82 protein-coding genes, 2 tRNA genes and 3 pseudogenes (1 of these 87 only partly in view) are annotated in these 115,343 nt (G+C 33.0%); 32 read left to right on the top strand and 55 right to left on the bottom strand.

The genetic code is table 11. From position 1 onward, the window contains the following. Positions 1-112: 112 nt before the first annotated feature. The 4 genes from ABW636_RS02725 to gltB all read right to left on the bottom strand — a co-directional run bounded on the left by ABW636_RS02725 (position 113) and on the right by gltB (position 8,387). Positions 113-877: a zinc metalloprotease gene (locus tag ABW636_RS02725; RefSeq protein WP_367588417.1), complete on the bottom strand. Its 765-nt coding sequence runs from the start codon at positions 875-877 to the stop codon at positions 113-115. 418 nt (positions 878-1,295) lie between these two features. Continuing rightward, positions 1,296-2,108, bottom strand: coding sequence for a M57 family metalloprotease (locus tag ABW636_RS02720; RefSeq protein WP_367588416.1), 813 nt, complete (start codon positions 2,106-2,108; stop codon positions 1,296-1,298). Between the two features lie 266 nt (positions 2,109-2,374). Next, positions 2,375-3,838: a glutamate synthase subunit beta gene (locus ABW636_RS02715; protein WP_367588415.1), complete on the bottom strand. Its 1,464-nt coding sequence runs from the start codon at positions 3,836-3,838 to the stop codon at positions 2,375-2,377. A gap of 46 nt (positions 3,839-3,884) precedes the next feature. Next, positions 3,885-8,387, bottom strand: coding sequence for a glutamate synthase large subunit (gene gltB / locus ABW636_RS02710; RefSeq protein WP_367588414.1), 4,503 nt, complete (start codon positions 8,385-8,387; stop codon positions 3,885-3,887). 737 nt (positions 8,388-9,124) lie between these two features. On the opposite strand from gltB, the gene ABW636_RS02705 reads away from it, so the two are divergent. Both ABW636_RS02705 and ABW636_RS02700 read left to right on the top strand, forming a co-directional pair. After that, positions 9,125-9,313: a hypothetical protein gene (locus ABW636_RS02705; protein ID WP_367588413.1), complete on the top strand. Its 189-nt coding sequence runs from the start codon at positions 9,125-9,127 to the stop codon at positions 9,311-9,313. Next, positions 9,223-9,450, top strand: a complete 228-nt coding sequence (locus ABW636_RS02700; protein ID WP_367588490.1) for a hypothetical protein — start codon at positions 9,223-9,225, stop codon at positions 9,448-9,450. The genes ABW636_RS02705 and ABW636_RS02700 overlap by 91 nt, the downstream gene beginning before the upstream one ends. A 61-nt stretch (positions 9,451-9,511) precedes the next feature. Here the strand turns inward: ABW636_RS02700 and ABW636_RS02695 are convergent, their stop codons facing one another. The 6 genes from ABW636_RS02695 to ABW636_RS02670 form a co-directional block, all read right to left on the bottom strand. Further along, entirely contained in the window at positions 9,512-9,718 is a 207-nt protein-coding gene (locus ABW636_RS02695) for a hypothetical protein (RefSeq protein WP_367588412.1), read from the bottom strand. A gap of 85 nt (positions 9,719-9,803) precedes the next feature. After that, a complete protein-coding gene (locus tag ABW636_RS02690) occupies positions 9,804-10,415 on the bottom strand; it encodes a hypothetical protein (protein ID WP_367588411.1) in 612 nt (203 codons plus the stop codon). Between the two features lie 71 nt (positions 10,416-10,486). After that, positions 10,487-10,699 carry a hypothetical protein gene (locus ABW636_RS02685; protein WP_367588410.1) on the bottom strand — a complete coding sequence of 71 codons (213 nt, stop codon included), beginning with the start codon at positions 10,697-10,699 and terminating at the stop codon, positions 10,487-10,489. A gap of 72 nt (positions 10,700-10,771) precedes the next feature. Next, a complete protein-coding gene (locus ABW636_RS02680; RefSeq protein ID WP_367588409.1) occupies positions 10,772-12,976 on the bottom strand; it encodes a hybrid sensor histidine kinase/response regulator in 2,205 nt (734 codons plus the stop codon). Between the two features lie 343 nt (positions 12,977-13,319). Then, complete coding sequence (locus ABW636_RS02675; RefSeq protein WP_367588408.1) at positions 13,320-13,658, bottom strand: DUF4870 domain-containing protein; 339 nt, start codon at positions 13,656-13,658, stop codon at positions 13,320-13,322. A gap of 179 nt (positions 13,659-13,837) precedes the next feature. Further along, the gene (locus ABW636_RS02670; protein ID WP_367588407.1) at positions 13,838-16,285 is read right to left on the bottom strand and encodes a trypsin-like peptidase domain-containing protein; all 2,448 of its coding nucleotides are present in this window, start codon (positions 16,283-16,285) and stop codon (positions 13,838-13,840) included. Between the two features lie 311 nt (positions 16,286-16,596). Between ABW636_RS02670 and mnmE the strand changes: the two genes are divergently transcribed. From mnmE to ABW636_RS02650, 4 genes and pseudogenes are all read left to right on the top strand, one after another. Next, on the top strand, positions 16,597-17,988 hold the full coding sequence (mnmE, locus tag ABW636_RS02665; protein ID WP_367588406.1) for a tRNA uridine-5-carboxymethylaminomethyl(34) synthesis GTPase MnmE: 1,392 nt from the start codon (positions 16,597-16,599) through the stop codon (positions 17,986-17,988). 178 nt (positions 17,989-18,166) lie between these two features. After that, a pseudogene (locus tag ABW636_RS02660) lies at positions 18,167-18,868 on the top strand (TOTE conflict system archaeo-eukaryotic primase domain-containing protein); the annotation flags it as partial. A 192-nt stretch (positions 18,869-19,060) separates the two neighbouring features. Further along, a complete protein-coding gene (locus tag ABW636_RS02655; RefSeq protein ID WP_367588404.1) occupies positions 19,061-21,145 on the top strand; it encodes a DEAD/DEAH box helicase in 2,085 nt (694 codons plus the stop codon). A 67-nt stretch (positions 21,146-21,212) separates the two neighbouring features. Then, positions 21,213-22,172 carry a Fic family protein gene (locus ABW636_RS02650; RefSeq protein WP_367588403.1) on the top strand — a complete coding sequence of 320 codons (960 nt, stop codon included), beginning with the start codon at positions 21,213-21,215 and terminating at the stop codon, positions 22,170-22,172. Between the two features lie 296 nt (positions 22,173-22,468). Here the strand turns inward: ABW636_RS02650 and ABW636_RS02645 are convergent, their stop codons facing one another. Beyond that, positions 22,469-22,690, bottom strand: a complete 222-nt coding sequence (locus ABW636_RS02645) for a hypothetical protein (protein ID WP_367588402.1) — start codon at positions 22,688-22,690, stop codon at positions 22,469-22,471. Between the two features lie 222 nt (positions 22,691-22,912). On the opposite strand from ABW636_RS02645, the gene ABW636_RS02640 reads away from it, so the two are divergent. Together ABW636_RS02640 and ABW636_RS02635 are read left to right on the top strand one after the other, a co-directional pair. Then, entirely contained in the window at positions 22,913-23,320 is a 408-nt protein-coding gene (locus ABW636_RS02640) for a Fic family protein (RefSeq protein ID WP_367588401.1), read from the top strand. A gap of 690 nt (positions 23,321-24,010) precedes the next feature. Further along, positions 24,011-27,685, top strand: coding sequence for a T9SS type A sorting domain-containing protein (locus ABW636_RS02635; protein WP_367588400.1), 3,675 nt, complete (start codon positions 24,011-24,013; stop codon positions 27,683-27,685). 97 nt (positions 27,686-27,782) lie between these two features. Here ABW636_RS02635 and ABW636_RS02630 read toward each other — a convergent pair. The 3 genes and pseudogenes from ABW636_RS02630 to ABW636_RS02620 all read right to left on the bottom strand — a co-directional run. Further along, positions 27,783-27,947: pseudogene (locus tag ABW636_RS02630) on the bottom strand (T9SS type A sorting domain-containing protein); the annotation flags it as partial. Positions 27,948-27,977: 30 nt separating this feature from the next. Further along, entirely contained in the window at positions 27,978-28,553 is a 576-nt protein-coding gene (locus ABW636_RS02625; RefSeq protein WP_367588399.1) for a GEVED domain-containing protein, read from the bottom strand. Positions 28,554-29,206: 653 nt separating this feature from the next. Beyond that, entirely contained in the window at positions 29,207-29,902 is a 696-nt protein-coding gene (locus ABW636_RS02620) for a hypothetical protein (RefSeq protein WP_367588398.1), read from the bottom strand. Between the two features lie 442 nt (positions 29,903-30,344). Between ABW636_RS02620 and ABW636_RS02615 the strand changes: the two genes are divergently transcribed. Next, positions 30,345-31,004, top strand: coding sequence for a hypothetical protein (locus ABW636_RS02615; RefSeq protein ID WP_367588397.1), 660 nt, complete (start codon positions 30,345-30,347; stop codon positions 31,002-31,004). Positions 31,005-31,131: 127 nt separating this feature from the next. Here the strand turns inward: ABW636_RS02615 and ABW636_RS02610 are convergent, their stop codons facing one another. The 9 genes from ABW636_RS02610 to ABW636_RS02570 all read right to left on the bottom strand — a co-directional run bounded on the left by ABW636_RS02610 (position 31,132) and on the right by ABW636_RS02570 (position 60,192). After that, positions 31,132-41,205: a Tc toxin subunit A-related protein gene (locus ABW636_RS02610; RefSeq protein ID WP_367588396.1), complete on the bottom strand. Its 10,074-nt coding sequence runs from the start codon at positions 41,203-41,205 to the stop codon at positions 31,132-31,134. A 122-nt stretch (positions 41,206-41,327) separates the two neighbouring features. Further along, positions 41,328-49,037, bottom strand: coding sequence for a SpvB/TcaC N-terminal domain-containing protein (locus ABW636_RS02605; protein WP_367588395.1), 7,710 nt, complete (start codon positions 49,035-49,037; stop codon positions 41,328-41,330). Positions 49,038-49,638: 601 nt separating this feature from the next. Further along, positions 49,639-50,259, bottom strand: a complete 621-nt coding sequence (locus tag ABW636_RS02600) for a hypothetical protein (protein WP_367588394.1) — start codon at positions 50,257-50,259, stop codon at positions 49,639-49,641. Between the two features lie 617 nt (positions 50,260-50,876). After that, positions 50,877-51,335 (bottom strand): COG2426 family protein, encoded by a 459-nt coding sequence (locus ABW636_RS02595; protein ID WP_367588393.1) that lies wholly within the window; start codon positions 51,333-51,335, stop codon positions 50,877-50,879. Positions 51,336-51,547: 212 nt separating this feature from the next. Further along, positions 51,548-52,669, bottom strand: coding sequence for an imelysin family protein (locus ABW636_RS02590; protein ID WP_367588392.1), 1,122 nt, complete (start codon positions 52,667-52,669; stop codon positions 51,548-51,550). Then, positions 52,670-54,070 carry a di-heme oxidoreductase family protein gene (locus tag ABW636_RS02585; RefSeq protein ID WP_367588391.1) on the bottom strand — a complete coding sequence of 467 codons (1,401 nt, stop codon included), beginning with the start codon at positions 54,068-54,070 and terminating at the stop codon, positions 52,670-52,672. Positions 54,071-54,385: 315 nt separating this feature from the next. After that, complete coding sequence (locus ABW636_RS02580) at positions 54,386-55,534, bottom strand: hypothetical protein (RefSeq protein WP_367588390.1); 1,149 nt, start codon at positions 55,532-55,534, stop codon at positions 54,386-54,388. Between the two features lie 30 nt (positions 55,535-55,564). Next, entirely contained in the window at positions 55,565-56,755 is a 1,191-nt protein-coding gene (locus tag ABW636_RS02575; RefSeq protein WP_367588389.1) for an imelysin family protein, read from the bottom strand. Positions 56,756-57,012: 257 nt separating this feature from the next. Continuing rightward, positions 57,013-60,192 (bottom strand): cytochrome c biogenesis protein CcsA, encoded by a 3,180-nt coding sequence (locus ABW636_RS02570; protein WP_367588388.1) that lies wholly within the window; start codon positions 60,190-60,192, stop codon positions 57,013-57,015. Between the two features lie 137 nt (positions 60,193-60,329). Here ABW636_RS02570 and ABW636_RS02565 point away from each other — a divergent pair, with 137 nt between their 5' ends. The 3 genes from ABW636_RS02565 to ABW636_RS02555 are packed head-to-tail and all read left to right on the top strand — an operon-like array spanning position 60,330 to position 62,226. Then, on the top strand, positions 60,330-61,094 hold the full coding sequence (locus ABW636_RS02565; RefSeq protein WP_367588387.1) for a Rossmann-like and DUF2520 domain-containing protein: 765 nt from the start codon (positions 60,330-60,332) through the stop codon (positions 61,092-61,094). Then, the gene (locus ABW636_RS02560) at positions 61,078-61,602 is read left to right on the top strand and encodes a KdsC family phosphatase (RefSeq protein ID WP_367588386.1); all 525 of its coding nucleotides are present in this window, start codon (positions 61,078-61,080) and stop codon (positions 61,600-61,602) included. The genes ABW636_RS02565 and ABW636_RS02560 overlap by 17 nt, the downstream gene beginning before the upstream one ends. 48 nt (positions 61,603-61,650) lie before the next feature. Further along, the gene (locus tag ABW636_RS02555; protein WP_367588385.1) at positions 61,651-62,226 is read left to right on the top strand and encodes a non-canonical purine NTP diphosphatase; all 576 of its coding nucleotides are present in this window, start codon (positions 61,651-61,653) and stop codon (positions 62,224-62,226) included. Between the two features lie 152 nt (positions 62,227-62,378). Here ABW636_RS02555 and ABW636_RS02550 read toward each other — a convergent pair whose 3' ends face one another. After that, positions 62,379-63,011 carry a CPBP family intramembrane glutamic endopeptidase gene (locus tag ABW636_RS02550; protein ID WP_367588384.1) on the bottom strand — a complete coding sequence of 211 codons (633 nt, stop codon included), beginning with the start codon at positions 63,009-63,011 and terminating at the stop codon, positions 62,379-62,381. 965 nt (positions 63,012-63,976) lie between these two features. Between ABW636_RS02550 and nhaC the strand changes: the two genes are divergently transcribed. The 3 genes from nhaC (at position 63,977) to ABW636_RS02535 (ending at position 67,568) form a co-directional block, all read left to right on the top strand. Beyond that, on the top strand, positions 63,977-65,464 hold the full coding sequence (gene nhaC / locus ABW636_RS02545) for a Na+/H+ antiporter NhaC (protein ID WP_367588383.1): 1,488 nt from the start codon (positions 63,977-63,979) through the stop codon (positions 65,462-65,464). A 128-nt stretch (positions 65,465-65,592) separates the two neighbouring features. Further along, entirely contained in the window at positions 65,593-66,222 is a 630-nt protein-coding gene (locus ABW636_RS02540) for an NAD(P)H-dependent oxidoreductase (protein ID WP_367588382.1), read from the top strand. Between the two features lie 128 nt (positions 66,223-66,350). Then, complete coding sequence (locus ABW636_RS02535) at positions 66,351-67,568, top strand: DegT/DnrJ/EryC1/StrS family aminotransferase (protein ID WP_367588381.1); 1,218 nt, start codon at positions 66,351-66,353, stop codon at positions 67,566-67,568. Positions 67,569-67,748: 180 nt separating this feature from the next. On the opposite strand, the gene ribB is transcribed toward ABW636_RS02535, so the two are convergent. From ribB to ABW636_RS02490, 9 genes are all read right to left on the bottom strand, one after another. After that, positions 67,749-68,903, bottom strand: a complete 1,155-nt coding sequence (gene ribB, locus ABW636_RS02530; protein WP_367588380.1) for a 3,4-dihydroxy-2-butanone-4-phosphate synthase — start codon at positions 68,901-68,903, stop codon at positions 67,749-67,751. 48 nt (positions 68,904-68,951) lie between these two features. Continuing rightward, positions 68,952-70,394 (bottom strand): LptF/LptG family permease, encoded by a 1,443-nt coding sequence (locus ABW636_RS02525; RefSeq protein WP_367588379.1) that lies wholly within the window; start codon positions 70,392-70,394, stop codon positions 68,952-68,954. A 103-nt stretch (positions 70,395-70,497) separates the two neighbouring features. Next, positions 70,498-71,133 (bottom strand): outer membrane lipoprotein periplasmic chaperone LolA1, encoded by a 636-nt coding sequence (lolA1, locus tag ABW636_RS02520; protein WP_367588378.1) that lies wholly within the window; start codon positions 71,131-71,133, stop codon positions 70,498-70,500. Between the two features lie 59 nt (positions 71,134-71,192). Beyond that, positions 71,193-73,652, bottom strand: a complete 2,460-nt coding sequence (locus ABW636_RS02515; RefSeq protein ID WP_367588377.1) for an FtsK/SpoIIIE family DNA translocase — start codon at positions 73,650-73,652, stop codon at positions 71,193-71,195. A 66-nt stretch (positions 73,653-73,718) separates the two neighbouring features. Beyond that, positions 73,719-74,087 (bottom strand): diacylglycerol kinase family protein, encoded by a 369-nt coding sequence (locus ABW636_RS02510; protein ID WP_367588376.1) that lies wholly within the window; start codon positions 74,085-74,087, stop codon positions 73,719-73,721. A gap of 12 nt (positions 74,088-74,099) precedes the next feature. After that, on the bottom strand, positions 74,100-74,600 hold the full coding sequence (gene tpx, locus ABW636_RS02505; RefSeq protein ID WP_367588375.1) for a thiol peroxidase: 501 nt from the start codon (positions 74,598-74,600) through the stop codon (positions 74,100-74,102). Positions 74,601-74,694: 94 nt separating this feature from the next. Next, complete coding sequence (locus ABW636_RS02500) at positions 74,695-74,952, bottom strand: DUF6952 family protein (protein WP_367588374.1); 258 nt, start codon at positions 74,950-74,952, stop codon at positions 74,695-74,697. Continuing rightward, on the bottom strand, positions 74,933-75,247 hold the full coding sequence (locus tag ABW636_RS02495) for a thioredoxin family protein (protein WP_367588373.1): 315 nt from the start codon (positions 75,245-75,247) through the stop codon (positions 74,933-74,935). The genes ABW636_RS02500 and ABW636_RS02495 overlap by 20 nt, the downstream gene beginning before the upstream one ends. 77 nt (positions 75,248-75,324) lie before the next feature. Beyond that, positions 75,325-75,963, bottom strand: a complete 639-nt coding sequence (locus ABW636_RS02490; RefSeq protein ID WP_367588372.1) for a peroxiredoxin — start codon at positions 75,961-75,963, stop codon at positions 75,325-75,327. Between the two features lie 346 nt (positions 75,964-76,309). Between ABW636_RS02490 and ABW636_RS02485 the strand changes: the two genes are divergently transcribed. The 3 genes from ABW636_RS02485 (at position 76,310) to ABW636_RS02475 (ending at position 79,513) form a co-directional block, all read left to right on the top strand. Beyond that, complete coding sequence (locus ABW636_RS02485; RefSeq protein ID WP_367588371.1) at positions 76,310-78,469, top strand: tetratricopeptide repeat-containing hybrid sensor histidine kinase/response regulator; 2,160 nt, start codon at positions 76,310-76,312, stop codon at positions 78,467-78,469. A gap of 191 nt (positions 78,470-78,660) precedes the next feature. Further along, complete coding sequence (bshB1, locus tag ABW636_RS02480) at positions 78,661-79,377, top strand: bacillithiol biosynthesis deacetylase BshB1 (RefSeq protein ID WP_367588370.1); 717 nt, start codon at positions 78,661-78,663, stop codon at positions 79,375-79,377. Positions 79,378-79,437: 60 nt separating this feature from the next. Further along, positions 79,438-79,513: transfer RNA gene (locus ABW636_RS02475), tRNA-His, on the top strand. A gap of 597 nt (positions 79,514-80,110) precedes the next feature. Here the strand turns inward: ABW636_RS02475 and ABW636_RS02470 are convergent. The 8 genes from ABW636_RS02470 to ABW636_RS02435 all read right to left on the bottom strand — a co-directional run bounded on the left by ABW636_RS02470 (position 80,111) and on the right by ABW636_RS02435 (position 87,270). Beyond that, a complete protein-coding gene (locus tag ABW636_RS02470) occupies positions 80,111-80,530 on the bottom strand; it encodes a 5-fold beta-flower protein (protein WP_367588369.1) in 420 nt (139 codons plus the stop codon). 331 nt (positions 80,531-80,861) lie between these two features. Beyond that, complete coding sequence (locus ABW636_RS02465) at positions 80,862-81,176, bottom strand: GNAT family N-acetyltransferase (protein WP_367588489.1); 315 nt, start codon at positions 81,174-81,176, stop codon at positions 80,862-80,864. Between the two features lie 103 nt (positions 81,177-81,279). Further along, the gene (locus tag ABW636_RS02460) at positions 81,280-81,690 is read right to left on the bottom strand and encodes a hypothetical protein (protein WP_367588368.1); all 411 of its coding nucleotides are present in this window, start codon (positions 81,688-81,690) and stop codon (positions 81,280-81,282) included. 167 nt (positions 81,691-81,857) lie between these two features. Next, positions 81,858-82,598 carry an MBL fold metallo-hydrolase gene (locus ABW636_RS02455; protein ID WP_367588367.1) on the bottom strand — a complete coding sequence of 247 codons (741 nt, stop codon included), beginning with the start codon at positions 82,596-82,598 and terminating at the stop codon, positions 81,858-81,860. 251 nt (positions 82,599-82,849) lie between these two features. Continuing rightward, the gene (locus ABW636_RS02450; RefSeq protein ID WP_367588366.1) at positions 82,850-83,266 is read right to left on the bottom strand and encodes a cyclic nucleotide-binding domain-containing protein; all 417 of its coding nucleotides are present in this window, start codon (positions 83,264-83,266) and stop codon (positions 82,850-82,852) included. Between the two features lie 33 nt (positions 83,267-83,299). Beyond that, the gene (locus ABW636_RS02445) at positions 83,300-84,217 is read right to left on the bottom strand and encodes a TolB family protein (protein ID WP_367588365.1); all 918 of its coding nucleotides are present in this window, start codon (positions 84,215-84,217) and stop codon (positions 83,300-83,302) included. A gap of 200 nt (positions 84,218-84,417) precedes the next feature. Beyond that, positions 84,418-85,887, bottom strand: coding sequence for a CARDB domain-containing protein (locus ABW636_RS02440; RefSeq protein ID WP_367588364.1), 1,470 nt, complete (start codon positions 85,885-85,887; stop codon positions 84,418-84,420). 321 nt (positions 85,888-86,208) lie between these two features. Continuing rightward, positions 86,209-87,270, bottom strand: coding sequence for a M28 family metallopeptidase (locus ABW636_RS02435; protein WP_367588363.1), 1,062 nt, complete (start codon positions 87,268-87,270; stop codon positions 86,209-86,211). Between the two features lie 171 nt (positions 87,271-87,441). On the opposite strand from ABW636_RS02435, the gene ABW636_RS02430 reads away from it, so the two are divergent. Then, a tRNA-Ser gene (locus tag ABW636_RS02430) sits at positions 87,442-87,526 on the top strand. A gap of 399 nt (positions 87,527-87,925) precedes the next feature. Here the strand turns inward: ABW636_RS02430 and ABW636_RS02425 are convergent. From ABW636_RS02425 to ABW636_RS02395, 7 genes are all read right to left on the bottom strand, one after another. After that, complete coding sequence (locus ABW636_RS02425; RefSeq protein ID WP_367588362.1) at positions 87,926-89,692, bottom strand: hypothetical protein; 1,767 nt, start codon at positions 89,690-89,692, stop codon at positions 87,926-87,928. Between the two features lie 360 nt (positions 89,693-90,052). Continuing rightward, a complete protein-coding gene (locus ABW636_RS02420; RefSeq protein WP_367588361.1) occupies positions 90,053-90,229 on the bottom strand; it encodes a hypothetical protein in 177 nt (58 codons plus the stop codon). A gap of 369 nt (positions 90,230-90,598) precedes the next feature. Beyond that, positions 90,599-90,940 (bottom strand): hypothetical protein, encoded by a 342-nt coding sequence (locus tag ABW636_RS02415; protein WP_367588360.1) that lies wholly within the window; start codon positions 90,938-90,940, stop codon positions 90,599-90,601. A 364-nt stretch (positions 90,941-91,304) separates the two neighbouring features. Then, on the bottom strand, positions 91,305-91,526 hold the full coding sequence (locus tag ABW636_RS02410) for a hypothetical protein (RefSeq protein ID WP_367588359.1): 222 nt from the start codon (positions 91,524-91,526) through the stop codon (positions 91,305-91,307). Positions 91,527-91,589: 63 nt separating this feature from the next. Then, positions 91,590-92,339 carry a hypothetical protein gene (locus ABW636_RS02405; protein ID WP_367588358.1) on the bottom strand — a complete coding sequence of 250 codons (750 nt, stop codon included), beginning with the start codon at positions 92,337-92,339 and terminating at the stop codon, positions 91,590-91,592. Between the two features lie 389 nt (positions 92,340-92,728). Continuing rightward, positions 92,729-93,205 (bottom strand): energy transducer TonB, encoded by a 477-nt coding sequence (locus ABW636_RS02400; RefSeq protein WP_367588357.1) that lies wholly within the window; start codon positions 93,203-93,205, stop codon positions 92,729-92,731. Between the two features lie 102 nt (positions 93,206-93,307). After that, positions 93,308-93,478, bottom strand: a complete 171-nt coding sequence (locus ABW636_RS02395; RefSeq protein WP_367588356.1) for a hypothetical protein — start codon at positions 93,476-93,478, stop codon at positions 93,308-93,310. 327 nt (positions 93,479-93,805) lie between these two features. On the opposite strand from ABW636_RS02395, the gene ABW636_RS02390 reads away from it, so the two are divergent. Further along, entirely contained in the window at positions 93,806-94,222 is a 417-nt protein-coding gene (locus ABW636_RS02390) for a hypothetical protein (RefSeq protein WP_367588355.1), read from the top strand. A gap of 24 nt (positions 94,223-94,246) precedes the next feature. Here the strand turns inward: ABW636_RS02390 and ppk1 are convergent. Further along, positions 94,247-95,904: pseudogene (gene ppk1 / locus ABW636_RS02385) on the bottom strand (polyphosphate kinase 1). Between the two features lie 322 nt (positions 95,905-96,226). Here ppk1 and ABW636_RS02380 point away from each other — a divergent pair. Both ABW636_RS02380 and ABW636_RS02375 read left to right on the top strand, forming a co-directional pair. Continuing rightward, positions 96,227-97,702, top strand: coding sequence for a sensor histidine kinase (locus ABW636_RS02380; protein WP_367588354.1), 1,476 nt, complete (start codon positions 96,227-96,229; stop codon positions 97,700-97,702). Continuing rightward, on the top strand, positions 97,699-98,088 hold the full coding sequence (locus ABW636_RS02375; RefSeq protein ID WP_367588353.1) for a response regulator: 390 nt from the start codon (positions 97,699-97,701) through the stop codon (positions 98,086-98,088). The genes ABW636_RS02380 and ABW636_RS02375 overlap by 4 nt, the downstream gene beginning before the upstream one ends. A 31-nt stretch (positions 98,089-98,119) precedes the next feature. Here ABW636_RS02375 and ABW636_RS02370 read toward each other — a convergent pair whose 3' ends face one another. The 3 genes from ABW636_RS02370 to ABW636_RS02360 form a co-directional block, all read right to left on the bottom strand. After that, positions 98,120-99,229, bottom strand: coding sequence for a DEAD/DEAH box helicase (locus ABW636_RS02370; RefSeq protein WP_367588352.1), 1,110 nt, complete (start codon positions 99,227-99,229; stop codon positions 98,120-98,122). An 88-nt stretch (positions 99,230-99,317) separates the two neighbouring features. Then, positions 99,318-99,680, bottom strand: coding sequence for a hypothetical protein (locus ABW636_RS02365; RefSeq protein WP_367588351.1), 363 nt, complete (start codon positions 99,678-99,680; stop codon positions 99,318-99,320). Between the two features lie 204 nt (positions 99,681-99,884). Continuing rightward, positions 99,885-100,775, bottom strand: a complete 891-nt coding sequence (locus ABW636_RS02360) for a DUF72 domain-containing protein (RefSeq protein ID WP_367588350.1) — start codon at positions 100,773-100,775, stop codon at positions 99,885-99,887. 223 nt (positions 100,776-100,998) lie between these two features. Here ABW636_RS02360 and ABW636_RS02355 point away from each other — a divergent pair, with 223 nt between their 5' ends. Further along, positions 100,999-101,418, top strand: coding sequence for a glyoxalase (locus ABW636_RS02355; protein WP_367588349.1), 420 nt, complete (start codon positions 100,999-101,001; stop codon positions 101,416-101,418). Positions 101,419-101,516: 98 nt separating this feature from the next. Here the strand turns inward: ABW636_RS02355 and ABW636_RS02350 are convergent, their stop codons facing one another. Together ABW636_RS02350 and ABW636_RS02345 are read right to left on the bottom strand one after the other, a co-directional pair. Further along, positions 101,517-102,464 (bottom strand): phosphoribosylaminoimidazolesuccinocarboxamide synthase, encoded by a 948-nt coding sequence (locus ABW636_RS02350; protein WP_367588348.1) that lies wholly within the window; start codon positions 102,462-102,464, stop codon positions 101,517-101,519. A gap of 52 nt (positions 102,465-102,516) precedes the next feature. Next, complete coding sequence (locus ABW636_RS02345; RefSeq protein WP_367588347.1) at positions 102,517-103,473, bottom strand: PhoH family protein; 957 nt, start codon at positions 103,471-103,473, stop codon at positions 102,517-102,519. A gap of 251 nt (positions 103,474-103,724) precedes the next feature. Between ABW636_RS02345 and ABW636_RS02340 the strand changes: the two genes are divergently transcribed. The 5 genes from ABW636_RS02340 (at position 103,725) to ABW636_RS02320 (ending at position 108,842) form a co-directional block, all read left to right on the top strand. Further along, the gene (locus ABW636_RS02340; RefSeq protein ID WP_367588346.1) at positions 103,725-104,555 is read left to right on the top strand and encodes an SAM hydrolase/SAM-dependent halogenase family protein; all 831 of its coding nucleotides are present in this window, start codon (positions 103,725-103,727) and stop codon (positions 104,553-104,555) included. A gap of 82 nt (positions 104,556-104,637) precedes the next feature. Continuing rightward, positions 104,638-104,922 (top strand): putative quinol monooxygenase, encoded by a 285-nt coding sequence (locus tag ABW636_RS02335; RefSeq protein ID WP_367588345.1) that lies wholly within the window; start codon positions 104,638-104,640, stop codon positions 104,920-104,922. An 84-nt stretch (positions 104,923-105,006) separates the two neighbouring features. Beyond that, positions 105,007-107,376: a gliding motility-associated ABC transporter substrate-binding protein GldG gene (gldG, locus tag ABW636_RS02330; protein ID WP_367588344.1), complete on the top strand. Its 2,370-nt coding sequence runs from the start codon at positions 105,007-105,009 to the stop codon at positions 107,374-107,376. A 68-nt stretch (positions 107,377-107,444) separates the two neighbouring features. Beyond that, positions 107,445-107,924, top strand: a complete 480-nt coding sequence (locus ABW636_RS02325) for a DinB family protein (RefSeq protein WP_367588343.1) — start codon at positions 107,445-107,447, stop codon at positions 107,922-107,924. Positions 107,925-108,119: 195 nt separating this feature from the next. Then, entirely contained in the window at positions 108,120-108,842 is a 723-nt protein-coding gene (locus ABW636_RS02320) for an ABC transporter ATP-binding protein (protein ID WP_367588342.1), read from the top strand. A 44-nt stretch (positions 108,843-108,886) separates the two neighbouring features. Here the strand turns inward: ABW636_RS02320 and ABW636_RS02315 are convergent, their stop codons facing one another. Continuing rightward, a complete protein-coding gene (locus ABW636_RS02315) occupies positions 108,887-111,856 on the bottom strand; it encodes a carboxypeptidase-like regulatory domain-containing protein (protein ID WP_367588341.1) in 2,970 nt (989 codons plus the stop codon). 225 nt (positions 111,857-112,081) lie between these two features. On the opposite strand from ABW636_RS02315, the gene ABW636_RS02310 reads away from it, so the two are divergent. The 4 genes from ABW636_RS02310 to ABW636_RS02295 all read left to right on the top strand — a co-directional run. Further along, positions 112,082-113,497 carry a DNA recombination protein RmuC gene (locus ABW636_RS02310; RefSeq protein WP_367588340.1) on the top strand — a complete coding sequence of 472 codons (1,416 nt, stop codon included), beginning with the start codon at positions 112,082-112,084 and terminating at the stop codon, positions 113,495-113,497. 11 nt (positions 113,498-113,508) lie between these two features. Next, on the top strand, positions 113,509-113,838 hold the full coding sequence (locus ABW636_RS02305) for a hypothetical protein (protein WP_367588339.1): 330 nt from the start codon (positions 113,509-113,511) through the stop codon (positions 113,836-113,838). A 29-nt stretch (positions 113,839-113,867) separates the two neighbouring features. Further along, positions 113,868-115,127 carry an aminotransferase class V-fold PLP-dependent enzyme gene (locus ABW636_RS02300; RefSeq protein WP_367588338.1) on the top strand — a complete coding sequence of 420 codons (1,260 nt, stop codon included), beginning with the start codon at positions 113,868-113,870 and terminating at the stop codon, positions 115,125-115,127. Positions 115,128-115,266: 139 nt separating this feature from the next. Further along, on the top strand, positions 115,267-115,343 hold the 5' end (the start) of the coding sequence (locus ABW636_RS02295; protein ID WP_367588337.1) for a DUF8785 domain-containing protein. The gene runs 292 nt beyond the window's last position; the window shows 77 of its 369 coding nt (coding positions 1-77); it begins with the start codon at positions 115,267-115,269; the stop codon falls past the right edge of the window.

Here is a 115,343-nt window from a genome sequence, read left to right as displayed (position 1 = left end):
ATATAAAGTATTGCGCTAAGTTGAATTAGAAAAGGCTGTCCTTACTTTTTTGACAGCCTTTTCATTTAATTTTACAATAATAATACTCTAAAAAATTATCTTAAGAGGATTCTTAATATAGTTTATAAGCCCAACCGATAGCTCGCCAATCTGAAGGAGACCATGCAGAACGCCCACTTGTCCTCCACCCACAAGTAAACACGCTACTCCTCATTATAGAACCACATGTATTCCTAGCATGAAAAGCTGCATTACCAGTTCCTGGGATATTATAACCTGCTGTTTGATCAGAGTGTAAAAATCCAAGATTATGACCTAATTCGTGCATCAACAATGCCATTTTATCATTTGCATCGTGATCTGGATTATTATGCCCTCTTGCCAAGTTAAGTCGTAGCCAGTTTCCTACATAGCCGTTACCAGTTGGCAAACCAGCTCTTGCCCAAGCTACATCTCTGCTATCTCTATAATATCCAATATAAATATCTGCTCTCGATCTTGTATAAGTTCTTCGAATATTTATATTAGGACTTACTCTACTCCAATGATAAGCAGCCCATGCCATTGGGTTTATTTGATTTGAAGGAAAACCTCTCTCTATATAATACTCAATATTACGAGATTGATTATAGTTAACGAATGCACTAGGATAATTTTGATTCTTGGCTTGAATCTCACCATTTCCATCGGCTTTTGGGCTATTTTCATAACCAACAGGTACAGCAAAATCTTCAAAAAATAAAGATTCTGTTTCTGCATCGTATTTAAAGTCTTCTTTAGAATATCCTAATGCATCAAAATACTCTAAAGTTGCCTGAGCTTCTACAGGGATTTCATTCTCTGATGAAGTTTCAAAATCTTCCTTTTCACAACTCATAAAAATTAAAAAAGTAAGTGTAAAGGGAATTGTCAAAAATTTACTGAATGTGAATTTGTGTTTGTACATAATTTGTGTGGTTTAAAATTTGTCAAAAGTTATTTAATTATAAAACATATAACTCACACTATATTAACTACTTATAGTATTAAATATACCAAAAATTGATTTTATTACTTATTTTCAACAAAAATTTACAATCCATTTGTAAATTTAGGAGCAAAAACAACATACACAACTCATTTTTAAACAGTAAAAAACATATTCTCTTCTTTTCAATATACAAGTAAAATCAAACTAATTATTTGTGTTTTTTTGCAAAAAAAAATACCTGCATGATGGTACAGGTAATTTTTTTATGCTGTAGTATAAAAATATATTATATATAGATCATCAAATAAAGATTACATTACAGTTATTAATAAGCCCATTCTATGGCCGTTCTATCATCATCTGTCCATTGCGCATTGGTACTTAATGTCCATCCGCATCTATATACACTGCTTCTCATAATAGATCCACAGTTATTGTTAGCATGATAAGTTGCATTATTTGTTTGAGGAATATTTCTACCTAAATTAGAATCAGAGTGATGAAATCCTAAGGTATGTCCTAGTTCATGAATCATCAATACCATTTTTTCTGCAGAAGAAGTTGATGCATGATTCTTTGCTATATTAATATTTAAATAAGTTCCTACATTTCCATTACCTGAAGGTCCTCCAGCTCTTGCAAATGCTCCCGAGTTAGGTTCATTAAAGGTAGACAATACGATATCAGCTTGTGATCTGGTATACGTTCTTCTTATATTAATGTTGGGGCTTATAGCAGTCCAATGCCATGCAGCCCAACCAAAAGGGCTTCGATAATTTTGAGGAAAATTACTTTCTATATAGTAAAAAATACTTCTAGTTTGAGCATAACTAGTCCATTTATTCATCCATTGATTCTTAGCCGTTACACCATCACTATCATCTGTCTGATTAAATTTCTCTATATTCTGAGCATAGTCAAAAGAAACTCCCATGTCATCTTCTACATAAAATTCTCCGGATTCTAGATTTACTTCGATATCACTTTCGTTATATCCTAAAGTTTTTGTTAAATAATTAAGGGTTTGCTCTGCATTTGCAGGTAATTCTTGCGTATTTTCATCGAGATTATCTTTTTGACAACTTATCGAAATAACAGAAAGGCTAACTAGTAAAAATTTGAGTTTGTGTTTTAACATAATTTTGGGTTTTGAATTATTTTTCAAATTTACCTACAATTCCTACATTATACAGGTATTATATTATCTCAAAAGTATACTTTATACGCTAAAACCATAAAAAATATGGTATTTCACCACTAAAAACAAAACTAAATATCTTTTCAACCTTGAAAAAAATCATTTTATCTATAAAAAGAAAGAATATTCTTCAATTCTTACATTTAAACAAAAAAAGCTATCGATAAAAGTATCAATAGCTTCTTTAATTATTGTTTAATATCTTCTTAGACTCTAGGCAAGTCTCCTTCTCCTTTTAATGGCAAATTAGAGCTTCCCATTAAATAGGTGTCAACATGGTATGCCGCTTGTCTTCCTTCTGCAATTGCCCACACTATTAAAGATTGCCCTCTTCGAGAATCTCCCGCAGCAAAAACACCTTTTACATTGGTAGCATAATCTAAATCCGTTGCTTTTATATTCGTTCTAGCATCCATATCTACTCCAAATTGATTGGCTACATCTGTTTCAGACCCTGTAAAACCTAAAGCCAATAATACCAAATCACATTTCCACTCTTTCTCTGTATTAGGTATTTCTTTTAATGTAAAACGTCCATTCTCTTTAACCCATTCTACCTCACTAGTGATCACCGCTTTTAAGTTTCCTTTATCATCACCTACAAACTCTTTGGTAGAGATGCTCCACTGTCGCTCTGCCCCTTCTTGATGCGAAGAACTAGTACGTAATCTCATTGGCCAAAATGGCCATGGCTGGTTTTTAGGCCTTTCTAGAGTAGGTTTCCCCATAATTTCGAAATTAGTTACCGATACTGCGCCATGTCTTACAGAAGTACCAATACAGTCCGAACCTGTGTCTCCTCCTCCTATTACAACTACATCCTTTCCTTTGGCAAAGATCTCATCTCCAAGATCTTCTATACCATCTACTCTTTTGTTATTTTGTTTTAGAAAATCCATTGCCTGTACTACTCCGTTTAAATCTGCTCCTTTTATAGGTAGATTACGACGAACGGTAGCCCCTGTACACAATAACACCACATCAAAATCACTTTTTAACTGATCGGCATCTATATCTTTTCCTATTTCTGTATTCGTTTTAAAAACAATCCCTTCTTCTTCAAGAACGGCAATACGACGATCAATTACCTGTTTTTCCATCTTAAAATCAGGAATTCCATATCGCAACAATCCTCCTACTTTTTCATCTCTTTCGAATACTGTTACTAGGTGGCCTGCACGATTTAATTGCTGAGCAGCAGCCAATCCAGAAGGTCCAGAACCAATTACAGCTACAGTTTTACCTGATCTTTTTTTAGGGGGTTTTGCTTTTACCCAACCATTCTCGAAAGCTTGTTCTATAATATTTTTTTCAATATTTTCTATGGTTACAGGGTCTTCATTGATCCCTAACACACAAGCTTCTTCGCAAGGAGCAGGACATAATCTACCTGTAAACTCAGGAAAATTATTGGTAGCATGTAAAATCTCTGCTGCTTTTTTCCACTTCCCTTTATATACAGCATCATTAAAATCAGGAATCAAATTACCCAAAGGGCAACCACTATGACAGAATGGAATACCGCAATCCATACATCTAGCTCCCTGATCACTTAATTTATTTTTTGGCATGGGTAATGTAAATTCTTGATACCCTTTAATACGATCTTTAACAGGTTTGCACTGTTCTATTTCTCTTTCAAATTCTAAAAATCCGGTTATTTTTCCCATAATTTTCTACTACTATACGGTTATCTACTCTATCGTATTACTTGTGCTACTTTTCTATTTCTAAATACTCTTTCTTTAATCGCTCTAATGCTCTTTTATACTCTTCTGGGAAAATTTTAATAAACTTTGGTAATTCACTTTCCCAATTTTCAAGTATCCGTTGCGCCAAAGGACTTAATGTTGCATTGTAATGATTCTCTATCAGTTCTTTTAAATCATTTTTATCCTGTGATTCTTCTACAGATTCTAGGTTAAGTGTTTCTTTATTGCAATTTGCTTCAAAGGTGTTATTTGGGTTATAGATATAGGCAATACCTCCTGACATTCCTGCTCCAAAGTTTCTTCCTGTTTCTCCTAAGATAACAGCAACTCCGCCAGTCATATATTCACAACCATGATCTCCTATTCCTTCTACTACTGCTTTGGCTCCAGAATTACGTACGCAAAAACGTTCTCCTGCTTTTCCATTAATATATACTTCTCCTGCCGTAGCACCGTATAAGGTCACGTTTCCTGTTATTACATTGTTTTCTGGAGTAATTGTTGACTCTTCAGGTACTTTAATAATTAATTTAGCCCCAGAAAGGCCTTTCCCCAAATAATCATTCGTATTTCCATTTACGATCATTGTTAATCCATTGGTAGCAAAGGCCCCAAAACTTTGTCCTGCAGAACCAGTAAAATTCAATTTTAAAGTATTCTCTGGCAACCCTTGAGCTCCATATATTTTAGAAATTTCATTGCTTAAAATAGCCCCTACCGCTCTATCGGTATTACCGATTTTATAATTTAACAAGGTTTTTTCTTTTCTAAACAGTGCTGGATGCGCTTGTTCTATAATTTTAAAATCTAATGATTTTTGCAATCCATGATCCTGTTTTTCTTTATTATATACAGCTACATTATCGGTAGCCTTTACTTGGTGTAGAATCGGAGTAAGGTCGATTCCTGAAGCTTTGTAATGTTCTATCGCTTTTTTATGATTCAACTTTTGTACTTGCCCCACCATTTCATTAACCTTACGAAAACCTAGTTGCGCCATAATTTCACGTAATTCTTGTGCTACGAAATACATGTAATTAACTACATGTTCTGGCTTGCCTTTAAACTTTTTGCGTAATTCTGGGTTCTGAGTTGCGATCCCCACCGGACATGTATTTAAATGGCATACACGCATCATCACACATCCAGAAGCAACTAATGGGGCGGTTGCAAATCCAAATTCTTCGGCTCCTAACAAACAAGCAATTGCTACATCTCTACCAGTTTTTAATTGCCCATCACATTCTAGCACTACTCTACTTCGAAGGTCATTACCTACCAATGTTTGTTGCGCTTCTGCAATGCCTAACTCCCATGGCAACCCAGCATGTTTTAGAGAGGTTAACGGTGATGCTCCTGTACCTCCATCAAATCCAGATATTAAAACAACATCTGCTTTGGCTTTGGCAACACCTGCTGCCACAGTTCCTACTCCTACTTCTGAAACTAATTTTACATTGATTCTCGCATCTCTATTAGCTGATTTAAGGTCATAAATTAACTGAGATAAATCTTCGATAGAATAAATATCATGATGCGGCGGCGGTGAAATAAGCCCTACATAAGGTGTAGAATTTCTGGTTTTGGCAATTTCAGGATTTACTTTTGGACCCGGTAATTGACCTCCTTCTCCAGGTTTTGCTCCCTGTGCCATTTTTATCTGAATTTCTGCAGCATTTGTTAGGTAATTTGAGGAAACTCCAAATCGCCCAGAAGCCACTTGCTTGATGGCACTATTTTTCCAATCGCCATTAACATCTTTATAAAAACGTAATGGGTTTTCACCTCCTTCTCCCGAATTACTTTTTCCTCCAATCCTATTCATAGCTATTGCCAGATTTTCGTGAGCTTCCTGACTTATAGACCCATAGGACATAGCGCCTGTTTTAAAACGCTTTACTATTTCTGTCCAAGGTTCTACTTCTTCTATCGCAATAGGATCATAGTTCGAAAACTCTAACAATCCACGAATGGTCATTAGGTTTTTAGATTGTTCATTAATTAGGTCTGCATACTCTTTATAGGTGGTCGGATCATTATCACGAACCGATTTTTGCAATTTTGCAACAGTTAATGGATTAAACTGATGTTTTTCTCCTGTACGTCTCCATCTGTATTGCCCCCCTATTTCAAGTTCAAGATTAGCAGTAGTCCCTTTCTTGATATATACTTTTTTATGTCGTTTCGAAATTTCCTTTTCAATTTCATACAACCCTATTCCTTCTATTCTAGTAGCTGTGTTAGGAAAATACTGCTCGACTACTTTTGTATTTATACCAATACATTCGAATAATTGCGAACTTCTGTACGAATTAAGTGTAGAGATTCCTATTTTGTTCATCACCTTTAGAATGCCTTTTCCAACTGCTTTATTATAGTTGGTAATAGCTTCTTCTGCAGTAAGTTCTGTAATATCTTCTAATGCTACTTTCTCTCTAATAATTTCGTTCACCATATATGGATTGATAGCACTAGCACCATAACCAAACAACAATGCAAAATGATGCACCTCTCTAGGTTCTGCAGATTCTAAAATCAGTCCGATCTTCGATCTTTTTCCCAATCGCTGTAATCCACTATTTACATAAGAACAGGCAAGCAACGCTGGTATTGGAGCCCTTTGTTTACCCACATTACGATCAGAAAGAATAATAACATTGGCCCCCTCTTCGATTGCCTTGCAAACCTTATTAAGTAATTTTTCTAAACCATCTTCCAATCCGTTAAGCCCTCTATTAATATTGTACAACATAGATACAGAAGTGGCTTTAAACCCTTTTTCTGAATATGTTTTAATTTTATCTAGGTCTTCTCGGGATATTACCGGGTTATTAATCTTTAATTTATTACAATGTTTTTCATTATGCTCAAAGATATTATAGTCTGCTCCCAAAGAAAGACTTATATCACATATTAATTCTTCTCGTATACCATCTAAAGGAGGATTTGTTACCTGAGCAAACAATTGCTTAAAGTAATTGTATATAAGTTGTGGTCTTTCTGATAATACTGCAATAGGCGTATCAGATCCCATAGAGCCAATAGGTTCCTTTCCTTGCTGGCTCATTGGCATAATGATCGTTTCTATATCCTCTTGAGTATATCCAAATATTTGTTTTCGTTTAGAAACAGATTCTTCACCCAGAAACAAAGGACAATCATTATAAGGGATATCCTTTAGGTGTATCAAGTTATCACTTAACCAATCTCTATACGGGTGTTTTGTAGCAATCTTTTCTTTGATCTCTTCATCATCGATGATACGGCCTTCTCCCATATCTACCAAAAACATTTTACCTGGTTCTAACCGACCATGGTATTCAATATTTTCAGGCTCTAAATCAACAACTCCTGTTTCTGAAGACATGATAACATACCCATCTTTGGTAACACTATATCTAGAAGGTCTTAAACCATTTCTATCTAATACAGCTCCTATATAGTTACCATCTGTAAAAGGAATTGATGCAGGGCCGTCCCATGGCTCCATAACGCAAGAATGATATTCATAAAATGCCTTTTTTGCATCAGACATCTCTGGGTTTTTCTCCCAGGCTTCAGGAATCATCATCATCATTACTTCTGGTAATGAGCGACCTGTCATTAATAGTAATTCTACCACCATATCCATAGAAGCAGAATCTGATTTTCCATTTAATACAACAGGTAATATCTTTTTAATATCCTCTCCAAACCAATCACTTTTAAAAAGCTCTTCTCTAGAGCGCATTCTTGTAACATTACCTCTTAATGTATTTATCTCTCCGTTATGACACATATATCTAAAAGGTTGTGCCAAATCCCAAGTAGGAAACGTATTTGTAGAAAAACGTTGATGTACCAGCGCTAATCGTGTTACTACCTTTGGATTCATTAAATCTGTATAATACAACTTAATATCTTCTGGCATCAATAATCCTTTAAATATCAAAGTCTTTGTAGATAACCCTGGCAAATAGAAAAAACCGCTTTCTGATAATTTGGAAGCACATATTGCATGTTCGGTTATTTTTCTAGCTATAAATAGTTTTAAATTAAAGTCAAAATAACTTTGTTCTGCATCTTGCTTTCCTATAAAGATTTGTTTGATATAAGGTTCTGTTCTAGCTGCAATTTCTCCCAAATGTGATCGATCAACAGGTACATCTCTCCACCCTAATACTGTTAATCCCTGATCTAAAACATTTTTTTCGAAAACATCAATACAGAATTGTCTTTGGTTCTCTTTTTTTGGTAAGAATACATTACTTACTGCATATTCTCCTGGGGCCGGTAAGCTAAAATCACAATATTCAATAAAAAAATCGTGAGGAATATCAATCAAAATACCGGCACCATCTCCTGTTTTTCCATCTGAACTGACCGCTCCTCTATGTTCCAGTTTTTCTAAAATCTCTAAAGCCTTATGAATCATATCATTCGACTTTTTTCCTTCTAGACTACAAATGAACCCGGCACCACATGCATCGTGCTCAAATTCTGGTAAGTATAACCCCTGTTTCTCCATGTTTTTTATCAAATATAAGTATGTTAATACCGCTTGAAATTAACAAAACATAAAGAAATGTGAAAGAAATGTGAAACATTAGACTTCACTTTTTTGAGCTTCTTAAAAAAAGGGGTGTTAGAATTACAGAATCATAAAATGAGCGGCTCTAATTATGAATTTGATAATGGCTTTTTTCCAAAAAATCACAATAAATCACCTCAATTTAGAGTCATCGAAGTTTAAAAATAGTTTTGGATATTTTGAATGAGTATTTTAATATTCTTTTGATTTCTAATGAAAAATAGCAACGTTATGTCTTTCCAAAATACGATCCTTCACAAGCAAAAAACACGCTTTTTAAAACATAACAAAAATTGAAGTTTTTCAAACTCACTAATTGCCCATCAAACAGAATCTCATAGAATTCTTTAGATCACAACTATAGTATGCTGATTATTGACAAATTCTAACAAAAAAACATGCTAAAGCCAAATATTAATCCTAAAAACAAAACTTAAAAAATAAAACACCCTTAAAAAAAATAGGGTTAAAATTAAAAAACTAACAAAAATCAACACAACAACCCCTGTAAAAACACGTGTTTACTTAAAAAAATATATTTTCAAGAAACAACAACTCTAATTCTTACTCTTTATGAAAAAAATAGAAGCAATTATCAGACGGTATAAATACCCTGTAGTAAAGGAAGCTTTACACAACAAAGATGTTATGTTTTTATTGGTTTGTTTGCTGGTATGCTTATTATTCTAAGCGTTGCATTTGTTGACAAATTACAATTGGATGATCCTGTAGGTGCTATAGCTGTGCATTTAATATGTGGATATGAGGAAACCTGGCTGTTGGTATTTTTGGAGAGAAAGCCGGAGTTGATCAATTCCTTATTCAAGGACTTGGCATTCTCATCATTGGCAGTTTTTGCATAATAACCTCATTTATTATTGTATTTTTCCTTAAGAAAACTATCGGAATTCGAGTTTCAGAAAAAGAAGAAATCGACGGATTAGATAGTCATGAGCATGGCATGGATGCATATCCAGATTTTAGAATTAACCAGCATTAAAACAATCTCAACTATTATAATTTATGTATACTACCAATAGTGGGTGTACGACAAATTTCCCTTAAGCCGCATTTTTTGATAATTGTTTGATTCTATGTTCTTGTTTGCTTTTGTATACTACTCTAAGCTGCGCCATTTGTTGAAACCCTTTCATTGTCCATCGCTGCCCAGATAATTTTAATCGTTGTTGTAATACATCTTTATGGGCAGATTCTATGGCACCAGAACCTATTAGGAGACCTTCTTTAAGATATTTATGATATTGCATTCTATCTTTGTTTTGTTTGTAATAATTGATTAACCTATTCCTTTTTACTGTTGTCTTTTGTTGCTTGGGAAGTTTTTCAAGGGTTTCAATAATGGGGGTCAATGCCTTTATCTAACATTGTTTGAGAAAGTCTATCGATCCACTTATGTCTTTTGTTTTCGTCTTTGTAATATAATTTGGCAAATTCACATAAATGTTCTTTGCCGTGGTAATAATCCACAATCTGTATACTCTCAGGATAGTATTGTTCTATCCACTTCCAAATCCATCTGGCACCATCAGCTATAAATACAATATTATTCAAGTTCTCTAAATGATAGTCCATCTTAGAGGTAAACTCTTTATGATCCCCTAGATGAGTGACATAGGTAGATTTGGTTAATTCTGTTCGCTTTGGACTTACTTCAACAATATCCTTGGGTTGGTATATCCGTCCCAACTTACTTTCCTTCCAGCTCTCTTCCCTTGTTAAGTACATCGCTCCGTCCACACTTACGTAATGAAGTTCATTAGCCTTCTGCTGATCATACTCTTTGTAAACAGCTTCAGAAATAGTATTGTTATCTTCTTCCTCGACCCATTGCCCATATTGGTGGCAAACACGCTCGATTTGCTTAGCATTGACATTAGCTCCTGTCAAATTATTGAGCACTTCTTCTGCATCACGAAAAACCAAATGTTGCCCTATGTAACACATTGTTTCTTGGGTCAGGCTGCTAATATTCATACACCCAACCGTTTTGGATAAAACATGATTCTTGCACAAGGCTATTTTTCCAAATCGGGTTTGGAGTTTTTTTTTGAGTTCTTGCCCTTAGGAACATTACCAACGGACAATTGTAAGAGTTCCTTCTCAAATTTTTTCATCATAACTGCATATGACAACTCATAATCATAACCACTCTGCATACGTATAGGGTCTGATTCCCATTCTTCTAAATGTTTAGTAAGTAATTCGGTAGCTCTATGCTTGAAGTCCATAGTTTATTTGCAAAATAAAACTATTTAACCAAATAGGGAAATTTGTCGTACACCCCCAATAGTTTGAAAAAATTATTTTAATGAAAAAGACAGTATTTTTTGAAACATCTCACTTTTTTTATAAGGTTTTGTGATGATACCATTCATTCCTGATTCGCGAGTTTTTGCAATTACATCTTCCAAATCTACCGCTGTTAAGGCTAGCACAACTACTTTCTGATTAAATTTTCTGATTTCTAAAGTAGTTTCTAATCCATCTTGTTCTGGCATATGAATATCCATAAAAACAATATCGTATGTATTTGTCCGAACCAGATCAACTGCATCAAAACCATTAGATACTGTAGTACAATTGGCACCGACATCTTCTAATGTCTTTTTCGTGATCATCAAATTAACAGTATTATCATCAACCACCAAAATGGTATGCCCCTTTAGAACATCATGAAAATCATCTTCTTCTATTATAGGCGTATTTATATTTTTCTGCATTTCAATATCAAAAGAAAAAGAAGTTCCTTTTCCTAATGCTGACTTCATCAAGATCTTAGAGCCATATAATTCCTCAATGATTTTCTTAACAATATATAAACCCAAACCAGAACCACCTTTATTTTTACTGATATGCTTTGTGCTGGTAAATCCATCAAATATATTAGCTTGCAAGTCTTTTTTTATACCTTCTCCATCATCCTCGATTGTAAAACGAAATCCAACCAAATGTTCATCACTATATAACTGAATAACTTTTAACCAAATATTACCATCTACAGTAAATTTTATAGCATTAGAAATAAGGTTTATAAAAACTTGAGACAGTTTTATTCGATCTCCCAAAACTTCTGTTTCTATATTTTCTTCTATATCCAAATGAAGTTCTGTATTATTCTGAATAAGTTGATAGGAAAAAGAGTTACATATTTCTTTTAAAAGGGTATTAAGTATAAAAGGTTCAGAGTTTAGGTGAACATTTCCGAGGCTAAATTTGGTATATTCCAACGCATTATTTACCAAACCTGATAAATGATAATTAAAAAATTTAAGTGTTTTGATAGCTTCACCACGATTTTCTTCATCCTTTGATTTTTCTGTTGCTTCTATCAACCCCTGTATGGTATAAATAGGAGTTCTAAGCTCGTGGCTTATTACCGAAAAAAATCGTGAACGTTCTTCATCCAACACTAATAATTCTTTGTTTTTCTGTGCTAGTTCCTGGTTAATACTACTTTTCTGTTCACTCGATCTATATACATAGATGCAAAAAATAATAGCCAGTAATAGTAAAAATCCTATCAAGAAACTGATGTGGAAATAATTGTTTTGTAATTGAATATTTTTTTTATTGATAATAGAAAGTTTCTCAAGATCATTCTTGTTTTTAGCAATTTCATAGATAAATTGATCTGCTTGTAATGCTCTTACTTTTAAATCTTTTATATATTTCTCTCTATAGTTATTAGATAATGTTTGGTAATAAAATACCGAATCTAAATTTTTCTGATATTCGAAAAAGTAGCGGGATTTATACTGTGTCACCAACCTTAAAAACTCCTCTCTTTCTCTTTTAGTAAAGTAGAGAGAGTCTTTTTCTAATTCGTTTAATAGCGTATATGATTTTTTATATTCTTTTTTTTCTTCGATCAAAGCAATTGCCTGGTGTAGCTTTAATTCATTTCTAACAATAGTGTCTACACTATAAACTGTTATAGCTTTTTCTTTACTAAAGTCGTACTTATCCATTGCATTAATTGCAGTCCTGGTAATATCGATAACTTTGTCATATTGTTTTCTATCGGTACAGCTTATTACATAATCTATATAATTATAGAATATGGTACGATTTTTTTTTCCTTCAGCATCGGTAACGACTTTAGAAAATAAGCTATCGATATTTTCATACAAATGTGCTTCTCTGTAAATACGTAGCAGTGTTGTGGATAATTCTTCGGCATATGGAGTCTCTGCAATTGTATTAGACAGTTCTTTTGCTCTTTTTATATAGCTAAGGCTTTCTTTATACTTTCCAGAACTTAAAAAGATAAGACCATAATTATAATTATAAGTCACTAGAAAATTTTCATCTACAGTATCTCCTTTATTTTTTAAAGCGGTATCTAATAACATTCTCGCTTCAGTTATACTATCATTTTGCAACATTCTGTATACTACAAAATCCAGATGCTCTCCAACCGAATCCAGTGCCAGTTTTCCCTGGCTCATACCTAAAACAGAAACAAAAAGAACTATAACGCTTACCTTAACCTTCAACTCCCTCATAGCCAAAAACCTATACAACAATTACTTTCCCAAAGTGCAAATATATCATATCTTATAGAATAGCAAACAATTATCACATATAGTTTAATTCATTTGAATATCAGATACTTATACATAACAAAGCGTTTTAAAACTTAAAATCTAAAAAAAGAAGTGCCTCACTTTGTAAAAGTTGTATAAGTTTTTAACTTAACTAGGGTGTTTTGGGTAATATTTTAATAAAATATATGATAATATCATAATTTACTAAGATCTAAGATCTTCTTCCCAAAGGCTTTTTCTTAAGAATACTTTATAATCGTTTATTGCAAACATATCATTACTAAAAAGGAAAGCTCAGCTACTATTTTATAATCTGCATAGAAAGTGGGTACGATGGTAATTCTCCTTTGTTTGCTTTAATTGCATTAATAATTGGATATACAAAACATAAAATAGCAATCACCCCCAACCCCAGAGCTCCTAAACCAAACAATAAAGTAAGCGGAATGCAAATTAATGCATAAATAAACATACTAATTTGAAAATTCATAATTGATTTTCCATGTGCGTCCATATTCGATATTTTTTCTCGTTGTGTTAACCACATTATTAACGGAATTAAAAAACCTCCGAAACCTGTAATAAGGTCTAACAATTGCGATAAATGGGTAATGACTAAAACTGATTTGTCGTCTTTCATGATGTTATTATTTTTGATTGATGGTGATTTGCTAATTTTATTAGCATTTATACTAATCTGACGCTAATCGAACAGTATTGTTACAATCATAATCGATTTTTTATGTAAAAAAGCACCTAGAAATTTGTTCTAGGTGCCTTTTCTACTAATTAATTTAATGCCTGTTTTTTATATTATGTTTAATTAATGATTAATTTATGTGTAGTAGATTTTCCAAAACTACTTTCTATTTTAATTAAATAAATACCGCTATCTAAAGATAAACTACGACCAGATATGGTGTTTACTCCTGGCTTTAAAGCAATCTCACCTTTTTTACTACCTAAAATTGTATAAATATGAGCCGTAACATTTCCGGTAAGATATTTACTTAAGTAAAGTGAAAAATTATCCCTGGCTGGATTAGGTGTTATATATGTATTGGCCAAGTCCCCTTCTTCTTCTTCATCTCCAAAAACAGGTGATACCGATCTTGTTTCGGCCAATAAACTTTCCGTTAACACAGACTCGTTGCACGAACCTTCATAAATTTTCACATTAGAAAATATAGAATTATTACCACTACCTGCATCATTATCATTAATAAAAACCAAACGATCCATACTACCTGTATAAAAACTACCGACAGTAATTACATATTTCTTAGTGCCATTGGTATAATTATTAAAATTTGTTATTCCATAATTTTGAGTACCATGAACTTTAAAATATCGTGTAGATGTTAAGGTATTATCATTTTCAAAACCAACGGCATGAATTTCTCCTTCTGAAGTACTGCTAAAATCAAATTCTATCACTGTATTAGCTGTTACTGTATAATTCATAGCAATGTACTTCCAGGTATTATTTTGTAAAGACAACCCTGCTCCTCCATTCACGATAGAAGAATTACCTGCTGCATCCTGATTAGAAAATGCTGTTATTGTAAAATCATTAAAATTTATGGCAGTACAAACCGATGGATCTGTTGTTCCATTTTGAATACTTACCGCATCTATAGCAATATCACTTTGCCAACCACTGCCACCACTACCTGTCACTACATTAAAACGTAGTTGTACACTTGCATTTCCTGCATACGCAGCAAGGTTTACATCTGCAGTATTCCAATCTGTACCCTGAGCTCCTGTTCTGCTAAACACGCTGACCCAGTTTCCTGTATTATTAGTCCTTGCCTCTACTGTTAAGCTATTGATTGCACTTCCTACCATATGGTATTGAAAAGAAAGCTTTGGAGTACTTAAGCTACTAAAATCGAGGCATGGTGAATTTAATATAGCGCGCTTATTAGGAAATCCTGTTCCACTGCCCGAAGCTTCTACATATAGATAAAAATCCCCGTCTACCGCATTACTTGGCCCGGTATCGGCAGAAGGTGTGCTTCCAGAGTTTCTGGTCCAATTTAAATCATCTCCTGATGTAGCCTGTACCCATTGTCCCAAATTAGTTTCAAAACTTGCTGAAAACGGAAAAGATGCCACGTCTCCTATACAATTATCTATAGGATTTGGATCATCATCAAGTCCCATAGCATTCCAAAATGCAGGAATCGTTACTCTTTCTCCAAAATTAGAACCTCCTGTTGTTGTACATCCACCATATGCATGTACTCCTACAGCGTTTCCTGTTGCTTCATCTATAATCGGACCACCTGAGTTTCCTCCAGTAGTATCGGCTCTATACCTAACAAAAACATTGTTTACAAAAGATAACGGTCCTGTATGTGTCTGTTGTGTCAGGTTATCAATACCAGTATCAGAACCAAAGCCTGTGATTCTAATTGTATTTCCAGGAGCATCCCGAGAAACGTTATAAAATTTTCCTTGGGCTTGAATTGGAGTCTGACCACTTTGAGTATTAGGACCTACTGTAAATACCGCCCAGTCATTTTCTACACTTGGGTTATCGGGAAAAGGAGATACAAAATCTCCTAACTGAATTGGATATTGATCTTCTGGTCCAGGATGCACAATACTCCTATCTGGGTTTGATTTTGGTACATTAAATTCTAAAACGCGGGATCTACTACTCACACAATGACCCGCAGTAACCAGACGACCATTTGCTATAATCCATCCGGTACATCCTATAGGCACAATTCTACCAATAGCTGCATCATTAGCATCTACTCGATCATCAGTAGAACCACACTGTGTTTTTGAAACAACTTCTAATTCTCCAACACCAATTTCTTCAATGTTTACCTTTATTGATTTATCATTAGGAGCTCTATACAATTTCACAATCACTTTATCTCCATTAAAATAGGCCGTAGAGTTATTCCAATCCCTAATTGTAGAAGTATTTAGTGTTTGTGTATGTCCATCTAGTGCCGATGTAATTGTCAATGTACTATGCTTACCCAGGTTTACATCCTTAAAAAATAAACGTAACCATGTGGCACCTTCTTGAGATATAGTTTCAGTAATAGTTTGTGAACTACTTTTACTATAATTTGTATCCGGTTTGATATCCAAATTATAGGGAACATAGTGTCTGGGCAATTCGGATTGTGCAAAATTGATTAAGGGCAGAAATATCATAAACAGTACATATACCTTTGCATTCGTACTACTTAAAAAATTCTTTAAACTAAAATTTGTTGAGTTTGTTAGTTTTAAATTCATAAGAATAAGATTAAAAATTATTAGTTAGACATTAAATTTAATTAGTGTGATATTTTTTTGTAGCATCAAAAAATGAGCTACAATGAATTGTATTCCACTAACCGATCTTCTAATTTTCTAATCTTGAAAAACCAGTTATTTTTCTATACTTATGTTTCCCGTTATCAATTACTTACTGAACGCTATCTACTTGTTTTTATTTTACTTACAATATAAAAAAGAAAAATAAGACCTCAAAAAGATTACATTCAATATTCAAAAACACATCTTATCAATTTAATGTATATTTTTGCGGTTTGATATTTACATTCATGATTAGACAAGATACCATAGTAGCCTTAGCAACGCCTTCTGGTGCAGGAGCCATCGCCGTGATTCGTGTTTCGGGTAATGATACGATTGCTATCACTTCTTCTATATTTCGTTCTGTTAGTAATAAAGAGTTGGCCGCTCAAAACAGTCATACCATTCATTTGGGGCATATTATTGATGGTGAGCGTGTACTGGACGAAGTTTTGGTTTCTTTGTTTAAAGGATCAAATTCATATACAGGAGAGCCCACTACAGAGATTTCTTGTCATGGCTCCAGTTACATTCAACAAGAAATTATTCAGTTATTACTTCGTAAAGGATGTAGAATTGCAGATGCGGGAGAGTTTACCTTGCGTGCCTTTATTAACGGAAAATTAGACCTCTCTCAAGCAGAAGCTGTTGCTGATTTAATCGCATCTGATTCTGAAGCATCCCATCAAATTGCTATGCAGCAGATGCGAGGTGGTTTTAGTAGTGAAATCAAAAAACTGCGGGATGAACTGCTTAATTTTGCATCATTAATAGAGTTAGAATTGGATTTTGCAGAAGAGGATGTAGAGTTTGCCAATAGAGATCAGTTTCAGGATTTGATTTCCAGAATTACCAAAGTGCTAAAACGACTTATTGATTCTTTTGCTGTGGGTAATGTTATTAAAAACGGAATCCCGGTAGCGATTGTAGGAGAACCCAATGTAGGTAAATCTACCTTACTAAATGCGTTACTAAATGAAGAGAGAGCCATTGTTTCTGATATTGCAGGAACAACACGAGATACCATCGAAGATGAAATTAATATTGGCGGTATTGGATTTCGATTTATAGATACGGCCGGAATACGAGATACTAAAGATGTCGTCGAGAGTATAGGGATACAAAAGACGTTCGAAAAAATCGAACAAGCACAGGTAGTTATTTATTTGATAGATAGTGTTGAGTTGACTACTGAGGGTATACAAGCCCTAAAAGTAGAAATAGGAAAAATAAAGAATAAATACCCTCAAAAACCACTTATCATTGTGGCCAATAAAATAGATAAGCTGGATAAAGACCAGGTTGCTCATTTAACCAATGAAATAGAAAACATTCACCTGCTTTCTGCCAAACAAAACATCGGAGTTGAAGCCCTACAAAACAAATTATTGGATTTTGTAAATACTGGTGCTTTACGTAATAATGAAACGATTGTCACCAACTCACGTCACTACGACGCTTTGCTTAAAGCATTAGAGGAAATCCAAAAAGTACAATATGGTTTAGATACTGGCCTATCTGGGGATTTGATGGCGATCGATATACGCCAGGCACTATATCATTTTGGAGAAATCACAGGCGAAATCACTAGTGATGATTTATTAGGGAATATTTTTGCTAATTTTTGTATTGGAAAATAGATTTTCTTGCCTTTGGTATGCTTTTAGTTGCCTTTGTTAGACGTTTTGCTAAAAACTAGCATTGTTTTTCATTTGTAGTTGCCTTTAGTAGGTCTTTTCTTTCTTTTAATTGCCCTCACAATACCGCTAAATTTTATAGCAATGTGTATTTTTATTGAACAATTACTTTCAGAAGAAAATGGATATCGGTTTAACCATCAAAGAACAGATTAATTTGTTTCGGTCTATATTTAAAGGGCGCGAAGATATTTTTGCAAAAAGATGGGTAAAAGGAAGTAAAAATGGTTATATGCCAGCCTATTTCTATGATCCTTATCGATATAAGGCTCATCAAATGAGAGGAGGTAGTTTTAAAGACTTTACAGAAAAATCATATTTTCAATTAAATGACAATCAAATCCTAAAACATCTCGATGGAGAACAGCTAATAGGTATATATCCATTACTTCAGGATAACACATCTTGGTTTATTGTTTCAGATTTTGATAAAGCCAATTGGGAAAAAGAATGTAAAGATGTTATTGCTATATGCGCTAAGCAAAATATTCCTGCTTATTTAGAGCGATCTCGATCTGGAAATGGAGGGCATATATGGATATTTTTTGAATCCCCATACCCAGCTATTAAAAGTAGAAAAGTTTTTAAATCTCTTTTAGAAGAAAGCGGTTCATTTTCCATTTTTGATAAAAATTAAAGCTTTGATAGATTATTTCCTAATCAAGACTTCCATTCTGGAAAAGGTTTTGGTAACCTTATTGCACTTCCCCTATATAAACCAAATGTAGCGCTAGGAAATAGTTGCTTTATCAATCCAAAAACATTGGTGCCATATGATAATCAATGGGAGTTTTTACAACAGATAAAGAGGATAAAACCTAATAAACTGGATAACCTATATAATTCAATTAATAAAAATAATGTTACTACAATTTCTTTGACTAATAGTAATAAGCTAACTATTTTTTTAGATCGGTCAGTTCATTTCAACAGAACTAGTTTAACATTACCATTAATAAATTTTCTAAAATCTACATATAACCTTCCAAATTCAGAATACTTCATTAAGAAGAAAATGAATAAAAATATATGGAATATTGACAAATATTTCAATCTCATAACAGAAACAGACAATGAGGTTATACTTCCAAGAGGTGCTATTGGGCAATTACTTCGATTTTGTAGAGAACAAAAAATAGAGTTTGATTTTCAAGATAAACGCAACAAAGTAGAGAACCTGAATTTTGTATTTAGTACAACATTGCTAAAACACCAACAAGCTATCTTGCCTCTAGTTCACAAAAAGGATTTTGGTGTTATTGTAGCTCCTCCAGGATCCGGTAAAACGGTAATTGCATTAAAGATTATTGCAGATAAAAAACAACCTGTATTAATTATTGTTCATAGAAAACAATTATTAGAGCAATGGATCGAACGGATTGAAAGTTTTTTGAAGATTCCGAAAAAAGAAATTGGAAAGATAGTTCAAGGCAAAACAAAAATAGGTAAACAGATTACTATTGCAATGATCCAAAGTTTAACAAAAAAGATTGATGACATAAAAACAGTAAAGGCTTTCAAAACTATTATTGTAGATGAATGTCATCATATTCCAGCGGAAACATATAGTACCACTTTATCAAAACTCTCTACATACTATCAATATGGACTTACTGCAACGCCTTTTAGAAAATATAATGATGGAAAACTAATTTTTGCACATTTGAGAGAACTTATAGCTGAAATTAAACCACAGGATATTGAAACTTTCAAGAAAGCAAGAGTTGTTATTCGTAATACTAATTTAAATATTCCCTTTAACTCGAAAACCGATCATTTCGAAACCTTATCCAAAGTATTAGTTCACGATTCAAACAGGAACAAACGTATTCTTACAGATATAATTAAAGAAGTAAATAATGGAAGAAAAATAGTTGTTATTACCAAAAGGAAAGAACATATTATTATACTACATCAGTTTTTGAAGCAAACTTGTGAAGTCATAACATTAAGTGGAGATGATTCTGAAAACGATAGAAATATAAAGTGGGGAATTCTGAAAGAGGGTAATTATCAAGCTTTAATTACTACTGGGCAATTTTTTGGTGAAGGTACTGATCTTCAAAATGTAACTTGTCTCTTTTTAGTATACCCTTTTTCATTTAAAGGCAAACTGATTCAATATATAGGAAGAGTTCAACGATCTGAAATAACACCAATTATTTATGATTATAGAGATCATCAGATTGAATACCTCGAAAGATTATTCCTAAAAAGAAATACATATTATAGAAACCTGGATAAACAAGCTACGCTATTTGATGATATTTTAGAATCTGCTACAGTATCCAAAAACAATACAATTATAAAAAAGCGGATAAAAATATCCATCGATCAACTTGATTTTCGATATGGTACAATTGCTTTCATATATAAAGACAGTTCTTTTTCTAATGAATTAGAGTTTGAAATTGAGAATGATTATATACGTCCTGAATTTGATGTTTTGAAACCTTATTTTTCCAAAATATTGGAATCTAAAAATGTAGAAATTGATATTCAAGCTGAAATTGAAAACAATATTTTGGTTTCTCAACTGGCATCTTCTAATGATTTAGAAAATATAAACAGAGAGATTATAGAAACTGTTAGATTTACTTTTATCGAAAAAACTTTTTTCGGAAACAAATCATCTGCAATTACAAAGTTAGATTTAGATAAAAACCAAAAAGATACGGATGGTTTATATCAATCAACAAGAGAGTTATTAGAAGATATTCTCAAAAACAAAAATGTAAAACACTTCAGGCAATTACAATATTTAGCAACTAACCATATGGATACTGTGTTGAAACTTAGATACGTTTTAAATCCATTTGCGTTTGTTTTTTTATTATCTGGAGAAAATCAATTTCATCTTGTTTTAGAAACTTTAAACACAGAAGAAGCAACCTATGTTTGGCATATTGAAAAAGACATTACTATGTTAAAAGAGAACCTTAAACTTATAGATAGAGAACTAAATATAATTAAAAATGAGGGGAGACAGCTTTATCTCCAAAGTCAACCCACTAATTTTAGTCGAATAATTCACGATTATTCAAACGATAAGAACGGGTTTATTCTTTGGAGAGATCAATTGGAAGAAAAATTATATTAATGATTCTGCTTTAAATTATAGAATAAAAAAGTACATTCGTGATACTATCAAATGATACTATTACAATATGAAACCTCCATATTCTATTACAGAAAACATACTTAGTTTAGTTGCACAAATTTCTGAAAAAATTGGTGAGATTAATGCATATTATCTCCATAAACCAACAACAGAGTTAAGAAAAAAGAATAGAATTAAAACCATTCAAGCATCACTTGAGATTGAAGGAAATACACTTACAGAAGAGCAGATCACTGCTCTATTAGATAATAAAAGAGTCCTAGCTCCTCAAAAAGATATTCTAGAAGTACAAAATGCTATAAAAGTTTATGAACTATTACAAGAACTTAATCCACATAAACTAAATGATCTATGTAAAGCACATAAGTGTCTAATGAATGGATTAATCGATACAGCAGGAAAACTTAGAATAAAAAATGTAGGGATTGTAAAGGGATCGGAAGTTGCACATATTGCTCCAGGCGGAAATATGGTTAAAGGTCTAATGAATGACCTATTTGATTATTTACAAAATGAAAATGATCTCATACTCATAAAAAGTTGTGTATTTCACTACGAATTAGAATTCATTCACCCCTTTATTGATGGAAATGGCAGAATAGGAAGGTTATGGCAAACGTTGATATTAATGGAACAGTATCCTGTATTTGAATACCTACCAGTGGAAACATTAATCAAAAATAAACAAGAAGAATACTATAATGTATTAGCCATATCTGATAAATCTGGAAATTCAACTTCATTTATAGAATTCATGTTAGCTATCATTCTTGAAGCTTTAGAAGAATTGTTACAATCTCAAAATAAATCTATTACCAAAGATGATCGAATTTCTATTTTTAGAGATAAAATTGAAAAAAAGTATTTCGGAAGAAAAGAGTATTTACAAAACTTTAAAGATATCTCTCAAGCTACTGCCAGTAGAGATCTAAATTGGGCTGTTTCTGAAGGAATTCTTTCTAAGACTGGAGATAAAAGAAATACAAAATACTATTTCATTAATTAAATTTAAGTCAAACAAAACCCTACCAAAAGCAAACAAAAGCTCCCACCTTTAGTACACCTCCTACTCTGATATCCCTCTATTTACAAGGGTTTATTATATATTGTATTGGGAAGTAATTATAATGGTAGTTGGTAACTTCTAGTTCCTTTTGTTTAAAAATTTTGAATAAAACAGGGAAGTATAAATTATGACCCTTTCTCTGGATTATAATTTACGCTTCCCTTAATAATTATGTGTACTGTCATCAAAATAAAGGTGAAAAGAATTAGTTTCCTTTATTGATTTTAAATTTTAAACTATTCACACTTTAGAATTGCACTGGCTCCGCAAAACCAACCGCACCATTTACAATGACCAGTTTTATATACACCACCACTACTACAATAACAATGTAAATCTCCACTGTTTTCTTTACCATCTTCACTAGTCAATCCAGTATGTGATCCTCCGAAAACGTTTTTTTGTTGCGTCTTGTTTAATGTCTTTGCTCCGTCAAGCTTTAAAATTGATTTTAACATTTATAAAATTTTTATAATTTATATTCCCCGAACTATTTATGACACTCAGGGTCTGTGTCAATATTTTTTGTTGACTAATTAACGGTTTATTTCCATGAAATTGGTACCACTAGAAGATATGGCACTTCTTTTTTCATTATTTCTTACCATAAAAGCAAGAGTTCTGGTTAAAAACTCTTCTTCCTAATGTGATAGTTTTAATTAATAGGTAGAAATGACAGAATGGGTAGATTATGGCAAACTTTAATATTGATGCAACAATATCCTGTATTTGAATACCTACCTGTAGAAACGTTCATCAAAAATAAACAATCAGCGTATTATAACCCATTAGCTATATCTGATAAATCTGGAAACTCAACCCCATTTATCGAATTTATGTTAGCTATTATTCTAGAAACTTTAGAAAGTCTATTACAGTCTCAAAATAAAACTGTTATTAAAAATGATAGAATTTTGATTTTTAGAGATAAAATTGGAAGCTTACCTTTTGGTCGAAAAGAATATTTGCAAAATTTTAAAGATATATCTCAAGCAAAAGCCAGTAGAGATTTACAATGGGCTGTTTCAGAAGGTATACTTTTAAAAACTGGTGATAAAAGAAATACCAAATATAAATTTATTAATTGAATTAAGATCTGACAAAACCCACCACAAGCTCCCCCATACTCTCCTATCTCTTTATCCTCAAAAGATTGACACATATTGTATAGGGGAAGTAGATTTGGTAAAACAATTTGAAATAATGACAATTACATTAGAAAAAGTAAATGTTATTATTTATAACCTTTTTATATATACTACTGACATGAACTTTGGATATAAAGATGCAAAAAACTTAGCATCTTAAAAGAACTCTAAAAAAACAAGAGTTCTGAATAAGCACTCTTGTGTTTAATGGTAAAATTATGCGAACTGTCATCAAAATAAGGGTAAAAAGAATATCCCTTTTTTATTATTTCTTACCATATAACTACCTAAATAAAAACATTTTGAGAGAACTCACTAACGTAATCTATTAAAAGATATTAGAAACATTATTAATCCTTGTGATTACAACCAAAAGCAAGTAGAAAATAACCAATACTACAAAAACTGAAAGTCAAATCAGACCAGAGTTCATTTAAAAAACTAAAGTGGCTTAATTAGGTGTGAAATAATTAATCTGTGAATTTTAGATTATACACTTTATCATAGGAAATGACACTTTTATACAATGCCAGCTGCTCTTTATACATTTTAAAACATTTAAAAGAATGATTTTCATAGATTTAACTTTAAAAAACACTTTTAAATTAACTCTTATTGAACCTCATAATTATGAAAAAACTTATTCATCTATTAAAGTCTGTAATTTGGATTGCTGGTCTATTTATAGGCATGAATTTTGGAACCGCACAATCCAAAAGTACACTAACAGGACATCAAATGTACAAATTCGCGAAAGCGCAAGAATTGACCGATAAAAAAAATCAAAAGCACTCTTCTGTAGAAAATGCACAAAAAAGAATGGAGTATGAGTTTCAAAGAACCAGAGACCCAAAAACAAATGAAATTCCTAAAAACATTTTAGAAAAAGAAATTGCCTTTTCTAATAAGATTGAAATAGGAAATCATTCGAAAAAATCTTTGACAAAAAGTTCAAAATCAGCAAATTCTTATGATTATCACTATTGGAAAAATAGAGGACCTCATAATGTAGGAGGAAGAACCAGAGCACTTGCCCTTGATATGACTAATGAAAATGTAATTTTTGCAGGAGGTGTTTCTGGGGGATTGTGGAGATCCAGCAACTCGGGGGCATCTTGGAGAAAAGTAACCAATAAAAGACAGACGCCTAGTATTACAAGTATTGTACAAGATCCCAGACCTGGATATCAACATATCTGGTATTATGGAACAGGAGAAGCTTATGGAACCGCCGGCGAAGACGGAGCCTTTTACAGCGGTGGCGGTATTTTTAAATCCTCCAACGGTGGAAGAAACTGGAGGCAATTATCTTCTACAAATGATAATGATGTTTCACAGACATCTTCTTTTGATATTATAAATTCTATGGTGATACACCCTTTGAATGGCTATCTCTACGTAGGAGCATATGATGGAGTTTACCGATCTAAGGATCAAGGTCGGTCTTTTGAATTGGTATTACCAGGTGGGGCGAACAATCAAATAGAAATTGCAATTTCGCCTTCGGGACAACTTTATGCTTCTATAGATGATGATGGAGTTCCTAACAAAGGATTTTTTACCAGTGCAACTGGAGATCCAGATAGTTGGAAAAATATAACCCCTGCTTTTTTACTTGAAGCTGACAACTTTAGTAGAACCGTAATGGCAGTAGATCCATCAAATGAAAACAAGGTGTACTTCTTTTCCTATAAACGATTTGATATAAATAATGAGTATTTATTAAGATATAATGCCAACGCAAGTACTCCAGAAGAAGCTTGGACAGATCTTAGTGCCAACTTACCCATTGCAATAGGAGGCCGTGTCGGGAATCTAAACCTACAAGAATCATATAATATGATGATAAAAGTGAGTCCTGTAGATTCTAACCTCATTTTTATAGGAGGAACCAACCTTTATCGATCTACTACAGGATTTACCACTCCTGCTGGTAAAGAAAGTTGGATCGGAGGTTATTCATTAGAAAATGACGCTACCGTTTATCCTGATCATCACCCTGATCTTCATAACTTAGTTTTTTACCCTTCCAATCCAAATAAAGCACTTTCGGCTTCAGATGGAGGAGTTGCCCTTACTGAAGATATCACAACTACATTATCAGATAAACAACCTGTAAATTGGATTTCCTTAAATAATGGATATCTCACTACTCAACCTTGGCATGTATCCTTTGATCCATCAGGAAATAGTGATGATCTTTTGGCAGGATTTCAGGATAATGGTACCTGGTATACCAGTTCTACCATTCCTACAGATCCTTGGATTAGTCAGTTTAGTGGGGATGGTACATATTCTGCCATAGCAGATAACGGAAAAGTACGTTACGTTTCTGCTCAACGTGGTGTGATTTTTAGAACTAACATTGATAAAAATGGTGAACTAGAATCATATGCCAGAGTTGATCCACCAGTAGGAGGAATTTTTGTAACTCCTTATATTCTAGATCACAACAATGACAACATTATGTATTTTTGTAGTAGGGGAACCATATGGCGTAATAATAATCTTGATAAAATTCCGACTGGTTCGGTGTCCTCTCCTACTACGAATTGGGTCGAGCTCACAAACTCTGCGGTTCCAGACGGTGTAATATCCGCGTTAGATGTTTCTACTTATCCGATTGCTAATAAATTATATTATGGAACTAATAGAGGAGCTATTTTTAGAATGGATAATGCCATTGCCGATAATCAAAATATAGTAGACATCTCTACAGGAAAAGGCTTTCCGGAAGGAGCATTTGTAAATGATATTAATATAGACCCTTCTAATCACGATAGAGTAATTGTTACCTTTTCTAATTATAACATTAACAGTTTATTTCTTACCGAAAACGGTGGAGAAACCTGGACAAATATTAGTGGGAATCTCGAAGAAAATGCCGACGGGAGTGGAAATGGCCCTTCGGTAAGAAGTACTGCCTTTTTCGGAGGAAGTCAGGGTTTCTTTGGATCTGTATACCAAAAAGTATATGCTGCCACCAGTACTGGCTTATTTTATGCCTATGGGCTAAGGGGCGAAAATACACGTTGGTATAAAGAACAGTTCGCTATAGGAAATGCAGTAACAGACGAAGTAATTACCAGAAAAGATGGTTTTATCGCCCTAGCAGCTCATGGAAACGGACTATTTAGTGCTAAATTTCCTGTATATAATGAAGTTCCAGAACCGATGCTAAGGGTTGCTTATCAACTAGACGATATTACCATTGGAGCCTATGATAGTAAGGCTTTGAGAAAAATAAATATCAAAGATTTATTTATCCATGCAAAGAACAAAAAGATTGGTATTAAAGTCACCAATACAAATACAGAATTGGTTACTGCATCAATAGAAAAGGATTCACTTTTGATTGCTATTAATGACAAGGAGGGCTTTGGGCAAGCAACTATCAATCTGATCGCTACTTCTGGAAAAGAACAAGTTGCTGAAGCCTTAACCTTGAATGTAAATGATATCCTAGTTCCAGAAAATAAAGAATTCATCGGATTTGGTATTACAAGTATAAATAATACAAGGACTAAAATATCTCAGGAGAATGCAGATGATTTTATCATCCCAGAAGGAGAAACCTGGAATATAAAAAGAATATTTGCCAGAGGGTTTATTTTTTCTCCTCAAACCAAAACGACTACATCTGTAATTATTTATGCAAATAATGACGGTAAACCAGGAGAAGAAATTTATAACAGTGGTCCTTTAGATAAAGAGAGTAGTAATACTGTGGATACCAGATTGGTTGTGCTTCCTGAAACATTAACCTTGGCAAGTGGTACGTATTGGGTATCTGTTTATGATAATACCGATACAACTAACAACATTAGTTCATTATTTGATAACTGGTACTGGCGTTTAGGAAAAAACAACTTTGGTTATGAATCCCATACACGTGGTATTGATTTTATTAATGACGAAACACAAATTACAGATTGGATATCACACAAAGATAGTAGTGATGGCGTTATTCAAGATCCTACAGATCTGTTGTTTGAAATCTACGGTACTATTGATGGAGTAGAAAAGGAAAAAATCACGCTTTTAAAAAGTACTATAAATGAGATACAGGTTTTTCCAAACCCTTCTGCCAATCTATTTACTTTTAGTTTTAAAAATATCTCATCCAATGAAAAATTTTCGATTCTTATCTATGATATTCATGGTAAACAGGTGTTTTCAAAAGCAGGCTCTTATAATAAAGATCTAGAAATTACCTGGGATGCTTCACAAATGACTCCAGGCGTTTATTTAGTAAATGTTTTAGATAGCAGAGGTAGGCAATCCTTTAAAGTTTTGAAACAATAGACATATCATTTAGTTTAATACGCTGACCTTAAAGAGATTTTAAGGTCAGCTTTTTTATAAGAACTGGCTCAAACTTTTTCAATTCTCTATAAAAATGTCATTTTTTGACAATTCTTTTCAATATAACCGTGTTATTGGTCGTTAAAACCCTAAGAATATATATTCCTTTCAAAAGATCACCAACAACAATAGGCTTATTATCAAATAACTGTAGCAGTACCTGCTTTCCTAATAAGTCATAAATTTCAATGGTCTCAATACCTAAGTTATCAGAATTATCATCCCAAGAAAGTTATAAAGCATTCGGGTCATCCCCTACTAGATGAGCAGATAAGTTAGCAGGTACTGCCGGAGATGTAACATCATCAAATCTCAACGTATAATCCTCTTTTTCAATAAAATAAATAACTCCGCAAGGTGCAGGGTCATTGGCATAAGCTACTCTTACTCGTAATATGATTTCACCAGAAACCCCGCTAGGAACAGTAAAACTAGTAGAATAAGTAGTCAAATTACCAGAAGAATTCAATACTGTTTCTGAAGAATTATCAAAATTACCATCTTGGTTCCAATCTACCCATGCTTTTATTCTGGTTGCTGACCAGGTTATTTGTGGTGTTACAGAAATCGTTGTTATATCATTAATGGAAATACTTTGTGAAGTAAAATCAGAATATCCATTCGCAGAAGCTCCTGAATCATTATTGATACTACCAATGGTTACATTTTTGATATACTGTCCAGAAGGAGAACCAGCGGTCGGAATACAATAATCAGATACGCTCGAAATTGCTTTATTAGCACCACCATCCAGTTGTGCTGTTTTGGATACTATTTTGTTGTCTAAATGTAGTTTTTGAGAAGACATTTTTTTCCCTAAGAAAAGCTGAATAGCATAGCTAATATCAGGCTTGCTTTTTCTGCTTTCACGTTATGATATTTAAGGTTAATAATCGCCGAAAAAAAAGCTATTTTTTCCCCTTATCAATATTCGATTTACATTAACCTTATGTTACTATTTATTTGCATTTATCGAGAACAGATAATGATAATTTAATCAATTTTGTTATTCTATATTGCTATAAGTTCTTAATAACTTCTAAATGAAACTTAGTGTCAATTCAATTTGGTTACTCGAATCTAAATATGATTAAATAGTATACGTCTAACACTCTTATGATTTGTTTTTAGATGATATGCTACTTAGGGTTTTAACAGGCTTCAAATCGCTTAGTATATGCATTAGTTTTTGGTCTCTCCAAACTAAACTACCTTTTCATTTATGCAAAGTATATCAACAATATTCGGAATACCCGACCCTTTGAGTCAATACATCAAAGCCAACAGCAAGTCTGTACAAGCGAAGCCAACGGCTAGTATCGCCAAGACCTCGGGAGCTATCGCCAAGACACCGGTAAGTAACGCCAAGGCTCCTGGTAGCCTCGCCAAATCATTGGGAAGTGGCGCGAAGGCTTCGCTATCACTTCCCAACTCTTAGCGTTAACTAACTTAGTCTTCGCGTTACCCTCTGTATTTGGCGACATAACCTTTATAGCGTTCGGGATTCTTTCTAAAAGCATATTTACCCGTTTCCCTAATTTCGTTCATCGCTTCTTTAAGGTGGGTGTAGGCTCTATCTCTCATTTCTTTTGCTTTAGAATTATCGAGTTTACTACCATTTACCTGTGCTAGTAGTTCTGCCAGTTCGCCAGACCTGTCTGCGGCCTGGTCTAATAGCTTCATATCAAAATTTGTTAGCGCTAATTCTTCGGGATTGGCTTTTCCCAGTGCACTGATATCACTTAGGTCCTGGATCATATCGGCATCGCTTTCTCCTCCTGCTATTTCTCGTACCCTTGCCGTAAGATCTGCACGTTTGCGATATGCAAAACGTAAATCTGCCAACAAATCATTTCGAAACTCATAAGCTATAGGTGATTGTTCTTTCCAGGTTTTGGTTGCCTCTTCCTGCCCATAGCGTTCTGCGATCCAAACAGACTGCGCATGCCTGGCGGCGCCTGCTCGTTGTGGCAGATCGGCAACAAGATCCCAATCCAATCCTTTACTTTTTAATGTAGCTTTATCCTCTAGTGCCCATACATACTGATCTTCTGCTTCTTGCAGATAGGCATCTATTGGTGTTTTTGGAGGTTTAACAATTGCTAAGGGCAATGCTTCTAATACGGCTAATTTAGCGTCATAATTTTCTTTTGACATACTTTTACGGTTTTAATTAAAAATAGTATTACTTAATAGTCAATCTGTTATAATTGACTCTAAGTATGTATTGTATGTCTTAAGGTTTGGATTTGTTACCGTTTTTATTTTATGGCATAGTAAATTTTCTACTTACCAATCGTAAAATAAAAAGTAGATCCTTTTCCCGGTGTGCTTTCTAGTCAGATTTTTCCTTTTAGTGTGGTAACAATTTTTTCTACTATCAATAATTGATTTTTCAGTATTTGAAGTATTCTATTTTCCTTTATCATTCATAAAAAATTGTTTCAAAATTCGTAGTGTTTATTCTTCATACAGTTTATCCGACCGCTTATTACATTGATAACACCACTCATGTCATTTTTTCTCTTTCCTCCCTCTTTATTCTTCAATTTCGCTATGTAATTAATAAGGATAACAATTTAAAAACAACAAGTAAACTATGTGTACTATTAAACAAATTGATGGTAAGAGAGTAAAATTATTTATTCCTAAAACAGCCAAAAAAGTGGCTTACTTTTGCCATGGAGTTCATAAGGGAGATACCAATGCGATTTCTGGTGTAACATTAGGCTATCTTGCACCTCATCAAACCACTACCAATGTTGCTCCAGATGGAATAGGTATCCCTCCAAAATACGGTCCTGAAAAGCCAAATGATAAAAATACCTGGTATTCTTATACCTTAACCAACGTATCTGTTTTTGGTTTTACAGATGATAATTGGAAAGAATTGGCCACTCAATATCAAACCGCCATCGCTCTTGTCGATCAACCCACATCTACAGAAGATATGGTTACTACTTTAAAAGATGAAGGATTTAAAGATATTGTAGCTGTTCATTGTCGTGAAGTAAATGGTGCAGATAATAAGGCATGGAACCCGCTTACCGATGAAGAACTAAAGACGGTAAAAATGAAATTGAGTATTGCGCGTAATGATTTAAATAATAGTAAGTGGTTTGATGACAATTGGACAATTGTTGACTCTAATACTCAACTAAAAAAAGGAACGGAAATAAGTAATAATGAAGGGTACTGGATCATCACCGATATTGCTCAAGATAAAGACCAAACCGTAAATCTCGTGCAAAAACACTAACCATTAACATCAAATTATAGATAGGCTGATTCTTATAATTTGAAAATAGAAAGGAGGGGTAATCATTCATAGCATTACCCCTGCTTTTTTCTAACAAAATTTGCCAATATCGTGATCTGAACTGGTATTACTCCCATTCATATCCTAACACTACATAGAAATCCTCAATCTCATTTTCTGCTAATGCATTTCCTGTAGGAGACTCAATGGTTACATCCCATAGGATATCGCCAGAAAAATCCAGGGTAATATTATCTACCGTAGTATCTTTCATACCGTAATGTAAGTCTCCGTACTCGGCAACTTGTGTAAGTATCATTTCATCTGCTCCTGCTGGTGGCGGAGTTGGTAACGGTGGACTTAGTCGTATATCATAATCTCCTGTCTCCTTACACCTTGCCATTAATGCTATCGCATTGATTTTTAGACTATGCATATTGTCTCTATACGGAAATAAGTCTTTGGTAATACGAATCGTCATCTGGTTTGGATCTCCTTCATTTGGATATAACAACTTATGCCAGTCTGAAGCAAATTCTCTTTTTAGGTCGATAATCTTGAATGACGGAGTTTCATCATCTTGCCCAAAATACTCTTTCAGGTTTGCTATAGCTCCCTCTTTTAAAATTCCTCCTGCCTCACGAGCTGTATATTGAACGCTTATAACAGCATCGGTAATGGTCGAAAAATCAAATTGACGTAAAGACTTTCCAAAATCAGGATCATTAGTATCATTAAACAAATCAATCGTCCAATCACTAATTACTCCTGCCCCTTCAAACGGTAAATAACGTTCATCGTTAAAATTTAATTGAAATAGACCACTATCGCCTTGCGCATTACTGGTAGCAATCGATTTAATAGGAATGTTATTTTGTATAAATCTACTATCACTTACCCAAACTCCATCTTCGCTATTATGCGCATACCCGTCTAATACCTCAGTTTTTGTTCGAATATGGTTCTTTAAGATACGTAACGAAGCCGATATGGTAGTATAAGGCCCTGCAACACAAGGAATCGAAATACTAACCGACTTGATACGTCTAAAATAGTGCCCCGGAAAATCAAGATCAAACAACTCTTCTGGTAACGTAAAGAAACATTTACCCGTTTCTCTAAGTTTTACCAAAGCCAATGGATCCAGTAAACGCAGCGAAATATGTTTGGTGAGTTCTAATTCACGTTTATTCTGATCCATATAGACCGATTCTAATTTTCTAAGGTCATATTGTAATCTGTCTCCAGAAAGCAATCCCTTTTTAAGGCTATCCCAATACCCAAATTTTATAAAATCAGAATCCTGTACTCCTAACTCAAAACGATAGCATCTTTCTGCTTTTTTGGCCAAATCATAGGCCTGTTTATAGCTTTTAAAATATACTTGAGATACTTCGCCTACCATCCATTGATAGAGTTCTTTATTGGTATATTTAGATTTCATATAATCGTCTACCTCTTCAGAATGTTTTATTTGAAGTTTTTGGTTATCTAGTTCTTTCTCTGCTACTGTAATTCTTAATTCTGAAACTTTGATTTGTTCTTCTATTTGTATCAACTCCTGATCGGCAAGGTCTTTTTGGAAATCCCATTCTTCTTCCCTTCTTTGGTAACTAGCAATAGTACTTGCCATACTGGCCGATTTATCCAGGATAGTAGCCACATTATATAATCCATTGGCACCTCGTTCTGCAGCATTACCTGCGCTTTCTCCTCCTGTCTCTGCAGTAAAATGAGGGCTACCTCCAAATCCTGATGCTCCTACTTTAAAATTTGGAATGATAAACATAACCCCCGCCAAAACATCTGCAATCGTACCAATGGTATGAGAAACAATAGAGAGCCCATTGAGTACAGTAGCCGCAATTTCACCTGCATTCATAAAGTCTTTGCCACCATAATAATCTCTCTTTATCTCTGTAAGTACTTTGCTTTCTTTTAATGCATCTAGGTTTGTTTTGGCTTCTTCTATCTGTACCTCACGCACAGTACGAATTGCGTCTAACAGTTTATACTCATGTTGTTGACGTAATAACACCAACTCTTCTGCATCTTTTTTCTCTAAAGCAGACAGTAAAGCCGATCCCAAAGATTTTACATCGTTACATACCTCGTTTGCCTTTTGTAATAAGGTCTGAAATCTATAATAAGGTAAAGGCGCGTTTAGATCAGCAATGGCTCCTGCAATATCCATACCTCCGGCTACTGCTTTTACTAATGCACCGGGATTTATTTCGGGTTCGAAAAGCGATAATTGTCTTACCACTCCTTCGATATTCATACAATTACGTATTTTGAACAATCTATCGACCACTACATCCCAATATCCCAATAGTTTATCATTTTTTGGAATACAGAAATACAGGGTAGGAATAGGCGGTAAACTACTGGTATCTTCATCTCCTACTGGCAATACCGGAATATAATTTTCTACTTCTATAAGTGCATTGCTAAAGTCATCAAAATCATTTTCAAGCTCGTTAAAAGTCTCTACTGGTGGTTTTACTTGCGGCGGAATGTTTTTTGGTTTTGGCCCTAATAATTCGGCTGCTAGTACATATAATTGAGTAGCTTCATTAATCGATTCCATAGAATCTTGTCTAAAGAGGTAATCTCCCCAGGCGATTAAGTTATCCAGATACTTCATAAAAACTGTTTTCTGATACGCCACATTTCTATATTGCGCAATACGATGGGGCTCAAACGGGTTGTACCTCCAGTCTTTTACCTGTCCTATCAACTCATTTCTATAGTCGTCATCATCAGGATCATCACCGGCCAGTACTTTTAAAATGGTATCGATACGTTGTTTGGTATAGGTCTCATCACTGGTAAGGAAAAATGGTTTGGTAATCCAATACTTTTGTGGTGCAGGAGCATCAGTCCCGTCGGGTAATGTACCCTCTACTCCTATCGGATTAAAAATATAGTGGTACCATTCCATCGCTTCTTCAAACCGTTGATTTTTACTTAAGCTATTGGCAATATGCAAGGGTGTATGATAAAATAACTCCCAGTTATAAGGTGAGTAACTACCATCTGCCGAAAAATCTACCTCTTCTTTTGGATAGAAATCACCTTGGTTAAAATCGAATACCTTATTAGTTGGCGAATATATCTTTGCAAAACTAAAAGGGCTTTCCATTAATTGTGTTTCTCTACTAAGCATAGCCGGAATACCTTTGTTAGGATTGTACACTTTCTTGATAAAGTCACAAACAAAAGGGTGATAGAAGTTCTTGAAATGATATTTTCTTTCATTAAACAAACTTAAAGAAGCATTTCCTAAGTAGATTCTAAAAATCTGCATATAAAACCTAACCATCAAATCTCTTAACTCTTCATCGGTAATAGATGTAACAGGCTCTTCATTAAGATATTGATTTAAAAAATTTGCGGCAGCAACTTTTTGAGCTTGTGTATAAACACTTAAATCCATAGCATCTGCCATGGTTCGTAAAGTACCTTCTGCGGCACCTTCATACTCCCTAAAGCTTTCTTTGATATCTGGATAATAAAACTTTGTTTTGCCTTCTGCACCTAGTAATGCGGCAATAGTATCATCTCCTCTACCCAAATTTAACATCGGGAATGCAGCAAAAGTCTTATTCCTATCTGCATAGAAAAAAGGTAACCATGCACCCAAAGGTATCCTAATACCATCAGAAAGATCAGGAAGTATATTATCTAAGCCCAATAAAAATTTATCTAGATACGAAAAATGCCATGCAAAATGAGAATTGAATAAACCAGGTGTTTTTTGTAACACCTCATAATCATTACTACCATCGTTAGTAAACATATTTTGAATCAATGAAAAATCTCTGGGATTATCGGTTCTAGATGGATCTTCATTGTGGTCTTGTTCTTCAACAAGACTTTGGTCTGGATATACCGCATGTGCAAAAAATCCTGGAATACTGGATTTTACAGGAACACCTTCACACCCAAACAATTCGAAAGCCCCATATAAACCTCCTTCAAACCGAATCCCTACTCTACCATCAAAATCACTGCGATCTATAGGATAAAACGCTAATGATTTTCTATCAAACGGATCTGAAGATGGATAGGACTCATAATAATCCTTAGATATCTTTTTTGGCATCCAAATATTATTACGATACTCTGTTCCTGCGAGTCTTAACTGAGTTCTTTTCTTAGTTTTTTGAATATTCGCCGAACTATCATCTGCATCTGGAATTGGAGCTGTACTATTTGCATCCTCATCTGGCACCTCTCTAAACTCTGGCCAATACAGATATAATCGTTTATTAACCACCATAGGAATTAGATGATCTCCTTGTATATCTACCTCTATTTTTTCCCAGGGAGTCCAAAACCTATAATCATACTTACGGTAATAATAAATATGTGGATCGGCGTTTGCAGTACGTCCAAAAACATGGATAAAGGTTTGATCTGCATCATCTTCATGATAAAAACCTGCAATATCTAGTCGGGCCACATCATTTAACTTATCCAAGTAGTTTAAATACGCTTTCTCTGCAGTAAGTTGTGTAATCTCATTCTGTAATAATTCATTTTCAAGATCCTGAAAAAAAGATGATTTATCCTTTCGCAGCTCTGGTTCTATCCAGTTTTCTGGATATAAAAATACTTTTCTATTGGCTTCCCATACTCGGTATTTGCGCATCCATTTCCACCATTTCCATGCACTATCACCATCATCTCCATCAGTTTTTACAATTACCTTGGGCTCTAACCCCATAAAACTACGTTGCACAAATAGCTGTACAGAACCCGATGCCTGTACCAACCTGGAAGTAAGCATACAAGAATTCATTTCTGTATCCAGTAAATAATAGGCATATAAGTCATTGGTATTTTCCCATTTACCAGAAGGTGCATCTGCGGGTTTAGGTTGTGCTAATAAATAAGCAGACAGTGCATCTCGTTTTTGTTTACGAATCTCATCTTGTATCTCTGTACTTATCGTCAGCCAGGTTTCTGGGCCGTACTTAGATCGCAATACTTGTTTAAGCGTAGTAGATTCACTCTCGTTTTGTGTGGCATTGGTAAATGCCAGAGCGGTAAGGACACTTGCATTTAACTGATCCAAGATTCTCATCGATGTATAAATACGCTCCCAGTTCGTAATCAGTAAATAATCAGTAGGATAGTTTAGATCGGTATGATTGATCCATGCTTCTACTTCTGTTGCTTTCCATTCTGTTAACTCCTCAACTTCTAATGAGAATGCAGTGTTATCTACATACTCGCCATCATGAAGTTTACCCAATAGGGTTAGCACACTTAACTCGTCATGTTTGAAACGTGCATTGAATATAAATAGCTTTTCGGTATGTATCAACTCATCTAATAAAGCAATACTATCTGTAGCATCTACCGGAAGCTGACCAAAATCTATGGCTTGTGTTGGTGTATGGTATGTAGTGAGCCATGTTACATCTTCGAAACCTAAATTCCATTTATTGATCAACATCCCTACTCTCGATAACCAATGATAGGTATCAAAAGTGTCTTTTGATGTCGCATAATCTACTACTCCAGAACTACTACCAAAGGTATCTTTAAAGTGTGTAAAAATGGTCTCTGCTCCTATGATTTGATACTCCTTAATTAGCTTTTCTACCACACTTTCAGTAAGTGTTAATGCGGCACTTAACTGGCTAACAATTGTCGCTTCACTATCTTTTTCTACTAGATATCCCAATAATCTTTGTATTGCTAAAGCAAGATGAATTTCAAAGAAATTTGCTACAGAATAATCTAAATCTGTAGAAGCTATCCAAAGCTTTGATGCATCAAAAACACCACTTACAGGCTGTGTGTATATACTATTAATCGCATTTAAATAATCTGCATCTGTAGAGAGGACATCGAGCGCATCCTTTTCTACTTTGGTCATAATACCTAAGAACTCAATCCTTTTTTCCTGTACATTAAATGAAATTTTTGAAACCGTTTCTTCTGGTAATTGATTTTTAAAATCTATAGCATCTGGTAAATTGGATAAAGGTGCTTCAAATTTTTCTTCATAAAATTTAAGCGCTAGTCTGGGTTGTTGATACAACTCTTCTATGGCTTCCTGATACGATACAATACCCGTAACTGCAGCCAAAGAAGCATCATTAAGCAAGGTATTCCTTTCGGCATCAGTCATTACACCTGTAAAGCGAAGTATCCCAGAAGTTTCATTATATCCTATTTTAATAACATCTGCTATGACATTAGGAAAACTAAATGCCGCAGGCATACCAGTCACATTAGTTTCCGTCACTGTAATGTTTTCGAGAACATTTAGGATATAGTTAAGTCGTTCATCGCTTTTGCCTAATGTTTGTAATAGTTGTGTTGCTAATACTATCAACTCTGTTGTATCTGTTGGTGGTATTTCTATAACAAAAGGATATTGTGAAACATCGTATTGCGAACTAATCTCCTGTAAACTTGTTCTAAGCGTCATCAAAAACTTGGCAATCGATTCTTCTGTAACAGCCGATTTAGCATCTATAGCTGCAGACAACACATAATTGATCTCATCAAAACTGAAATCTGATGCTTTTAAAGTTGTAACCAAATCTACAAATTCGCAGGCAGTTTTAGGATCTGTAAATAGTGCTATATTCTGGTCGTATACTTTAAGTAAGAGTGCCCAATCGTCGGCTTTGATTTTTAATGTTTTGGATAACAGTGAATGCCTATACAAAAATGATAAATGATCGAGTATGATATCGCCATCTACTCCATTTGGTATATAAAGAGTGCCATCTGAAGCCTTGGTAAGGTTCAAAAACACATCCAGGTCGGTTTCTTTTACACGAAGTGCTGCTTGAATAAGTTCTTTGTGAGTTGCAATTTTTTCAGTATTGGTAGCCACATCTACTTGATCAACCTCAAAAGAAGGGTTTAGAGGATGAATCAGCTTTTTATTAAGAAACAGGTCATGGTATAATGAATTTTTTCTGGGCTTATGCAATTCGGTAAACTTAGTAGTCGTATTGATATTTCCTAACAGACTACATGTTTGTTCTATACTTATCTTTTTTCCTAGTTTTTTCTTTAATTCTGAAAAGTACATCAGATTGATCAAAAAGGGTTCATTGATACTTCCTGCTCCTATGCTTGGGTGGTTGATCACCAAATCTACTTCCCACATTTCCCAATTTAACTTTTTCCAAAGTCGTATAAAACGATGCATACGATCCAGGATAGAAGTGCTTAAAGGGGTAATTACCTTTTGATCGGTATCACAATTGGGTTGCAGATGTTCTATATGGATAGTTTTATCTGGATTTATGAATTCTAAATCCAAAAGAGTTAATAGCTCGTTGTATTTTAGTTGGGTAACATTTAAAAACGTTTTTACATTTTTAATCTTGTTTAGTAAAGCGGTATTATTATTTGCTCCCCAAAATTCGAACTGCTGCGTAGGCGCTGCCTGCAACATGATATTTTTTTCATCTGCTGATGCCGATGGGTCCGACGAAATCCCAAAATATACTACCGCAATATCCCCATCAGAAGCATTGTTGGGAGCTGCAGTTCCTTTAAAAAGTTGCATTAACTCCCATCGCTTTACTTTTACTTTGGCAAATGACGCTTTTACCTCTTCACCGTACAAATCAAAAGGAAGGCCAAAAGGATGCTTGGCTTCTCGTAGTACTTTATAGGCTTCTGGATTTACATATTGCGGATTGGCTTTAAGCTCATCTGCAGAAGCTTTGGTATTGCGTAATATTTCTGCAAAATAATTAGCTGTGGTTTTCTTTTTAAGTAGGTAGGTAATACTTTCTGTATGAACTATCCATTTATCTACCCCATCAAGTTGAGATAGATGAATTGGTGTTACTAATTCTATGTCTTCATTCTGAAATGCTGTAATTATATCATTTTTTGCCTGATCCAGATCTGTAGCATCAATGCTGGTCAATCCATTTAGTTCAAGGTCATTGTTTCCGTTTGCTACTACATTTTCAAGTACTTCGCAAACTACATCTATATAGGGTAAGGTTACATTTGCATTTTCGCAATTGAGCTCTAAGTATCCCAAATCTGGCCTGCGATCAAACAAGATATCTTTTACCGGGATCCCATTGGATCGCCTTTCCTTTAAGAACATTAAAATATCTGCAAAATACGCTGCTGGACTATATACCGAGCGACAGTGTTCACACTCGCAAGTATCTCCTCCTTTAAACAGATTATTCCAGTTCGGGAAATCAGAAATCCCCTCACTACCTGCTGATAGTGCAGCTACCGCCCCTGCATTTTCGGTTGACTTCAGTTCGGCAAGCAAGGTAACGGTTGCTGCATGAGTTGCTTCTGCGCGTGACCAGGTGGCTCTGGCGCTTTCTCTATCAAATCCGGGTTGATTCTCATACCGCCGTACAAATTCGGTTTTTCCCATCTTATAGATACTGTACCCAGAATGTACTTTATCTTTCATCAAAGTAGCAGAAGCTTCAAAACTTGGGGAAAGCTTAAATACTCTTTGTATTGCTTTAAACTCTGTGGTTAATGCTTCATCTTTTTTTAATACCGGTTCTTTTTTAACCAACTCGTCTATAGGGGTTGTCAAAAATTCGAAATCCGGATTTTTTGTTAGAACTTTTTTAATTTTTGAAGCATACGCTATGCCCATATTTGTATCCCCCATATCTGTGTTTAGAGATCGTTCTAAACTTCCTAAAAATGAAACTGTAGGATACGATTTTTGTAATTGCTTATGTACCATTTTTCCGTAAGCTGCTGTAAATACCTCGGTTTCATTTTCTGGTAGGGTAAGGTCATATGGTATTTGTACAGTTTCTTTTTTTGCGGTCTTAACGATGAGCGTTTCCCAGTCTTTTTCGCTGTGTTTTGCTAACCCTCTTATATCTTCTGAGGTCTTTATCGTATAGGTATCTTTAATCGCTTTTACCAATGTAAAATCTCCATTTACATAATTACCTAGCTCAAACGATGCCTGAAGATCTTTGATTTCTGCAACTTTAAAAGATTTATTTTTTTTAAGCTGATCAACCAATTTTGGAGAAAACGTTTTGTGCTCATTAAAAAGCTTTACAAAAGTGGTTTGCTTCTTCTGGTCTTTGATACCCGAAGCGTTCAATACTCTTTTAGTAAATGATTTTTCTGCCCTTGGAGTAGACAATTGTGCTTTGGCAACATATTCGTTAAATTTTGTCAACCATTGATCAATAGTCTTTTTCGTTGTTTTAGCTATTTTTCTGGTTTCAAAAGCACGATCTAAAGACTTTCTTATACCTGTTTCTGTTAGTTGCGGAAGTCTTTCTACCAAATATTGACGATGCGATTCGAGATTGGTATAGGGTTGTTTTTCATAAAACGGCATTCCTAATACAACAAACCAAAAAGAGGCTGCTATAGTACTTTCATTTTGAAAATGATGTGCCTGTACAAACTGAAGTAAGATCTGTTCTTCATGTCCTGTTTCCCCACTTAAAAAATGAATATCCTTTTGTTTCTTATCCTGTTCGAGTTTTAAGATAGATTCTCCTGCTAACAAAGACTCTATTTGGAAGGTGATCAATTCGAAAGTTGACATCGAAACCTGGTCTTTAGTTTCAATATCAAAATCTATTCTCGCATTCGTTCCCGAATTATAATATACCTCTGATACGCCTATAAAATTATTTTTAGGATCGTATACCTTTATAAAAATGTCGGTAGTTTCTTTTTCGGGTCTTATCTTATCACTAGAGGTATACTGAAGTTTATACGATCCTTTGGTATTGGTCAATCCTTCTGTAAGCAGTTTTTCTGATCGTAATTTTTTCTCGAAAACCTGTATCATAAATTGCTTGGCAGGACTTCCGTTGGGTAACTTAACTTTTCCGCTTACTGTATACTTTTTCTCTAACAGCTTATCAGGAGTGTAGTCTAATTGCAGATCGATGGTAGCATGTTTTGTTGTATCATTATGCTTTTTAGATTTCCCAAGTAGCTTTCCATCGGGTAAAAAAACACGAATCACAATATCTGCTCCTCCTTTTTCTTTACTGGTCTTTCTAAAATCCTGTTCAGCATACTTGATCTCATAACGTCCTTTTGCATCTGTAAAAACAGGACTTCCTAATAGATTTTCGGGAGTGCTTATATCAACATCGGTAGCTCTCACCATCAATCCTTGAAGTGGTTTATTGGTTTTATTAGTAATGGTCCCTTTGACTAAATATGTTTTTTGTGTTTCCATGATTCTTTTTTTAATAGTTGCTAGGGTATGTAACAGTTTAGTTTTTCAACTTCTTTCTTATTTCAACTTCTTTTGCTTTTATAATTTTTATAGTTCTTCCTTGCTTTGATATATTTATAGTTTTACCAGAAAAAGCCTTGAATACCTCCGGTAATCGTCAATGCCGGGGTTCCTGCAGCTGGTGATGGGGTGATACCCAATTGTAATCCAGCTCTAATAGATGGTGTTCTAGGAATCCCAAATAATCTACCCATTTGCCCACCTGCAGTTCCAAGTGCACTAAAATCAGAAACTGTACCTGGTGGTGAACCATCGGGAACGGTGTTATGTCTATCAATAAATTGACTAACTCCGCCCGGGCTAAGCTCTAAATCGGGTATGCTACCTGTTACACTTCTTGCAGCAGATTCTGCTCTTGGTATAGATTCACTTAATTCTGTTGGCGTAGCTGCTAGTGGAGCTCCCAAGGTTAACCCTAAACTAAATGTTCCTGTAAGTGCATTGTATCCAAAAGCCTGGGAAAATCGCATTGTTTGCCCACCTCCAAGCGTTGTTCTAAATCCAAAACTTGAGGAAAGTGATGCATTTCCTTCTGTATTCACCGTAAATGAAGACCTAAAATCTGTAGGAGAATCACCTGTACCTCCTGCTATAGTCATAGAACCAACTTGTGATGATGGATTATAACCTATTGATGCTGAACCAATATTTGGGTCACCAAGTCTAAATGATATGTCTGAACCATATGCATACCTGAGTCTTAAATGCAAATCTCCTGTATTGATGGTGGACAACTCTGCGCCAGAAAGTTCAATTCGTAACCTCAACAATTCCCAAAATCGCACATCCAATCGTTGATCTGATAATGAAAAATCAGCCTGAACTGGTGAAGGTGATGGTGGATCTTCTGCCGGAGTCTCAGAAATCTCTGGTGAGGAGGACTCTGGAGTAGTTGAAGTAGCACCATCTGGTGTAATTGACGGTATGGTTATTCCTGGCAAGAATAAAGGTATTTGTGGAGGTGGCCCCAATCGTAATGTACCTGGGCTAAGCACAGGACTCAACCTTTGAATCATTCTATCTTCTGAAGACTGCTGATTTAATAACGATGGTGGCTGAAGTCGTAAAGGAGGATCATCGGCCTGTCTACCACTTTTATCTATTTTCATGATTGGGTTATTGTTACAATACCTATATACATTTACCCCATCTCCAATACCAATGGGATCTGCACTTAACCATCTTCCTAGCCAGGATATATAATACCTGGCACCATGATATGCCAACCCTGTTTCCTCGTCTCGCTCCATCCCCGTATAACGATATCGTTTTGCAGCGGCCAAAATGGTACTATTATTTGCCTGATATGCTGTAGTACCAAAAGGATGGTACTCTTCATAAGAAATCACTCTTGCACCTGGTGATCCTTCTAACTCTAAGGCAGCAGAACCTAAGTGGTTGTGCAATTGATATCTTACCAGTTGTTTTTCTGTGCCATCATCTACATCATTTCGGATTTCTACCATTACCAATCGATGCTCGTTTTCTAGTAAGCTTAAACTCGTTCTTTCTAACCCCGCATTTGCGCCTGTGTACTTTTTATACAACTCATAACCCGATATGTAAATACGTTCTTCTCTTTTGGTAGGTACTCCGCCTTGCGTGGCCTGATTCTCGGTTATTTTTCGAATTCGCTGACCATTACCATCGTACTGGTAATAAGTCATGACAGGAATATTATCCCCAGTACAGTGTTGCCTACTGGTATGAACAATTTCTTCTTTAAAATTCCAATCTATGCGCTCGAGATGTGGCATCTCTTCTAGATATCCATGGGTAGTATGATGTTGGTACTTTGTATAATTGGCTGGATTACCGTTATCTCCTATTTGTGTCCTTCTTAGTCGATTATTTTGTAATTCATATTCATAGGTTCTTGTCCAGTTACCTCGTTGTGCAAGGTGTTTCATTTCTAGTATATTTCCGACGGTATCATAACTATATTGTTGTGTATAATTGCGCACTGCCATTGGATCACCCGGGTTTAAATAATGGGCAAAGGCTTGATCATTCCAATTGTCACAACTACCAAAGTTCGATGTTGCATCATTTTCTCTGCCCGTAGCTGCTACCAGACGATACAACGCATCATAGGTATACGTAGCAAGTCCTGTAATTTTTTGATTGTTAAAAAATATAACTGGAGCATCTTTGTCTTCGATATGAGAGATATTGCCCATAGGATCATAGGTATAATACCAATCTTGTAATCGATCTCCATTTTGTCGTTTACTTTCTAATCGTTTCAGTCTAAAAGTTTCTTTATCATAATAGAATTTGGTGTTTACATAATTACCATAAACAATGTTGTTGCGCTGCCCTTTTTCATTATAATCAATACTTCTGATATAGATAGATGCAGTTACATGTTCTGGATGCAGTACGCGTTCACTATTCAATAATCCGGTTTCGTTATATGAAGGTGTAATAATGCTTCCGTCTGGAGCCGTTTGTCTACTAATTCTTCCTAATGCATCTGTTTCTGTGGCAAATGTAAATCCCGCACCCGGCTCTAAATCATTAAGCAAATTTGCGTCTATCCAATTCGCTACTTCTTTGTAGTTTTCATAAAGCTTTCTAGTGGTTGCCAAGGGTTGTCCTTTAAAATCATAATCGGGTGTATCTACCAATCCCGCAGTATCATATTGCTGAATGATTTTTCCCAAAACATTTTGGGTTTGCAAAGCAGCTTCATTAAATCTGTTAAGTTGAGTTCTTACGCCTGATAAGAGACTTTCGCCATAGATTATTCTATTAAAAATATGATCCAATGGTGCTGCTCCGTCTCCTCCTATTACTTTATTATGAATAGGCCTTTGCGCATTATCATAGAAATACTGAAACTCATGATTTCTCTCATCCCAGGTGCGAAGTGGGCTACCTAAAACATTGGTCAATAACCAACGTTGCCCGGTATCCATACTATGGGTGTATACCACATTACCCAACATATCATATTTATAATGCATCACGATATTATCACGAGCATCTGTAATCTCTCTTAGGTTTCCTTCGATATCCAGTTGTACCTTTGTTTGGTAAAATTCATCTGTATTCGTTGTAGTATTTTTATTATGATCAACAGACATAATCGCTCTACCCAGCGTATCAAAATGTAAAACAGTAGGAGTATCTGCATGTGCAGCAGCCTTGTCTGCTGCCTCTTTTTCTTTGATTGGATCTTTTCCTTCTGCTAGTAACTGTGCATTGATTAGGTTATTTGTCCTATTCTGATACCATGAAGACTCGAGAATTGTATCATTAGTATCATAACTCACTTTTTTCCAGGAATCAAACTCAACTTTTGAAAATGTATCGTCGGGCATTTCTGTTTTTATCAACCTACCTAAAGCATCATAGTAATGGATCGGGGTTACCCCTGTTTCTACTAGTTCTTTAACATCTTCATATTGATAATTGACAGAAAAATAAGGTTCGTATTGTTTTACTACGTTTCCTTTGTTGTTTTTTATAGTTCTACCATTGCCTATCCAGCGAAGCTGCGGTGGAGTAAGTGTTGAGGTATCTGTTTCAATTATTTGTATAGTGTTATCTGGATTCACTACTACCTCTCTGGCCAACCCCGGAGCTGCCTGTACTTTACGCATAATTACTTCACCTCCTCCACTCATATATTCAAATTTTATTTGAATTGATGAATTCATGTTTTGCAGAAAGTGCTGCTCTCTAAGAACAGTAGCAACTGTTATAGGTTTACCAGAATTTGTGTATGCTTCAAAATCATATACAAATCTTGCTGTAGCACGGTTTAATAAACTTGTTGCGATATTTGTGAGTTGTCCAGAATCAGGAGCCTGAAAAAAATCATTGATCAATGTTGATTCTGCAATGTCGGTAGCTTCAGATAGCCCTGTCAATTCATCTGCTTCATTGCCTTTTCCCATAACAGCCAATGCTTTTACAAACCCAAGTTCATCACTAATAGTCTCTGATATATTACCATTAATATCTATCATTCTATTGGGTGAAAGCGTTCGCAAATTGAAGCTTGTAGTCTTAGCAATATTTCCTAATACATCTTCGGTTTCTTCTATCAATAAGAAATAATTATTATAGTATCTTACTTTGGTAATTGCATCATAAGGATCTCTATAGGAAATAGGCATATAAAAACGATTTTGTGCATCATTTTGGGTTTCTGCAGGCGTTTTGTATTGTAGTACTCCAGAACGAACCCACCAATTATCATCTCCTTCGCTATGTATAAATTTGCCTTCGACCAAAAGCGCATTATTTGCTTTTGCCTGAAAAATATCTGCCACCAATTCTGGAGTATATGCCAATTGATAATTTTGAAAAGGAAATGCCAATGACTCTATTTGATGCAACGGTAAGGCTGTGGTTAAATCGTTTTGGTAATACGTAGATCGTATATGTTCGATCAGTCTTTTTTGAGCTTTATTGCCTACCAAAGGCTTCTCTATTTCGTGGTATAAAGCTGTATCTGATTGTTCATCAGAAAGTATGTTCTCAAAGTCATTGGGCAGATAAAACATACCTGTTTTAGAGACTCCTTTAAGTTCAAAAGTTTTTACTTCTGATGGTAACCGTAAACGATAGGTGTTTTCTGCTATAACATCATTGGTAAATTGGTTATTGGTATAAATAATGGTCGTTTTGCTTTGCGCTTGTTGTATCTCTATAGGAAGTGCCCCATCTGGTAATATTCTAGGGTATACAACTGACGCCGATTCTAATACATTGGCATATTCATCTAAAACAACATTTATGCTATGTGCTATCCTAGGGTCTTCTGTATTTCTTTCATAAGTATAGGTAATTGCTTCACTTTCTTTTACTATAAATATAGCATGCTTATTTTTTCCCTTAGGTTGCAATAGTTCGATCATACAATTATGAGTTGCTACCGAAAAAGGAGTTAGTTCTTTTTTATAAGCTGCTTCTGTATTTCCATATTTGATCGCATCTTTTGCAAATGTTTCTGATCTAAGCATCATTCCCTTACATGCTCTATGTGCTTCTTGTAACTCTTGTGCAGATAATGTATTTAATATACCAGAGGTCATTCCGGGAGCAGCTACTAATTTGGCTTCTGGCAGTGTCACCTCGTGATGAGCAACTGTAAAACCTTGTCGTCTCATCTCCTCATACCAATAATCTTTTTCAAACTGATTCAGGATGTTACCCTTTTGTAAGAAAGCCCCTGTATGATTCCAGATTTTGGTTATTACTGGTTCCTGATGTAAGGATTCGTCTACTATATTTGAGGCGTCTCCTTTTTGCCAATGTTCGAAAGTTTCTGCATCGATTTTCTCTACCATCCCAAAACCCCGAAACTCTCTTTCTGGGTGGTCATAATACCCATGATGATATTTATATTGTGTAACAAACTTATGTCCCGATATTTTATCTTGATTTGTGATTTGAGAAACACAATGAACTGGAAAATGTAATTTGGTTACCCAAGGTTTTCCTGCGAGCTTATCTTGGATATAAAAATGGGTAGAAGCGGTATATTCTATAGCTACTTCTTTACCCATATTATTTTTATAAGAAACCATTACATGCGGTTTCTTACTATTCATAAGATCAATATATTTTAGTGATGCATTGGCGTCTTTTGTCAGCGTACTTGACCAAACAATACATGCCACACCATTACCCAAAAGATCTGTTATTGTAACATTAGATTGTGTATGAATTTCTGGAAAAACAGCTATTTCAAAAGGAGTATTACTAAAACTGTTTCCGCTTAAGTTTTTCCAGCAACTAAATTTGCTTTTTCCTAAATAAATAATGTCTGATGTTCCTGATCCATCAATATCAGCTAATTTCAGATAAGAAGCATTAAACAAATCTGGATGGTCAAACAAGGGAGCGTTGTCGATCGCAACTTTTGTCCCAAATTTTCCATACCCAAAATTTGGCCAATAGCATACTTCTCCATTTCTGATTCTTAAAATATCGGTCATTCCATCTCCCGACATATCTGCCAAATAGATACTTTGCTCTCTATCATTAAATAGTATATGTGGCCCCTTTTCTTCATCCATCGATTTGGTAGTGGTGCTGGCAGCAGTGAATCCATCTCTACCTTGCGACTCATACCATGTGAACACCTGATCTTCAGAAATTATTACTTCTGGCTTACCATCACCGTTCAAATCCAGCATTCGGGTATTGGCATCATTAAAATCAATATTGGGTAATTTTTTGAAGGTTCTAAGCCCGTGCCATTTATTGTTGTCATCTAACTCAAAATATCCTTTTGGTTCTGTACCTAAACTAGTAAGTTGCTTCCCTCCGTCTGCGTCCAAATCCAGCAACTGTAACCTTCCTCCCAAACCTGTAAAGGATGGTTTGGGAGAAACTAACTTGGCTTGTTCAAATTTTCCCTCACTTAGATTTTGTTTATAATACCACCCATTAGCTTGTTCTGTAAGGATGCCAGATAGACCCTCATTATACAAATCTGTAAACTGGTATTGTTGTTCATCCAACCCAACCGGGGCATGAATTAGATCATTTGTTGCTATAGTTTTAATCTCATTACTCCAATCATGATTTTGGTATTCAAATTCTATAGGAGGAAGTTTTTTATAAGAGTATGATCCATCTGGTTTTTTGATGTAGCCAAATGATGTAACTGCTTTTAAAAATGTAAAATCCTGCTCTGTAGTAGTATCATACTCAAAATTGATTGATTTAACCAATGTTTTTGTATCTGATGTATCTGGTAATACTGCCAATTCTTCAAATACATGAAATAGTAATACTCTTTTACATAATCGTGTTGTTCTAAGTTCAAAACCAGGTTTATAATTAGAAAATGCATCGGCTCTAAAATCCCAATCATGAATGGTTTCTGGCGAATCTGTTGGCAATATGGTTCCGTAATCAAATACAGTTTGAAACATATAATCTGTTTCTGCAGGAAAAACATTTCCGAACCCTTGATAGAATGTTTTATTACCATATAGAATTTTATCTATATACAGGTTGGTATACGTAATAATACCGTTTTCATGTCTATTACGATTATGTAATAAAGATTTATCAAACCCCTTTTCATCTTCTTTCTTATAAATGTATTGAGAGCAATTTCCTTTGTCGTCAAACACAAACTCTGGTAACCATTTATATATTTTTTTTGGATCTTTTGGATTCGAGATAATTGCATTGTTTGTCCAACCAAAAAGTGTAGTTGTATTATCTCTAGTAATTACTCTCCATTTTATTTGTCTGGTTGTTTTTTCTGTCCAACGTTCTATTCGAGCAAAAAGCCCCTCTATACGGGGTTTGTATTTTCTTATGGTAAATAGTCCATCAGTGCTATCTCTTTCATCCAGAACATATTCTTCATCCATATCCAAAACAAAACTTCCGTCTTCATTCTTTTTAAATTCAGGAACTAAATCTTCTGCTTCAGAAAATAAAAATGTATCAGAATCAATTGCATCGATATACTGTGGCAATGCTTTATCTGTTTTTCTCTGCATAGCACTAAGATTTAATCCCCATCCTAAACCAAAAATGCTATTACCAGCCCCAGAACTATAAGTAATTTCTAAGGACGGTGATGCACCTCTTGCTGGTGAAAAAGGTAGTGGTATCGAGAATGAAGAAGTTCCATTAACTGCATTTACAGAGAATTTTTCATCGATGCCTTTAATAGCTCCTCCACCCTTGGGTAAAGATATTGATGGTATATCTATTGCATTGGATTCAGTTTTACCGCTATCAGTTTTCAGAAAATCATTATTTGCACTATTTTTTGATGAATCATTCATTTTTTAAATGTGTTTAATAAACATTTCTTCCAGAGTTCTTTATAGGGAAAAGTGCTTGAATCGAGTTCATCGATAAATAAGCGTACTTATAACTCTAATCTTTTAATATATTGAGGATAGAAAGGGGGACTTTGCACAAATGATTTTAAAACTCAGATGTTTTAATACGCCATCACTGATTTGTTTGTTCAATTGAATAGCATCTTACAAATCAAAGTCGGCAATTACTATTAAAATTGAATTCTAAAAACATTTATTATACTGAGTACCAAGTTAGTTTGTTTATAAATAGAAGTGCTAAGGTCTTCCCCCCATTTTAGATAAGGTGTTTACCCCTATTTTTGAAATCTATCAATTTATACCAGCATAATTCATAGATAACTGCCCAAGTAAATTGATTTTATTTTTTGTTAAACCCGGATTAAAATGAAAAAATTCATTCCTATGAATACGTGTTTTGGTGAGAAAAATTCTCTTTAAAGGTATTAGTTAATAAAACAAAAAACCACAAAACGGATGAGTCCCGTTTTGTGGTTTTTACTTTATGATGTGTGGTAGTAAAAATTAAAACTCTTTGCCTACCAAAAAAATAGTCGTATGTCTATTTATACTTCTGAAGTTCGTCATGGATATTTATTGGTTCAAAATTATGGCTTTGTCCATTTTTCTTACCATTAGAAGCTTCATATAAGTCTTTGAAAAAGCGCATAGCACCTACAGAGTAATTTATTTTATCAATCCACTTATTAAAATCTCTTTCTTTACTTTCTGAAGTGGTATATTCAAACACTTTTGCTTTTAGTTTCTCTAAACCCTGATCTGTAAAAACAGGTCGTGACGGAAATATCTCAAACTCTCCTTCTGTAATCTGCAGTTTTGATTCTATCCATTTTACATCTGCCTGATATTCGTCTACAATTTTATTTTCTAAAGAGAGGTATATTTCTCTATCAAAAACAATTCTCAAGGTACTTCGATTACTAATCATATCAGAAACTTTAAACGTAAGCGTATTTATTCCCATATGATATTGTCCATCTTTGTTACTCTCTTCCAAAACAACTGTAAATGGAATCCCATTAAGGCTTTTAACCATAAATTCCTGATCATTTACAGGCTCTAGAGCTATCTGTTCATTTTGTGCTTTTAGTTGCGTGCAAAAGCATAAAATTACCAAAGTAAGTAATAGCTTTTTTACATTTAAAATATTTATTCTGTACATAATAATTAAGTTATTTTAAGGCATTCAAAGTTATGATTTCATATACTGTTTTCAAAGTTCTACACGAATTGATTTTTTAGAGTTTAAAAGAAATCCACCTATTTAAACTCTAACACGCTCAAAATTCTATATTAGAAAATAAAGTTAACAGTATTTTATATATAAATATATTCATCAAGGTCATTTTTATAACCTTTTGTTTATAGTATATATCATAGCATATTCTATGCCGAAAATTAAATTATTGCTATAATCTTACTAAACTATTCGTTCTTAATCAATAGTGTCCAAAACGTTTTATTCTCTATAGATATCTAATAATTTTACTATTCTAAGATCATTTTTTTTGAGTTGATTCAAAAAAGAACCCATCCAATAATTCCCAAAACGTATATCCCGATAACAATTGTATTATTCATTTAGCAGCTTAGATAATTTTAACAAATACTCATTGTTAAAATTACTAATTTTTAAATTTTATTTCTACTAAAAATAGTACACTTTTTGTATTCTGTAACTCTATAATTTTTGAGTTCTTTATCTGTCTTACAGGTATCTAAATAACAGAATACTGTATATAAGAATATAATCGTATTATTTGTCTACTAATCAATATATTAGTTTATTCCTTTCATGGTCAACAAAGTAGTTGCCCAAACTATCAGAGAAGATAAGAATATACCCAAGCTATTCGCAATAAATGCTTTTCTTTTCTTTACTTTAAACAAATATGTGGCAATACTACCAGCGTAGACTCCTGTTCCTGGTAGCGGAATCATAACAAAAAAGAGTAATCCCCAGAAACCATATTTTTCAATTTTATCTCCAGATCCCATTTTTGCTTTTCTAGCAACGTAAATCGCAGCTTTTTTATAGAATTTCCAACGTAATAAATACGTATTCATTTTTTCCAGAAAAAACATCATTAACGGAAATACTAATACATTGGCCAAAAAACAGGTTACAAATACCAAATAAATATTTACCCCATTTAATAACCCATATGGAATACCAACTTTAGCTTCTCCAAACGGAGAAATACTCCATAAAATCGAAATGATAATATCCCTAATCACAATTTTTTTTCCTTTTCAAAGAGTTTGCAAAGATAGGGTTATATATCGTTCCTTATAAAATTAAAAATCATAAAATTTAAAAATTAATTTATGAATTATAAAAAACGTATCATAGCATTCCTAAGCAAATTGTAACTTTAAAAGGTATAAATGAAAAAACAATTCTAATATAAGTAATAGAGATATATAAGACCAGTTATGTCTCCCCCTTGCTAATCCCCATCACTATCATTAAATGTTATAGTGGTTCCCAAAATACTGGCCATATCCACTTTTAATAATACCAATAAATCTCTAAACGAATTTTTAAGTGCCATTACCTCTTCTTCTTTGGTAACGATATCATCTCTTAATTTTCCTGAAATAGCATCTAACTTATCCTGACAAACCGAAAATTGCATTACAATTTTATCAGCAACATTTTTATGATCTCTAAATATTAATAAATCATCAAATCCAACTTGGGTACCAGCCTGCCCAAAATCTCCCGTAAAACAATTTTGTAAAGTTTTTAAGTGTTGTTGTATTATTTCTTTAGAGAATGCCCCATAATATGCTTCTAATTGTTTTGGATCTACGGTACCACCGTTTGTATCGCCTAACGGTGCTCCTAATTTTGATTTCATTATTTCTTCAATTAAAGCGACCATTGCATTAACCAGTTGGTTTTGGCTCCCTGAAATTCCGTTTTCTAATGCATTTATAAAATTTTCTTCATTGGTTTCCCATAGATTTTTTAAGGTTAGCGATTTTGTGTATAAATTCTCGCTTAAAGCCAATAAATACTTCTTTCTACCAGCAGCATTTTCATCGGTAGTGAACTTTGTAAGAACCTCAGTATTGCTATCTAATGAAAAAATTAGATATTCTATTGCCGATATTCCTTTTGAAGATGATCCAATAGATGCAATAAACTCTTCGATAAGGTCTTCAGTTCCTCGTATATTCTGTTCTATACGTATTATATCTGTTGGCCAACGATTAATCTCGAAACTAATAAAACTATTGGCTATAGCTCCTAAATCATATAATTCTAGTTGTTTCCAAATTTCTTGAAATTCTCTCCACTCTTTTTGAACAAGTTCTAAATTACCCTCTGTTGTTTCTGTAGAAAATAGGTTAACCGATGCTGAAAGTAATTGAGCCTGATTTGTAAGTTGGTTATTTAGCGGTAAGATTCCATTAACATATACGTTTGTTAGGTGTTCTTTTGAATCAAATTCGGCTTCAATTGTTGTAGTATCTGAATCCTTATCACAACTCATTGATAACGATATCATAAAAACCCCTGATAATATCAAAATTGTGTATAATTTATGTCTTTTATAATTCATTTATAATGTTTTAATAAAGTCAATTAACTTTGTTCTATCAGAAGCATCCAAATTCATAAAATCATTTTTTGATGCTAATGCTTCTCCTCCATGCCATAAAATTGCTTCTTCTATATTACGAGCACGACCATCATGCAATAAGTTAGTATGATCGTTTACAGTTTCTATAAGCCCTATACCCCATAAAGGGGGTGTACGCCATTCGTTACCGGTAGCCATAAAGTCTGGAGTATTATCTGCCAGTTCATCTCCCATATCATGTAGTAACAAATCAGTAAATGGGCGAATTGTTTGATTAGCCAGTGCTTCTATAGGATATACTCCTGTATTCATAACTGGTATATGACAAGCTGTACAATTAACCCTTTCGAATAATTGCTTTCCTTCTAAAATATTTTGTTGGTCATGATCTCTTCTTGCCGGAACAGCCAGAGTACCTGAATATAATGCTACCTTATCTAGATTTTCATCTGTAATTTCAGGAGTACCTCCATTAGCAATAGTGCTGCAATCTACTCCCGAAGGGCAATTTTCTTCTGGAAATAACGATGATGTAATTCCCAAATCTCCAGAAAAGGCTCCTGCTACCTGTTGTTTTAGATTAGGTTGATTACTTTTCCAACCAAATCGTCCTAGTTTTATCGATTTTGATGAAATATCATAGACGTAATTGGGTCTACCAGAAATACCATCATTATTTGTATCATTTTCGTCTGCAAAACTTAAAAGTGTACTTTCTGGAATTGCATCTAACAATCCCAAACCTATCATTTGGTTTGCTACTCTTGGTGAGATTTGCACATTGGCCGCCAAAGCTCCATAATTTAAATTCACAAAATTATAGTTGGGTTTCTGTAATATAACACTGGTTCCATCTGGATACGTAACCGTTTTGGGCTCATAAGTAATTCTAATATCTCCTTCTACCAAGATACCAGATATCACATCGTCCTGAAATTGCCCTCCATAATTAGGTTCGGGTAAATTCTTACCAAATGCATCTTTACCTGGAATGCTTAATCGGAACAACAAACCAGAAGATTTTTCTCCATCAAATCGTGGTGGTCTACCTCTTCCATCTTTAAAATGGCATCCAGAACATGAGCGGGCATTAAATAATGGTCCTAATCCATCTCTGGCAGTTGTTGATGCGGGTGCGGTTACCCAACTTTGATTAAATAAGGAATTTCCTGTTCCAAAAATAAGTTCCTCCTCTGCTGAAAGGTTTCGTGCAAAAAAACCAAAGGCATTTGGAGAACGATTAAACACCGTGGTATCACCTCCCGAAAACTCTTCTCCTTCTTCAGGAACTAAAACATAAGCTCCTGAATCATCATTCCCACAACTAATAAAAACGATAAAAAAAAGAGCTTTTACAATTTTCACATTTAATCTATTCATTTTAAACAAGTAAACTAGACAAAGTAAATTCTTTGCCTAGTTGTATTAATCTATGTATGATATATTTTGACTATCTATTTATAACTTTTGTATCGTTATACTTACTTTTAACCATATTTAATTGATATTCACAATAAGTTATCTTCTGCAACATTTCTACCATCATTATTGCTATTCGTTACATTAACAATTATTAAAATAAAATAATCTCCCGTGGCCAATTTATTATTATTATTATTAAAGCCATAAGAACAGTTAGAATTTCTGAGAAACTCTGGTGTAATGATACACCCTATTGCTGTTTATTACAGTTTTTTATCGCCGCCCCCTAACAAATTTATAGGTTTCTGTACCGTTCTTTACAATATAAGGACCATACCCTGGGATAGGCATATTATTTAGAAAAATATTTTCTTCTTCTTTGCTGTTCACAGTTTTTTTAATCAGGAAAATCCCGCTTAGATTGAACACCTGTACCTCATAGGGCCCATTTATATGTGAATTACTACTAGGAGAATCCTCTTCATAATATATACCTATTCTAAGAATATTATCTGCTTCACCACTTGTCCCTTCATTATTTGTATTCGTGGCATCAACAACTATTAAAATAAAGTAGTTCCCGGTGCCTAACCCATTATTATTGTTAAAACTCCACCCATTAATATCTGTTTTAAAACCAAAAGAACTGTTTGGATTACGACTAGGAATAGAAACTTCTTTAACAAGTTTATCCTTATTATCGCCTTGTAATGTAAGCTCATTGTCCTTTGAAAAATAAATCTTTACCTTAGAAGAATTAGAAGTAGTTTTTCCTACATTTCTAATTTCTAATTTATTAAAACTAATATTACCAGTACCTCCTCGAACTATATGCTTTTCGTTATTACTAAAAAACTCATCTAAAACTGGAGTACAGTTAGTACATTGGGAATATGCTGCAGAAAAATCTAAATCTACTACAAGGTTTGTATTCTTAGATTCTGGACAACCATTATTTGAAACAGGTCCCGATTCATAAATACAGTGATCTTGATGATTTGATATACCATCTTCATCATAGTCATTTTCACATTGATAAAGAGTTTTAGAACATACAAGAACTCTAGTATTATTAGATTTCTTTATCAGATAATGCTCAATTTTCATTCTCTTTATAGTAGGACTACTATAATTAGCTGTCCAACTATACTGCCAACTCCCATCAGAAGCAACTCGCTTTATTTTAAATGTTTTTTGCTTCAATGCAATCCCTGAATCATCAACGTCAATTACTCTAACAAACATGCTACTATAACTACTAGCATTATTTACTTTTATTTTAGACTTTATTTTTGATGTACAAGGCTGTCCATTGGTATAAGAAATTCTTTCATAATTAATATTTACATTAGAATCAATGCATTGAGCATTAGCATTCATTAAAAATATTAAAAAAACGAAATTGATAAAAAAGGTTTTCATAAATAAGTAGGTTTTAAGAGTAATATTTTATTAGTCATTCAGAGTAATTCCTAAACTAGTAGCTCCGTTAGTTAACTCATCACCTAGTTTCTGAAGTGCTAATACAGCTTCTCTCACTTTTTTACCCTCTGTAGAATTTGGTCCTCCAGATATAGCGAAATCAAATGGTATAGCTATAGCATCAATTAATGATTCTGTGGCTTTTAATTGTGCTGTAATTTTTGCACCAACTGCTGGATCTTTTTGTGCAATTAAATCCTCTAAAGAACTCCCAGAAATAGAACCATAACTACCTCTATATACGTTTGCTATTCCATCAAAGTTTAATATTATATCCCTATGCGTATTGTCGCTAAAACAAGAATGTTCATCTTCTTGATCTGCTAAGTCTAACGCTGTATTCATTCTTTCAACAGCTAACTCTGAAGCAGATAATTCTGCAATAGCTCCTAGCATATTTTTTAAAGCAACATCCTCATCAAGTGCTAAAAATGTTTTACGATAGGGCCCATCTGTTTTCCATTCGTCTATCATCAGTTGTAGATGATCAAGTAATAATTCTGCGCACGCTACCAAATAATCTCTTCTTCTATCTTGATTTGAAGCAGTACCACCGTCTACAAAATCGGTATATGGTCTTTTTCCAGCTTCTTTGGCAGACGGATCTGTATTATCCTGTCCCCAAAGTAAAAATTCGATCGCATGATACCCAATACTAACATTTTTTTCTCCGGTTCCCTCTGTCGGTCCATTTAGTCCTATCAAGGTAGCCTTATCAATTGTTGGATAGGTAGTATCATCATTGATGATACCCGAATTAGCATCACCTTCTACATAATCTACATAGTTTTCATCCAAAGGCCATGCATTTAATAACCCTTCTGGGCCATCACTATCATCAATAGGACCATCTGCAAATCTAAAGGCTTCCGTTTGTCCATACGGTTCTCTTGCGGCTTTCCAAGCTTTTTTTGAGGCTTCAAAGTTTTCCTCTGTTGGGGTAGCTACAAACGTATTGATTGCTTCTTGCATTGTTTTTGCGCTATCATACGAATCCTGATAATTCTTTAAAACCAGATTTGCATAATTCTCTATCACTTCTGATTCTTCTATCAATATTTGATCTGTAGGATCTTCTGTGTTATTATCATCATTATTACATGATACTATCCCTAGCAGTACCATTGTAGAAAATAAATATTTGACGAATGTGTTTTCCATTTTATTATTTCTTATTTAGACTGTTTAAAAATAAAGCGCAAATGTATTCTTAAAGAAACACAAAAACAATATTATTTAGATTAAATTAAAATAATAAAAAACAAAAATCACAAGTGACTTATTATCAATAAATTATACTACATTCCGAAACAAAAAATTATTGGATTAAACAAAAAACATCTTTAGACATAGGATATCAAACAAAATTACCTCCTATCTAAAGATGTTTTTTTATGTTTTAAAGGAAAGTTACTAGCCTACTCTTCTATAGTCTTAATATCTTTCTTTTTGGTATAATGCACCTTACTTCTCCAATAAGAAAATATGCCAAGAATAACTATAAAAGCAATAGAATAAAATATAGCATTGGGAGTTACTACTTTATCTCCGCTAGCATAAGAATGTAATCCTTTCAGGTAAAAGTTTACTCCAAAATAAGTCATCAAAACACTATATATAGCAATAATAGATGCTAGATTAAATAACCATCTTCCTCTTAACCCAGGAACCAATCGCATATGAATTACAAACGCATAGACCATGATACTAATTAAAGCCCAGGTTTCTTTAGGGTCCCAGCCCCAATATCTTCCCCAACTTTCATTTGCCCACATACCGCCTAAAAAATTTCCGATAGTTAACATTACTAGACCAATGGTTAGTGACATCTCGTTAATAATTGTAATTTCTTTTATATTAAGTTCCATCCTCTTTTTATTAGATTTTGTGGTTAAAATCATTAGCAAGAGTGCTAGAATACCTAAGATAGCACCAACAAAGAATGGCCCATAACTACCCACAATTATAGAAACATGAATAAGTACCCAATATGAATCTAAAACAGGTTGTAAATTCGCAATGGCTGGATCTGTCCAATTTTGATGTGCAAAAAACAAAATAATAGCTGCTACAAAGGTAGTTGCAGCAATGGTAAGATTACTTCTTTTTCCAAAAGCCAATCCAATTGCCAATGTTGTCCATGCCACATATATCATAGATTCATAGGCGTCACTCCATGGGGCGTGACCAGAAACATACCAACGTATTATTAATCCTGCTGTATGTAGAATAAAAAGAAAAATAATGATTCCTATTGTACTGTTTATTAACCCTCTAATAACTCTAGAATCTTTAAATATTCTAGCGATTACAAAAAACATCATTAATAAACCAATCAGGCCATAATATCTATACAACGTTCTAAATATGTCATATTTATTAAGTGCTATTTCTGCTTTTATCTTTTTATCAGAAGGCACCACAGCGCTACCATATTTTTTCTGAAAACTTTTAATGCTTTCTACATATTTATTTGGCTTACTGTAATCACCAGATTTTCTTGCCTCTTGCAAAGATTGCCTATATATAGAAATGATTTGTCTGGTGTAAACAGAATCCATACCTTTAAATGTAAACTCATTTAGCTCTGGTACAGAAACCCACTTATTTCCTTCGTCTCCCGGAACTGGAAAAACTTTTAAAATCCCACCGCTCAAAGCTTGATTAAGCAAGTAAAACTTTTCGTGTGTTTTAAGGAAATCCTTCTCAAAACTACTAGGAGTATTTGTACTACTAGCTCGCTCTAGGTAAGGTGCCAATTTGTAAGAACCATCGGGCTCTACCAAATCAATTAATGATACTCTTCGTTCAGTTTTGGGAACTCCTAATATTTTTCTTATACTATCATTTTCTCGTTGTATTTCTATAATAGGAACACTATACCATATAAAAGGGTTTTCGACCATTGATACAAATACTTGATCTGCATTTAATCCTTTATATTTATCTTTCTTACTAAGCTTACGCAGTAATTCTGAAGAAAATGTGTTTACCGGTTTCATTCGACCACGCTCATCCTGAATAACAATGCTTCCAAAATTAGCTGCATGTTCTTTGGGCACAACATTGGCCATTATGACAGAGTCTAATTGTGCTTCTGCTGGCAACGTTGGTAAATGATCTGTATGTCCTGATTGTTGTTGCGCAATGGATATATTAGAAATTAAGAGTAACAAAAGTATTGTTAATGCTTTCTTTTTTTTCTTAACCTTATCAAGCAAATTCTCTAAATCCTTAAAGCGTGATCCTTTTAAAAATAGAATTAGCATTAATCCTAAGTATAGTAACATATATCCTGCATAGGTAATCCAGGTTCCCCATCGATCATGATTTACCGACAATACTGTTCCTTTTTCATCTGGATCAAAAGATGCTTGAAAAAAACGATAACCTTTATGATCCAATACATGATTCATATATATATCATAAGGCCTTGATGTATTATTTTCTACAATATCTACTTTACTTTTAAATGATTTGTATACGTTTTTCGTCCCAGGATATTTTTCAGCAATAAAATCGTTTAACTTAAGTTCGAATGGAAGTTCTAATTCTTTAGATCCATATCTAAAATGCATATCTAATCCTCCCAGGGAAATTTTGGTCATTTCATTAGTAAAGCCCTTACCTCCTAGTAATTTGACCGTTTTAGTTTCGCCCTTAGTAGTAACGTCTATAAACAAAGCATCCTGTTGACCTTTGTCCTTGACCTCTATTGGTACTACGTCATAGATCCCTGTAGTTACGGGATCCGGAATAACAAACTGCATACCTGCAGTTTGATACAAAGACCTTAACATTAGTGGCTGTAAACTATCTTTAAAAACCAACCCTTGTTTTTGATCGGCCATACGCATATAAGATCCTTCGAAAGGAGATTCTATAAAATACTCATCATTTTTATAGGTAATATTAATCGCACCTTTGGTTGGATTGTTAAAAGCAATTAATATATTATGTAAATTAGAAACTTCTCCTTCTTTAAGAAAATGATCATGGCGATCCCCACCTCCTGCTTCTACAATTTTAAGATAGTTCTCTCCACTTTCATTCTCTACCAATCCCATCTCTGCTCCTTGTATAAAGCTTTTATATTGAATAGTTACCGGTTGTTGATTATAATCTGTGTTGATTGTAAAATCATTACCGGTAGCTTCTGCTAACTCCACATCTTTTGTTACAACTCTGCGTCGTGGTTCTCCGTCAATTTCTCCATCCATAAAAACAGATACATATGTTTTTTCAGAAAGAAACCTAGCGGTTGTTTCTCCTTCACGAATAGGCATTACTCCTTCATAACTTATATAGCGTGTTACAAAAGCACCTACAATGATCAGTATAAATGATAAATGTAATAGCAACGTAGGCCATTTATCTTTTTTATAGAGTCTGAATCTAACGATGTTTCCACAAAAATTTATTGCAAAAAATACCATGATCGCTTCGAACCACCAGGTATTATAAATCCATATTCTAGCAGCAGTTGTACCATGTGCATCTTCTAGAAATGTTCCTATCCCCATAGAAACTGCAAAGACCAGAAACAAAATTGCCATTAAACGTGTAGAGAATAAAACATTCGCGAGTTTGTCTTGCATAATCACCTTTCTTTTTTAGCCTGCAAATTTACTGTTTTTAATGGGATATTATTGCATTTAGTTCCAGGATTTAGCGGTTTTAACAGAAGTATCAGACTTGTTCATTTTTTTTAGGAGAACTTCCTTATTTTTGCCGAATGATTAGAATTGTTATTCTTGGCGCAGGTAATGTGGCCAAACATTTGTATGACGCTTTTTTAAAGCAAAAATCCGTAATGATTGTACAATGCTACAATCGTAAAGGGGTTTTATTACACCCTAATCAAGACCCAAGCTCTATCACAAAAGATATCAACACTTTACAAGAAGCTGATATTTATATTATAGCTATCAGTGATGATGCCATTCGAGAAGTTTCTTCTCAAATTCCTGTAACAAATAAATTAGTAGTTCATACTTCTGGAAGTGTCTCTATAGATGCCATACATCAAAAAAATAGAGCAGGTGTTTTTTATCCTTTGCAAACATTTAGCAATGCCAAAACTGTAGACTTTGAAACCATTCCTTTTTGTCTAGAAGCAGTGCATAAAAAAGATATAATACTACTTAACAAAATAGCGTCTTATTTGACAAAAAAAGTATACGAAATATCATCAGAGCAAAGAAAAATGTTACATTTGGCCGCGGTATTTGTTAACAATTTTACAAATCATTTGTTTTCTATAGGCCATGACATTTGTAGAGAACATGACATTCCTTTTGAAATTTTGTACCCATTAATACTTGAAACTGCTCAAAAAATCACACATATCGAGCCCGATCATGCACAAACTGGTCCGGCGTTAAGAAATGATATTAAAACTATAAAGAGGCATTCTGATGCCATATCGAATACGTCTCAAAAAGAAATTTACCAAATCCTTACCAAAGCAATACAATCTAAATATGGAAAAAAGTTATAAAGAATATCTTAATCACATCACCACTTTTATTTTTGACGTTGATGGAGTACTTACTGATGGTACTGTAATCATTAACACAGATGGTCAACTGCTTAGAACCATGAATATCAAAGATGGGTACGCTCTTAAAACTGCTGTACAACAAGGATATAATGTATGTATAATATCTGGAGGAAAAAATGAAGGGGTTAGACAACGACTTAAAGGATTAGGAATCACCGACATTTATCTTGGAGCACATCATAAAATAGATCAACTGGATGAATACCTTGATATCTATTCTATCAAAAAAGAAAATGTACTGTATATGGGAGACGATATTCCTGATATCCCTGTTATGAAAATGATTGGTTTACCTACATGTCCACAAGATGCAGCTTCAGATGTTAAGGAAGTTTCTAAATATGTTTCCTTCAAAAAAGGAGGAAAAGGATGTGTAAGAGATGTTATCGAACAAGTGCTTAAGGTACAAGGAAAATGGATCGCTGATTATGATGCAAAAGCATAAACCACATTAAATTGATTATTGTTACTGTTATTTTATCTATTTAAATTTATGAAATTAGTATTCGCTACCAATAACCACAATAAAATAAGAGAAATTCAGGCTTTAGTACCTTCAACCATAGAACTTGTTAGTCTTGCTGATATTAAATGTGAAGAAGATATCCCTGAAACGTCTGATACTATCGAGGGCAACGCACTACAAAAAGCAACCTATGTAAAAAAGCACTATGGTTATGATTGTTTTGCTGATGATACAGGTTTAGAAGTCGAAATATTAAATGGTGCACCTGGGGTGTTTTCTGCAAGGTACGCAAGTGAAGCAAAAGATGCCAATGCTAATATGAATAAGCTTCTGAATGAATTGTCTGGCAAAAAAAATAGAACGGCACTATTTAAAACAGTAATTGCTCTTATCATAAATGGAGAAGTGAAAACCTTTACTGGTATCTGCGCTGGAAATATAACTACCGAAAAAAGAGGAGAACAGGGATTCGGATATGATCCCATTTTTTTACCTGAAGGGTATGATAAAACATTTGCCGAACTCGAATTATCAAAAAAAAATGAAATAGGTCATCGAGGTAAAGCAACAAAACAGTTAATTGACTTTTTGTTACAAAGTTGATTGTCTTTGAGTTTATATTTGGTTATAGCTACCTTTTAAATTATTGTTGGATCAATCCAATAATAATTTTATAAAGCAGTAGTTAGTAACTTGGTGATAAACCTAAGAGAAGCTATTAAAACAAGTTTATTTTGAGGCTTGGTAAATGCTAATTATTCCACTCCCGGAAAAGCAAGCATTTCCCCCATACCTACTGTAAATAACCAATTTCCATAAATAGCATGCTCAATAGAAACCAACATGGTCGACTTTGTCTTATGATACGTATATGCAAATAACAAACCACCTATAAAAGTAAGTAGCTGTACCAGTACACTTCTAAAAAAAAGATGTGCTAACGAAAAAAGTATTGCATTAATAAAAAACATCAACCATTTGTTTGTTATTAATTCTTTATAGCGATTATAAAAAAATGTTCTATAAATAATTTCTTGTGGCCAAACAGATAAAAATGTATAAACAAATAAAATAACAAACCACAACCCTGGTTTTTTTAACATTACAGCAAACAACTTATCGGGTGCCACCCAAAAAACATACAATCCTGTAATCAACATTATAATTGCAAGTTTTACAATAGTTTCTTTCCAAAATAATTTCCAATCCAATTTTTCTGGAAGCTTTAATTTTAAAAGTCCATTCTTACGTAAAATATACAGAATATAACCAAAGCCAATAAAAGCAGAAACAACCTTAAAAAGAAAGTGATAATCTAAAAGAAGACTTAAGGGTACTATAACAAAAAGTAATAATAATTCTATTCCTCGATATAATCTAAATTGCATTTTACTAGTTTTCTAGCAATTTCTGAATAAAAATTGAAATATATCTTTTTATAACAAAAAAAGCCTCAGGGGCGTGAGGCTTATTATGGGGTTAAGTCCTATAATTTTAGGATAAAAAAAGTAATCTAATATTTAGGGGTCAATTAAAAAATTTGACAATGTATTAATTGACAATGTTTAGTTATTCTTTTAAGTAATGTGTTGTATAATAGTACGTTATTACCGTAATAAACTTACGAAAAATCATCAAAAAAACATGGTTTATTAACAAAAAACACCCGAAATAACAAACATTGTACCATATATAGGTAAAATAGTATCAATTAGGTTTATTCAAAAAGTAGAAATACCGTTCAAAACGAACAAGAACAACATATAAATTAGCAGTAGTTTTCCTGTTAAAATAGTATCTATCTTTAACCAGGATTATGCATTAAAAAATCTATTACAGCTTCCAATTGGTTCAAAAACCGATGCTTTGCTGTATTTTTTAATATAACCATAGCGATGCTATGCTGAAATTAAGAAAATACCTGTTTTTATTGCACTTGAAACCTTCATAACGAAGTTCTAATGCATAATCCGGGTTTAATAAACAATATTACCGAAAAAGAAAGGTGTAAATAACAAAAAAAAGCCTCTTGGGGTTTGAGGCTTATAAGGGTTTGGGGCAAAAAAAACTAAATCAAATCAATCAATCGGGGAACTATTATATTTTTTAAAGTCTATACGTAATCATATAACTTTATGTTTTTTCTATACTTCAAAAGTAGATATTTCTTGAGTAAATGATAGAATTCTCCCCATACAACAATCAATGTTTATCGTCAAAATACATAAAAATTCGATTAAAAGCATAATTGTTTTTATTTAGTGATTGGTGATGTAGTTAAACTTAGTGTAGGCGTTGCATAACTTTTATTAATATCGTAACATTACATCTTTAAAATTTCGAATACACACCTATGCAAAGTCAAAATATCAAACCCACAGAATCTTCTGATGAAAATATTATTGAAAATAAAGAATTGAGCATTTGGGAAGCGTTATTACCTGTAATAGTCCTTGTTTTAATGTTAGCTTTTAATGTTTTTGTATTTGGGGATGAAGCATTGGGAGGAAGTAATCAATTTATTTTATTATTAGGAGGAGCTGTAGCGGCGATAGTTGGTTTTTTTAACAAAGTATCCTATAAACAAATGATTTCTGAAGTTTCAGAAAATATAAAGTCAACCTCTGGAGCTTTATTAATTCTTCTAATGGTTGGTGCATTGGCAGGAACTTGGCTTATTAGTGGTGTTATCCCTTCTATGATTTATTATGGCTTACAAATTCTTAACCCTACAATATTTTTGGCTGCTTGTGTTATTATTTGTGCCATCATATCTATAGCAACCGGAAGTTCCTGGACAACATCTGCTACTGTAGGTATTGCACTTATAGGAATTGGAGATGCTTTAGGAATTTCTTTAGGAATGACAGCTGGAGCAGTATTATCTGGAGCTTATTTTGGAGATAAAATGTCCCCATTATCTGATACTACTAACCTAGCCCCTGCTATGGCAGGTGGAGAATTATTCTCTCATATTAAATATATGGCTTATACAACTGTACCTACTATTCTAATTACTTTAATCGTATTTATTGTTTTAGGATTTTTTCAAGATGCCTCGGGAGTTGCTGATACAAAAAAATTATTAACAGACCTTGATGCCACTTTTAATATTAATGGTTGGTTATTTATTGTGCCTATTGTTGTTATTGGATTAATTATCAAAAAAGCACCACCACTTGTAGCACTATTGGCAGGAACCATTTTAGGAGGTATTTTTGCTCTTATATTTCAACCTCATATTGTAGCCCAAATTGCGGGAGTTAAAACATTAGATTTTGTTTCTGCTTATAAAGGTATATTAAATGCAATCACGGTAAAAACCTCTATAGAAACTGATAATACTACCTTACAAGAGTTATTCTCTGCTTCGGGCAAAGGAATGGAAGGTATGTTAGGCACTATTTGGCTTATTATTTGTGCGATGGTATTTGGAGGCATTATGGATGCTATTGGAGCTTTAACAAGAATAAGTAGCGCACTTTTATCAATGGCATCATCAGTTTTTGGACTCTTTGCCAGTACGGTATGTAGTTGTTTAGCATTAAATCTTACGGCATCTGATCAATACTTGGCAATAGTCGTTCCCGGAAAAATGTTTTCCAAAGCTTTTAAAGACAAAGGACTCGCTCCAGAAAACCTAAGTAGAACGCTTGAAGATTCTGGGACAGTGACCTCTGTTTTAATTCCTTGGAACACTTGCGGTGCCTACCAAAGTGGTGTACTAGGAGTACCAGTAATAGACTATTTCTTCTATGCAATTTTTAACTGGTTAAGTCCATTTATGACTTTACTTTTTGCTGCTTTTAGAATAAAGATCAAACAACTAAGAGAAGCATAATATTCAACTATTTATCTATGGCAATACTTAAATATTAAATTTGAGCCAATAGCACATTTTTCTTTTGTAAATAGCTATGAATATAGCTTCATTCCTAATATCTTTACATTGAATTAAAAAAGTTTCTGATGAATATTATAGATAGTTTAAAATGGCGGTATGCGACAAAGAAATTTGATAACGAGAGAATACTTCCGCAAGAAAAAATAGATATACTTATAGAAGCATTTAACCTAACGGCTACCTCATACGGTTTACAACCTCTAAAACTTGTTGTAATAAAAAACAAAGAGTTGCAAAATGAGTTAACCCAACATTCATGGAATCAAAAACAAGTTGCTGACGCTTCTCATCTACTTGTGTTTTGTATCGAAAAAAACATAGGAGAAGAATATATAAAAAAATACTTTGATCATGTAAAAGTGACTCGAAATACTCCAGAAGAAGTACTTAAACCTTTTAAAGAACAACTGGTATCTTCTTTTGAAAGCAAACCAGAAGAAGAGATATCCAACTGGGCAACAAAACAAGCATATCTTGCAATGGGTAATTTACTAACAGTATGTGCCTTAGAAAAAATCGATGCTTGTCCTATGGAAGGTTTTATTCCTGAAAAATACAATGAAGTGCTTCAACTTGATAAAAAAGGTCTTTCATCGGTATTGGTGTTACCTATAGGATATAGAGCTGAAGATGATATGTTTTCAGAATTTAAAAAAGTAAGGCGTCCTATTGGGGATACTATCATTACTATATAATTGTATATTAACTATTTTAGTTTAACACATCTATATCAGATATCGAAAAAACTAAAATAGCAACTATAAAATCAAAACTCTTTTCGGTATTTTTGCCGTAAAGAGTTTTTAATTTTAAGAAGATAACTATGCCAGGATTTGAGATATTTGGTGCCGAAGAGCAAAAAGAAGTTCAAGATGTTTTGGACAACGGAGTATTAATGAGGTATGGGTTTGATCCTATGCGAAATGGGCATCATAAAGCCTTAGAGCTTGAGAAAGATCTGGCTAAAAAAATGCAAGTCAACTATGCTCAGGTAGTTTCTAGCGGAACCGCAGCACTTACAGTTGCTCTTGCCTGTGCCGGAATCGGATCTGGAGACGAAGTTATTATGCCTACATTTACTTTTGTTGCAAGTTTTGAAGCCATACTATCTGTAGGAGCAGTTCCTGTTTTATGTGATATCGATGACACACTTACACTTAGTCCAGAAGCTGTAGAAAAAAGTATCACTCCTAAAACCAAGGCAATAATGCCTGTTCATATGTGTGGATCTATGGCAGATCTTAAAGCGCTTAAAAACATTTGTGATCAACATAACCTAATCCTGTTAGAAGATGCCTGCCAGGCTATAGGAGGGTTTTATGACGGAAAGCCTTTGGGTAGTTATGGGGATTTGGGTTGTTTTTCCTTTGATTATGTAAAAACTATTACCTGTGGAGAAGGAGGAGCTATTATTACCAATTCTGAAACGTATGCAGATCGAGCACATAAATATCAGGATCACGGACATGATCATATCGGTAATGACCGAGGAGCAGAAAGTCATCCTTTTCTAGGATATAATTACCGAATATCCGAATTAAATGCAGCTGTAGGTGTTGCCCAGTTAAGAAAACTAGATCACACCATCGATGTTCAGAAAAAGAATTATACTATCTTACGTGATGCACTATCATCAATACCAGAAGTTACTTTTAGAAGCGTTCCTGAAACAGGAGTAGAAAGCTATGCATTTCTAAGTATCTTTTTACCATCAGAGGAATTAGCAAGAAATACTCATAAAGCTTTTGGTGAACATGGGGTGGATGCTTGTTTTTATTGGTACGATAATAACTGGCATTATTATAAGAAATGGGAGCATCTTTTAGAACAGAAATCACTTGGTAAACTATCTCAAGAAGTACAATTAGGTCTTCGTCAGAATAAAACTTCATACCTAGCCAGTGATGCATGGATGAGTCGTACTGTATCTTGTTTAATCAAACTTAGCTGGACCGAAGAACAAGTAAAGGAAAGAGCTCTAAAAATGACGGAAGCTGTAAAAAGCGTTTTAGCAAATAGTAATCTACAAAAACATTTGTAAAACATACCTGTAGAGACAAGTCTCTTCAATGTATTAACCTTAGAAAAGGTCAATCGTAATAAGATATCAAAATAAAAATCCCGAGATATACTGAAAAGAAGTTCAGTATATCTCGGGATTTTAAGTTTACAGTTGTATTTTTTTTGAAACCTATTTAATTTAGGCTTCAATAAAATTTGATTAATAATTTACATATTCTACAATTTCTAAACCATACCCTATCATTCCAACACGTTTTTGTTGGACAGTATTATTAGACACTAATCTTAATTTATGGATATTGATATCATGTAAAATTTGAGCTCCGATACCAAAGTCTTTGGCATCCATCTTTATTTTTGGGGCTCTCACCACCTCATTTCCATTTTGAATCTCCTTAAGCTCACTTAATCTTCTTAGCACATTAAGTGATTGTCTTTCTTGGTTAACAAAAAGAATAGCGCCCTTACCTTCGGTATTAACTCGTTTAAACATTGCATCTAATCGTTTATCTGCATTATTGGTTAATGTACCAAGAATATCATTGTTAAACAAAGTAGAGTTAATTCTAGTAAGTACCGGTTCATCTTCGCTCCAGTTGCCCAAAGTCAATGCAATATGTACTTGATTATTGGTAGTTTGTTGATAAGCTCGAAGTCTATACTTACCAAAACGTGTGACAATATCAAAATCTTCTTTCTTTTCTATCAAAGAATCGTGCTGCATTCTATAGGCTACCAAATCTTCTATAGAAATTAGTTTCAGATCAAATTTACTCGCCACTTCTACTAATTGTGGCAACCTTGCCATAGTTCCATCTTCATTCAAAATCTCTACAAGTATCCCTGCAGGTTTCAAACCAGCCAATCTTGCCAAATCTACTGCAGCTTCTGTATGTCCTGTACGTCTTAATACTCCTCCATTTTTTGCTCGTAATGGAAAAATATGTCCGGGTCTTCCCAAATCATGTGGTTTGGTATCCTCATCTACCAAAGCTTTTATAGTCTTTGATCTATCATGAACAGAAATCCCTGTTGTACAACCATTACCAATTAAATCTACTGATACTGTAAATTGTGTTTCATGTAGTACAGTATTATTCTGAACCATCATTTCAAGACTCAATTCTTTACAGCGATCTTCTGTAAGAGGTGCACAAATCAACCCTCTACCATGCGTAGCCATAAAGTTAATCATCTCTGGTGTTACCTTATCTGCTGCTGCTATAAAATCGCCTTCATTCTCACGATCTTCATCATCTACCACAATAACTACCTTACCTTGTCGAATATCGTCAATGGCTTCCTGAATTGTATTCAATTTAACTTTATTTTTGATTTCGGTACTTTGTGACATAGTCTACTTATAATAATATTAACTCTGCAAAGATATCTAAAAAGAAATCTATTTTTCGGATTTAGAAGATCGTTTTGTAAAGAAATTCTTTATGGGCTGAACGATAATATCCATATTAAATACGCTTTGGTCGGTGGCTGCTCTATACGTTAAAAAGATACTTAAAGGGAATATAATTATTGTTGATATCCAAGAACCTAAAAACACAGGAATCCCATTCTCTTCTGCGCTATTTTTAGCAAAAATACCCACAAAATGATACGTAAGAAATAAGCCAACACCTATTACCATAGGCAGCCCTAACCCTCCTTTTCGAATAATAGCTCCTAATGGTGCTCCTACAAAAAACAATATAATACAGGAGATCCCTAACACATATTTATTATGCAATGACAACTCATACTTATTTAACCCTCTTTTCTTTCTTAATCGAGTACTCTTCGTAGATTCCATATTTTTTGCAATCGCCTCGACATTATTCGTCGCCATTTGATATATTTTAACTTTTTGTTTAGTATCAAAATAGTCATTGATTTGCAAGGTATCGTTCGTCGTTGTTTTTAGTGAATCGATTTTTATGTTTTTATTTAATCCATCGAATCCTATCCTTGCAGTTAACTGATTTTGCATTCTCTCCAAATCATTATTGATGCTACCTGATATTGTATCTATCTCTGCTTGTAGTTCATTTACATCCAACATGTTATAACCTTTACTGTGCTGCTGAGCATCAATATCAACATCTCCTAACTCTGATAAATCAATGTTAAGAATATACTTTTTAAAGTAAGTCTTTGTAAATGGCTGTTTCTTTCTTTTCTTATAAGAGGTTTGTTGAACTTCTTCATAGTGATTACCATCATTAAGTATTAGCGTAACCAAATCAGAATCTTTATTTCCCTTTAGTTCTCCACTTACTGCTTTTATTACTGTAAAATTACCAGGGCGAGTTGCTTTTTTATGTATGATAACATCTCTAAGATACTGATCATTATCTCCGTATTTTTCTGAAACCTTAATATTAATATCACCCAAATCATTAAATTGATTTGCTGTAATTACCAAAGCCGGTTTAACTTTTACAATATTCTTTCTAAGATTGATAAATCTTTTTTCTGCCATTGGCATAATCGTGTTTGCAAATATAAAAGCACCTATCCCAAGAAAGAAGACTAAGATTGACAATGTTCTCATGGCCCTTTGCAATGATATACCAGAAGATTTCATGGCTGCAAATTCATAGTTTTCTGCAAAACTACCAAAAATCATAATCGAACTTAGCAATATGGTAAGTGGTAGTACCATAGGAAAAAGCCTTGGCATTGCATATACCAAAAACTTCATTATTACCGAAAGATCAAGGTCTTTTCCCGCTAATTCTGATATAAACAACCAAATGGTTTGCAATAAAAGAATAAACATGATAATAATAAAGAGCGGAAAAAAAGTCTTCAGAAAAGTAGTAACTATGTATTTGTCAAGAATTTTCACACGTTTTGTTTTTTCAAATCGTCAAGGTATCTACCAAAAAAATCAAAGAACGTATGTGTAAACACATTCGCTCTTTGAAATCTATTAAATAACCGCTTACGTTTTAATCCAGGCGGTTTATATAATAATTTTCATATTTAGATTCGTCGAATAGAAACAAGGTTTTAGAAATCGGTTGATTCGTTTTAAAACTATTTACCGTAATCGTCACATTGGTTCCGTTATTCTGCTTTTGAATCATTTTGTAAATATGCTTTGTTTCTTTATCAATACCAAGTAATATTTCTTTTAAATCGCTTTTAGAATCAATTGGCATTAATTTTACATATTGTACTTTTCTTCCGTTTACATTTTGCACAATATCCATCTTATAAGAGTATCCATCTTCATAAAACGTCAGCATTTTTGAAGGAGTAATACTAGAAGTATCCTCTTCATCTTGTGTAGAAACATTGATCTCTTCATCTTCGGGAATGATCACGTGTAACTTTTTTCCATCGTACATTTGCTCTGTACCCATCAGGCTAAGAAGGTATTTATTTCCTTGCAGTGTCACTTCACCTCTGGTTTCCTGAGAAACATTTTCTGTCGGATTGTTAAGAGCGTATTTAAAATTAATAACAATATTGTTATAATCTTTTACCTTTTTAGAAACTTCATCTAATAACTCTTTAGCATTTTGTGCATGAATTGAAGATATGCTAAATACACATAGTAGAAGTATTACTTTTTTAATCATTTTAATTATTTCTTCAGTTAATTATTAAATATACTTTATCTTTTATTTCACAGTGACTCTTATTCGTTGTCTAATAGCTGTTGCAATGCTACCAGATCTGTAACCAAAACTTGTCTAGCCTTACTGCCCTCGAAAGGACCAACAATGCCTGCAGCTTCTAATTGATCTATTAATCTACCTGCTCGGTTGTATCCTAATTTAAGCTTTCTTTGCAATAATGACGCAGATCCTTGTTGTGCTGTTACAATTATTTCTGCTGCCTCTGCAAATAATTTATCTCTATCTTTCTTATCTATATCAAGACTTGTGCCACTTTCTTCTCCTTCATATTCTGGTAACAGGTGAGCATCGGGATAAGCCTTTTGACTACCTATGTATTCTGTGATACGTTCAACTTCTGGAGTATCTACAAAAGCACATTGTATCCTCACTACATCATTACCTTGAGTAAATAGCATATCTCCTCTACCAATAAGCTGATCAGCACCTCCTGCATCCAAAATTGTACGAGAATCTATTTTTGATGTCACTCTAAATGCAATTCTGGCAGGGAAATTAGCTTTGATCATACCAGTTATAACATTTACCGAAGGTCTTTGAGTTGCAATAATCAAATGTATACCTATTGCCCTTGCTAACTGAGCCAATCTCGCAATTGGTGTTTCAACCTCTTTTCCTGCAGTCATAATTAAATCTGCAAACTCATCAACTACCAATACGATATAAGGTAAAAATCGATGTCCATTTTCGGGATTTAATTTTCTCGTTTTAAATTTCTCGTTGTATTCTTTAATATTTCTTACCATCGCCTGTTTTAGCAGGTCATATCGGGTATCCATTTCGATACATAAGGAGTTTAATGTATTAATAACCTTCGTATTATCGGTTATAATAGCTTCTTCTGTATCTGGTAATTTTGCTAGATAATGCCTTTCTATTTTATTAAAAAGTGTAAGTTCTACTTTTTTGGGATCTACCAATACAAATTTTACTTCTGCTGGATGCTTTTTATACAGTAAAGAAGTCAAGATGGCATTAAGTCCTACCGATTTTCCTTGCCCGGTAGCTCCTGCCATTAATAGGTGTGGCATTTTCGCCAAATCTACAACAAAGGTTTCATTAGAAATAGTCTTACCTAAAGATAGAGGAAGTGCCATTTCTGCTTTTTGAAACTTTGAAGACGAGATAGCAGAGCGCATTGACACTATGGTTGCCTTCTTGTTTGGAACTTCAATACCTATCGTTCCTTTTCCTGGTATTGGTGCAATAATTCTAATGCCTAAAGCCGCTAATGACAAAGCGATATCATCTTCTAAATTTTTAATCTTTGAAATTCGTACGCCAGCCTCGGGTACAATTTCATATAAAGTAACAGTAGGTCCTACAGTAGCTTTGATTTGTGCAATACCAATCTTATAATTCTTAAGAGTCTCTACAATACGATTTTTATTTTCTTCTAACTCTCCTTGATCTATAGTAATCCCACCAGTATTCGAAGAATAATCTTTTAATAATTCGATAGAAGGGAACTTATAATTTCCTAATTCTAGTTTAGGGTCAAACTCTCCAAAATCCTTTACCAATTTATCACTTAGGTTTTCTACCACCTCTTCTTCGACGGTGGTTTCGACCTCCATCGCGATATCCTCTGGGTTATCTTGGGACTTGATAATCAATTTCTCTACAGCATCATTATCTTTTATAGTCTCTTTATATAGGTCATTTACTTTTGGAGTTAATACAATTTCTTTTTCTACCTCTTTTTTATCAATATGATTATTGGTCATTATCTTATCTGTAGTATCTATAACCGCTCCATTGGTTACTTCTTCTACAAGAGGATTTTTTTCCTGTATTGGTTCTTTTTGTTCTTTACTTAGGTGGTTTGATTTTGATCTATCACCTCTGGACACATCTTTTTGTGGACTTTTTAATGATTCAGAAATTTTTTCTGGGGTATATCGCAATCTAACTACTATATATATGATAGCAAAAAATGCAAGTACAAGAACGGTGCCTATAAATCCGATATAATCATTCAAAAAATCATTAGTTTCAAAACCAATAATACCAGCCAGTAACCCTCCTTCTTTTTCAACAAAACCAAGAGTTACAGATACCCAAAGCATTACCAGCATCCCCCAAAACCAAAATCCTAAAAGTCGTTTTTTATTTAAATCAAAAAACATGTACACTCCTGTTAGCGAAGTCAATACAGGAATAACCAATGCTGATATCCCAAATCCTTTAAAGATAAAGAAATGGCTTACTGCCGCTCCAAATTTGCTAAGCCAATTTTTGGTTGCAGAGGTTCTATTATAGAACTGTGAAATTTCACTTTGATCAATTCTCCAATTGAAAAAAAATGAAACAAAAGCAAAAAACAATCCTATACCCAAAAAAAATAAGAAGCTACCTAAAACAACTTTTTGTTGTCTAGATAGCATAAATTTTTCTTTTAATGTAGTTTTTGCTTTTTTTACCGTCTTCTTTTTGGTGCTTACCTTTCTTTTAGCCATTTTTTGGATCTATTATCGCAAAAATACGAATATCTATATTGGAACGTAAAAAAGCTAAAAAAATTTCTATCTCAAATACGGAAAATAGATTAACACCCCGATTATGACGGCAGTAATTGATGCTATAAAAACAGCTCCTGCTGCGATATCTTTTATAAAACCAATTTTATTATGAAAGTCAGGATGAATAAAATCTGCTATTGCTTCGGCAGTAGTATTTAAACCTTCTATACTCATTACCAAACCAATAGCAAATATTTGCATCATCCATTCTAATGTAGTAATATGAAAATAAAAACCTAAACCTGTCATAAGTATCCCTATTACTGCTTGTACTTGTATGCTTGGTTCTGTCTTCAAAAGCATCAAAGCACCTTTAAAAGCATACCGCACACCTCTAAGTCTACCTGTAACAAATTTTAAAATTTTACTCATATAATCTAACAACTAAGATAATGTTTTAAGTGCTGCAGCATAATCTGGTTCCTGAACTATTTCTGGTACTTGTTCTGTATACTGAACTGTTCCATTCTCATCAAGAACAATTACCACTCTGGAGTGTAATCCTTGTAAAGGTCCGTCTGCTATTTCTAATCCATAATTTTTACCAAACTCACCTGCTCTATAATCAGAAAGGTTGGTTACATTTTCTATTCCCTCTGCGCCGCAAAAACGATCTTGAGCAAAAGGTAAGTCATGAGAAATACATAGTACCTTGGTATTTGACAAGCTACCTGCTTCTTTATTAAATTCGCGAACCGAAGCTGCACAAATTCCTGTATCTATTGATGGGAAAACGTTTAACACAACTCTTGATCCCTTATAGTCTGATAATTTTATCGTTGATAAGTCTGTTTTTACCAATTCGAAATCGGGAGCAGTCTGCCCTACCTCAGGTAATCTTCCTATCGTATTAATTGCGTTTCCTTTTAATGTTATTGAAGCCATAATAAATGATTTGTTTTTGTGTTTCTAAAATTAATAAGATTATATGATACTATCTAAAGTATTTTTTCAAAATTAAATACCTTCTTTAAAATAATCAAGAATCAATAGCCCCTTCTACTCGTTTCATAAAATCGTTAAGAGCTTCTTTCTGAGACACGCCTTCTCTTACCTTTTTTTCTACCTCTAGAGCTCCGTACATATTAGAAATAAGCTCCCCTACTACATCTAATTCTTCATCTTTAAGAGAAGAAACCTCTGTTATTGATTCTAAAGTTTCGATGGTTTCTACAATAAAATCTTCATCATTTTCCTGTATAAAACGTACCAGGTGCTTAATTATTGGTAACCTCATTCACTAATTCTTTAAGAATGTCAAATTTATTTGTTTGAGCCTGATTCACAAAGTTTCCTTTTTTAAAGGTTGCAAAAGTAGGCAAATTGTCTACCGTGGCCATTTTTCTAGATTCTGGAAACTTTTCTGCATCTACAATTACAAAAACAACTTGTTCATTTTCTGAAGCCAATTTCTTAAATTTTGGTTTCATAATTCTACAGTTCCCACACCAGGAAGCGGAATATTGTACAATTACAGTCTCATTACCATTTACCAATTCTGACAGGTTATCTGAATCTAATTCTTGTAACATACGTGCTAAGTTTTAAGTTAAAAAAAGTTCTCTAGAAACATCATATCTCTAGAGAACTTTTAGAGCAAAATATTTTATTAATTAGCTGCTAAGTATGATGCAACTCCTTCTCTGTTAGCATTCATTGCCTCTTTACCTTCTTCCCAGTTTGCAGGGCATACTTCTCCATTCTTTTGAACATGAGAATAGGCATCTATCAGACGTAAAAATTCTGCAACATTTCTTCCTACAGGCATATGATTCACACCTTCATGAAAAACAGTTCCTTCTTCATCTATCAAATAAGTAGCACGATAAGTTACATTATCTCCTTCTACTGTAACAACACCAGTTTCTTCATTATAAGATTCATTTGTAATATCTAAAATACCTAATGTACTGGATAGATTACGGTTAGAATCTGCAAGGATTGGATATGTTACGCCTTCTATACCTCCGTTATCTTTAGAAGTATTTAACCATGCAAAATGCACTTCTGGAGTATCGCAAGAAGCTCCTATTACAACAGTATTTCTCTTTTCGAATTCTTTTAATGCTTCTTGAAATGCATGTAATTCTGTCGGACAAACAAATGTAAAATCTTTTGGATACCAAAAAAGCAATACTTTTTTATTATTATTTTTAGCCTCTTCCAAAACGTTAAGCTTAAAAGTATCCCCCATGTCGTTCATTGCATCAACGTCAATATTTGGGAATTTTTTACCTACAAATGCCATACTTTAATTTTTTAAATTTTATATGATTAATAATTATCATACAAATATACACCTCCTTCATAAACATTCATTACTACATAATTTTAATTCCTTATATCAAAATAGTTTTTACTAATCATAGCTTGAATCACATCAAAAGTTAACAAAAATCCTACAAATTACACTAATAACCTACATAAATTACGGATAAATAGCACTTTTTTTACGGTGAAGTGCACTCCCTTCGATCTATTTTTGTATTTTCGCTTAACAAGACTTTTTAGAAACCTTACTATTGATAAGCCTACTTCGACATATTTGCTTAGTGACATTACTGGGTTGTACATTTATACTACAATCCCAATCTTTGGCTTCAGACAGTATTCAAAGTTATATTGCAAAAGCCGAAAAACTTCAGGAAGAATATAAATACGAGCAATCCCTTGAGATTGCTAAAGCCGCTTTACAAAATGCAAAATATAATAATGATGATGAAAGTCTTGCTCACATCTATAATATAATAGCCAAAAATTATGAAATTAGTGAGGACAACAATAAAGCAAGAAGTAATTATAGTCGGGCATTAACTCATGCAAGAAGCTCTAATAGTAAAGTATTAGAAACCGACTTATATAATAATTTGGCTCGAGTATATACTCAAAACGAGTTAACCAGAATAAAAGGAGTTGCACATTATAAGAAATCGTATGATTTTGCTTTCAAACTGAATGATACTTCAAGAATGATACGGCCTTTGTTAAATCTTGGGGAGTATTACATTGGCAAGAATGATTTTGAAAGCGCCTACCAATATTTATCTCCCGCCAGAAAATTGGTACATACAAAATCTTCAAATCTTGTTAAAACAAAATTAAATGGACTTTTAGGACGTTATTTTCTAAGTGTTAGGCGCTATGAAAAATCAGAAGAATACACCAATGAAGCAATAAGTTTTGCAATAAGCGAAACTAAAAATACTAAAAACAATGACGAGTTAATCTCTACTTATTTTGAAGAACTTGCAATTGCTTATGAAACCAAATCAGAACTTTATAGAAAACAAAAAGATTTTCAGAAAGCCTACAACTACCAAAAGAAGCAGTTTCAAAATATATTAAAAGCAAAAGATTTTAAGAAACTTAAAGAGCTTCGTCGTGCAAATATTAAATACGAAGTTGACCTATATAAGACTAAAGCAAAAAAAGCAGAATCAGAGCAAAAAGAAAGTGAATCTGAAGTTTTGAAATGGAGGATTAGTATTATTCTGGGAATTGTATTGATCCTTACTTCCTTAACTTTTTTAATTAGTTCGTACAGAAATAACTTACAAAAGAAAAAGCTTAATAATGATCTTATTGATAAAAACAAGGAACTTATTAGTGCAAAAGAAACCGCAGAACAAGTATCTACGTTAAAATCTCAGTTTATTTCTACTGTAAGTCATGAACTTAGAACTCCGCTATATGGTGTTATTGGGCTTACTTCGCTTCTCATGGAAAATCCTGATGAGAAAAAAGCTCATGAGTACCTAGAATCGTTAAAGTTTTCTGGAGATTATCTATTGGCACTGATTAATGATGTACTTCAGCTTAGTAAAATAGAAACAAATGAGGTAGTTCTAGAAAAAGTATCTTTTGATCTAAGAAAACTTATTGAAGGAATTGTAAACTCTCTTCAAACCAAACAAAAAAGTAATAGTAATAATGTACACATTTCTATTGATGAAAAAATAAACTCTACCCTACTCGGAGATTCGATACGATTATCTCAAATATTAATAAACTTAATTGGTAATGCGCTTAAGTTTACTAAAAATGGAAATATTTGGGTAAATGTAAATTGTCTCGAAGCTAAAGACGATAGTTATAAATTACGTTTTATTATTAAGGATGATGGTATTGGAATACCACAAAACAAACAAAAAACTATTTTTGACAACTTTGCCCAAGTAAAAAATGAAAATCAGGAATATGAAGGTACAGGGCTTGGATTGGCTATTGTGAAAAAGCTTATTCAGCTTCATAATAGTGAGATTTATATTAAAAGTGAAGAGAATAAAGGGTCTGAGTTTTACTTTGATCTCGCATATGAAAAAGCCATAAAAGGGCAAGAGATTTCATTAAATACAGGAGAAAATTTAAGTATTGGAACCAGCAATTTTTATATTCTCATTGTAGATGACAATAGAATTAACCAAATCGTGACTCAAAATATTCTAAAAAAGAAAGGATATACGTGTAATATTGCTAACAATGGTATGGATGCTATTAATCTCTTAAAAAATGAAAAGTTTGATCTTGTACTAATGGATATCAATATGCCAGAAATGAATGGCTTGGAGGCTACAAAGGTAATACGAACTTTTAACAAAACGGTTCCTATTATTGCATTAACCGCGGTAGAAGAGGGAGAGATAAAGAATCAAGCCTTATCTGTAGGAATGAGTGATATTATTATAAAACCATATGATACACAGCAATTTTTTCAGACCATCATGAGAAACATTTCTAAAGTAAAAATGAACTAATTTAGTGAATCATCTTTTTGAACAAAGGTTATAATTCCCTTAAACTCTATTCAGTTTCCTTATAAAATTATAATTTTATCTCGATTATGTATCAAATGCTATTAAAATTACATTTCTAAACTACTGTAGATTCATTCTATGCTACAAAATGTTTTTTACTTGTATACATAAGAAATTAAGAAAAAACACATATGAAATTAGATATTTTGGCAATTGGTGCCCATCCTGATGATGTAGAACTAAGTTGTTCTGGTACTATTGCAAAAGAAATTGCAAACGGAAAAAAAGTTGGTATTTTAGACCTTACCCGAGGGGAACTTGGTACCAGAGGAACACCCGAAATAAGGGACCTAGAAGCTAAAAAAGCTTCTGATATATTAGGAGTCTCTATTCGCAAAAATCTTGCATTTAAGGATGGTTTTTTTATTAATGATAAGAACCATCAACTAGAGATTATCAAAGTATTACGTAAGTATCAACCAGAAATTGTATTATGTAACGCTATAAAAGATCGCCATATAGATCATGGTAAAGGTAGCAGTCTTACTAGTGATGCTTGTTTTTTATCTGGGTTAAGAAAAATTGAAACCTCGATCGATGGTGTTACCCAAGATCCCTGGAGACCTAAGCATGTATATCACTATATCCAGTGGTTAAATATTGAACCTGATTTTGTAGTAGATATAAGTAACCATATTGACAAAAAGATGGAAAGCGTAAAAGCGTATTCCTCTCAATTTTATGACAACAATAGCAAAGAACCAGCTACTCCTATCTCTAGCAAGAACTTTTTGGATAGTGTTAAGTACCGTGCAGCCGATTTAGGAAGAATTATTAATGTAAAATATGCAGAAGGGTTCACTGTAGAACGCTATGTAGCAGTCAATTCTATTTTTGACTTAATTTAATTTAAAAAAATGTTTTGCAGAAACGAAGAAATACTTTATTTTTGCAGCCATAATTAAAACGGTGGTTGTAGCTCAGTTGGTTAGAGCGCCTGATTGTGGTTCAGGAGGTCGTCGGTTCGAGACCGATCTTCCACCCGTATTGAAAACCTCGCTAATAGCGAGGTTTTCTTATCTTTACTCCCTACTTACATCATCCTTACTTTGCATAACTGCGCTAAAAAACTATAAATTCGCACTAAAATTTTACGGAAAGCTTATGATAGATTTTATAATAAATGAAAGCTAAATTAAGAACAATAAACCCCTTACTTAATACATAGTAATAAGTAGAACTCCAAATATCAAAGATTAATATCGTATCAAAAATTCTTATAACACTTTAGGCAATACCCAGAATAAGACGTGCTTGGGTTATAACAAGCACATTTTCCTTGTGTCCATTTTTTCCATCGATATATTTGAAAACTTAGCCATTGTAAAATATCCATATTAAAAATGATTTTAATTAATACTAAACGACTGTTTTCTATCAAATTAAGTATAAACTAAAGATAGCAATCCTAGATATACCATATTTATGGTTTTCCTCACAGCTCCTAAAGTTTTATTATGTTTATGATGTTCAGGCTTTGTGTTTTTATACTATTATGGCTAGTGAATAATCAAACTCCCTAAGAAAATAATATATTTTGAAGAGTAAAAAGGAAATTAGACGCGGCGTTGATGGTAATTTTTAATCATTAGAGATAAGCTTGAAAAAGAAAAATGCGACAGCTGCCCATTTCTTATCAATCCCTTTGGCATACCCTATAGTAGCATAACTACTATTCTGAACAGTTCCATTATCCTTTATATACCCAATGGTGGCATAACTACTATTCTGTATGGTTCCATCATTTTTAACATAACCTACCGTAGCATAGCTATTATTTTGTATCGCACCATTGCTTTTTATATAGCCAATGGTAGCATAACTACCGTTTTGTATAGTGCCATCATTCTTAATATATCCCACAGTAGCATAACTACTATTTTGAATGGTTCCATTAGCTTTTATATAGCCAATAGTACTGTAACTGGCCGCCTTCAAGGTCTGAGCATTAAGAAAATTACTAATCAATAATAAAATCGAAATAAATACTATCTTTTTCATCAGTCTTAGATTTAATTAAGAATATCTCTTATGATATAGGGTGTCTTTCTGCTTATAATTTGGGTTGGGCCTAAAATTATATATTGATTTTAATGACATAAGTGACTTTCTTTGGTCACCCAACTTTTAAAATATATACCTGAATCCTTTTTTACAGAACTCATTTCTATTACATAAGTATCATATTTTTCACTATTAATTATTACAACATCTGTGCCTAAAACTATTCTATTTTGCACACCACCTTGTTGTCGGTACTTATTTTTTTAAAACGGAAATATATCAAGATTTAAGAACTCTTTACTGCAATATATTATCATGGTAAATCGACTTATGCATTAAGTTTTTTATACATAATATAAGTATCTATTAATCCTAATTTAGAATGTCTAAATCCATTAGGTGTCGTCCCTATGATTTGAAAGCCATATTTTTTCCATAAGGCTACAGCTCCTTCATTTGTACTTACCACGATATTAAATTGAATCCCTTCAAATTTTCTCTTTTTTGCTATTTGCAAAGAATGTTCGCATAGTTTTTTTCCTACTCCTTTACCTTGAGCGTTTGGATTTACCATATAACTACAATTCGCAATATGATTCCCTAAATCAATTTGATTAGGTTTGATTATGTAGGTTCCTAATATGATTCCCTCCTCACTTTATCAAAATCTTCCTCAATTGCCTTTCTTACAATCATTTGCAATCATTTTTTAATTAATTATCTCACGCTTGCTTACACAACACTGTCTAAAATCTTGAAGAATTAATCTCGATTGTTTCAACCTTATAATAACCAGGCTCATATTCTAAATCCTTAGATTCTTTTTCTTCAACATATTTCTCTGCCTCATCGATCGCCGTATAAATAGTATCAATTTTTCTGACTATTTGACCAAATCCCTCTTCAAATAGGCTCACAACAAATAACTGTTTAAGATGCTCTGTTTGTTCCTTATTAATAAGTTTAGAAACATCTTCTATGGTAATATCTTTTTCTAGATCGACCTCTCTATAACCCTTCTCTCCCCATTCATCTTTCTGTTTACATTTCTCTATATATACCTCTCTATTCTTTTTTGCATCATTATACGCTCTAAAAACACCAATAATAATATCATGATGTGTGTATGCAGATATCTTTCTTTTTATTAAAAACATTTCTCCTTTTATATTGTATTATTAATGACATTGCGATGCTTATTTTAAGTATAACAATGGCTAAATTTAGTCATACTTCTAATATGATTTTATCTCTTAGGTTAACAAAAAATGATCTTCTTTATGATCAATAAATCTTTATACTAAATATATTCCTAATACCTCAATTATTTAATTTCTATAACCTCTCCATCATCAGGGATATATGTTTTTTCTATGAGTCCATGCTTACCTAACTCTTTTTCTAATTGTTCTCTGGATGTAGGACAATGGTTTACAGCTTCTAAATGATTTGCTATGACTTTTCCTGGTGAATTTTTGACAAATTTTAGAATATCGTTCATGGTCATTAATAAGGGTTTAAAAATATCCAATTGCGCAGTACCAGAAGCCACGACACTAATTTCGGGTTTATATACTTTAAGTACCTTATCAACGTCTTCTGTATATATGGTATCAGAGCTTAAATAAATAGATTTTTCATTAGGCAGTTGGATAAAAAAGCCCATCACATTTCCCATTGGTTTGGCTACAAAACCATATCCGTGTTTTGCCGGAATCCCTTCGATTGTGCCTTCTAAAAATTGGGTCTGCTTCCAATAGTTGACAGTTTGAACCACATTCAATCCTCTTTTTTTAAGCTGCCGAGCGTCTTTAATACTGCAAATTACCGGGATTTGCTTCTTTTTCAAGAATTTTTCTGCTACTTTATCCAAATGATCGGGGTGTAAATGTGTAATTAAACAATGTGTAGTTTTATCAACTATTTCCATCGCATTATCAAAAAGATTTACAATTGGATTTCTTTGAGGCTTAAACCGAAACAACGTAAATGTTGGTCCAGCAGCTCCTTTTCGACCTAACATTGGGTCAACCAGAATGACTTTATCATTCGTTTCGATTATCATTGTGGCATTTCTTATATGGTGTATTCTCATAACGTTGTATTTGTAGGTACAAAACTGAGAATGAAAACTTAAATTTTCATTGATCCAAATCAAGAAATCCTTTTTCTAATACGACTAAGGGTTTCTGGAGTAACATTTAAGTAAGAAGCGATATGGTATTGAGGAACTTTTTCTAACCAATGCGGTCTATAGATAAACAATTCTTTATACAATTCATCAGCTGTTTTTGTTAACCTATTATACTCTAATAGTTACTTTTGACGTAACAATTTCTGAAATGACAAGTCTATAAAAGACTTCCCGCATTCATACTTTTGCAGCAATTCTCGAAATGCTTTTTTATCAATACTTAGTAGCTCAATGTCTGTAAGACTCTCCTGATTCTTTTTGGTTTTCAAGTCATTGTTGAATGATGATAAATCTGTTATGAATTGCGGTTTCGTATAAAAATTAATATTGGTTTCTTTTTCTGAAGCAGCATAATACTCTCTTATAACACCTTGGTTTAAAAAACGTAGTTCTTTTTCTTCATTTTCTGATATCAAAATTTGACTTCCTTTTTTAAATCTCGCTATTTTGAACAAAGAAAGCAATTCTCTTAAGCCTTCTTTATTAAGAGGGTATTTGATTTCAAAAAATTGTGATATTTCTTTAAGTTCGAGGGTCATTTTTAAATTTATAACTAGGTAGTATACATCTGGCTATTTACTTATTTCTTTTTTTATTACGTTAATAATTTCTGCACTTACCCAGTATATATCCTGATCACTGGTATAAAATAAATACTTACCATCATGAGACACAAAAGGGCAAAGCTCATGTTTTTTTGTATTTATTTTATCTCCCATATTCACAGATTTTGTCCATGTACCATCTGTATTTTTGAAACTAATATAAAGATCCCCTCGACCTAGGCCCTCTGGTCTCCTTGCGCAAAAAATGATATAGGTTTCTTTTGGATCTATAAAAACATCTGCTTCATAGTTTGAAGTGTTGATTGAATGATCCAGTGCAATTGCTTCCTGAAATTTTCCATCAATATTTTCAGAAAAATAAACGTCAAAATCGTTTCCTCTTTTTTCTGATGTTATTTTGTTTGATGAAAAATACATAGTTCCCGTTGCTGTAAACGATATGTAGTATTCATCTCTATTGGTATTGATATTGGATCCTGCATTGATAGGGTCTGACCATTTATCTCCCTCTTTTTCTACGTACCAAATATCATGATCTTGCTTGGCACCCACCCCATCTAATGTTCGTTGTGATATGAAATATAATCGCTTTTCGTCTGGAGAAAGAAAAGGATCATTATATCCATATTTTTCGTGAGACAGGATGACTTTTGGCTTGCTCCAACCACTATCTTTTAATTCTGTATAATGTATCTCTGTTCTTCCACCAATATCTACCCCATAATAAAAAGCCGTTGCTTCTTTATTAAAAACCGAACCAAACTCTGATTGCTCGCTTTTGGAAATAAGGCCGGGAGCAAACACCTCTGGAGTTAATGATGGGGGTTCTTGTTCAAGATACTTAAGATGGTCACGTTTTTTTTGCGAATAACCTATGACAGGAATTAATAAACACCAGAAAAGAAAATTAATTAGCAATCTCATATGTTTTAATTTTTATTTGTTAAAAGCAACTCGAAATACACATAACGTACCATGACTAAATGTAGCAAAATTTATAATACTAGAACACCAAGCTTGTATACCTTATTTATCTTCCCTCCTATTTTATCGTAGAAACAAAAAAATCGAGAGCTCAGGCTCTCGATTTTTAAATTTGATTGGTACTAGGTTATTATTATTTATTACTCTTTAACAAAGTTGATTTTTTTACCTCTATTATCTTGTAAAACATACCCTCCTGTTCTTAAAGAGCTAACATCTAGCTGATAGGTACCTGCCAAAGGAAACTCTTTGGTAAGCACAGAAGCACCGTTAGAAGTACTGTGAATAGTAATTTGTGTATTATCGATTACGGTAACATTTAAAACATCTCTTACAGGAATCGGAAATGCAACTGTAGTTTCAGGCTCTTCTGCAGTACCTGGTATTACATGCGATGGCTTGATAATAAGCCCTTGTGCTACTGCATTATTATCCTCATTAGACTCTGCAATAACATTTTCTGTATCTAACACTATAATCAACTTGTGCCGTAACAATTCATTTAACTTATGTTGTAAGTCGATTGATCCTCCTGGACCAGGAAAGTATCGATCCCAACGATTAAAAAAACGAATACTATGAGACTCATTAGCATCTAGTGCAGGAATGTTAGAAATGGTGCGTATTAACTCATCATTCGCATCTAATTTATTATCTCTAGAAAGGTAGCACTTTACTGTACTTGTCTTTCCTGTAGCGGCACTACCTTGATTTGTTACCTGAAATTCTACATCATATACCACTCCTTTTACATGAGGAGCATAATAATCAATGCTTCCGTATGCCACTATAGCAGTGCTTACCAAATCAGAGTTACCCGAGATATTAATTCTTTTAAAATCTGTATTATTAGATTCATTAGACTCTCTTTCCTGCTCATTACTATCTACTTCAAAAACCAGATAACGTTTTCCTATAACACCTCCATCAATTCTACTATCACTTGGTATCGTAATAATGGCATCGTTTGTAACACGTTCTCCTTCATAAATAGGGTCTACATTAACTCCTAAAACCTTTACAGCGTTATCTGTAATTTCTGGAGTTTCTGAAAGGTAAACGGTAAGATAAGTTTGTACAGCAGGAGCATTCCCTTGGTTTTGTATCGCCCATCCTATTTTTACTTGATTACCTTCTATACCTGTTAACGGCAAATCTGTAGAAGACACTACTAAATCAGACTTTGCAGTTACCAATACCTCTATGGCCTCTGCTTTAACATTGTCTGATTCACTCGCTTCTGCAATTTCATTATCAGCATCTACATGAAAAAGGATGTAATAATTTCCTGCGGATACATCTGAAGGAATCTGTACCCAAAGATATTGTACGGGTCCTTCGTTTCCTTCTACTAATTCTGGTACCGCTGCAGTACCTAAAAACAAATCATCTCTGGATGATTCGCTATCCTTAGAAAGATAGAACTTGATTTTACTTTCTGGGGCTGCTGTATTATTTCTACTCTTTACAGACCAACTTAATAAAGCATATTCTCTTGCCTGAACAACACTCGACACTTGTGATGTAGAAATGGTTACATCAATATCTTGTGCGAATAAAAATGGAGAGGACATTACTATGAATGCCATTAAAATAAATTGCTTTTTCATGTTTGTTTTGTTAAAATTTTTGATGTGTAATTATTAAAATTGAACGTCACTAATCGACACCGCAAAACAAACATTTCTGATGAGTGAATCTATTAAGTATTTGTTAATTTTTACAAGTAAAAATTAATAAAAAAATATTTGCAAATAACCGCCATAATCAAAACTTGGTATAGCCTACGACTACCGATTAAAACAATTATATAAACTACAGTAATTTATGTATAAATTAGGTAATCGTTTTCTCATCTATTTAATGTTTCTTCACTAAAAAAGGCTACCCAAAACGGATAGCCTTTAACATATATTTAGTACTATTTTTACTTATTCTCCTTCACTATCGGCACCATCTACAACAATTCTATCTAATCTATTAGCAACTTCCCAAGCAGTGTAAAATACTAATTGTGCTCTTTTGGTCAATAGCTCATATTCTATTTTATCTGCTGTATCTGTTGGTTTATGATAATCTTCATGTACCCCATTAAAATAAAATATAATAGGAATGTTATGTTTTGCAAAGTTATAATGATCACTTCTGAAATAAAACCTATTAGGGTCATCTTTGTCATTATAAGTATAATCCAAATCCAATTGGGTATAAGTCTCATTTACCTTCTCACTTATTTCATGTAAATCTGTACTTAAACGATCACTTCCAATTAAATAAATATAATTTCTTTTATCTTCATCTTCATGATTTTTATCCACTCTACCAATCATATCAATATTAAGATCTGCAATTGTTTTTTCTAAAGGAAACACAGGGTTTTCTGTATAAAACCTAGAACCATACAATCCTTTCTCTTCTCCTGTAACATGTAAAAATAAAATGGACCTTTTTGGGCCAAAACCATCTTTTTTCGCTTCTTTAAAAGCTTCTGCAATTTCTAACATACTCACGTTTCCTGAACCATCGTCATCAGCGCCGTTATAAATATTCCCTTCTTTATCGATACCAATATGATCATAATGCGCAGAAATCACTATTATTTCTTCTGGTTTTTCTGTTCCTTTGATATATGCTACTACATTTTCTGAATCGTTGATACCTCCTCTAAAATAAGAACTGGGTATTTCTTGAAAGTAATCATCTTCTCCTAACGGAGAAGGAATCCCCATTTTCTTATATTGTTTCTTTAAAAACTCTGCCGCTTTCTTTTGACCTGGTTCTCCTGTATCACGCCCTTCAAATTCGTCACTGGCAAAAGTGTATAAATATTCTTTTAATTCTTTTGCCGTAATTTTTTTTGCATAGTTAACCGCTACATTTTCTCTACTTGCACTTTCTGTAGAATTATTTTTAGCTTCATTTGTCGAAGAATTACGAGGAGTACCACAGCAACAAGCTATAAAAGAAGCAATTACAATAACACTATTTTTCATATGTATTTTTAATTAGTAAAGTACAATATACTTAAATCATTACACATGACTATATGATTAATATTTTTTTGGCAAATACTTTTAATTTTTTTTCAAATTATTCTTTTTAGATTAAAAAAAGGTTTTATATTTGCACCCGCATTCAGGGAATACTTGATGAGACTAAACACTGGAGAAATGGCAGAGTGGTCGAATGCGGCAGTCTTGAAAACTGTTGAGGGTCACACCTCCGGGGGTTCGAATCCCTCTTTCTCCGCAAACAAAAACGCTTCAATACATATTGAAGCGTTTTTTGCTTTTTATACTATAAGTCCAAAGTTGAAACCGGATCAAAACCAATTGTTATGTTTATACAAATAAGATTGTAAATTCCTAATTATCAGGTCATTTATTTACGAGATGATTAACATATCAATCAGCGAAACCGTTTATATGATGTGATATAAAATCATTTTCACCTATTTCTAACTGATCTGTTCTCTTTACACCGTAATGTTCTTCTACTTTTTTAAGTTTTTTATCGAAAGATCCGTGGTAACACATAAGCTTCGTTTTCAACACTTAAAGTTATTTACAACTTTTTATGATGAAAATTCTTACTTAAAATTTATACTACTTTGGATAATACTATACATTATATACTCTTTTATCACCTTTAATAGATAGGAGTGTACAACTCTATTGTTTTTTCTATAGTCTCTGTATATCCTGATGAATTAATCGGAAGTTGAATAGAGACAGTAATCGGAAAAGTTTGAATTCCTTCTTTTAGATTTTCATGGTTAATATTATGACCTATTTCAAAATGAATTAAGTTATTTTGAATAAACCCAGTAATATTCGTTCTTTCGAATTTCAATATTCCATTCTTGATAAGAACCTTAACATTTCTGTCTTTGTCAACCCTATTATTATCATCTGAAAATGGAATTTGGATATCCCATTCAATCTTATTTATATTATCACTTATGGTTTGAGGTGAAAAGGTGTATGCTTCTGACAAGCTTTCAATTGAAAGATCTTTCTTTCGATATATCTTGTTATCATTTACTTCAAAAGATAGTATTACTTCCTGATTATTAACTAAAATTTTGTCATTATAAGAGATTTTATAAGATAAGTCATAAGGCTTATCTTGAATAGTTTCATCAAAAAAGCTTTTTGGAGGATTAAATTTAATTAGAAACAAGCTACCTTCAAATAATTTTGAAGGGTCGTTTATTTCTTTAACGTTAACTATATCAGGATTTGTTGAGCTCCCGTTCGTTTCTTGTACACTCCAATTGTTCTTGTTAGACATTTCTGATGGCACGCCCCAAATTGTAACTTCATGAAAATAATCATCATATTTAATCCAATTATTATCTCCCTTTACAATAGGGTTAACTTCAGCCATTTCATCTCTTATTAATTCTGGAGTAGGCATTTTACCCCAAGATATATATTCATTGTTACTTGAAATTCCTTTTTGAACATATATATTATATTCCTTTATTTCTGTGCTACTTTTTTTACTAATTGCCCCTGAAACATTACCACTTACTTCAATCACAGACACATCCGCTGCAAGATTGGCATCTAGGCTAGAACTGAATTCAAACTTGTCTCTAGTACCAAGAAAAGACATATATCCATAAAACCCTTTTACATAATAGGAATTCTCCATCTCAAGAAACTGACTATTCATCTCATAATTCTGCCATAGTTTAAGCCGAACCCAATTTTTAATTGATTCATTAGTAGAAGTAAGCATACTATGTAGAGGCGAGAAAAAACTCCCTCCTAACAGAAGTAATTCAGTGGAAGAGTCCGTTTCTGCTCTTAAAGAGGCATCAATTTCACCTGGAGGAATATTAAATTTAGCATTTATAGCAGCTAACGCCATACCTGTACAAGTTTGTATATGTTCAACCTTATTTATATGTCCATCTTGAAGAGACACTCCAAGAGGCCAATTTTCCCTAAATATCCTAAGATTAAGATCTGGGTTGTACAATATTTCATCGGAGAATACTGGTTCCTCGTAAATTCCATTGAATAAATTTTGACTTCCTACTCGAGCAATGTGATTGTAATTTTTACTTAAATCTTCATCTATTGATTCAGATTCCCTGATATTATTTGGGATAAAAGAATATACATCTTCTTTATTATAAGATAAGTTACATCTGTTTTTTAAAGCTTTAAAACTAGATTCAAGATGATACCCAAGGGAATTTGGATTTTGAGCATAGGGTTCTGCATTAACTCCTTTCTCCGATAATGAATTTACATCACTTTTGATTGTCGAAACATTTCCATCAATATTGGATATTTTGGAGTTCATTACCACATCTTCACTATTCATTGCTTCCACAATTTTCTCTTGAAGGTTACAGCTTAATATGACAACCAATAATGCTAAGAATATAATTTTTTTCATATTTATGAAGATTAGAATAAATAATAACGATAAATATTGTACCAAGACAACGAATATTACTTATGATAGTTAATTAAAAATTTAAACAAAACCACCCCATACCCGAAGAAATCCTCGGACATGGGGTGGTATATAAGTATAGCAGATTATAATATTACAAAACAACACTCAAAACACTATAAAACAATTAGTTAATTAAACTATAAAAACTAAAATTTCCCCGAATTTTACAAGTACGATTTAGGCTGAAAACAATAAAAAAACCGTCCGACAATTAGCCAAACGGTTTTTATATAACAGGTACAGTTAAAAAAAAAGATAAAAACCCTTCTTTATATAACTATAATATTTTAATATATATTAAAGTGGTTTTCCATTAACAACATCGTAACCAAATGATATATAACTGGTACTGCTCTTATCACCTACCTTGTTCTTCATAACTTTAGCTCCACCTACTATAACGCGTAAGTTGTTTAACTTTAAACCAAGGAGCTCTTCATAATTTATTTTTCTTAATGATGATTGATTGTTCATAAAATGTAATTGTTTTTTAATTATTAATTCTATACAAACAAACATAGAGAATGAAGTATTTGTTTACAAAAAGTTGATATCGAATTTCCCGAATTACGTGTGAGTCATAAAAATCCCTCTTAACTGTTAGAACTAATTAGCAGGGAAATGGTTTTACGCAGTGCTGTTATTTTAATCTATGGTGTTATTGTTCTCTGTTGTTATAAATTTCATATGCTTTTTTAATAATTATCATAAATCAATAATGTTTTTCTAAATGAATGCTTTCCTATCCTTTAATATGCTTTTTTCTATTTATAGTAAACCTTAAATCCTTATAGCTTGCAAACTACTATAAGGATTTAGTTACAATTGAAATGATTTCAGAATCTAATCAATAGAATATCTGGGATCAGTATTTCCACAAGGTACTCTTTTATAATAAATCCTATGTATTATAAAATCATTACGATGTAAAAATCTAACACTAGACATGGCACATGCTAGTGCATCTGCTTTAGAAGTTCCTATTGATGCACCTCCTTCAAAAAAAGCCTTTGGTGCACTTTTTAATGCAATAATAACCTGTGCATACCAGCACGTATTCCGTGCTGTAGTGTCATCAATGGAGTTCTCAATGGTTGGTTTAGTTTCTAATTCCGTATTCGGTGTTGCGCTGAAGCCAACAAAAAATAATATGAATAACAATAAGGTTGACAATGTTTTAATCATGATAAAATTTTTTAAATGATTTATACTAATTTTTATTTGATCAATAGTACATCTCAAATATTATCCGAACAAGAAAGGCGTATCGGTATTCATGAAAACCACTCTAAATTCATGAATACAAAGAAGTTATTCATTGTTGGTGAGTTATTTTGTAATTTAGGGTAGCTACTCTGTAACGCTATTTGACATAAGGCATCAATATATTACAACCTGTTAATTTTCTATTAGCCCCAAGCTGTTCAACCTTTATACCTGTTTTCCTCTATTTGATGAAAATTATAAAAACCTGGTATCGGGTAATAAATAATTTGATCTCATTTGTTAAAATTGCTGTTTTGGCTTAAGGATCTATATTGAATTCTCTTCAATTTCCAAGTTCTATGGTACCATCATCCTCTGGATTGGTTCTTTTAGTCTCTCCAATTTTAACAACAACATCTTTATCAATTCTATTTTTGCTCTCAAAAGTTTGTTCGCCTGGTCTTTCTATTTTTTTAGGGTCGACAAGTTTTTTTTCAATACTGATTACTTTATTCAATTCACATTTTACACTTACCGATATTGTATAGGCCAATGCAAAAGCCATTAAAATTGTAGATTATAAAATTACGACTGACTCAACCTTTTCCTTTATGGCAAAATCGTAAATTCAAAATTTATTTGTTAAGCAGCCAACTATTCTTGCAACATTCATAGAGTACTTGTCTCTTACATCACTATCAACATTTCCTTTTGATGTATTGTAACTCACCTTAACCAATCTCCTGTCTTTTAATTTATCTACTAATTCATCTGTTAAAACAACCTTCATTTCTGCAATCCAAAAAGCTGTGTTAAGTTTTTTAATTGTTTTGTGCTCTGCGACAACATCATTAAAATTATCTAGTTTGATTATATCGTCGTCTGAAGTTTTGAGCATGATCTGATCACCTTTTTTAAAACTAAAAGTATTATAACTGAATATCTTAAATACTAATATTTTAGTATTCTCCTGTACCATTCCATATACAGTTGCGCTGTCTGAGAATTCACCTTTACTGTAAAGAGCCTTAGGTTTAAGCTTTACCACTCTTTGATTTGTATTCTCGTCAATTTTATTTTTAAGATATTCACAATCGTATTTTGCATTCGGATCAATCTCACAAGGTTTTACATTACAACTTTCAATTTCTTTATTAACCTCAATCTCAAATTTATCTCTTCCTTTTAATTGTATATAAAAAATTTGAGATTCTGTGTCCTGGAATATCTTTTTTATTTTATAGTTCGATCCCTTATAATTAATTCTATCACCTGACTTATATTTAATTCCATTGTCTGCTATATAACTTCGATGTGCTACTCTCTGTGCTGACAATTGTACAGATATAAACAAAATCAATATGTATAAATTTTTCACTTTTAAATTGGTTTTAATTTTAAGCTCAAAACTACTAACAAATCCTACAAAGTTGAATACGGTAAAACCACAAACTTTTCTTCGAAAAAGCAAGTATATTACGGTTTTCCATAAAAATATATTACTACTATACAAATAAATATTGTATATAAATATTATTTGATTATTCAAACAAATTTTGACCATTATATAAACTTTCTTAATTGGGGTATATGAGAATATGGGTATGGGATATAAAGAAAGTAAGTTTAACTTTACCTTGTTTACGGTTTAATGCAATAATTGCTAACTTTTATTTTCTACATACAATGCTTAATCATACAATCCATATCCTATAGAGAATAAGTTTAAATCATAAAATAAAGCTAAATAATGGGGAGATTTCTACTTTATAGATTGGGTACCGAAAAAACGTTAATAAGGTTACTTTTCATTTTTATATTCTCCTCTTCTTTTTGATATTTCCAGATTTTAGATCTAATTTCCATCTTTAATATTATTAGGAAAAACATTTTAACATTTACAGTTGGACCATCTGCAGCTAATTTACCTGATATCCACTTCGGTGATTCTCTGATGACCCTTGCTGCTTTGTTATCAAGTAAAGGGTGTATTTTTTTTGTAACTCTGACCGAATCTTGAACCACCATCCCTTCTTTGTCAATTACAAAAGTGACGCCCACTTTTCCTTCTATACCTTTTCTTTTTGCAGCTTTCGGATATTTCAAATTCTCTCTAATGTATTTGTAAAATTCTCGTATTCCTCCTTCGAATTTTGGTGTGACCACGACATGGCCATAGAAGTCATCAGATATTTGAATGTTTTGCCCAAATCCTATTTGACTTGAGAAGGCTATTAATGACATTGCTAAAAAAATCTCATTTGTAATTTAATTTAAAAGTAGTTAAAAATTTATATTCATAACGGTTATGAAACTACTTTACATTTGTTTTTAAATATCATCACCTTAATCCCCTTTCTTAAAAAGTAAGGCAACCCCTATAAAAAATAAAACAGCTCCCGAAATAAGAAAATAATTAACCCCCGGCCAATGTAATATCTTAATAAGTGCTCCCAATAAAAACAATAACACTCCTACTACAAGAAGTACTATACTGATTACTTTTGTTGTATTCATTTACTATATCCTAACTTATGCTAATTTCCCCAAATTAGAAATAAGATTATTATTTAATTCAATTACAAGACTAAAATATAATTTATATACGAAAACCAAACATTTATCTATTAAATTTTACTTGTACATTTAGCGCCAATCTAAAGAAAACTACTCCCAAACACCAAATAAAACATTAAAAAACAACAAGTTAAACACCTAATTACTACTCCTACAAATTCATATCTTAACAACTTTTAAAAAGTAAAAAAAATATGGTTTTTCTGTATTTAATTAAAAAGTAAACTCTTTTAAATTTGATTTCTTTTTAAAACTGAAAAACGCGTTATGAAAAAATTACTCCCCCTATTTGTATGCTTCATCCTCATTCTTTGTAAAAAAGAGGATGAAATAATAATATTTGAAGGAAAACAATCAGATTTAATTGGTGTTTGGGTCTTGAAAAGTGCAAATTTAGGAGGTATTGACCTTGAACTAGATGAATGTCGAAAACAAGAAACTATTACCGTAAATAGTATGGGGGATGCTATTTGGAAAAATCCTGGACTAATCACAGATTCTTGCGACCCTGTTGACAAAAAGCTTAAATTTCTTGCGCTTAATTCTAACTTTACTATCAAATATGAATCTGAAACCATTACATATCACGGAAAGTTTTTAGAACCCGGTATGGTCGAAATTATTTCGATTTTTAAAATAGATGAACTTGAAACAAAGTCTATTTATATATTTACTAAAAAATAGATATACCCAAACTCATCGGTCACATTATTGATTGATTTGCTTTAATTGGTCATAAATCAGATGCTGAGAACTTATTGTATTTTTTTGACCAGTACTATATTGATTCGTCTGCATTACATCAATATTTCTAGCTTTTACAGTATCATTAAGCTGAAGCCTTATTATTTCAGAAATCTTTGTAAATATATGTTTATCCAAGATTGGTCTAATAACTTCAATTCTATGATCCAGGTTTCTTGTCATCCAATCTGCAGAGCCTATAAACATTTTTTCCTTTCCTTTATTCGAAAATAAATATACTCTTCCATGTTCTAGAAACCGATCTGCAATGCTGGTGACATATATATTTTCGCTTTGCTCTTTTATTTGAGGCACCAGACAACAGATACCTCTTACCTGTAATCTAATTTTACTCCTGCATTACTTGCCTTATATAATAAGTTAATCATTCTCTTATCTTGCAGGTTATTCATTTTTGAAATTGTATATGCCTCCTCCTCTGCTTTAGCATTATCAATTTCATTCTCTACCAGTGTTCTAAATTTACTATGGGTTGTAAATGGAGATACGAATAGTTTTTTACATTTAGGAATAATTAGTTTTCCTTCTAAAACCTGAAAAACCTGTAAGATTTCTGAGGTTATTTTTTTTCTTGCAGTCATTAAACCAAAATCTGTGTAAATTTTGGATGTTTTTTCATTAAAATTCCCTGTACCTATGTAACAATATTTTTTTGATGCTTCTTCTATTTCTTTTTCTATATAAAGAGTTTTAGAATGCACCTTAATCCCGGGGTAACTATATTTTACAATCGCTCCGTTTTCTTCTAGCTTCTTACCTCATCTAATATTATTCTTTTCATCAAAACGAGCTTTGGTTTCTATAAAAACATACACTTCTTTTCCATTCTTAGCTGCTTGTAAGAATCCATTTGCTATTAATGAATCTTTAGAGACTCTGTATAAAGTGGCTTTTATTTTGGTAACACTGGGATCATTTGCTGCTTCTTCTACCAGCCTCACAACATCTTCAAATGATTCATAAGGAAAACTAAGTGATCTATCTTTTTCATCTATCGCAGTTAGTATACTCGAACTATTCTGCAGTTCTTTATTACGAATCGGTATTAGTTCTTTAAAAATCAATTTCTTTCCACCCAAATTAGGAAAACTAAAAAAATCTTTAAAGTTGTGATAAGTGTTTCCTCTAACGGTATCAGTTTCATTAATATCAAGCGTTTGTTTAATAGCATCAATAGTGTTTTTTGGCATGAACTGATCTATCAATGCTCTAGTGACTTGTCCGCTATCCCGATTGGGTAATGACGCTTTTATTTTATCTAATAAATTTCCAGAATATTCGCTTTCTATATAAAGTTCTGCACTCCTAGAGATTTTAATTGCATAAAAATCGGTCTTATATTGCTCTTTTAGATTATATTTTAGGATATCATCAATAAATAAAACCTCAAAACTTTCCTTTGTATTAGGCATTGTAATAAACCTAGGGATTTCTGGATTAATTTTAAACCAAATAAAGTCATTTTTATTAGACATCCCTACTAGGTATATAATTTCATTTTTTACAAAAAGATTGTCTTCACCTATAGTTAATACCCCCAAATCATTGCTGTTCTTCTTATAATATTCTATACAAAACTCAAATTGAGCTTTTTTATACATATCTAAGAATAGTAGGTTGATGTTTGCCTTTTGTAAATCAGGAATAATTTCTGTGTAAAAAATTCTTCCAAACTCTTCTTGAAGTATAAATTCATAATAATTCTTTTGATATTGTTAAAAGTTTTGGTATAACTATTGAAGCATATTCACTATAAATGGTTGCTTTTTTAAAATTGTTTCAAGGATTTTCGAACATCATTTCAAACAATTTTAATCATAATCTTTGACCAACTTACCAAACCTCATATTTTCACTTAAATTCCTCTATTTTCACCTAATTAAAAATCATTTTGTAACTTTAAAGTGCACAATCAATTCATGTATGCCTTTTAGTATCCAACAATTCAAAATTCTATCCGAAAAAACATTACTGTTTTTTATTGTATTAAAAAAAGATGGTACAATACTAGACTTTAACCCCAGATCAGAGTTATTATTTCCAGAATCAAAGTGTTTGATAAAGGGAACTAATCTTGAAGGTTATATCGCAAATAAGGAAGGCTTCAAGTTTAAAAAGCTGCTATCATCTTTATCCAGTTGCGAGCATATAGAGGACACTTCGCTGTCACTTAGTTTTCCTTTGGGACAAAAAACTCCTATTATCCTAAAAATTAATTTTGAGCTTTATGATGATGTCATACGTGCTATTGGAATGGATATAACCAAAGAATCACTAAGTAATCAGGCACTCTCTATCACCTCTGAAAGTAAAAAAAGACTACAAGCCATGGTTAACAATGGTTTTGCATATATGCTATTGCTTAACACAGATGGTGAAATCTTAATGACAGATAAAAAATCTCTGTCTATTATTAAACGAGATTTTAATGTTGACCCAACTCTACAAACTTGTCGTTTTATTGATGTAATGCCTATTAATTTTAAAAATTCTTTTGCGCATGAGTTTAATGAGGCTTTAAAAGGAAATCATGTAAAAAAGGAAATTGAGCGTATTACAAATAAAGGCAACATACAATGGTTAGAAGCGCAGTATACTCCAATTTTTGATCAAGAAACAATTATAGACTCTGTTTTGGTTAGCTTTCATGACATCACAGAACAAAAACTTGCAGAAATCGCTATAAAGGAGTCACACATCAAAGAACAGGAGTTAAACAATCTAAAATCAAATATTCTATCAAACTTTAGCCATGAAATCAGAACACCTTTGAACGGTATTATGACTCTAAGTAAGCTAATCGTTGATGAGCAAAATCAAGAAGAAAAAATCATGCTTTTACGATATTTGGAAGAAAGCAAAAATCGACTGTTGGATACAATTAATAATTTATCCAATCTTAGTGAGGTAGAGGCTATGAAAAAGAATATCAATTTACTCAAACATGATGTAAATTTTACCGTCGAAACTTCGTTTAGAGAATACAAACATATGGCAGAAGCCAAAAATCTTTCTTATAATTTAGTACTAGATACTACCTCTCCATATATCAAAATAGATAACGGACTTTTTAAAACTGCACTAAATAATATTATACATAATTCTATTAAATACACCAATACGGGAGGTATAATAGTGAAAGTATATTCAAAAAAATCCAAAAATAATGTTTATATTTCGGTAACAGATACTGGTATTGGGATAAATAGGGAGAACCTTAATAGGATATTTGAACCATTTATACAAGAGAGTATTGGTTTTAGTCGTAAGTATGAAGGAACAGGTATTGGATTAAGTTTGTCTAAACGATATATCGAGATACTTGACGGAGAAATAACGGTAGAAAGTAAAGTAGGTATAGGTACAGAATTTTGTATCATAATTCCAGAATGGGTATGAATGTTCTCTATGTAGAAGACAATAAAATTAATGCAATGGTAATGGATAAAATGCTATCCAAAAATGACTCTAATGTTATTATTGCAGAAAATGGTCCTAAAGCTCTTAAGGTGGTAAAAGAGAAAAGCCTAGACCTCATCCTGGTAGATATTAATCTGGGACTTAATCAAATGGATGGATGTGAATTACTGCAACGTTTACGCAAACTGGATTTTTTAAATGGAATTCCGGTATTTGCGGTTACTGCTTATGCCATGCCAGGAGATGAACAGCGCTTTATCAATATTGGATTTGACAGGTATTTCTCAAAACCCATAAATTTTGATCAATTAGTATCGGTAATCGCTAGTATTGGTAATTCTTTTAATAAAAAAAGAAAAGACTAAAAAATTAACTTTTCAAAATACCGGATTTTTCTTATCGTATTTGGTTAAATTGTATTCCCAACTGTTTTTCGAGATCTCGAATAGCTTTTATTTCTGGGCGTGTTATTAATGCCAAAGAAATCCCTGTTTTGCCAGCTCTTGCAGTTCTACCGCTTCGGTGTGTAAAATATTCTATTTGATCTGGTAATTGATAATGAACAACAAATGCCAGATTAGCAACATCAATTCCTCTTGCAGAAACATCGGTAGAAACCAATAACTGTATACTTTTATTTCTAAAAGCTCTCATTACCTTATCGCGATCTTTCTGAGTCATCTCTCCTTCTAACAATCCAACCTTATAGTTTTTGGCTAATAATTGTTTAGAAAGTGTTCGAGCAACAACTTTGGTTTTTGTAAAAACAATTCCTCGTCCGACTTTTTGAGATTTCAAAAAATAGGTCAAAGTGTCTAATTTATTAGCTTCATCACCTACAACAAACTGATGATCGATTCCGCTATTAAGAGCATCATCCTTGTCAATACTTATTTTTACAGCACTTCTATCTAAATAAGAATTTATGATTTCATTTAATGAAGAAGGAATAGTTGCAGAAAAGAGCCATATATTTCGACTTCCTTTTGTTTTTGAAAGTATGGTAGTAAGATCTTTTTTAAATCCCATACTCAACATTTCATCTGCCTCATCCATTACTAAAACCTTAATTTTAGAAATATCAATTGCTTTTCTATTGATAAGATCAATTAATCTCCCTGGTGTAGCAACCACAATATGAGTTGGACGTTTTAATCTAGAAAGTTGTCTTTCTATTTTCTCTCCTCCATACACAGATTCTGTAAATATCTTATCAGTATATTTGGTATACTTAAATAATTGTTTTGCTATTTGTTGACCCAATTCTCTTGTAGGAGCTAATACCAACGCTTGCACATGCTTTTTAGTAGGATCTATTTTAGATAGTAAAGGGACTCCAAAAGCAGCAGTTTTACCTGTTCCTGTTTGAGCCTTACCTAAAAAATCGGTAGGTTCATTCATCAAGATCGGGATGGCCTGCTCCTGTATTTTTGTTGGATTAATGATTCCTATTTCCTTAAGACCTTTATTAAGATCTTTGGGTACCCCTAACTCTAAAAAAGTCATAGCTATTTGTTTTAAGCTACAAAAGTAATCCAATATCTAGATTAAATAAGAAAATAACAGGGAGATTTATTTTATTACAATAAATTTATTAGCAAGTAATATTCATAAAATATATAAACAATTGCCTTTTAGAAGAAAGGCCTTTTTTATGAAAATGAGATCTATTCATACAAAATCCACCAGAGCAGTTAAAATCAGAATGATTTTCTGATGACAATACATCCATAAGTACTATTTTATCATGATCATGATTTACGCGATGGTCTTTTTCTTGAATAACATTTGAATCGTAAGAAAAAACCTTCTTTTCAGACATATCCAACTCTAAATGAGATACTAGATTATCATTTGTTTTGTGTAAAGAGTCATATGGGGTAACTGTTTGGGCATTACCTAAGCCCATTACCATAAAAAAACTCAATAAAAATAAAGATCGTAAAAGTGAATTCATATTGTTTAGTTTTTAGATTATGGGGTAATTTTTGATTGTAAATTAAAGGCGAATCATGGTAAAAAATTCGATTTCCTTATCAATAATTTTTAAAATCGTCGACAAAGTACAAATTTAATCGATAAAAAACAAATAAAATTATACAAAACCAATGAATACATTATGGTAAAACCATAAAAACCAATACTTTACAAAAACAAAAAACTAAAATAATGTAAGATTATTAGACGTATGACCGGGAATATGAAGCCCTGTACCTAAATGAGTATTTAATTTTTTAATGAAATAACCTGCTAATAAAGGAGACTCTACTTCTAGGTTTTGATGTACAAAAAAATGTATGTTACTAATTCCTTGATCTTTCCAAACCTTTAAACGTGCTACCCACTCGTCTAACCTAGAATAATCGCTAGCATGGTTAGCCCCAACATATCTTATAAAAGCCTCATTATTGGTTAAGCGCATATGTAATAAATCCCTTCTTCCTGCCGTATCTGTAATAATATTGGATATATTATTATTTTCAAGTAACTCATACAACTCTGTTGCTACCATGCTATCATTAAACCAATCTGTATGTCTAAACTCAACAGCTAAACGTATTTCCTTTGGCCATTGTTCTATAAACCTAATAACCCGATCAAAATTCTTGGGACCAAAATTACCATGCAATTGTAAAAAGACGGTCCCTAATTTTTCTTTTAAGTGAATCACGTTAGCACAATACTCATCTACATAAGGTTGTACATCTTCATTTAACCTCTTTAAATGAGATATATTTTGAACCAATTTAGGAAAAAACTTAAATCCTTTCGGTGTTTTAAGATACCATTTTACAAATTGATCTTCAGGAAAAATCCTGTAAAACGTTGCATTAAGTTCTATGCTGTTAAATTGAGATGAATAATATTCTAATTCGTCCTTGGTACCTCTGGGGTAAAAGCCTTTTAAGTCCTGTCTATTCCATTTGGCACAACCAACATGAACCGATAAGTTTCCCGAAGCTGTATTTTTCAATACATGTTCGGTATCTTTATGATCTTGAGGTAGTCTAAAATCTATTAGTTCGGGTTGTGTTACTTTTCCAAATTGCATTTTGTACGATTAAAAGTGTAACAAAAATACATTTCGATTGACTCATATAACAATAATCTTATAGAAAATTGATGTAATGAGCACATTAATATTATTAATAATTGATTTTATCGTTGTTATATTTACTACACTTTTACATTGTTTATAAGTAGTTTAAAACTCTAATAGCCCATGTAATTTTTGCGTATAACTATTGTGTATTTTTAGTAAACCTTCAAGTATTATGGAAAATAGGGAAACAAATTTATTAGCAATGAGGCCGCAGTTATTAAACGCAAGGGTTTCTGGAAACATGTCTAGCGACGAGCAATTTCAGAACAAAACCATTCGCCCAATTGTAAAATTACAAGGAGATTTATTAATCGAAGTTTTTAAAAATTACATTCGTAAAAGAAAAAATACTTTTTACGGATTATCTCTGGAAAAGCGTTTCGATTTTGTAGAAAATGCTATCCAAAAAGACATGAAGTTTAGAAACAGTCTAAAAGGTATGATTATTGGGCAATTTACAGTTGAAGAATATGCCATTTACACCAAAAATTCTTCTGCTCTCAATAAACGTATGATGGGCATTGTTAAAGAACGGATACAAGATAACATACAATTATTAGAATATCCCGTATCAAAATTAAAAACAGGATGATAACATCCTGCGAATTCTAATACCACTTTACTAATCATACATACCATAAAATCCAGATTTTATGGTATGTATGATTTCAAAAATAGTATCTCTGGAAATTATTTTTCTAGATAAGAGATTACATTTCCTTGTATTCTTGATGATATATCAGTAACATCTGCTTTATTAAAGGAATTACCCGTTATATTTTCATATAACTCGATATAACGCTCTGACACAGAATTTATATATTCATCTGTCATTTCAGGAATTTGTTGTCCTTCTTTTCCTTGAAACCCATTTCCAATCAACCATTGTCTAACAAACTCTTTAGAAAGCTGTTTTTGTGGTTCTTTTGCCTGTTGTCTATCTTCATAACCATCTAAATAGAAATAACGAGATGAATCTGGCGTATGAATTTCGTCTATTAAAACGATTTTACCATCTTTGGTTTTTCCAAATTCATATTTGGTATCAACCAAAATCAATCCTCTTTTTGCTGCGATCTCTGTTCCTCTAGTAAACAATTTTCTAGTATAATCTTCTAAAACTATATAATCTTCTTCAGACACAATTCCTTTGGACAAAATCTCTTCTCTAGAAATATCCTCATCATGCTCTCCATTATCTGCCTTTGTAGATGGTGTTATAATTGGCTCTGGAAACTTATCATTTTCTTTCATCCCTTCTGGCATAGCAACACCACATAACATTCTTTTACCCACTTTATACTCTCGCGCAGCGTGCCCCGAAAGGTACCCTCGTATTACCATTTCTACCTTAAAAGGATCGCAAAGATGTCCTACCGCAACGTTTGGGTCTGGTGTAGCAATTAACCAATTTGGCACTAAATCTTCGGTTTCTTTCATCATTTTGGTTGCAATCTGATTAAGAATCTGCCCTTTAAAAGGAATCCCTCTTGGCATTACTACATCAAATGCAGATAAACGATCGGTAGCTATCATCACTAATAAATCATCGTTTATAGAATAAACCTCTCTTACTTTTCCTTTATATACCGATTTTTGGCCCGGAAAATTATAGTTTGTATCAACTATTGTATTCATTATCAATTTTTGGTTCAGACATCAAACCTATATGATTCGATATCAGCTATTATTATCCATTACTATTTTCAATATTCTTATAAGCAGCTATTACCTTTTTAACTAACTTATGACGAATTACATCCTTATCATCCAGATATATCATCCCAATACCAGGAATATCCTTAAGAACCAATAAAGCTTCTTTTAACCCAGAAATAACACGTCTTGGTAAATCTATTTGTCCTGGGTCACCTGTAATAATAAACTTCGCATTTTTACCCATACGTGTTAGGAACATTTTCATTTGGGCATGCGTTGTATTTTGAGCCTCATCAAGAATTACAAAAGCATTATCTAACGTCCTACCTCTCATAAATGCCATAGGGGCAATCTGTATCACTCCTTTTTCTATAAAGCTATCTAGTTTCTCACTAGGAATCATATCTCTAAGTGCATCATACAAAGGCTGCATATAGGGATCTAATTTTTCTTTAAGATCTCCTGGTAAAAATCCCAGATTCTCACCCGCCTCAACTGCTGGTCGGGTCAAAATAATACGTTTTACCTGCTTTTCTTTTAGAGCCTTTACCGCCAATGCAACTCCGGTATACGTTTTTCCTGTACCTGCAGGGCCAATAGCAAAAACCATATCGTTCTTGTTACAGGATTCTACTAATTTACGTTGATTTGCAGTTTGCGCTTTTATTAATTTACCTCCTACTCCATGCACCAACGTTTCACCACTATTAGCAGAGGTTTCATAATCTGCCTGACTCTCACTGGTAAGTACTCGCTCAATCGCATTTTCATCTAGTTTATTATATTTTCCAAAATGATCAAGGAGCATATTGAGACGCATATCAAATTCTTCAAGCATATCCTCATCGCCATATACTTTCATTTTACTACCACGCGCCACAATTTTTAACTTAGGGAAGTATTTTTTTAATAATTGAATATTACTATTCTGAAGTCCAAAAAACTCTTTTGGATTGATTTCTGTAAGTTCTATAATAAGTTCGTTCAAAAGCTATGCAGATTTTAGTATGATTTTTTTTTAGGATTACCTAATTTTGCTACCGCTGTTTAATTTTTGCCGGGAAAACAAAATAAAACACACAACAAAATTAAATTATTGTATAATTCTATAGATTTTACCATTAAAAAATAACGGTTTTATCATTATTTTGTGATCCAAATTAAAACTTTGAGTAATTTCATAACAAATTTACATATTTTTAAGTGCTTACAACCAAAAGATATTAACAATTCTTGTACATGCCAATACTAACCTTAACGACAGATTTTGGAATCAAGGATCATTTTGTATCTGCTATCAAAGGAGCGATTTATACCGAGCTACCTGATGCCAGAGTTGTTGACATATCTCATGAAATCTCACCATTTCATATTACAGAAGCTGCATATATTATACAAAATGCTTATAAAAATTTTCCAAAAGGAAGTATTCATATCGTTGGTATTGATAGCGAGCTTCATCCAGAAAATAAACACATCGCTGTTTTACTAGATGGACACTATTTTATATGTGCAAATAATGGATTAATCTCATTAATTACTTCTCAGTTTAATCCAGAAAAAGTAGTAGAAATTAATATTCATGATACCATTGTATCAAATTTCCCTGTTCTAGATGTATTTGTAGCAGTTGCATGTCATATTGCGCGTGGAGGTACGTTAGAGGTTATAGGAAAAGTAATTTCTGAAATAAAAACAATTAAAGGAATCACTCCTATTGTTAATGTGGGAGGTACTCAAATTGTAGGTAGTATCATTTATATTGATAATTATGGAAACCTTATTACTAACATCACAAAAAAAATGTTTGATGAAATAGGAAAAGGAAGAAAATTTAAGATTACTGCACGCAACGCCGTGTTTGAAAATGTATATCTACGGTATAGCGATGCCATTAACTTTACTATTGAAAAAAGCAAGCGTGAAGAAGACGGAAAAAAATTAGCGATTTTTAATTCCTCGGGGTATTTAGAATTAGCTATTTATAAAAGTAATCCAAAAACAGTAGGTGGAGCATCTAGCCTTTTTGGGTTACATTTTAGAGATACTGTGAGTGTAAGTTTTGAATAAAACGACCTTCATTCATCATCAAAACACGTTATAAAACTAAAAAGAGGAGTAAACATATATATTTTCCTCAAAACGAAAAAAAATGATTGTACGAATTGTAAAAATGGGGTTTATTACAGAAGAAATTGAAGCATTTTTAACGAATTTTAACCAGCATAAAGATCAAATACGAAATTTCGAAGGTTGTACACATTTACAATTATTAAGAGATGAGCACCAAAACCATCAGTTTTTCACCTACAGTCATTGGGAATCAGAAACGCACCTCAATAACTACAGAAACTCTGCGTTATTCAAAAAGGTCTGGGCAAATACAAAAGATAAATTTTGCCAAAGACCCGAGGCCTGGAGTACAAAACAACTATAGTTTTATAAAAAAAGTAGCATTGCATATCACAAATCAATCTATAAATAATATATAATAAGACATTAAAAATAATCTTAGAAACCTATGTTTGCATTAATACGAAAAGAAATCAACACCTTTTTTTCTTCTATAGCTGGATATCTTGTAGTCGCCATATTTCTTATTCTAAATGGGTTATTTTTATGGGTATTTAAAGGGCAGTATAATATTTTGGATAGTGGTTTTGCAGATTTATCTCCTTTTTTCCAGATAGCTCCATGGGTATTATTATTTCTAATCCCCGCAATAACCATGAGAAGTTTCTCTGAAGAAAAAAAGTATGGTACATTAGAAATATTGCTTACCAAACCCATTCGACCATATCGTCTTGTAATAGGTAAGTATTTGGGATGTTTATCCTTAATAATAATTGCTCTCTTACCTAGTTTCTTATATGTACTTACCATTTATCAATTAAGTAGTCCTATTGGTAGTTTTGATATTGGTAGTACCATTGGATCATATATCGCCCTATTATTACTCGCTGCATCTTATACCGCGATTGGTATATTTTCATCATCCATCACAACCAACCAGATCATTGCATTTTTGATCACTATTTCTATTTGCTTTACTATTTACTTTGGTTTTGCCCTATTGGATAAAATGAATTGGATGGGTATGCAAATACACTATGAACGAATAAGTATGGGTGTACTGGATACAAGAGATAGTATGTATTTTGTTTCTGTGCTATTATTTTTTCTAGCACTTGCGACTTTTTCGCTAACAAAAGGAGCTTTAAAAAATAAAATTAAGCCAATAATTATATCATTATTAGGGGTTATTGTTTTAAATCTAGCAGCGAATTCCTTTTATAATCGTTTTGATCTAACACAAGATAAGCGTTTTACCTTATCTGATGCTACAAAAAACCTTATTTATAGTGCAGCAGCACCTGTCGTTATTGATGTACTTTTAGAAGGAGACTTCCCCTCAGAATTTAAGCGATTACAATCTGAAACCAAACAATTATTAGAAGAGTTTAACACCCTTAACCCAAATTTACAATATGTATTCACCAATCCTTTGGAGGAGGAAGAAATTCGTGCTCAAACCATCGGTGAATTACAAAAATTTGGATTAACACCAATGGAAGTTAGTGTAAAAGAAAGCGGAAAAACAAAAATAGAAACAGTGGTTCCCTGGGCAATTTTAAGTTATCAGAACAGGAGTATTAAAATACCACTTGTCAAAAATACGATTGGTGCCACCACAGAAGAACGTGTTAACAGCTCTATTCAACAATTAGAATATGCTTTTGCAGATGGACTAACCAAACTTCTAAATCCAAAAAAACACAAAATTGCAGTCCTTAAAGGGAATGGACAATTACCAGATGCAAATATCGCAGACTTTATTAAAACGTTACAAGACTATTATTTTGTAGGAGCGTTTACACTGGATTCTGTAGCAGACAACCCTTCTAAAACATTAAAATATTTACAAAAGTTTGATCTGGTGATCAATGCTAAACCTACAGTCCCATTTTCTGAAAAAGAAAAATATGTACTGGATCAGTTTATTATGGATGGAGGAAAATCTCTTTGGTTACTGGAATCTGTAACTATGGAAATTGATAGCCTCATGAACCCAGAAGGGTCCGGCGTTGCTGTGATGCAGGATTTACGACTTGGAGACGCTTTATTCTCGTATGGTGTACGAATAAATCCGGTATTGGTAAACGACTTGTATTCTGCTCCATTAGTTTTGGCTTCTGGACAAGGAAATGAAACTCAATTCACCCCATATCCATGGTTTTATGGATCTCTAACCAAAAGCACAAGCGACCACCCTATCGTAAAGAACATAGAAGCCGTAAAATTCGAATTTTCTAATCAAATAGATACCTTAAAAAATAGTGCACAAAAAACTGTATTGCTTACCAGCTCTGATAAGTCAAAAACCGAAGGAGTCCCTAAAGAAATACGATTAGAATCTATCATAAGAAAAAAGCCTGACATGACCGGTTATACAGAAGGAGCTCAAAACCTTGCTGTTTTGCTAGAAGGTAATTTTAAATCTACCTATAAAAATCGTATTAAACCTTATCAGGAAAAAAAACATAAAGATACCAGCGATCCAACAAAAATGATCGTTATTGCAGATGGTGATATTATTAAGAATCAAACTCAAAAAGGACAACCTATAGAATTAGGATTTGACCCCACCATGAATCTTAAATATGGTAATAAAGAGTTTTTATTGAATTCTGTAAATTATTTGCTGGATGATTCTGGTTTAATAGATATTAGAGGTAAAGAGATTAATATTTCGTTTTTAAACATAAAAAAAGTAATTGATACTAAAACAAAATGGCAAGCAATTAATCTTGTTTTACCATTAATGATTCTTTTAGTTTTTGGGCTTATATTTTCTTTTTTAAGAAAAAGAAAGTACGTTACAAAGATGTAATACATCTTATGAAGTATAAGAACCATTGTTTTTGCTTATTTTAGTTTAGGTAAAAAAACAATATACAAATGTTGAGAAATAAGACTTTAGCCAATCGATTAAGAGAGGTCTTTCTTAATGGAAAATGGATTGCTAATACCAATTACAAATTACAAATCGAAGATTTAACTTGGAAACAATCTATTCAACAAATTCAAGACCTAAATACTATAGCTGTTCTCATTTATCATGTTAATTATTATTTGGCTGGTATTTTGAACGTGTTTAATGGCGGAAAACTAGAAATCAGAGATAAATATAGCTTTGATTTACCACCCATTACATCTGAAGCCGATTGGAAAAACTTGGTAGCAGAATTTTTACTTAATAGTGAAAAATTTGCTAACCATATAGAAAATATGGAGGATAGCCAGCTAGACGCCCCTTTCGTAGATGAAAAATACGGGACATACCAAAAAAATATTGAAGGAGTCATTGAACATAGTTATTATCATCTTGGCCAAATTTCGCTGATCAAAAAGATGGTTTTAGAAAAAGAAAGTGCGTAAAACACTCTCTTCAAGGGCTATTTGTTGGTTTTTATTTGCTTTAGAAATTAAAGTACAATCTATTTTAAATTTCTATTCTTTATATTTGGTATAGAAAACCCCCAAACCTAAAACCCGAATTTTATCGATCCTACTACCCAAAATATAGTAATTAAGACAGAAGATTTATCTATTGGTTATCGCTCTAAAAAAGAAATGAATGTTATTGCTACAGACATTAATCTTAAACTAAGAGAAGGAGAATTGATAGGACTTGTAGGTGCTAACGGTATAGGTAAATCCACTTTATTAAGGACGTTATCGCGCGTTCAGCCCGCTTTACATGGTAAGGTATTACTTTCTGACAAAGAGTTAACTACTTACAAACCTATAGAACTGGCATCTCAATTAAGCATTGTATTAACAGAGAAGATAGCTTCAAAAAACCTTACAGTACAGGAACTGGTAGCGCTCGGCAGACAACCATATACAAATTGGGTGGGTAAAATGACCGATGAGGATTTAGAACAAACAAAAAAAGCGATAGAAGTTACACATATTACAGATTTAATCGCCAAAAGATGTTTCGAATTAAGTGATGGGCAATTACAAAAGGTACTTATTGCACGAGCAATAGCACAAGACACTCCTTTTATAATGCTTGATGAACCTACTACTCATTTGGATGTGTATCACAAAGCATATATCTTAAAACTTCTTAAGCGACTGTCATTCGAAACCAAAAAAACAATTCTTTTCTCTACACACGAAATTGATTTTGCTATTCAACTTTGTGATAAAATGATTGTATTGAATAAAAACGGTTTCGAATTTGGGAGGCCCAAAGAACTAGTACAATGTAGAGCCTTTTCTTCTCTTTTTCCTGAAGATCTTATTCTTTTTGACACTAAATCTAGTCGATACAAAGTAAGAAATTAAGGCTGTTTGTTATTACAGAAACCCAATTTCATTTTTTTCTACACCTACATTTTTAGTTTATCTAATGTCACTTTTTTGTCTTGCTGATATAGTTTAATAAACTTCACTTTTTTAGTTTGATTTGCGGCTCCAAAATTGTAGTAAACCGTATATTTCAAAAATGAAGGGTTCTTAAGGTCGTTTTCTCCTAAAGATTGTAAATTAACAATCCACTCTTCTGATGCTTTCGGAATCTCGAACTCTTTAGAAAAAACACCTAGCTTAACTTCATTTAGCAACAATTCGTTATTATCCTCATAGGCATGTTTCCACTTAAAATATTTTTTTTCTGGATTAACGAACTGAAGTTCGAATTGAGCCTGAGCATCACTCCAGTCAAAAACAATCCTAAGCGGTGTAGTTTTGACAGCTAGCAATTCTTGAGGAATTTCTGCTACATCAATATAAGATCTATATAAATTTAATACTTCCTGGATCTCAGCATATATTTGACTAAAAGCCGATGTATCGCGTATTTCTTCTGCTTTTTTAAGAAGTATTTGTTTATACATTTCAAATGCTTCTTTATACTTACCGTTTTCTTTATACAGACGAGCAACATCCATAGAGGATTGTACATAGTTGGGTTTTAAAGTCAAAATACGCCTATACAACTCTAATGCTTTTTCTTTATCTCCTTCTTCTTCTAATTTAAAAGCCAAACCTCGCAATCCATTATGATTATAATTTGCTACTTCTGCTATGTTAGAAACTATTTGAGATGCTAATTTTTTATCCCATTTCTTAAAATACTCTGAACTATAGAGGTAAAAAGGAATTTCTAATGAATGAAGTTTTCTTAACTCCATATAAGTATTCATTGCATTTTGCTGAGAGGTACTCTTATCTAATTTTGACAAATATTCTGGCCTTCCCTTATCTGTGTTTATTAACTGTAGGTTTTCGTTATAATCATTCCCGGTTACTAATGCGGTATTTACTCTTTTTTCTGAACTTTCTGATTTACCATGAATGGTAGAAATAACAATAACTCCTCCACTACCATCAGATCCATATAATGAAGAAGTACCAGCCAGAGAAGAAATCAGAGAAATATTCTCAATATCATTAATGTTTAAATAATCCGGGATACGACCTGCCTGAATACCATCTACTACAAATAACACAGGAGGAGCACTAGTTATTGCAGAAAAAAGTTTACTACGTATAAAAAATATTCCGTTCTTGTTTGTCAAGCTGGGGAATCTCGCTTCGATCAATTCTTCCAAAGTTTCATAAGCATTATTAAACTCTTCTTTACTTATGGTTTGTGCTCCATACCCAATACTTTCCTTTTTTTTATTTTGCACCCCATCATAGATTGTTTTTTCCTTTGTTTTCTCTTTATCTTTTATACTTACCTCATCTAATACCTCAAACTCTGGAACCAGATCTATCTTTAGCGTTTCTTTATTAACTATTCTTCTTTCTTGAGGTAACATCCCAAAAAAATCAAAAACCAAGACCTCATCTTGTTTAACTTTAATAGAAAAATTTCCATTAGCATCACTAGATATTTGCCTAAAAGTACCTTTTACACTAATCATACATCCTTGTATTGGCTTATTTGCAGAAGTTACATTTCCTTCAATTGTTATATATCCATCCTCTTTTGACAGAATTATTTGATCCTCTACGCCTTCTTTAGTCATAAACTGCAATGCTTTATCCATCGGTGTTTGCGATAATGGTATATATTTTCCATTTGTAAAAAAACTTTCCATTCGCAATCTACTATGACTACCTTCTTTTTTACTATTAATATAAAACACGGGAGTGTCATAAAAAAGTGTATGTTCTCCATAATTATCTTTTCCCTCGGTAAACACCATATATAGATCAGGATGCTGTGTTTTATCGTAAAGCATCGAGAAATTAGTTGCGCCATCATAGGTGTTTTGACTTAAATATGTTTCTAACGCTTTCATATTGCCATCAACAATATCAAATACTTTGGTGGACTTAATAGTATCTGAAAAACAGATCAATTCGATTTTTACATTCTTAATTTTTGAAAAATATTTTTTTAAAAACTGAAGTTCTTTTTGAAGATCACGCTCTTGCATCGATAAAGATACATCCCAATACATGGTTATATTTTGAGGAATTGCTCTGTCTTTAAGTTCTTTTGCGTCATCGGGATATTGTCCTTCTAGAACAAATCCCATAGTCATGTCTTTGAGCTTTCTCCAGGCTCCCTGACTAACATCTTTTACAAAAACTTCGCCTGCTCCTTTGGTTCCGCTTATCGAAAATTTTAAATCAAAACCATATACTTCGAGCATTTCTATACTTACAATCACGTCTTCATTAACAACAATATTATGCGATGATAAATCAATATGCTGTAGGCCTATTCCTTTTTTTATTAAGTGGCGAACCTCCTCTTTTAATAAGTTTTTTCCAGGTTTACCATTTATTGAGGAGTATAAATTTACCCGAAGAAGTATACCACTAGAGGTGTTTTCTAGTACATCAAACTCTAAAGAATTAAGTTTGGTTTGCTTTTTATTAATTTTAATTAAGGTACCAATTTCTGCCCCCAGAGTATTCATATCCTCCCAGCTTTTTACCGAAGATTCGTCTCCTATAAAACCGAAAACACTTGTTTTGGGATTAGAAATATCTGTTATACTGTTTTTTGATATAGTTGTATCAGGCTCAAGATATATTCTATTAGATTTTTCGAATTGGGTAAACAATTGATCCATCGTTAACTCTATAGACTTATACCCAATTCTGGACATTCTCATTTTTGGATTGGCACCAAGTTTTTCTTCATCAAATTCAAGCTTAAAAAAACCTTGTTTATTACTTATGGTTCCAATTCCTTCATCAAGAAACCCTACTTGAACATAAGAAATAGGATTTCTTGTTACGTTATCCATTGTATACGCATTAAGAACAAGCGTGTTTTGTGAAAAACCATAAAGGCTCAAAAAAAATATTAATAAGAATGCTTTGTGTGCTTTCATATATTTTTAACTTATAATTAGTAACATTTAATAACTATATTGAGGTAAAATATATCTCTGTATTGACTTTCATTAGTCAAATAAATACTCTAAACTTAACAAACTACTTTTAATTTTTGGTTGTTATCCCAGAAAAATAACACTCAATTTTGTTCAAAACTATTAGATATTCTTGTTTATTGTTTTGATTGCTTATTTTTACCTTTGAGCAAACTAAAAATATACATGTCTGCATACACACCGATCATCCTTGCCGTTGGAGTAATTATTATATCAGTCCTAGTTGGTTTTTTTATAGGAAAATATGTTGCTTTGTTAAAAATTAAAAGCGAAAAAAGTGCTCTTAATGAACGAACGAATCAATTGCAACATCAATTTGATGAATTTAAAATCACTTCAGAAAAGCAGTTATTAACGTATAAGGAAACCGTAGAAAAACAATATACTGATCTCAAGAACACCTCTGAAAAACAATATACTGAACTTATCAAAGAGCGAGAAGAAATTCGTAGAGAAAAAGATTTTCTGAATACCGAACTTACACGTCGAAATACAGAATATGAAAGCCTACAGATTAAAACCAAAGAGCAAAAAGATGAAATAGAAAAGTTGCAGGAAAAATTTACCAAAGAATTTGAAAATCTTGCTAATAAAATCCTTCATTCTACATCCAATAAATTTACAGAGCAGAATAAAGAAAATATTAAAAATATTTTAAGCCCGCTACAAGAAAAAATCAACACTTTCGAAAAAAAGGTAGAGCAAACTCATAAAGAAAGTATTGATTATCATGCTGCATTGCGACAGCAAATAATAGGCCTTAAAGACCTTAATGAACAAATGAGTAAAGAGGCTACAAACCTTACCCGAGCGCTTAAAGGTGATAACAAAATGCAAGGAAACTGGGGAGAATTGGTTTTAGAACGTGTACTCGAAAAATCTGGTCTAGAAAAAGATCGTGAATATTTTGTTCAACAGAGCTTTGCTAAAGAAGATGGGCAACGTGCAATGCCAGATGTGGTCATATATTTACCCGATAATAAAAAAATGATCATCGACTCTAAAGTTACGCTTACTGCATATGAACGATATATTAATGAAGAGGATGATATGTTACAAGCAGCTAGTCTTAAAGAGCATATTACTTCTCTGAAACGACATGTAGATCAGCTTTCAGAAAAAAACTATCAAGACTTATATGATATCGAATCTCCTGACTTTATCTTAATGTTTGTTCCTATAGAACCTGCTTTTGCAATCGCTATAAACCAAGATAACAAACTATACAACCAAGCTTTTGAAAAAAACATTGTCATTGTTACTCCTTCTACCCTATTAGCAACACTACGTACTATCGATACTATGTGGAATAACGAGAAGCAACAACGTAACGCGATAGAAATTGCACGACAGGCAGGAGCACTTTATGATAAGTTTGAAGGATTGGTAAAAGATCTTACCGGGGTGGGTAAAAAAATGGATGATGCTAAAAAAGATTACTCTGCCGCTATGAACAAACTAGTAGAAGGCAGAGGAAATTTAATTACTAGTGTAGAGAAACTTAAAAAAATGGGAGCTAAAGCAAAAAAAACATTGCCAGAAGCAATTATTAAAAGAGCCTCAGAAGAAAATGAATCCTAAATAAAGAAATAATGAATCCAACTATTTTTGAAATTTTATATCAAATATTGTTAGGCTTTGCTATATCCATAGGAGAGGTTTTTGTTTTGATCATTTGTATTTATTATCTGTTTAAAACGGGAATTAAAACAGATAGTGTTTTATTATTACTGGGTAGCATTTTTATAATTATGAATGTTATTCTCACACATATAGGAATTCTTTATTCTCAAATATGGGGAATGGACTCTTATCTATTATACACCTATTTTACAAGAGGTATTTATTTTTTAGGTAGTATCCTCTTTGTTATCGGTTTTTTCTATTTGATTAGAAAAGTCATCAAAAGAATAGATAATTAAATCAAAAAAACACTCTAAAACTTTTTTTTATGAATAAATTAATACACCAGGTAAATCGTAGAAAGTTTATCCAAAAAATATCATTGAGTACAGTAGGAGTAGGTTTGGGATATTGCGGACTGGCAAATACAAGTTCTACCCTATCTACCATACCAACTATCTCTAAAACATCTTTGCTAAAAGATGTCAGAAGCGAATTTATGCTTCAACCCGGTTTACAGTATTTTAATACCGGTAGTCTTGGTCCTTCTCCCAAAAAAGTGCTAAACAAGGTCTGGGAAACCATGCAAACTCTAGAACTAGACCCTGTTGGTAATAATTGGGGTCCCATTGGTAGACAAGCAAACGAAGTTAGAGAACAACTGGCCAATTATATCAATGCAGATACCGAAGAAATCATTCTTACTCGCAATACTACCGAAGGAATGAATATGATCGCAGCCGGTTTATCATTACAAGAAGGTGATGAAGTCATTACTTCTACAGATGAGCATTATGGTGGTCAAGCCGGATGGGAGTTTTTAGAAAAGTATAAAGGCATCAAAATTCGACGGGTTAATTTTCCTAAAGAAAATATCACCACCGATCAAGTCATAAGCCTTATTGAAAAGCAGATAACTCCACAAACAAAGGTATGTAGTTTAATGGATGTTTCTACAATTACTGGTATGAGAATGCCTTTTTCTGAATTGGCTAAAATCACCAAACCAAAAGGAATCTTATTAGTTTGTGATGGAGCTCAATCGGCAGGAATGTTGAGTGTTGATGTTAAAGCGCTAGGAGTAGATGCCTTTGCCACTAGTGGTCACAAATGGATGTTGGGTCCAAAAGAAACGGGTTTTTTATATCTTAATAAAGCCATACAAGATCAAATCAAAGTGATACAACTAGAAAGCGGGTTTAAAGCCTATAATCACAATACAGGAACCAGAAATGTTGCGAATATACTTGGACTAGGTGAGGCAATTAAAACCCAAGAATCGTGGGGTGGTATTGCTGCAATACAACAACATAACATATCACTTGCAAATCATTTAAGAGCATCTCTAAAAACAATCAAAGGGGTACAACTTATCTCTCCCGAAGAAAATACATTGCAATCTGGCCTCATTGCGGTACATGTAAAACATCAAGAGGCAAAAGAGATTTATAACGGATTAAAACAAAAAAACATTATTGTTAAAGTACTGGGCAAACGAAACATACTTCGGTTTTCTAATCATATTTTCAATACACAAGAAGAAACCGATACACTTGTAAAAGAATTGTCAAAACTAGTTAACAAGTAACCCATTTATCATCTTAATACATTGCGATAAGAGAAGTGAGAGAAATAATAAACCATTCATCAAAAAAACCAGTAGCTTTGTATTGGAAACTTTATTTCTTTTAAATTGAAATAAAATTATAGCATTTAAAGCCTGAATTATGAAAAAAATACTAGCTATACTTATTATTGTTATCATGCTTGCTTTTGCCGGGTGGTATGCTTTCATATACTATGC

Source organism: Aquimarina discodermiae (genome assembly GCF_040786235.1).
Classification (GTDB): Bacteria; Bacteroidota; Bacteroidia; order Flavobacteriales; family Flavobacteriaceae; genus Aquimarina.
The sequence above is the reverse complement of the archived record's forward strand: the minus strand, read 5'-3'. Positions and strand labels throughout refer to the sequence as shown.

Coding starts and splice junctions, on each gene's coding strand:
- ABW636_RS02650 (WP_367588403.1), top strand. CDS start 21,213: ATGAAACCTCCATATTCTATTACAGAAAACATACTTAGTTTAGTTGCA.
- ABW636_RS02335 (WP_367588345.1), top strand. CDS start 104,638: ATGATTGTACGAATTGTAAAAATGGGGTTTATTACAGAAGAAATTGAA.
- ABW636_RS02445 (WP_367588365.1), bottom strand. CDS start 84,217: ATGAGATTGCTAATTAATTTTCTTTTCTGGTGTTTATTAATTCCTGTC.
- ABW636_RS02510 (WP_367588376.1), bottom strand. CDS start 74,087: ATGAGTAAAATTTTAAAATTTGTTACAGGTAGACTTAGAGGTGTGCGG.
- ABW636_RS02705 (WP_367588413.1), top strand. CDS start 9,125: ATGCTTATTATTCTAAGCGTTGCATTTGTTGACAAATTACAATTGGAT.
- ABW636_RS02425 (WP_367588362.1), bottom strand. CDS start 89,692: ATGAAAAAAATTATATTCTTAGCATTATTGGTTGTCATATTAAGCTGT.
- ABW636_RS02550 (WP_367588384.1), bottom strand. CDS start 63,011: ATGCAATTTAGATTATATCGAGGAATAGAATTATTATTACTTTTTGTT.
- tpx (WP_367588375.1), bottom strand. CDS start 74,600: ATGGCTTCAATAACATTAAAAGGAAACGCAATTAATACGATAGGAAGA.
- ABW636_RS02575 (WP_367588389.1), bottom strand. CDS start 56,755: ATGGAAAACACATTCGTCAAATATTTATTTTCTACAATGGTACTGCTA.
- ABW636_RS02675 (WP_367588408.1), bottom strand. CDS start 13,658: ATGAAAGACGACAAATCAGTTTTAGTCATTACCCATTTATCGCAATTG.
- mnmE (WP_367588406.1), top strand. CDS start 16,597: ATGATTAGACAAGATACCATAGTAGCCTTAGCAACGCCTTCTGGTGCA.
- ABW636_RS02610 (WP_367588396.1), bottom strand. CDS start 41,205: ATGGAAACACAAAAAACATATTTAGTCAAAGGGACCATTACTAATAAA.
- ABW636_RS02680 (WP_367588409.1), bottom strand. CDS start 12,976: ATGAGGGAGTTGAAGGTTAAGGTAAGCGTTATAGTTCTTTTTGTTTCT.
- ABW636_RS02615 (WP_367588397.1), top strand. CDS start 30,345: ATGTGTACTATTAAACAAATTGATGGTAAGAGAGTAAAATTATTTATT.
- ABW636_RS02305 (WP_367588339.1), top strand. CDS start 113,509: ATGAATCCAACTATTTTTGAAATTTTATATCAAATATTGTTAGGCTTT.
- ABW636_RS02720 (WP_367588416.1), bottom strand. CDS start 2,108: ATGTTAAAACACAAACTCAAATTTTTACTAGTTAGCCTTTCTGTTATT.
- ABW636_RS02440 (WP_367588364.1), bottom strand. CDS start 85,887: ATGAAAAAGCAATTTATTTTAATGGCATTCATAGTAATGTCCTCTCCA.
- ABW636_RS02560 (WP_367588386.1), top strand. CDS start 61,078: ATGGAAAAAAGTTATAAAGAATATCTTAATCACATCACCACTTTTATT.
- ABW636_RS02585 (WP_367588391.1), bottom strand. CDS start 54,070: ATGAATAGATTAAATGTGAAAATTGTAAAAGCTCTTTTTTTTATCGTT.
- ABW636_RS02495 (WP_367588373.1), bottom strand. CDS start 75,247: ATGTTACAAGAATTAGATTCAGATAACCTGTCAGAATTGGTAAATGGT.
- ABW636_RS02365 (WP_367588351.1), bottom strand. CDS start 99,680: ATGAATTCACTTTTACGATCTTTATTTTTATTGAGTTTTTTTATGGTA.
- ABW636_RS02540 (WP_367588382.1), top strand. CDS start 65,593: ATGAATATTATAGATAGTTTAAAATGGCGGTATGCGACAAAGAAATTT.
- ABW636_RS02355 (WP_367588349.1), top strand. CDS start 100,999: ATGGAAAATAGGGAAACAAATTTATTAGCAATGAGGCCGCAGTTATTA.
- ABW636_RS02325 (WP_367588343.1), top strand. CDS start 107,445: ATGTTGAGAAATAAGACTTTAGCCAATCGATTAAGAGAGGTCTTTCTT.
- ABW636_RS02640 (WP_367588401.1), top strand. CDS start 22,913: ATGGGTAGATTATGGCAAACTTTAATATTGATGCAACAATATCCTGTA.
- ABW636_RS02490 (WP_367588372.1), bottom strand. CDS start 75,963: ATGGCATTTGTAGGTAAAAAATTCCCAAATATTGACGTTGATGCAATG.
- ABW636_RS02310 (WP_367588340.1), top strand. CDS start 112,082: ATGTCTGCATACACACCGATCATCCTTGCCGTTGGAGTAATTATTATA.
- ABW636_RS02340 (WP_367588346.1), top strand. CDS start 103,725: ATGCCAATACTAACCTTAACGACAGATTTTGGAATCAAGGATCATTTT.
- ABW636_RS02605 (WP_367588395.1), bottom strand. CDS start 49,037: ATGAATGATTCATCAAAAAATAGTGCAAATAATGATTTTCTGAAAACT.
- ABW636_RS02555 (WP_367588385.1), top strand. CDS start 61,651: ATGAAATTAGTATTCGCTACCAATAACCACAATAAAATAAGAGAAATT.
- ABW636_RS02470 (WP_367588369.1), bottom strand. CDS start 80,530: ATGAAAAAGATAGTATTTATTTCGATTTTATTATTGATTAGTAATTTT.
- ABW636_RS02655 (WP_367588404.1), top strand. CDS start 19,061: ATGAATAAAAATATATGGAATATTGACAAATATTTCAATCTCATAACA.
- ABW636_RS02620 (WP_367588398.1), bottom strand. CDS start 29,902: ATGTCAAAAGAAAATTATGACGCTAAATTAGCCGTATTAGAAGCATTG.
- gltB (WP_367588414.1), bottom strand. CDS start 8,387: ATGGAGAAACAGGGGTTATACTTACCAGAATTTGAGCACGATGCATGT.
- ABW636_RS02690 (WP_367588411.1), bottom strand. CDS start 10,415: ATGTGTTACATAGGGCAACATTTGGTTTTTCGTGATGCAGAAGAAGTG.
- ABW636_RS02535 (WP_367588381.1), top strand. CDS start 66,351: ATGCCAGGATTTGAGATATTTGGTGCCGAAGAGCAAAAAGAAGTTCAA.
- ABW636_RS02350 (WP_367588348.1), bottom strand. CDS start 102,464: ATGAATACAATAGTTGATACAAACTATAATTTTCCGGGCCAAAAATCG.
- ABW636_RS02390 (WP_367588355.1), top strand. CDS start 93,806: ATGAAAAAATTACTCCCCCTATTTGTATGCTTCATCCTCATTCTTTGT.
- ABW636_RS02715 (WP_367588415.1), bottom strand. CDS start 3,838: ATGGGAAAAATAACCGGATTTTTAGAATTTGAAAGAGAAATAGAACAG.
- nhaC (WP_367588383.1), top strand. CDS start 63,977: ATGCAAAGTCAAAATATCAAACCCACAGAATCTTCTGATGAAAATATT.
- ABW636_RS02360 (WP_367588350.1), bottom strand. CDS start 100,775: ATGCAATTTGGAAAAGTAACACAACCCGAACTAATAGATTTTAGACTA.
- ABW636_RS02375 (WP_367588353.1), top strand. CDS start 97,699: ATGAATGTTCTCTATGTAGAAGACAATAAAATTAATGCAATGGTAATG.
- ABW636_RS02695 (WP_367588412.1), bottom strand. CDS start 9,718: ATGCAATATCATAAATATCTTAAAGAAGGTCTCCTAATAGGTTCTGGT.
- ABW636_RS02395 (WP_367588356.1), bottom strand. CDS start 93,478: ATGAATACAACAAAAGTAATCAGTATAGTACTTCTTGTAGTAGGAGTG.
- ABW636_RS02370 (WP_367588352.1), bottom strand. CDS start 99,229: ATGACTTTTTTAGAGTTAGGGGTACCCAAAGATCTTAATAAAGGTCTT.
- ABW636_RS02685 (WP_367588410.1), bottom strand. CDS start 10,699: ATGGACTTCAAGCATAGAGCTACCGAATTACTTACTAAACATTTAGAA.
- ABW636_RS02625 (WP_367588399.1), bottom strand. CDS start 28,553: ATGTCTTCTCAAAAACTACATTTAGACAACAAAATAGTATCCAAAACA.
- ABW636_RS02435 (WP_367588363.1), bottom strand. CDS start 87,270: ATGAAAAATAGTGTTATTGTAATTGCTTCTTTTATAGCTTGTTGCTGT.
- ABW636_RS02315 (WP_367588341.1), bottom strand. CDS start 111,856: ATGAAAGCACACAAAGCATTCTTATTAATATTTTTTTTGAGCCTTTAT.
- ABW636_RS02450 (WP_367588366.1), bottom strand. CDS start 83,266: ATGACCCTCGAACTTAAAGAAATATCACAATTTTTTGAAATCAAATAC.
- ABW636_RS02320 (WP_367588342.1), top strand. CDS start 108,120: ATGAATGTTATTGCTACAGACATTAATCTTAAACTAAGAGAAGGAGAA.
- ABW636_RS02415 (WP_367588360.1), bottom strand. CDS start 90,940: ATGATTAAAACATTGTCAACCTTATTGTTATTCATATTATTTTTTGTT.
- ABW636_RS02645 (WP_367588402.1), bottom strand. CDS start 22,690: ATGTTAAAATCAATTTTAAAGCTTGACGGAGCAAAGACATTAAACAAG.
- ABW636_RS02460 (WP_367588368.1), bottom strand. CDS start 81,690: ATGTTTTTAATAAAAAGAAAGATATCTGCATACACACATCATGATATT.
- ABW636_RS02565 (WP_367588387.1), top strand. CDS start 60,330: ATGATTAGAATTGTTATTCTTGGCGCAGGTAATGTGGCCAAACATTTG.
- ribB (WP_367588380.1), bottom strand. CDS start 68,903: ATGTCACAAAGTACCGAAATCAAAAATAAAGTTAAATTGAATACAATT.
- ABW636_RS02380 (WP_367588354.1), top strand. CDS start 96,227: ATGCCTTTTAGTATCCAACAATTCAAAATTCTATCCGAAAAAACATTA.
- ABW636_RS02410 (WP_367588359.1), bottom strand. CDS start 91,526: ATGGCTTTTGCATTGGCCTATACAATATCGGTAAGTGTAAAATGTGAA.
- gldG (WP_367588344.1), top strand. CDS start 105,007: ATGTTTGCATTAATACGAAAAGAAATCAACACCTTTTTTTCTTCTATA.
- ABW636_RS02670 (WP_367588407.1), bottom strand. CDS start 16,285: ATGAATTTAAAACTAACAAACTCAACAAATTTTAGTTTAAAGAATTTT.
- ABW636_RS02600 (WP_367588394.1), bottom strand. CDS start 50,259: ATGTACAGAATAAATATTTTAAATGTAAAAAAGCTATTACTTACTTTG.
- bshB1 (WP_367588370.1), top strand. CDS start 78,661: ATGAAATTAGATATTTTGGCAATTGGTGCCCATCCTGATGATGTAGAA.
- ABW636_RS02300 (WP_367588338.1), top strand. CDS start 113,868: ATGAATAAATTAATACACCAGGTAAATCGTAGAAAGTTTATCCAAAAA.
- ABW636_RS02420 (WP_367588361.1), bottom strand. CDS start 90,229: ATGAACAATCAATCATCATTAAGAAAAATAAATTATGAAGAGCTCCTT.
- ABW636_RS02580 (WP_367588390.1), bottom strand. CDS start 55,534: ATGAAAACCTTTTTTATCAATTTCGTTTTTTTAATATTTTTAATGAAT.
- ABW636_RS02515 (WP_367588377.1), bottom strand. CDS start 73,652: ATGGCTAAAAGAAAGGTAAGCACCAAAAAGAAGACGGTAAAAAAAGCA.
- ABW636_RS02455 (WP_367588367.1), bottom strand. CDS start 82,598: ATGATAATCGAAACGAATGATAAAGTCATTCTGGTTGACCCAATGTTA.
- ABW636_RS02500 (WP_367588374.1), bottom strand. CDS start 74,952: ATGAGGTTACCAATAATTAAGCACCTGGTACGTTTTATACAGGAAAAT.
- ABW636_RS02400 (WP_367588357.1), bottom strand. CDS start 93,205: ATGTCATTAATAGCCTTCTCAAGTCAAATAGGATTTGGGCAAAACATT.
- ABW636_RS02590 (WP_367588392.1), bottom strand. CDS start 52,669: ATGAATTATAAAAGACATAAATTATACACAATTTTGATATTATCAGGG.
- ABW636_RS02725 (WP_367588417.1), bottom strand. CDS start 877: ATGAGTTGTGAAAAGGAAGATTTTGAAACTTCATCAGAGAATGAAATC.
- lolA1 (WP_367588378.1), bottom strand. CDS start 71,133: ATGATTAAAAAAGTAATACTTCTACTATGTGTATTTAGCATATCTTCA.
- ABW636_RS02570 (WP_367588388.1), bottom strand. CDS start 60,192: ATGCAAGACAAACTCGCGAATGTTTTATTCTCTACACGTTTAATGGCA.
- ABW636_RS02635 (WP_367588400.1), top strand. CDS start 24,011: ATGAAAAAACTTATTCATCTATTAAAGTCTGTAATTTGGATTGCTGGT.